This is a genomic window from Streptomyces sp. NPDC052016 (assembly GCF_044548445.1).
Lineage (GTDB): Bacteria > Actinomycetota > Actinomycetes > Streptomycetales > Streptomycetaceae > Streptomyces.
The window spans coordinates 1-109,991 of record NZ_JBIUBX010000030.1 but is presented as its reverse complement, the minus strand read 5'-3'; the positions used below and the strand labels follow the sequence as shown (position 1 = coordinate 109,991).

Here is a 109,991-nt window from a genome sequence, read left to right as displayed (position 1 = left end):
CGGCGACCTTGTCCGCCACGGCGTGGAAACGGCTCGACCCCAGAGCCTGCAGGGCGGTGGAGTGGGCGCGGGTGCGGGCGAGGGTGAGCTGGCGGTCGAGGAGGGCGCCCGCCTTCGCGGCGCCCACGGTGAGGTTGCCGCGGTCCGGGACGGCAGGGTGTGCGGGATGACCGGCAGCCGCTTTCTGCTGGACGGGACCCGGCCCGGCGGCACGGCGGCCCACGGCCACGGACGCGGCCGCGGACGCGGCGGCCGCGCCGGGGACGGCGCCCGCGGGGGGAAGCGCGCCCAGGCCGTCCGGAACCCCCGGCGCCGCGCCCGCGGACGTCATGGCGTCGGCCTCGGCCGGGGTCCCCGTCCCCGTACCGGCCCCCGCGCCCGGCTCCACGCCGGAACCGCGCGAGCGCCCCGCCACCCCCGCGGCCCCGGCCGTGGCCGTCTGCACCGGGACCGCCGTGGCCCCCGACAGCCGGTGCAGGGCCAGCAGCAGGCGTTCCAGCCGGGCCTCGCAGGCGTGTTCGAGGGCCAGGGTGCCCGACACCCAGGCCAGTTCGGGGCGGATCTCCTCGGACCAGCCGGGGTCGAGGAGTGGGCGGAAGGTGTGCAGGCTGCCGCTGATACGGCGGGCCGAGCGGCGCAGGGCGCGGGCCGCGTCGACGGATTCCCCCGTGCCCGCCGAGCCGTTCGCCGCACCGCCGGTCTCCCGGTACAGGCGCAGGGCGCGGAGGAACCCCGTGGCCTGCGCCCGCAGATAGGCCTCGAGGGCGTCCCCCGTGGTCACGGGCCCGGCCGCGGAGTCCGTCAGGTCATGGTGCTGCTGTGCCACGCCGGCGCCTCCGGGCGTCTATGAGCATCTCCTGGACGTTGCGCAGGGGCCCGCCGTCTCCGTCGTTGGCGTGCCGGGTCCACTCGCCGTCCGGGCCGAGGTGCCAGGAGGCGGTGGTGTCCGACATTCCGGTCTCCAGCAGCCGGTTCAGCGCGGCGCGGTGGGCCGGGTCGGTGACCCTGACCATGGCCTCGATACGGCGGTCGAGGTTGCGGTGCATCATGTCCGCGCTGCCGATCCACACCTCGGGCTCGCCGCCGTTGCCGAAGGCGAACACACGGGAGTGCTCGAGGAAGCGGCCGAGGATCGAGCGGACCCGGATGTTCTCCGACAGGCCGGGCACGCCCGGGCGCACCGCGCAGATGCCGCGCACCCAGACGTCGACGGGCACACCGGCCTGGGAAGCCCGGTACAGGGCGTCGATGACGGCCTCGTCCACCATCGAGTTGACCTTGACGCGGACGTAGGCGGGACGTCCGGCGCGGTGGTGCTGGATCTCCTTGTCGACCCGTGAGACCAGGCCGTCGCGCAGGGACTTGGGGGCGACGAGCAGCCTGCGGTACGTCTCGCGGCGGGAGTAGCCGGAGAGCCGGTTGAAGAGGTCGGAGAGGTCCGCGCCGACCTGCGGGTCGGCGGTGAGCAGGCCGAGGTCCTCGTAGAGCCGCGCCGTCTTCGGGTGGTAGTTGCCGGTGCCGACGTGGCTGTACCGGCGCAGGGTCTCGCCCTCCTGGCGGACCACCAGGGACAGCTTGCAGTGGGTCTTCAGGCCGACGAGGCCGTAGACCACGTGGCAGCCGGCCTCCTCCAGCTTGCGCGCCCACTTGATGTTGGCGTGCTCGTCGAAACGGGCCTTGATCTCGACCAGGACGAGCACCTGCTTGCCGGACTCGGCGGCGTCGATGAGCGCGTCGACGATCGGGGAGTCGCCGGAGGTCCGGTACAGGGTCTGCTTGATCGCGAGGACGTCCGGGTCGGCGGCCGCCTGCTCCAGGAAGGCCTGGACGGAGGTGGAGAAGCTGTCGTACGGGTGGTGCAGGAGCACGTCCCGGCTGCGCAGCGCGCCGAAGATGTCCGGCGGGGACGCGGACTCGACCTCGGCGAGGTCGCGGTGGGTGCCGGCGATGAACTTCCGGTACTTCAGCTCGGGCCGGTCGAGGCCGTGGATGCGGAAGAGGCCGGTGAGGTCCAGGGGACCCGGCAGCGGGTAGACCTCGGCCTCGCTGATCTTCAGCTCGCGTACGAGCAGGTCGAGCACCTCGCGGTCGATGGACTCCTCGACCTCCAGGCGCACCGGCGGCCCGAACCGGCGCCGCATCAGCTCCTTCTCCAGCGCCTGCAGGAGGTTCTCGGCGTCGTCCTCCTCGACCTCCAGGTCCTCGTTGCGGGTGAGCCGGAAGGCGTGGTGCTCCAGGACCTCCATGCCGGGGAACAGCTCTTCCAGGTGGGCGGCGATGACGTCCTCGAGGGGCACGTAGCGGCCCGGGGAGCTCTCCAGGAAGCGGGACAGCAGCGGCGGGACCTTGACGCGCGCGAAGTGCTTGTGGCCGCTGACGGGGTTGCGTACGACGACCGCGAGGTTGAGCGAGAGACCCGAGATGTACGGGAAGGGGTGCGCGGGGTCGACGGCCAGCGGCGTCAGGACCGGGAAGATCTGGTGCCGGAAGAGCGTGAAGAGACGGGCCTGCTCCTTCTCCGTCAGCTCGCTCCAGCGGACCAGGTGGATGCCCTCCTCCGCGAGGGCGGGCGCGACGTCCTCGTGGTAGCAGGCGGCGTGCCGGGCCATCAGCTCGCGGGAGCGGGCCCAGATCATCTCCAGGACCTCGCGGGGCTGGAGGCCGGAGGCGGAGCGGGTGGCGACGCCGGTGGCGATACGGCGTTTCAGTCCGGCCACCCGGACCATGAAGAACTCGTCGAGGTTGCTCGCGAAGATGGCGAGGAAGTTGGCCCGCTCCAGGAGGGGCGTGTTCGGGTCCTCGGCGAGCTCCAGTACGCGCTCGTTGAACGCGAGCCAGCTGCGTTCCCGGTCGAGGAAACGACCCTGCGGCAGCTGGGCCCCGTCCCGCTGCGCCTCCTCGTACGCGTCGAGGTCGGCATCGATGTCGGGTTCCAGGTCGGAGACCGCGGCGGCCACGGTGTGCGGGCGGTGCGCGGCTATGGAGCCCACGGAGGGCTGCGCGTGCTGGACCTGTGCCTGGGTGTTCGGCTGGCTCATGGACCCATTCTTCCGCGCCAGAGGCGTGACAGGCGCGTCAGAACGTGCGGGCGGGAGCACGGCGGCGCTTCCCTCGGGGCGAGGTGCCCCGGGGGGTGGCGAAGGCTCGGGCACGGCGGCGTTCATTGACCGAGCGTCGCAAGGCCGTCTGAACCGACGGTTACGGAGACATGGCGTGTGGGATATCGGGGGGCGGCCCCGCGGGGTGCGGGGGCCTCGGGGGGCGCCTGCGGTGGCCGGGGCCGAGCCCGCACGGGGCGGGGTGCGGGGCGCGGCCCCCGGCGAGGCCTGGGGCCTGCGGCGCGGTTTTCGGGCCTGAGCGCGCAACGGTGGCCCTTGGCCGGGGTGTGAGGTGCGGGGTGCGGTCCGGCGGGGTCTCGGGTCGCTGGGCGCGGTCTCGGGCCTGAGCGCGCACCGGTGGCCCTTGGCCGGGGTGCCGAGGTGCGGGGCTGGCGGGCGGCCCCGCGGGGTGCGGGTGCCTTGGGGGGCGCCTGTGGCCGGGGGCCGAGCCCGCACCGGGTGCGGGGGTGCGGGGCGCGGGCCCCGGCGGAGGGCTGGGTCTGCTGCGTGCTGGCCGTGGCCTGAGCGCGCACCTATGGCCCTTGGCCGGGGTGCGCGGTGCATGGTGCCGCCCCGGCGGGGGCCTGCTGCGCGCGGTCTGTGGCCTGAGCCCTCACCCGTGGCCCCACGCCGGGGCCCGAGGTGCGGGCGCGGACCCGGCAGGCCCGTGGCCTGCTGGGCGCGGTTCGCGGCCCGGACGCGCAGCCATGGCCCTGGGCCGGGGTCCGGGGTGGGTGGCGCAGGGCCGCCGTGGGGCGATGGTCCGCTCAGGCCGTGCGGTGGCGGAGTACCTGGTACGCGGCCGCGGTGGCGACGGTGGCGATGGCCAGGAGGACGCCGGTCTCCACGAGCTGGAGGGGCCAGAAGTGGGACTCGGGGTGGTACGTCGTGTAGAAGCCGGTGACGCCGTTGTCTTCCAGGCAGCGCCGCCAGACCTCGGCGCCCTTGCCGTCGCACCGCCAGAACTCGACGTTCGGCACGCGGCGGCCGTGGACCACGGCCCCCGTCTCCAGCCTCCACGCGCCGTCGGGCGGGTCGACCACCTGCGTCGCGGAGGTGCGGGACGCCGCCGGCCACAGGGAGGCGCGGCGGTCCGCCAGGAAGAGGGCGAGCAGCCACGTCGCGGCGAACGAGACGCCGAGCGCGGGCAGGGCACGGCGCAGCAGGAGCGCGGTGAGGACGCCGAGGGCCAGGGCGCACAGGGCGTACGCGACCGTGACCGGGCCGCGGGCCACGAACACCTCGCCCTGCATCCACCCGGTGACCCACAGGAGGTCCTGGTTGGCCGTCCACACCCAGCGGAACACCAGCACCAGGGCGGTCGCGCCGAGCGCCACGGCGAGCGCGGGCACGGCGAGCTTTGCGGTCAGCCAGCGGGCGGGCGTGACGCCCTGGGTCCAGGCGAGGTGCGCGGTGCCACTCTCCAGCTCACGGCCGATCAGCGCCCCGCCGGCGAACGCGGCGACGGCGAGGAAGACGTGGGCGGTCAGCACGGCGATCCAGCCGACGGGCTCGCTGAAGCCGAACGTGCCGAACGTCAGGTCGCACCAGTGCCGGCCGGCGCGTTCACAGGCCTCCTGGTTCGCGCGCCCCTCGTCGGCGGTGACCGAGGCGAGCCACACCAGCCAGCCGCTCAGGCCCAGCACGAGCGCGCCCCAGACGAGGAGGGCCGCCCGGTGCACCCGCAGGACGGTGCGGACGGTGCCCCAGCCGGGCCCAGGTCCCGTGTTCGTGCCGCCGCGGGTGACGGCGGGGGCGACGGCGGTCATACGGCGGCCTCCCGGGGGGCGAGGGGAGTGGCCGTCGACCGTCGCAGCAGCAGGAAGGCGGCCAGGGTGAGGGCGGCGGCGAGGGCCAGGAGCAGGGCGGTGGTGGTGAGCTGGAGGGGCCAGTAGTGGGACTCGGGGTGGTAGGTGACGTAGAAGCCGGTGACGTCGAGCTTGGCGTAGACGGCGCCGCAGCCTTCGACGAGCGACGGTCCGCAGCCGGGGTCGGCGAGGCGCGCGCCGGTGGAGGTGACGACGCCCGCGTCGACCTGGACGCCGTCGTACGCGTAACCGGTGGCGATGCTGGTGACGCGGGTGTGGGCCGGCCACAGGTGCGGCATGGCGGAGTCGGCCAGGACCCGCAGGGCGCCAGCGAGGACCAGGCCGGTCAGCAGTGCGGGCAGCGTACGGCGCAGCAGCAGGCCCGCGAGGGCGCCGGCGGCGAGGCCGGCCAGGGCGAGGGCGACCGTGGTGGGGCCGTTGGCGTGCAGCGTCAGGTTCTGGTACCAGTCCTCGGCGGTGTCGATACGGCCCTCGCCCGCCTGCCAGGCCAGGCGGTGCAGCAGCACCGTGAGGCCCGTGCCCACGGCGACCAGGGCGGCCGGAACGCTGAGCTTGACCGTCAGCCAGCGGAGCGGGGAGAGGCCCTGGGTCCAGGCGAGGTGCGCGGTGCCGCTCTCCAGCTCGCGACCGACGAGGGCGGCGCCCGACCAGGCGGCGACGAGGAAGGGGATCAGGTTCAGGGCGGCGGTCGTGTACGCGTACACGTCCTTGTAGCGGAGGATCGGCTCCTGGTAGTAGCGGCAGGGAGCGTCGAACGGGCAGGCGTTGTACTGCCGCCAGCTCTCGGCGGCCGCGTCGGTGAGCGGCCCCCACAGCCACAGCAGGGCCAGTGCGAGCAGAACGACGAGCGCGGTCCAGACGATGAGGCCGGCGCGGTGCACGCGCAGGAGCCAGCGCAGGTGGGCGCGCGTGGGGCCGGGGCCCGGCTTCCCGCTGGTCTCCGGGGCGGGAGCGGCGAGGACGGTCATGCGGCGGTCTCCTCGGCGGGTGTCGCGGGGACCAGCGGCACCGCCTGGGGGTTGCGCAGGTAGGCGAGGACGAGTTCCTCCAGGGACGGAGGCATGGGGCGCCAGGCGTCGGGGAGACGCCCGGACGGGCGCAGCAGCGCGCTGGTCTGGCGGCCGGTGACACGGGACTCGACGACCGTGTGCGGGGTCAGGTCCGCCGACTCCGAGGGCGCGCTCACGCGCGCGTGGGCGGCGAGCAGATCGTCGATCTCGCCGGCCAGCCGGATCCGGCCGCCGCCGACCAGGAGGAGGTGGTCGCAGGAGTCCTCCAGTTCGGCGACGACGTGCGAGGACATCACGATCGTGGTGCCGTGCTGCGCCGCCTGCGCCATCAGCGTGCCCATCAGCTCGTGCCGGGCGAGCGGGTCCAGGTCGGCCATCGGCTCGTCCATGAGCAGCAGTTCCGGCCGCTTGCCGAGGGCCAGGGCGAGGGCGACGCGGGTGCGCTGGCCCCCGGAGAGGGCGCGGATCCTCGCCTTGGGGTCGAGAGCGCCTGCGGAAACGATCCGCTCGGCGGTTTCGGCGTCCCAGCGGCCCGGGTTGAGATCGGCGCCCACGAGCAGCGTCTCGGCGACCGTGAGCTGCGGGTACAGCGGCTTGTCCTGGGCGACGTAGCCGACACGCGCGCGTGCCGACGCCGGGTCCGTGCCGAGGACGGTCACCGTGCCCTCGGTGGGGGCCAGCACTCCGGCGGTGAGGGCGAGGAGCGTGGACTTGCCCGCACCGTTGGGGCCGACGACGGCACAGACACGCCCGGCGGGCAACCGGAACGTGCAGTCGCGCAGCGCCCAGCCTTCCCCGGTCCCGGCTCGGCTCGCACGGGGGAAGCCCCATCGTCGGCCGAAGCGCTTGCCGAGCGCGGTTGCCGCCATGGCGGTGTCGGTCATGAGGGATCCCCCTGGGAGTGCTGGTCCTGGCCGGCGAGGTTTCCGGCGAAGTGTTCGTCGAGTACGGCGGTGAAGAGCGCGGCCACGTCGTCGCGGTCCAGGCCGGCGGCCCGGGCCCGGGCCGCCCAGGCGTCCAGCTCCGTGCGCAGGGGCGAGTCCGCCGGGGCGGTGCTCAGCCCCCGCCGTACGAACGTGCCCAGGCCGCGGCGGGCCTCGACGAGCCCGTCGCGTTCCAGCTCGCGGTAGGCCTTCAGCACGGTGTTCGGGTTGATGGCGGTCGCTTCGACGACCTCCCGGGCCGTCGGCAACTTGTCGCCGGGGCGCAACATGCCGAGGCGGAGGGCCTGTTTCGTCTGCTGGACGATCTGGACGTAGGTGGCCACGCCGCTGTGCCGGTCGATGCGGTATTCGACCACGTCGACAACCACCCTTTCACTAATTGAGTAGTGAAAGGGTGGTGCAAGGGCGGTGGATACGTCAAGCCGGTCGAGAAGAAGGCGGGCTCCGGGTCGGCGGACGGTCGGGAGTCGGGACGGGGGTGGCGGTCGGTGGACGGTCGGAAGTCGGGCCCGGGACGGTCGGGAGTCGGGTCGGGGGTGGCGGTCGGTGGACGGCCGGGAGTCGGGCCCGGGACGGTCGGGAGTCGGGTCGGGGGTGGCGGTCGGTGGACGGCCGGGAGTCGGGCCCGGGACGGTCGGAATCCCGGTCGACGACGGCCGAAATCGCAGCTGAGCAGTGGTGGACGCTCGCGCTGAGCAGGGGCGGAAAAATCGTGGGCCGGATCGTGAACCGATCGGCGGGGCTCGTCCGATGAGGGGATGTGAGCGAAACGAGAAGCGACGGGGAGCTGCTGCGGGCCATCGCGGCAGACGGGGACCGTCACGCCTTCGAGGAGCTGTACCGGCGGTACGCGCCGTGGCTGACCGCGCGCATGCGCAGCCGCTGCGCCGACGCCGGGATAGTCGACGACGTCGTGCAGGAGACCTTCCTCGCGGTGTGGCGGGGCACCGCGCGCTACCGCGAGGAGGGTCCCTCCGGCGATGCCGCCGGCTGGCTGTGGCGCATCGGCGCACGCCGGCTCGTCGACGCCATGCGGGGCGACGGCGCGCGCGGCCGTCTGCGTCAGGCCCTGGCCCGGCTGCGCCACCGCGACGAGGTCTCGGCGGAGGACCGCGTGCTCGCGGGGGTGGAGCACGGGGACCTCGCCGGGGCCCTCACCCGCCTCTCCCCGGAGCTGCGGGCGGTCCTGCAGGCCACCGTCATCGACGGGCTCACCACCCGGGAGGCGGCCGTCCTGCTCGGCATCCCCGCGGGCACGGTCAAGACGCGGGCCCAGCGGGCCCGCAAGCAACTGCGGGAGGCGCTGGCATGAGGCGGTACGTGCGCGAAGGGCGCCGGTTCCGGAGTCCCGCGGCGACCGGAAGGCACGCCGGCGTGACACGTCTCGGCGACGGACAGGGCCCGCGCGGGTGCGCGGGGGCCGAGCGGCTGAAGGAGGCGCTGGCATGACGTGGCATGTGGCAGAGGAGGACCTGCGTGCGTATGCGCGGGGCGAGCTGGCGCCGCCCCTGCTGTGGTCCGCCGACACGCACCTCACGGGGTGCGCGCGGTGCCGGGCCCGGCTCGCGGACGCCGTCGACCCGGTCGCGCTGGACGCCGGCTGGGAGCGGCTGGACGCCGAGCTGGACGCGCCCCGGCCGGGCCTGAGCGAGCGGCTGTTGATGCGGTTCGGCGTGGCCGACCACACCGCGCGGCTGCTGACGGCGACCCCGGTGCTGCGCCGCTCCTGGCTGCTGGCGGTGCTGTCCCTGCTGGTCATGACGGTCCTCGCGGTCCACTTGGCGGACCGGCCCGCCCTGTTCCTCGCCCTCGCCCCGCTGCTGCCGCTCGCCGGCGTGGCCCTCTCCTACGGTCCGTCGCTCGACCCGTCGTACGAGATGGCCGTCGTCGCCCCGATGCACGGCTTCCGGCTGCTGATGATCCGCACGGTCGCGGTGCTCACCGCCGGCCTGGCGTTCAACGGCCTGGCGACCCTCGCCCTGCCGGAGTACGGGCTGCTGGCCCTGGCCTGGCTGCTGCCCTCGCTCGCCCTCACCGCGACGGGCCTGGCGCTGACCCCCCGGCTGGGCCCGGTCCTCGCGCCCGCCCTGGTCGGCGGCGCCTGGCTGACGCTGCTGGTGATGGCCCATCTGCACACCCAGGGCACGCCCGCCCCCTTCACGGCGGCCGGACAGTCGGCGGCGGCGGCGGTCGCGGCCCTCGCCACCGTGCTGCTGCACCGCACCCGTGACCGCTTCGACGTCCGTCCCGTCGGCGGCTTCCCGGAGGGAGGCGCCCTGTGACACCGTCTCCCGCCCCCGCCTACCGACCGGACTTCAAGGAGCCCCGCATGACCACCGCGCCCACCACCGTGACGGCCACCGGCCTGTCCCTGCGCTACGGCGGCACCCACGCCCTCGACGGCGTCTCGCTGCGACTGACCCGGGGCGTCACCGGACTGCTCGGCCCCAACGGCGCCGGGAAGACGACCCTGTTGCGGGTGCTGGCCACGGCCGTTCCGCCCGACCGGGGCGAGTTCACGGTTCTGGACCACGACCCGGGCACGGCGGCCGGCCGTCTGGCCCTGCGCCGCACGCTCGGCTATCTGCCCCAGACGCCCGGCTTCCACCCCGACTTCACGGCCTTCGAGTTCGTCGACTACGTGGCGATCCTCAAGGAGCTGACCGACCGTGGGGCACGGCACCGAGAGGTGCGGCGCGTGCTGGAGGCCGTGGACCTCTCCGGGGTGCGCGGCAAGCGCCTCAAGCGGCTGTCCGGGGGCATGCGGCAGCGCGTCGCCCTGGCCGCCGCGCTCGTCGGCGACCCCGGCTTCCTCGTCCTGGACGAGCCGACCGTCGGCCTCGACCCCGAACAGCGCATGAGATTCCGTGAGCTGGTCGCCGAGGCCGGTGAGGGCCGCACCGTGCTGCTGTCCACCCACCAGACGGAGGACGTGGCGATGCTCTGCCATCGGGTGGTGGTCCTCGCCCGTGGCCGTGTCCGCTTCGAGGGCACCCCCGTCGAGCTGACCGCCCGCGCGGCCGGCCGGGTCTGGAGCAGCACGGAACGCGACCCGGACGCCCTGGCCGGCTGGCGCACCGGCGCCGGCACCTTCCGCAACATCGGCGACCCCCCGCAGGGCGCCGACATCCTCGAACCCACCCTGGAGGACGGCTACCTGCTCGCCCTCGACGGCGAGAGCAGGACGGTGACGGCATGAACACCACCATCACGCCCGTCGAGGACGCGGTCCCCGCGCTCCCCGCCCCGTCCCACCGCCCCCGCCGCACCGGCGCGGTCCTCGCCCTGGCCCGCTTCGAGACCCGCGAACTGCTGTTCCAGATCCCGGTGCTGGTCTTCCTCGCTCTCTACGTCACCCTGGTCGCCGTGCGGTTGATGCGCCAGGACGGCATGGACGACTTCCCCGTCCTCCACATGATCGACCGCGAGACCCAGACGGCACCGCTGCTGTTCGCCATCGCCCTTCTCGTCTGCACCAACGCGGCAGCCCTGCGCTCGCGCAAGCACGGCACGGTGCAGCAGTTCGACGTCCTGCCCATGGAACCCTGGCGGCGCACGCTCGCCCACCTGCTCTCCGCGGTGCCGTTCGCGGCGCTCACGGCGGTCGTCGTCACGGTCGAGTTCGCCCGGGAGGCATTGAAGCCCGGCGCGATCGGCCACGGCTCGCTCGGCGAGTTGGCCGTCGGCCCCCTGACCGTCCTGCTGGCGGGCGTCACGGGAGTCCTGCTGGCCCGGCTGCTGCCCTCCCCTTTCACGCCCATACTGTTCGTGGTCGCCGCGTATCTGCTGATTTTCACCGCCTCGGCGGCCGGAGCCGACAGCGCCTGGGTGAACCGGCTCACCCCCGTCGCCGCCCTCGACATCGCCGGCGGCGACGACCCCGTCCCCTCCGACCTGCTCGGCCGCCCGGCCGCCTGGCACGCGCTGTACGTCGCGGGCCTGTGCGTCCTGGTGGTCTGCGCGGCCCTCCTGCGCTCCGGCGGCCGCACGCGCGCCGTCAGTACGGCGACCGCCCTGGCCCTCGCGGCCACCACCGTCGGCGTGATCGGCCAGATCCCGCGCGACACGGCCGCCCTGGAGGCGGCCCGGCGGACGGCGTCCACGACTCCGCAGAAGGTCCAGTCCTGCACCACGCACGGCAGGTCTACGTACTGCTCCTTCCCCGAGTGGAACGGCGTGCGCGACGACTGGGCCCGCGTGGTCGACCGCGTCCAGTCCGCGGCCGGCGGCAACGCGGCCGGGACGCGCCTGACCGTGCGCCAGCGCATCGACACCAGCGGCGGCGTGGAGGTCGACACCTCGCTGACCCCTTCCACCCACCCCGCCGAGGTGACGGTCGGCACCCGCTGGGGCGGCAACCGCGTCCCCGAGTTCGCGGTCGGCGTCGCCTCCGTCCTGGTGGCGGGCTCCGAGGACGGGGCCCAGACCCTGTGTGACGCCAGGCCGGTGACGATCATGTGGCTGGTCCTGGGCACCGATCCCACCCCCCTGTCGACGTTCAAGGACGTGCGCCTGGACGACAGCACCACCGGGTCCGGCCTGGTCCTGGCCCCGACGAACGGTCTCTCTCTGACGAAACAGCAGACGACGGTCGTCCGTGAGCTGCTGACCCGCCCGCGGGCGGAGATCTCCGCCCGGGTAAAGGCCCACTGGACGGAACTGACGTCGTCGAAGACCTCCACCGCCGAGGCGGCGAAGCTGCTGGGCGTCCCGGTGCCGAAGGGGCAGGAATCATGCGAGGAGTAGCGAAGGGCGGGGCCCGGAAGGAAGGGCGTCGACCGGGCCGCTTCGCCGGACCTGCGCAGCGCGGCACGTCGGGGCTCCCCGGCGCCGGGCGGATGCTCGGTCCGGCCCTGCTCCGCTCCCTCGTCCCCTCGCTCTGGCGGACGCTCCCCTGGCGGGCGCTGGGCGTGGCAGGAGGTTCGGGACTGCTGCTCGCCGCGGCTCTGCGGTGGGAGGAGCGGGCACCGGGTGAGGGCTCGACCCTGGGTGTGCTGCGACTGATCGCGCTGAGCGGCGCGCTGGGCCTCGCCTTCCTGCTGGACGACCCCGCCCGCCACACGACGGCGACCACCCCGGTCGGCCGCCCGCTCCGAGCCGGCCTGCGGCTGGCGCTCGTCGCTCCGCTCCTCGCCCTGTGGTGGGCGACGACCCTGCTCCTCATACCCGGTCAGGCCCGCCCACCCCTCGGTCCGGCCACCCTCGAGGCCGCTGCCGTCGCCGCGACCGCGCTCGCCCTCGCGACCGTCGCCGTCCGCTTCACGGACGCGGCGGAAGTGGGAAGGGCGACGGTGCTCCGGCTCGGTGTCGCTGCGGCGCTGGTGCTGCTGGTGCCCGAGCGGTGGGGGCTGTCGGCCGTACCCGGGGAGCCGTGGTGGGAGGCGACACAGGCGAGATGGACGGTGGTCCTGGGCGTCACCGTGGCGGCGACGGCACTGGGCACTCCGGAGCCCTTGCGGCGCCGAGCGGGTTTCTTCAGCCCGTCCAGCGCTTGAGGACGAGGCCCCCCGGACAGGGCGTCGGCCGTAGCGGCGGTTCGGGAGCTGACGCGGGGGACCGGAGGCGGCAGCCCCCGGCAGGGCGCGGATGACGGCCGAGGACCGCCACACCTACGGCCCGGTGCGCCCTGGCCCGACCGGCGCGGGCCTCGGCCTCCGACTCGGGGGCACCGCCCCACGAGCCCCGGGCGCCGGCACCCACGGCAGCGGCCCCACGAGCCCCCGCGCCTCCGGCACCGTGCTCACGTCTCCGTGCGGTACATCAGATCCGTCTCGTGCGTGACGAACCCCAACCGCTCGTACACCGACACCGCCGCCTTGTTGTCCGCGTCGACGTACAGCATGGCCGTGGGCAGCCCCTGCGCCGCGAGATACCGCAGGCCGATCGTGGTCAGGGACTTGCCGAGGCCACCACCCTGGGCGCCGGGGGCGACGCCGAGGACGTAGACCTCGCCCAGCTGTTCCTCGGCGTGGACCTTGGTCCAGTGGAAGCCGACCAGTTCGTCGCCGCGGAAGGCGAGGAAGAAGCCGGCGGGGTCGAACCAGGGCTCGGCCTTGCGGTCGTCGAGGTCGCGCTGGGTGAGGGAGCCCTGTTCGGGGTGGTGGGCGAAGGCGGCGGCGTTGACCGCGAGCCAGGCGCTGTCGTCCTGCCCGGGAACGAAGGAGCGGACGGTCACGCCCTCCGGCAGCACCGGATCGGGCAACTGCAGGTCGGTCAAGGAGCGCCGCATCTGCCGGAGTTCGCGGAACAGCGTCAGCCCCAGGACCTGCGCCAGGTGCCGGGCGGCGGAGTGGCCGCCGTGGGCCCAGATCCGCAGCCGCTTCCCGGAGGCGGCGAGCAGCGCCGCGCCGAGCGCGCGGCCGTGCCCGTGCCCGCGGTACGGGGGGCCGACGACGAGTTCGGCGGCCGGCGCCTCGACCGGATCGGTGTCCTCCAGCTGGGCGTAGCCGACGAGTTCGTCGCCGACGGTGAGCAGCAGATGGGCGACGCCCTCCCGTGCTCCACCGCGCAACTGCAGCCGGCCCTGTTCGGACACCGCCTGCTGGCCGTCGTTCCGGGCGGCGTCCGCGAGCAGGGCGAGGACGGCCTCGGTCTGTTCGGGGGAGAGCGCGGAGTAGGTCTCGATGGATCGGGAGCCGTGGGTCCGTGCGGTGTCGTCGCTGGTCATGCGTACGAGGGTAAGGGGCGGGCGGCGCAAAGTGGCGGCAAGCGGAACGGGGAGCGAAGAGGGAGCGGAGTGCGAGCGGAGAGGCACACCGGACGGCAAGCGGAGGCAAAGGGAAACCAGGATGTAACCATGAACCCCCTGTCGCGCTACGCGCGTTGACTCTAGGCTGCCGCCCGACGGGGCCACTTGTCTCACACGCCTCCCAGAGCCGGCCCGGCCGGGGGGAAGCCGACACCATTGCCGACACCACAGGGGGGCGCATGCCAGCCACTTCCCAGTCGTTTCCGAGCCGCAGACGCCGTACGTACGGGCTGCTCGCGGCGGCCGCAGGTCTGGCCACCGCCGGCGCCCTGACCGCCGCGCTCCCGGCGGGCGCGCACGACAGCAAGCACGCCAAGCCGCTTCCCAGCCGCTACCAGGACGTGCAGTTGCTGTCCTTCAACGACCTGCACGGAAACCTGGAGCCGCCGTCCGGCTCCTCCGGCCGGGTCACCGAGATCCAGGCGGACGGCACGACGAAGACGGTCGACGCGGGTGGCGTCGAGTACCTGGCCACGCACCTGCGCCAGGCCCGCGAGGGCAACGCGTACTCCATCACCGCGGCCGGCGGCGACATGGTCGGCGCCTCCCCGCTCATCTCGGGCCTGTTCCACGACGAGCCCACCATCGAGGCGCTGAACAAGCTGGAGCTGGACGTCACGTCCGTCGGCAACCACGAGTTCGACGAGGGCGCCAAGGAACTGGCCCGCCTGCAGAACGGCGGCTGCCACCCGACGGACGGCTGCTACACCGACGAGGGCTTCGCGGGCGCCGACTTCCCGTACCTCGCGGCGAACGTGCTGAACGAGAAGACCGGCAAGCCGATCCTGAAGCCCTACTGGGTCTGGAAGAAGAAGGACGTCAAGATCGGCTTCATCGGCGTCACCCTGGAGGACACGCCGGGAGTCGTCTCCGCCGAGGGCGTCAAGGGCCTGAAGTTCAAGGACGAGGTCGAGACGATCAACAAGTACGCCAAGGTGCTGCAGCGCCAGGGCGTGAAGTCGATCGTCGCGCTGATCCACGAGGGCGGTCTGCCCGCCTCCACCTCGTACAACTACAACTGCGACGCGCCGGGCGCGGGCGACGGCATCTCCGGCCCGATCGTCGACATCGCGAAGAACATCACGCCGCAGGTCGACGCCCTGGTGACGGGCCACACCCACGCCGCGTACGCGTGCACCATCAACGACCCGTCGGGCAAGCCGCGTACGGTCACCTCGGCCGCGTCGTTCGGCCGCCTCTACACCGACACCACGCTGACGTACGACCGCTTCACCGGTGACATCGCCCGGACGGCCGTGAAGTCGGCGAACCACGTGGTCACCCGGACCGTGGCCAAGGCGCCGGACATGACCGAGCTGATCGGCAAGTGGAACGCGCTGGCCGCCCCGATCGGCAACCGCCCGATCGGCTACATCTCCGGTGACGTCCCCAACTCGGGCACCGAGTCCCCGATGGGCGACCTGATCGCGGACGCGCAGCTCTGGTACGGCAAGAAGCTCGACGCGGAGACGGACCTCGCGCTCATGAACCCGGGCGGCGTCCGGGCCGGCCTGACCTACGCGGCCAAGGGCACCGAGGGCGACGGCGTGGTGACGTACGCCGAGGGCTTCACCGTGCAGCCGTTCTCCAACACCGTGAACCTGCAGAACTTCACCGGCGCCCAGCTCATCCAGGTGCTCAAGGAGCAGGTGAGCGGCTCGAACGCGGCCGCGCCCAAGATCCTGCAGCCGTCCGCCAACCTGACGTACACGCTGGACCTGACGAAGACCGGCGCCGACCGGGTCGTCACGGACTCCATCAGGCTGAACGGCGCGGCCGTCGACCCGGCCGCCACCTACCGCGTCGCGACGAACAGCTTCCTCGCGGGCGGCGGCGACGGCTTCACCACGCTGGGCCAGGGCACGAACGACCTGGTCGGCGCCGACGACCTGGCCGCTCTGGAGCAGTACCTGACGGCCAGTTCCTCGGCCGCCTCCCCGATCGCTCCTCCGGCGGCCAACCGGATCACGATCGTGCAGTAACCGGACCTCCGGTCCCTCCGAGGGGCCCGGGAAGCGTGTCACCGCTTCCCGGGCCCCTCCCGTTTTTCCCGTCATAAATTCTGTGTGAATTCGCGTTCGGTTCCCCGGACCTCCTGAAAATCGTCTCAGGCGTATTTCATCGAGGTATCAGCGGATTCGACGTTCTCCGGGCTTTCGGTGCCGTAGTGTTTTCCATGTCGGAAAGCAAACGACGAAACAAGGAGAAGGTCATGAGCTTCCGTAAGGTCACCCCCGTGAAGAAGACCCGCAAGACCGCTGCTCCGGCACCGGCTCCCAAGAAGAAGGCCGCGAAGGAGGCCGCTCCCAAGCGCCGCCCGGTGGCGCACAGGGGCTAACAAAGCTTAACCAAAGCAAATCACAGGAAACCAGAAGAGAAAGAGGTAATTCCATGAGCTTCCACAAGGTCACCCCGGTGAAGAAGACCCGCAAGACCGCCGCCCCGGTCCCGGCGGCGAAGAAGAAGGCCGCGAAGAAGGTCACCCCCAAGCGCCGTCCGGTGGCGCACAAGGGCTGAGCACGCCGCGAGGCGGGGTCACCGGTCACACGAGCGCGCTCGTGCCGGCGGCCCCGCCTCGGCCATGTCCGGAGCACGGCCTGCGCGCCCTGCGGCCGCGCCCCGCGCAGACCACCGCCTTGGCCCGGCACGGCCATGCCCGGAGCACGGCCACGTCCCAAGGACAGAGAGGAAGTTGCTGACGATGAGGGAAGCCCGGGAGGCCTTCCGCCGGTTCTGGCCGCTGACCCGCGGCGAGCGTGCGTGGATGCTGGTGATCGTGGCGTGCGTGGTGCTGTCCGCGCTCGCCGAGACCGCCGCCATCCTGCTGTTCGCCGAACTGACCGACAGCGCCCTGAAATCCGGTTCGCTCTCCGCTTTCTGGGGGCCCGCCAGCGCCTGGCTGGCCGTCGCCGCGCTCGGCGCGCTCGTCGGCTACCTCGGCAACTCGCTCGCCACCTGGACGGCCGAGAGATTCGTCCTGCGTCTGCGGGCGCACGTCTTCGGCCACGTCCAGGACCTGCCACCGCACTTCTTCCAGCGGCACCGCCAGGGCGACCTGGTCGAACGTCTCACCGGCGACGTCGAGGCCATCGAGCAGATGGTCGTCTCGGGCGTCGTCGGCACGATCTCGGCCGCCTTCTCCGTGGTGTTCTACGCCGCGGCCGCCGTCTACCTCCGCTGGGACCTGGCCCTGGCCACCTTCGTCCTCGCCCCGTTCTTCCTGCTCGCCGCCCGCCGCTTCTCCGGCCGCATCACGCAGGCCGCGCGGGACGAGCGGGTGGCGGACGGCGCGATCACGTCGGTGGTGGAGGAGTCCCTGGGCAACGTGGTCCTCACCCAGGCGTACAACCGGCGCCGGGACGAGGAGCGGCGTCTCGACAAGGAGGCGCGCGCGTGGATGCGGGCGAGTGTGCGCGGCGCGCGGCTGAGCGAGATGTACGAGCAGTTCGTGGAGGTCGTCGAGACGCTCTGCGTGCTGGCGGTGATCGGCCTCGGCGTCTGGGAGATCTCCGCGGACCGTATGACGCTGGGCGCCCTGCTCGCCTTCGCCGCCTTCATCGGCTACCTCTACCCGCCGGTCCGCAACCTCGGCCAGCTGGGTCTGACGGTGACCGCGGCGACGGCCGGCGCGGAACGCATCGCCGAGATCCTCGACGCCGAGCCGGCCGTGCGGGACCCCGAGGCCCCGGTCGCCCCGTGGCCGGTGCGCGGCCGGGTCGGCTTCCACGGCGTCGGTTTCCGCTACCCGGGGGCGTCCAGGGACTCCGTGCACGGCCTGACCTTCGCCGCCGACCCCGGTGAGCTGGTCCTCGTCACGGGCCCGAGCGGCGCCGGCAAGTCCACCCTCGCCAAGCTCCTCACCCGCTTCTACGACCCCGACACCGGCGTCATCTCCCTGGACGGCGTCCCGCTGACGGACGTACCCCTGGAGTTCCTCCGCGAGAGCGTCACCCTGCTCCCGCAGCAGACCCTCGTCCTCAACGGCACGATCCGCGAGAACATCGCGTGCGGCCGTCCCGGGGCCTCGGACCGGGAGATCGAGCAGGCCGCGAGGTCAGCGGCGGCGCACGCGTTCGTCACCGCCCTCCCCGACGGCTACGACACCCCCATCGCCCCCGGCACCGCCGCCCTCTCCGGCGGCCAGCTTCAACGCGTCGCCATCGCCCGCGCGATGCTCCGCTCCGCCCCCGTCCTCGTCCTCGACGAACCGACCACCGGCCTCGACTCGGTCGCCGCCCGCCAGGTCGTCCAGCCGCTGCGCCGTCTGATGGCGGGCCGTACGACGATCATGATCACCCACGACCTCAGCCTCGCCCCGGACGCGGACCGCGTGCTCGTGGTCGACGACGGCCGGCTGGTGGACGCCGGGACACACGACGAACTCATGGGCCGGTGCCCGGTCTACGCGAGGCTGGCGGAACCCTGGCCGGCGGAGCCCTGGCCGGCGGAGCCCCAGCCGTCGAAACCCTGGCCGGCAGAGTTCCAGCCGGCGGAGCCCCGGCCGGCGGAGAGGGCCGCGGCGCCCGACGACACGTTCGTCCTGCGGACGGGATGACGCCCACGAAGTGCGAGCCGGGATGACGCCCGCGAAGTGCGAGCCGGGATGACACTCGTGAAGCGCGAGCCGGGATGACGCCCGTGAAGCGCGAGCCGGGAGGAAACCCGCGGCGCGAACGCCCCCCGTCACAGATCCCCCACGAGCACGAGCTTGTAAAGGTTTTGTGCGGAAAGCGCGGCTCCGACCAGCGTGACGGAAAGCGAAGGGTTCGGGTTCCCCTTTCTTCGTGTGGTGAAGCGCACGTTCCCCGCCAACTGGCCGGATTAGGCCGCGCAGTTGATCTCATGTATCAATATGAGGCGCTCACGGCGCCCGACGGGTTCGGGCGCGGCGCTTTTGGCGACGGCTCCTCGACCACGAGTCGTCGCAATTAGTTGACGGGGAGACAATCGAATGAACAACGGTATACGTATGCGCCTGGCCTCCGGTGCGGCCGCCGCTTTCGCGGCCGGGGCACTGGTCCTGGCGGCGACGCCGGCGCACGCCACCTCGGCCTCCACTTCGGTGGGCATCCCGGGCGGCAACAAGATCTCGGTCAACGCCTGGCACTGCGGTTTCTACGTGACCGCCTGTGACTGGAAGGCGTCCACGAAGATGTCCGGCATCAACCCGCGCAAGGCCAAGTGGATCCAGAACCGCGCCGAACTCGCCGCCCACGGCATCAGCGTGAGCATCACCATCTCCAAGAACCCCGAGGCCACGCTCACGATGAAGAGCAAGTCCCTGGGTGAGGTGCGCTGGAAGAACACCAACGCCAGCATCTCCGACACCTACGGCCAGATGCGCCCGGGCGGTGCCACCACCTACGTGTCGACCAAGAGCTGCGGCTCGGCGAAGGTGACCAACTCGATCAACGTCAGCGAGAAGTGCGCCTACGCGGGCGCCGCCTGACGGATTCCGCTTCGCGCCGGCCGGATCGGCGCGCCACCTCCAGTGAACAGCGGCACATGAAGTGACCACGGGTGTCACACCGTCAGGGCGCGGCGGTGTGACGCCTCTTCATGAGTGCCCATGGGTATTTCCGTGGGAATTCGTCGGTATTTTCTCGGGCTCACTCGCAGGACGACGCACGGGGGCGTTAAGTGAAATTCGGCGCGAGGACGCACGGCGGAAAGTCGGCGTCCCGGTTGGTCGGGGCGGCCGTGTGTGCCGCCCTCATGACGTCATGCATATCCACGTCCGGTGATTCCGGGCGGAAAGAGCCGGACGCGGCCCGGCAGTTCGACCTTCTGGTCAGCGAACAGAACGGCTACTACTACCACCCGTTCCTGCGCGAGGAGCCGGCCGGCCCGCAGGCCCAGTCCTTCGCGCTGCGGACCCTCGCCGAACTCGGCCACGCTCCCCGGACCAGCATGGCCGCGGCGGAGGTCGCGTCGTTCCGGCGGGGAGCGCTGGAGACGTCGTCCCTCTGGGGCCGTGACTGGCTGATCCCGCTGCGGCGGGCCGGCGCCTCCGAGGCGCTGGGCGCCGCCGACGCCACGGCCGTGCACCAAGCCCGCGCGCAAGGCGGCTGGTACGTCGACTCCGCCCTCGGCGACGACGACGACGCGGCGCGCCTCGGCGCCACCTGGGCGGCCCTCGAAGTGCTGGACGCGCTCGGGCGCCTGGGCTCCACACCGGAAACGGACCGGGCCGCCACCGTCGCCTGGCTGCGTTCGATGGCGGGGACACCGCGCCCCCTGGACCAGAGCGGTGCGCTGGCCCGCTCCCTGCGCCTGCTCGGGGAGCCCGTCCCCGCAGCGCTCACCGGCCTCCCGGCCCCGCGTACCGACGACTTCGACACCCTCACCCCCGACGCCCGGGCGACCCGCCTCGCCGACACCTACAGCTACGTCCTGATCCAGCAGGCCGCCGGGAAGCGACCCGCCGTGAGCCGCGAGGCCTGGGAACCGGTGCTGCGGGACGGCGCGGCGACCCTCCCCTACGAGCAGCTCTACGACCTGGTGCACGTGCTGAAGGCGGCCGGATCACCGGCGTCCGTGTTCACCCCCGTCCTCGAGCGGCTCGACGCGGCCCGCCTCGACGACGGGACGGTCCGCGACCCCGACGCCTATCTCGGCAACCCGGACGCCTCCCTCTTCGTGCAGCGGCTGCGGGCACTGGCCGGATGGTCCCGCGAGGACCCCGGGCTGCCGGCGGCGATCGACCGCGAGGAGAAGTCCGGCGACGCCGACGAACAACCCGCCGAGCAACTGAACCGGGCGGCCCTGCGCAAGGTCACCGCGGGCGGCCGCACCACCGAGGGGGCGCGGCGGCTGTGCGCCGACCCAAGGGTCCTGCCCACCACCGTGACCGAGCGGAACGCCACCCAGTGGCAGCGCACCACCCTCAACTGCACCGACGCCGGCATCACCCCCGGCGACCCGGTGATCGGCACCTGGAGCACGGACACCCCGGACCGGGTGGTGTCCGCGGCCACCGTCGCCGTGGGCCTCGCGGACAGCGGACGGCGCGACCGGATCCCGTCCTGGATCACCGCCGACGCCCTGCGCCCCTGGGCGCAGAACCCCGACCGGTTCACCTCCGTCTACTCCTACGCGCTGGTGGCCCGGGCCTACGTCCTGCTCGGCGGCGCCCAGGACACGGCACTGCGCGCGGCCCTCGGGCGCGGCATCACGCCCTACGGGGGCTGCCCCGGACTGCCCGGCCTGTTCCAGGTGGGCCATGGCGAGCCCGCGTGCGACCTGAAGACCACCTGGAGTGTGTGGGCGTTGGACCGACAGCTCCACCAACCGATGGGCTGGCTGCCGGCCGGCGAGCCGAGGAACGGAAAGTGAGCGAGAGTTCGGTGAACGCACTGCTGCGGGCCGAGGGTGTGGCCAAGTCCTACGCCCTCCGCGGAAGGAGGGTCGACGTGCTGGGCGGCGTCGACCTCGCCGTGAGGGGAGGCGAGGTCACCGCGCTGGTCGGCCACTCCGGCTCCGGTAAGTCCACGCTCCTGCACATCCTCGGGTTGCTGACCCCGCCGGACGGCGGCCGGGTCTTCGTCGGGGACACCGACACCTCCGGGCTCGGCGACGCCGCCCTCGCGGACCTGCGGCGCAGCCGGCTCGGCTTCGTCTTCCAGGCGTACAACCTGCTGCCGCAGCACTCGGCGCTGCGCAACGTCGTCCTGCCGTACACCGGCCGCCGCGCCGACGGTGAGACGCGCGCCCGGGCCCTTCTGGAGCGGGTCGGGCTCGCCGAGCGCGCCGACCACCTGCCGGGCGAGCTGTCGGGCGGCGAGCAGCAGCGGGTGGCGCTGGCGAGGGCGCTGGTCAACGACCCGCCCGTGGTGCTCGCCGACGAGCCGACCGGAAACCTCGACACCGACAGCGAGGACGTGCTCCTGCGGCTCTTCCGGGAGCTCGCGGACGAGGGCAGGGCCGTGCTGCTGGTGACGCACAACCCCGCGGTGTCCGACTTCGCGGACGTCGTGCACCGCCTGGACAAGGGCGTGTTCACGACCACTGGGCAGAACGCGGCGCCGCGGCAGAGCACGGGGCCGGCGCCGGCAGAGGGCGCGGAGTCCGCGTCGAGGAAGAGCACGGAGCCGGCGTCCGGGAAGAGTACGGAGCCGGCGTCGGGGAAGGGCACGGAGTGAACGTCTTCAGTCTGGCGACGGCCAACGTCCGCGCCCTGCGCCGCCGCCTGTTCGGCCTGGTCGCGCTCGTCTCCGTCGCCGCGGCCGTCTGCCTGGCCGCGCTCGGCATCGCCGACCGGGCACAGGGCGCCACCGACTCGGGTGTGAAGGAGAGCAGCGCCAACCGCAGCATCACCGTCGACCGTCCCGACGGGCGGCCGGACACCCCGCAGTTGACGGACCGTACGGTGGAGCGGCTCGCGCGGCTTCCGCACGTCGAGTCCGTCCAGCACCGGGCGCAGGCGTCGTTCGGCCTCCTCACCGAGGCGGGCGACACCGTGCTGCTGTACGCGACGACCTACCGTCCGGCGATGCCTCCGCCGGTCACCAAGTCGGTGCGCAAGGACCTCTTCCCGCTGCGTCCGGGCGAGATCGTGGCGCCGGCCAGGTCCCAGGGCGTCGATCTGAGCGCTCTGGTGGGCCGGGAGATCGAGACGGAGACGACACGCTTCGTCCGCCCGGGCGAGGGCACCGGCGTCAGCGGCCAGGTCCGGCTGGTCGGCGTCTACGACCCCACCTGGCAGCTCGACAACGTGGACGCCGCCTACGCCGCCGACTCGACCGTCATACGGTGGGCGGCCCAGCGGGCCGGCGTGCAGGAGGAGAACTACCTGCGCACCGTCGGCTACGACCAGCTCACGGTCGTGGCGAGGACGGCCGCGGACGTGCCCGGCGTGATGAGGTCGGTGCAACGGCTGGGCTATCCGGCGGTCACCCTCCAGCAGCAGCTCGACGAACTGCCCGCCGTCCTCGAACTGATCAGGATGGTCGGCCAGGTGCTGCTCGGGGTGCTCGGCGTGCTGGCGTTCGTCGGCGCGGTCACCGTGACCGGTGCGCTGTCGCGGCAGCGGGCCCAGGAGATCGGGATCCTGAAGGCGGTCGGATTCCGCACCCGTGCGGTGCTCACGATGCTCGTCACGGAGATGGCGCTGGTCGGGGCCGTGGCCGCGCTGCTCGGCACGGTGCTCGCAGCCGTGCTCGGCGGCGGTGCGGCGGCCGTCCTGCGCCGCAGCGCGGACCTCGCGCCCTACGTCGAGGGCTGGGTGCTGCTGCCGTCGGCGGGCACCCTGCTCCTTCTCCTCGTGCTGACGGTGCTGGTGGTGGCGGTCGGTTCGCTGGCCCCGGCGCGCAAGGCGGCGAGGAAACCCCCCACAGACGCGATGAAGGACTGGTGACCCCCATGCCGTACGCCCCTGAGCCGTACGTATCCGCACACGACCCCGCCGTGCCGGCCCCCACCCCCCGTGGGCGGCGCCGCATCCCCCGTCCGTTCCTCCTGCTGGCCGCCCTGGCCGCGGCGGCCGCTCTGACGACGACGGCCTGCTCGGGGCCCGGCGGAGTGGAGCTGGGCACGGACTGGGAGGGCTCCAGCACCTTCGCGCTGGCCGAGGTCGACGGACTGGTGACGGTCGTCGGGATCGACCCCGCCGAGCCCGGCGCGCAGAGCCTGGCCGTGGTGCCGCAGCAGGCGGACGACGACGACTCGGTCAGCCCGCACATCGTGCGGCTGGCCGACGGCCGCTGGATGCTGAGCGTCCCCCGCACGAACGGGAAGCCGGACCGGCGGTACCTGGTCAACCGTGAGGACCACACCCTGGACGGCATGACGGGCGACGAGCGGCTGCGCCGCACCCTGCCCGGCAGGACCCTGGTGGCCGAGGTGGCGGGACTGCCCGGCGCGGACGGGAAGTCCAGCGTGCTGGTCAAGAACCCCGCCGACTGGACCACCGAGCGTGAGCTCGAGGTCCCCGGCACCATCGGCCTCGCCGCCTCCGACCCGGCGTCGGACGTGGTCTGCGTGGCCGCCGGGAACACGGTCTCGACGGCGGACCTCACCACCGGCAAGGTCACCCCGGTGCCCGTGCCCAAGGGCCTCACCGTCGACCAGCTCGCCTGCCCGGCCGGCCACCCGGTGGTCGTCGGCGCGCCGGCATCGGCCGCCTCCGGCCGGGTCGCGGTCTCCCTCACCCGCCAGGCCGCCGTGACGACCGTCTCGGTCACCGGGGCCCGGGCCGACGCGGTCGCCGCGCGGGGCTCCTCCATCGTGGTCGCCGCCGCCAAGGGCGACGACACGGAACTGATCGAGGTCGACGCGCACAGCGGCAAGGAGCTGCGCCGCGCGACCGTGCGAGGCATGGCCGCGTCCCTGGCGCTCACCCCCACCTCGGCCGGCTGGCTGCTCTACGCCGAGGACTCGGTCACCCGCGTGGACCTCGCCACGGGGAAGACCAAGCGGTTCGACCTGCCGGGCACCCTGCTGGACTCCTGACGGACGAACGGACGAACGGGCGGGCGGCCGGGCGGACCGGGCGGGGCCGGGGTCAGCCCCGCCCCGCCCGCACCTCCCACCACCCGTGCAGCAGCGCGGCCAGCACCGCGAGGGAGGCGAGAGGCACGCACACCAGCAACAGGAACGGCTGCCCCTGCGTGCCGGTGACGAGCGCCCGTCCGGCCCAGAGCACCACCATGGCCGCCAGCACCAGCGCGGCACCGAGGTTCGCCCGCTGCCACGCCGTGCGATGCCCGGCCCGCCACCGCACCCGCGCCTCCGCCCACGGCGCCTCACCCACCCCACCGTCCCGCGGGGCGACCGCCGCACGCAGCTCCGCGACCTCTGCGTACGGGTCGTCCAGCTGCCACTCGTCGAGGCGCGGGAGGAGGATGCGACGGCCGTCGGTGGCGTAGAGGTACGCCGGCGACCGGGGTGTCAGGCCGTGGGTGTCGCGCCTGCGCGGCTCGACCCGGATGTCGTGCACGTCCGCCCAGGCCACCGACCGTGTCCGTACGGCACCGCGGACGGTGACACCGTGTGCGGTGACGACGGTCCGGCCGCGCCACTGTTCCAGCGCGAGCGCGGCCAGCGGCACCCACAGCGCCACGGCCCCGGCCGTCGACAGCCACTCGGGCGCCAGGGCACTCGACCGCGACGACGCGAACGTCCGCCACGTCTGCTGGGCGGCCGTCAGCAGACAGAACGCCATCAGCGCGAGCAGCGCTTTCGGCACGGGCCGCCGTCGGCGGTACTCCCGTGCGATCCGGTCCACGTCGTCCGCGTACTCGCCGTCCGCGTCGTCGGCCATGCGTGCCTCCCCGGCCGCACGCACGCGCATGCGGCCTGGGAGAGGGTACGGGCCGGACCGTGGTCAGGAAGCCGAGGGGGTCCAGTCGCCCAGCCAGTCCGCGACCTCCTGGTCGGCGGCCTGGGCGGCGGTGAGCAGGGGGCGGTCGGCGCTCGCGGTGCCGGCCCCGGGTCCGGTGTTCTGGTACTCGGCGAAGCGGTCGCCCTTCCAGGAGAAGCCGCTCATGTCGGTCCACGGTGTGGTCTTGATCGCGGCGCTGAGCGTGGTGTTGCGGACCGTCGTCTGCGGGTCGAGGCTCGCGTCGCCGCCCGCGTGCCAGGGGCGGCCGAGGTAGAAGCTCCGGTCGGACACGTCACCGTTGACGGTGGAGTTGGCGATGAGGATGCCCTTGCGGTTCGCTGCCGTGCTCGGGGCGGTGACATAGCCGGCCGAGGTGCCGTTCCATCGCTTCTTCAGCGTGATGACGGAGCGGTCGATCACCGCGGTGGCCCGGCCGAAGACGAAGTCGACGTTGCCGATGACGTAGGAGTTCGTCATGCAGACCCGGCCCAGCCGGTCCTTGGCCGCGGTGTCCACCAGCAGCGTGTCCTGGTCGCCGCTGACGATGACGCCGTCGAGGAACACCTTGTCGGAGGCGGTACGCAGGGCGACGGCCTGGTGGCCGGAGAGGGACTGGTTGGCGGCCTCGTCGAAGTCGTTCGAGATCGTCAGGTTGCGGGCCTGGAAGTCGTCCGCCTCTACGGCGACGGTGGCGCTGCCGCCCGTGCCGTAGGTGCCGGAGCCGTCGGGCTTGGGGGTGCCCGCCGCGTTGTTGTAGACGATCACCGTGTCCTTGCGGCTGCCGCCGGTGCCCTGGATGGTGACGTGCGGCTTGTTGGCCGGCACCTTCACGACCTCGCGGTACGTGCCCGGCTTGACGGAGATGACGACCCGCGAGGGGTTGTTCGCCGGCACGGCGTTCACGGCCGCCTGCACGGTCCGGTACTGCCCGCTTCCGTCCTGGGCGACCGTGAGGGTGGTGGCGGCCGCCTTGGTGGTCGCCGTGGCGGCCGTCGTGCCGAGGGAGCTGCGCGGCCCGGCGCCCGACTTGAGGAGGGCGGGGACGACGGCCGTCTTGTCGAGGGTGTAGCCGTAGTACGTCTTCGGGTCGAAGGCGGTCCCGCCGCTCTCGTTGCGCCCGGTCGTCCCGACGAACGTGTTGCCCTTCTGGACGATGGTCGCGGTGCTGTCCTTGATGACGGGGTTGTTGACGCCCTGGAAGTAGGAGTTCTCCAGGACCATCCTCGTCCCGCCGCGCGAGTAGTTGCCGTACGAGGACTTGATGGTGGTGCCCGCCACGTCCTCCAGGAAGTTGTTGTAGAGGTGCGCGTGGGCGGCGTTGTCCGTCGACGGGTTGCGCTGCTCGGTCTCGCGGATCCAGTTGTGGTGGATCGTGATGTCCGTGACGACGTTCTCGGTCCAGCCGATGCCGAAGGCCTTGTTGTCCTCGCTCAGTCTGTTCCAGGAGACGGTCACGTACGTGCTGTCCTTGCGGACGTCGATCAGCCCGTCGGCCATGTGCCGCAGGTCGTTGTGGTCGATCCACACGTGGTGGGCGCCGTCCATCTGGATGGCGTCGAAGTCGTGCTCCTTGTCGTTCCAGACGCCCTGGTACGCGTCCCGGATCGTCAGGTTGCGGATGATCACGTTGTGGACGCCCTGGCCGAGGAAGAAGCCGCCGCCCACGATGTGCCCGGAGGTGCCGGACCCGATGATCGTCTTGTCGGACTGGACCTTGATCTCCTTGCCGACCGGGTTCATGGTGATCGTCGCGGCGACGACGATCACGTACGGCTCGGGCGCGGTCGCGTACTTCTCGAGCTCGGCGAGCGTCCTGACGGTGACGATCTCGCCGCCCCGCCCGCCGTACGTCCCGTTCTGCCCGAGCGCGTCGACGGAGGCGAAGCCGTCGGCCGTGGCGGTGGCCCAGGCGGGGGCGGCGGAGGCGGCCGCCGACGCGTGCTCCTGGGCGCCGAGCCCGAAGACCGACCCGTAGGCCAGCGTGCCGGCCGCGGTCAGGGCCAGCGGCAGGCCGACGCCGAGAGCCCTCCCGCGCCTGCGGTGGCGGGGCCTGCCGGTATCTGTGTCGCGGTGCGCGCTCATACGACCTTCCGTTCCGTGTGGGGGGACTGGGACCGCTGGTGGGTCGCCGCACGGAACGGAAAGGTTGCCGCGGAAGGGCGGAGTCAGACGGCCGGAGTCTCCGGCGGCGGGACCGGAGCCCCCGGCAGCCGCACGGTCGCCACGGTGCCGCCGCCCTCGGCGCGGGCCAGGGCGACCTGGCCGCCGGCCTGCTCCACGGTGCGGGCGACGATCGACAGGCCGAGGCCCGAGCCGGGCAGCGACCTGGCGCTCGGGGAGCGCCAGAAGCGGTCGAAGACGTACGGGAGTTCGTCCTCGGGGATGCCGGGGCCGTGGTCGCGCACGGTCAGGACGCCGTCGGTCAGCCGTACGTCGATGGCGCCGCCCTCGGGGCTGAACTTCACCGCGTTGTCGAGGACGTTGACCACCGCGCGTTCCAGCGCGGCCGGTTCGGCCCTGGTGTACCAGGGTTCCAGGGACGAGGTGATGCTCAGCTCGGGACCGCGCAGCCGGGCCCGGCGCAGCGCCGCCTCGACCGTGTCCTCCAGCGAGACCACCTGGACGCGTTCACCGCGCTGGCCCTCCGAGCGGGACAGTTCCTGCAGGTCGCCGATGAGGGACGCCAGCTCCGTCATCTGCGCCTTCACCGAGGCGAGGAGCGCCTTGCGGTCGGCGGGGGGGAGGGGGCGGCCGGTCTCCTCGCTGCGGGTGAGCAGTTCGATGTTGGTGCGCAACGACGTGAGAGGCGTACGGAGTTCGTGGCCGGCGTCCGCGATGAGCTGCTGCTGCAGCTCGCGGGAGCTGGCCAGGGAGGCGGTCATCGAGTTGAAGGAGCGGGAGAGGCGGGCGACCTCGTCCTCGCTCTCGTCGTCGACCGGAATGCGGATGCCCAGATCCTCGGTGCGGGCCACGTGCTCGACGGCTTCCGTGAGCTTGTCGACGGGGCGCAGGCCCGCACGGGCCACGGCGAGACCGGCGGCCCCGGCGCCGATGACTCCGACGCCGGAGACGAGGAGGAGGACGAGCGCGAGGTCGTTGAGGGTGGACTCGGTGCCCTTGAGGGGGACCGCGATGAGGAGGGCGGTGTCGGGGTACAGCTGGGGAGGGCTGCCCATGCCCTGGGTGACGAGCAGGGGGGCGGTCAGCACACGGACGGAGTTGCCCTCCGAGTCGGTGCCGTTGCGGATGATTCCGTCGGTGATGATCTCGTCGCCGCTGCTCGCGTCCTTGATCACCTTCTTGTCGCTGCCGGTGACCTTGACGGTGCCCGCCGAGTTCGGGGAGACGCAGGGTGCCCCGTCCGCCTTGACCAATTGGATGTAGGCGCCCTGCGTCCGCAGGCCGCCGAAGTCGTCCTGGTCGTTCTGGGCGGCCTGGTCGGTCGGGACGGCCTCGGGGCAGGCCGCGAGCAGGCCCTCGACCATGCCGAGCCGCTGCGGTTGCGCCATCTTCTCGAGGTCCTCGTTGACCTGGTCGTACAGCTTCCCCTGCACGATGAACCAGCAGGTCACCGAAACCGCCGCCACCGCGAACGCCACAGCGGCGGCGACCAGCATCGACAGCCGGGCCCGAATGGGAAGGGTCCGGAACCGCCGTACGAGCCTGTTCACTCCGCCCCGCCCTGCCGCAAGACGTACCCCACGCCCCGCACGGTGTGCACCAGCCGCGGCTCGCCGCCCGCCTCCGTCTTGCGGCGCAGGTACATGACGTACACGTCCAGCGAGTTGGACGACGGCTCGAAGTCGAAGCCCCAGACCGCCTTCAGGATCTGCTCACGGGTGAGGACCTGGCGCGGGTGCGCCATGAACATCTCCAGGAGCGTGAACTCGGTGCGGGTCAGCTCCACCGCCCGCCCGCCCCGCGTGACCTCGCGGGTCGCGAGGTCCATGCGCAGGTCGGCGAAGGAGAGGGCCTCGTCCTCCTCCACGGCGGCGGCGCCGGCCGCCGCCGCGTAGGAGCTGCGCCGCAGCAGCGCCCGGACGCGGGCGAAGAGCTCGTCCAGCTCGAAGGGCTTGACCAGGTAGTCGTCGGCGCCCGCGTCGAGGCCGGTGACCCGGTCGCCGACCGTGTCACGGGCGGTCAGCATGAGGATCGGCGTGGTGTCCCCGGCGCCGCGGATGCGGCGGGCGGCGGTGAGGCCGTCCATGCGGGGCATCTGGATGTCGAGGACGACCAGGTCGGGGCGGTAGGCCGTCGCCTTCTCCAGGGCGTCGGCGCCGTCGACCGCGACCTCGGTGTCGTAGCCCTCGAAGGCGAGGCTGCGCTGGAGTGCTTCGCGCACCGCCGGCTCGTCGTCGACGATCAGGATGCGCTGGGGGTCACGGTCGCCTTCGGCGGGGCTCATGGCGTGGGTTCCTCGGGTGCGGTGGGACGACGGGAGGCCGGACGGGCTGAACGCTTTCAGCCTCGCATGCTTCCCGGCCGTCCCGTGAAGACAGGTGCGGGGGGAGCTCAGCCGCGCAGCGCCGTGAGCCGGTTCAGCGGGACCTTGCGGCGGTGCGGGCGGGCGGCCGTGGTGCGCAGGCCCATCATCTGCGGGGCCGTGGTCGGGGCCGCCACCTCCGGCGCCCGCACCGCCTTCCGCGTCACCGCCGCGTGCAGCTCGGACGCCACCCGGAGGGCGAGGGCCACGTCGGCCGCGCCGGCGCCGGTCACCGTGTGCGAAACCTGCTTGATCATGACGTGCTCCCTGCTGGTCGGAAGGTCGTTCAGCTGTCGGAACCGCCGGCCCGCAGCGTGGCCAGGTCGGACTTGACGGTGTTGATCGGGATGGCGAAGCCGAGGCCGACGCTGCCTGCGTCGGAGGAGGTGGCGTCCGCGGCGGAGTACATCGCGGAGTTGATGCCGATGATGTTGCCGCTCGCGTCGATCAGGGCGCCGCCGGAGTTGCCGGGGTTCAGGGAGGCGTCGGTCTGGATCGCCTTGTACGTGGTGGTCGACGAGCCGGTGTCGCCGTTGAACTGCCGGCCGCCGAACTCGAACGGCCAGCCGCCGCCCTGTTGCTGCTGTCCCTGGTTCTCGTCGGTCGAGACGGTCACGTCCCGGTGCAGGGCGGAGACGATCCCGCTGGTGACGGTGCCGGTGAGGCCCTCGGGGGAGCCGATGGCGACGACCGTGTCACCGACCTGGACGCCGTCGGAGTCGCCGAGGGTCGCCGCCTTCAGCCCGGAGGCGTTCTCCAGCTTGATCAGGGCGAGGTCCTTGCTGCTGTCGGTGCCGACGACCGTGGCGGTGTACTCCTTGCCGTCGCTGGTCGTCACCTTGATCGAGGAGGCGCCGGAGATCACGTGGTTGTTGGTGATGATCTCGCCGTCGCTGGTGATGATCACTCCGGAGCCGGTCGAGGACCCGTTGCCGAGGGTGGCGTTGATCTCGACGACGCTCGGGCTGACCGTCGCGGCGATCGCGGCGACGTCCCCCGTCTTGCTGGAGGGCACCACGCTGGTGGTCGTCGAGGAGGCGACCACCTCGTCCTTGCCGGTCAGCTCCTGGATGCCGTAGGCCGTGCCGCCGCCGATGGCCGCGGCGACGATCGCCACGGCGGCGAGCAGCGCGAGCGGGCCTCGGGCGCGCTTCTTCCCGGGAGCGGGCGCGGGCTCGGCCGCCACCGGGGTGAGGAGAGCGGTTCCGCCGCCGGCGCCGTCCCCGCCGGAGACGGCCTGGGCCGGGGCCTGCGCCGGGCCCTGCGCCGAGGCCGGGGTCTGCCACACGGCGGCCGGCTCGACGGGCTGCCCGGCGGGCTGGTACGCCGGAGGGGCCGGCCACTCCGGGTCCACGGGGGAGGAGGCGTGCCGCGGGGCGCCCTGGTACGGGTTCTCGCGGTTCTCGTACGCGTCGTACTCGCCACTGCGGCGGATGCTCTCGGTCATGACAACGAGCTTGTCGCCCGACCATGAGAGCTCCCTGAGTGCCTCCTGAGAAGCCCGGCAGAACCTCGTTCGCCCGAAATAAAGCCGGTCGCGGAAGGAGCGCCGTGCCTCTCAGAAACCCTTCATACAGGCCCGCGGCGTCCGTCGCGCGGACTCACGCGCAGCCGCAGGACCGCCGTACCACCAGCTGGGACGGGAACACCTTCAGCCGCTCGCGCCGCGACCCCGCGACCCGCAGCCCGTCGTCCAGGACCAGGTCCACCGCCGCCCGGGCCATCGCCGACCGGTCGGACGCGATCGTGGTCAGCGGGGGATCGGCGAGCGCGGCCTCCTTGATGTCATCGAAGCCGGCCACGCCCAGTTCACCGGGCACGTCGATGCGCAGCTCGCGCGCGGCCCGCAGCAGGCCGATCGCCTGGTCGTCGGTGGAGCAGAAGACGGCCGGCGGCCGGTTCGGGCCGGACAGCAGCTCCAGGGCGACCCGGTAGGCGTCGTAGCGGTTGTACGGCGCCTCGAAGAGCCGGCCGTCGGTGCTGAGCCCGGCCTCGTCCATGGCACGCCGCCAGCCCTCGACGTGGTCGGAGACGGGGTCGCCGACGGAGGGCGTCTCCGCGGTGCCGCCCACACAGGCGACGTACTCGTAGCCGTGTTCCAGCAGATGCCGTACGGCGAGCTGGGCGCCGCCCAGGTCGTCGGTGACGACGGCGACGTCGTCGATGGCCTCGGGCCGCTCGTGCAGCAGGACGACCCGGGCGTCCCAGGCGTCGATCTCGGCGGCCGCCAGGTCGTTGAGGGCGTGGCTGACGAGGATCAGCCCGGACACCCGCATCCCGAGGAAGGCGCGCAGGTAGTGGACCTCGCGCTCGCCGACGTAGTCGGTGTTGCCGACGAGCACCATCTTCCCGCGCTCGGACGCGGCCTGCTCGACCGCGTGCGCCATCTCCCCGAAGAAGGGCTGGCGGGCGTCCGGGATGATCAGGCCTATGAGGTCCGTGCGCCGGGAGGCCATCGCCTGGGCGACCCGGTCGGGCCGGTACCCCAGTTCCTTGATGGCGGCGAGGACACGCTCGCGCGTGGCCGGGGCGACCGGCCGGGGTCCGTTGTTGATGACATAGCTGACCACGGCAGTGGACGTCCCTGCCAGCCGTGCTACGTCGTCCCGAGTCACCTTGGCCACGCGCGGAGTCTACGCGGATGGATCCCCTGCGGGCAGGGCGTACGGCACCTTCCCGGTGCGCCGGCCGGGCCCTCCCCGAGCAGGTGCGGGAGGGTACCGGCGGGTACTACGCCTCCGCCGCGACCTCTTCGGCGCCCACGGGGGTCGCGTTGTCCGTGTCGTCCCCCTTTGAGCGGTCCGCCTTGCCCTTGGTCTCGTCGGCGGCACGGTCGATCTTCTCGGGGGTAACGAATCGGTAACCCACGTTCCGGACGGTTCCGATCAGCGCCTCGTGCTCGGGGCCGAGCTTGGCGCGCAGACGCCGTACGTGGACGTCGACGGTCCGGGTGCCGCCGAAGTAGTCGTAGCCCCAGACCTCCTGGAGCAGCTGTGCGCGCGTGAAGACCCGCCCCGGGTGCTGGGCCAGGTACTTCAGGAGTTCGAACTCCTTGAAGGTCAGGTCGAGGACCCGGCCCTTGAGCTTGGCGGAGTAGGTGGCCTCGTCGACGGAGAGGTCGCCGTTGCGGATCTCCATGGGGGAGTCGTCGTTGACGATCTGCTGGCGGCCCATGGCCAGCCTCAGCCGCGCCTCGACCTCCGCCGGGCCGGCGGTGTCGAGGAGGACGTCGTCGATGCCCCAGTCGGCGGTGACGGCGGCGAGGCCGCCCTCGGTGACGACCAGGACGAGCGGGCAGCCCGGCCCGGTGGAGCGCAGCAGCTGGCACAGGCTGCGCACCTGCGGCAGGTCGCGGCGCCCGTCGATCAGGATGACGTCGGCACCCGGGGTGTCGACCAGGGCCGGGCCCTCCGCCGGAGCCACCCGCACGTTGTGCAGCAGCAGGCCCAGGGCGGGGAGCACCTCCGTCGACGGCTGGAGGGCGTTGGTCAGGAGCAGCAGAGAACTCATACGTCTGGTTCCTCCTCGGTCCCTGCGAGGACGTTGTGCGGTCGGCACTGCTCTGCGATCCCGGGGCTCCGTACACCTGCGGTCACCTGGTGTTTCCCGCTTCGTATACAACGCTTCCGAAAGCACAAAAGGACCCGGGGGCTACGCTGCCCGAGTCCTCTGCCCAGCAGAATAGCCGACATGAGCAACGGCGGGGCAGGTCACAAGGTGCGTTCCGGAGATCGTCCGCACTCCGAGACGAGCAGACGCACACCTTTCCGGACGTTCCTGCACACGACCGACGGCGTTCCCATCGATTTCGTATACGACCCGGGCGCGGTCGTATACGACACCTCCGCGCCACCCTCTTGCGGCCTGGTGTTCGTCGTGGCCCACGGCTTCACGGGCGACGTGGACCGCCCGCACGTGCGCCGGGTGGCGTCCGTCCTGCGGCGGTACGGCGCGGTCGTCACCTTCTCCTTCCGGGGCCACGGCCGCTCCGGCGGGCGCTCCACGGTCGGCGACCGCGAGGTCCTCGACCTGGCGGCCGCGGTCGAGCGGGCCCGGGAACAGGGGCACGCGCGCGTGGTCACCGTCGGCTTCTCCATGGGCGGCTCGGTGGTGCTGCGGCACGCGGCCCTGCACACGGGAACGGTCGACGCCGTGGTCTCGGTCAGCGCGCCCGCCCGCTGGTACTACCGGGGCACGGCCCCCATGCGCCGTCTGCACTGGCTGGTCACCCGCCCCGAGGGCCGTCTGGTCGGCCGCTACGGCTTTCGCACCCGCATCCACCACCGGGAGTGGGACCCGGTGCCGCTGTCCCCCACGGAGGCGGTCGCGAAGACGGCCCCGACACCGCTGCTCATCGTCCACGGCGACGCGGACGGCTACTTTCCCGTCGACCACCCCCGGATGCTCGCCGAAGCCGCCGGTGAGCACGGCGAACTCTGGCTGGAGCCCGGCATGGGCCACGCCGAGCACGCCGCCGACGACGCCCTGCTCGCCCGCATCGGGGACTGGGCGGTCTCCCGGGCGGGCTAGCCTGGCCCTGTTGACCGCCGATGGACCGACCGGACTGACTGAGGAACGAGATGGCAAAGGGCACGGTGCGCTACTGGGCGGCCGCCAAGGCCGCGGCAGGCGTCGCCGAGGAGCCGTACGAGGCGGCCACGCTCGCCGAGGCGCTCGAGGCCGCGCGTGAGCGACACCCCGGTGAACTCGTGCGTGTCCTGCGGCGATGCTCGTTCCTCGTCGACGGTGACCCCGTGGGCACCCGCGCACATGAGACGGTACGGCTGGCCGACGGCGGCACGGTCGAGGTGCTCCCGCCGTTCGCAGGAGGGTGACGATGACCGACCAGCCGTATGGGCCGTATGGACCGGCACAGGGCCAGGGCCAGGGCCCGGGTGAGAACCAGGGGCAGGGGCAGGGGTACGAGGGCTACGACCCGTACGCCCAGCAGCAGCCGCACCAGCGGCACCAGCCGCAGCCGGCGTGGCCCGGGCAGCAGCAGTACGGGTACGACGAGCAGCAGGCCCACCTCCAGTACACGCAGCAGTGGCAGGGCCAGACCTGGGAGACCAGCGTGCAGCCCCCGGTCACCGCGGTGGACGCGGCGGAGACGGCGTACCTGCCGCCGCAGACGGGCGGGGCGCCGGCGTACGGCGGCACGCCGACGGGCGCCGCCCTGCCCCCGGAGGCCCAGGCCTGGCAGCAGCAGGCGTCGTACGGACACCAGCAGCCCGCCCACCCGTCCGCATCCGCCCCGGCGCCCGGCGCCGGCGACGGCGTGCCCCGGCCCGCGGGCGACGCTCCCCGGGCCGAGGGCGACGCACCCGCCTACGGCCCCGCCACCCTCTCCGGCAACGCCCGGATCACCGACGCCCAGCGGGCCCGGCTGGAGGGCCGCTCGCCGATCATCGAGCCCGGCATGCAGCCCGCCGCACTCACCGCGCTCCTGGGCCTGCTCCTGTCCGGTACGGCGGCCGTCGGCACGTACGCGCTGCTGGTCCCGCTCGTCGTCCTCCAGGCCGTCACGGCGGCGGGTTGGTTCCGGCTGAACGGCATGTGGCCGGCCCGGCAGGGCATCGCCCTGGCGTTCCTGGGCGCGCTCGTCGCCGACGTGGCGCTCCTCGCGGCCGGCCGTGCCCACGCGCCCGCCGCCATCCTCGGCACCCTCGGCGTCTGGGTCCTCCTCTGCCTCGTCCTCCAGCTCCGCTCGCACGCGGACCCGGACGAGCGGATGTACGGCCTGATGGCGATCGTCGCCTCGGCCGCCCTGGCCATCGTCGCCACCGGCCACCTCGGGGCCGAGCCGGACGCGGTGACGGTGGGCGCCGCCGCGGTCGCCGTCGCCGTCCTGGCCCGCGCGCTGCCCCTGCCGACCCCGGCGTCGGTGGTCGTCTCCGTGCTCGCCGCCGCGGGCGCCGGCATCGCGGTCGGCGGGATGACCGACCTCGGCACGCAGGGCGCGTTCCTCGGCGCGGGCGCGGCGGTCTGCGCCCTGATCGGCCACCGGGTCGCCGGCTACGACTATCCGTCGCGCTTCGTCCACTTCACGGCGGGCGTGGCCCTGCCGCTGGCGGCGGCCGCGCCCGCGGTGTACGTGCTCGGGCGGGCGTTCGGGTAGCCGTCGACTGTCACAGGTGATCGACAATCCGGCGGACCCGGTTCCGCGGCGCGTTACCTTGAGTGCTCGTCGAACGTCCGACCGTCCGGGTGGGGGAACAACCGCATGCGAGCCCTTCGAATACTGCTGATCGTCGTCGTGGTCCTGGGCGGTCTGTTCGTGCTCGCGGACCGCCTCGCCGTGAACTTCGCCGAGGACGAGGCCGCGGCCAAGCTGAAGACGACCGAGAACCTCGCCACCACCCCGGACGTGTCCATCAACGGCTTCCCCTTCCTCACCCAGGTCGTCGGCGGCGAGCTGGACGACGTGGAGGTCGGCATCGACGGTTACGAGGCCGCCGCCGGCGCCGAGGGCCAGAAGATCCGCATCGACGACCTCAAGGCGAACATGCGGGGTGTCGAGTTCTCCAGCGACTTCAGCTCCGCGACCGCGGCCACCGCCACAGGCACCGCGTCCATCACCTACGCCGAGCTGCTGAAGACCGCCAAGAACGAACCCACCGACGTCGCCCCCGGCGTCACCGCCGAGGTCGTCGGCCTCTCCGACGGCGGCAACGGCAAGATCAAGGTCTCCGTCGAGGCGACCGTCCTGGGCACCAAGCTGCCCCAGCCGCTGTCCGTGCTGAGCACGGTCAGCGTCGAGGGCGACACCGTCCGGGTGCACGCCGACTCGCTGCCCAGCTTCGGCGGGGTGCAGGCCGCGGAGGACGAGGTCCGCTCGATCACCGACTTCGAGCAGAAGATCGACGACCTGCCCGGCGGCATCGCGCTCGACAAGGTCGAGGCGGGGAAGAACGGTGTGGAGATCACGGTGAAGGGCACCAACGTCGCTCTCGTCGGCTGACACCGACCAGGCCGGCGGCCCCGCCCGGCGAGCTCCCGTCGACCCCAGGCACCCGGCCCGCGCACCCCGTCGACCACCGGGGCGCGGGCCCGCGCCCCGAGAGCCGGTGTCCGATTGGCGAGACATCGCAGTCCGTACCGCAGATGTGAGGACCGACACCCGTGCCCGGGAACCGTGCGACCACGGCCCGGGCACCTTTTCCTCTCGACATCCGGACGCTCGCGTCTCGCCATATGACACGGCGGTGACATGCCCGCCTGTCCGTCCCTACGATCGGTCACATGAAGCGACAGGCGGATCTCACGAAGCGGCGGGCAGTAGACCTGTGCCGCGTCGCCGCCATGCTCTGTCGCCCCTTCTGAGCGGAAGCTCCGACTTCCGTATCCCCATCGCCCTGCCCAGGGCCCCCGTGCGTCGTCCGCAGCGGCCACGCACGCCTTCTCACCTGCCAACCCCCGCCGCAACTGCCCCGGAGGAGAACGAGCATGAGCCGCAGCGACGTCCTGGTCGACGCCGACTGGCTGCAGGACCACCTGGACGACGAGAACATCGCCATCGTCGAGGTGGACGAGGACACGTCCGCCTACGAGAAGAACCACATCAAGAACGCGATCCGGATCGACTGGACCAAGGACCTCCAGGACCCGGTCCGCCGCGACTTCATCGACCAGGAGGGCTTCGAGAAGCTCCTGTCGTCGAAGGGCATCGCCAACGACACCCTCGTGATCCTCTACGGCGGCAACAACAACTGGTTCGCGTCCTACGCCTACTGGTACTTCAAGCTGTACGGCCACGAGAACGTCAAGCTCCTGGACGGCGGCCGCAAGAAGTGGGAGCTGGACGCCCGCGAGCTGGTCGACGGCACCGAGGTGCCCGAGCGCCCGGCGACCGAGTACAAGGCCAAGCCGCAGAACACGTCGATCCGTGCCTTCCGTGACGACGTCGTCGCCGCGATCGGCTCGCAGAACCTGGTCGACGTCCGCTCGCCCGACGAGTTCACCGGCAAGCTGCTCGCCCCGGCCCACCTGCCGCAGGAGCAGTCGCAGCGCCCGGGCCACGTCCCGACCGCGCGCAACATCCCCTGGTCGAAGAACGCCAACGACGACGGCACCTTCAAGTCGGACGACGAGCTCAAGGAGCTCTACGCCGCGGAGCAGGTCGACCTGGCCAAGGACACCATCGCCTACTGCCGCATCGGCGAGCGCTCGGCCCTGACCTGGTTCGTGCTGCACGAGCTGCTCGGTGTCGAGAACGTCAAGAACTACGACGGCTCCTGGACCGAGTACGGCTCCCTCGTCGGCGTGCCGATCGAGCTCGGCGCCGCCAAGTAACCACCCCGACCGACCTTTCATCACCCCTTCAGGAGTAAGACATGTGTGGAGCGAAGGCCGGCGGCCCCGACGCCTCGACGATCAAGCCCGGTGAGACCACCATCCAGGGTCAGGTGACCAAGGACGGCGAGCCGGTGGTCGGCTACGTCCGTCTGCTGGACTCGACCGGCGAGTTCACCGCGGAGGTCCCCACCTCCGCCACGGGCCAGTTCCGCTTCTACGCGGCCGAAGGCACCTGGACCGTCCGCGCCCTCGTCCCCGGCGCCACCGCCGACCGCACGGTCGTCGCCCAGAAGGGCGGGCTCGCCGAGGTGGCCATCGCCGTCTGAACGGACCGGTGAACGACTGAACCACCGAAGGGCCGCACCCCCCGGGTTGGACACCTGGGGTGCGGCCCTTCGGCCTGCCCGCGGCCCGGCGGCGGACCTACCCTGGAACCATGTACGCGAGGCGGCGGCACCAGTACTTCGCCATGATGGGCACCTGCGTCGCGCTGTTCGTCCTGGCCTGGGGCGTCGTACGCCTGTGGTCGGTTCCCGTGGCCGTCGGGATGTGCGTGGTCGCGATGCTCATCCCGCCGCTCGCCGCGATGGTCGCCAACCGCCGGGGCCCCGAGGACCGCTGGTGGGACGACCCCTCCGGCGACCCGAAGTCCGACGAGTGGTGGGACGAGCTGGACGGCAGGAAACGCCGTCCCTGAGCCGGACCGCCGACCGTCTCGGCAGCGGTCCCCGAGCGAGGATCCCCAGCCGTCCCAGCAGGCGTCCCTGAGCCCGCGCCGGCGGTCGTCTCAGTAGACGAGCGCCTGCGTCTCGTCCCCCAGCGCCTCCTGCACGAACACCTGCGCGCCCGCGATCCGTACGCCTTCCAGGACGTCCTTCTCCGTGATGTCCCGCCGGGCCGCGCACTGCGTGCACAGCGTGATCCGTCCGCCGGCCAGGACCGAGTCGAGCAGGTCGGGCAGCGGTGCGGCGTGCGGCAGCTCGAACTCCGCGGCCCGGCCCGGCAGCGCGAACCAGGACGACTCCCCGGTCAGCCACAGCGACACCTCGACCCCACTGGCCACGGCCACCGCCGCGACCGTGAACGCCTGAGAACACCGCTCAGGGGCATCGGCCCCCGCCGTCACCTTGATCACGAGCTTCTTCGCCATGGCCGAATCGTAATCAACTCCCTTACAACTCCTTGTGTTGACCATGGGTCTCCTGTGAAGCGCGATAGAGAAGGCGCTTTCACGTTCTGAGGGGGACGTTGTGGGAGAACGCGTGGAGGGCGCCGCAGGGCTGCCCGACGCCGCGCCTGAAAAGCCGGAAACCGCAGATGCCGCGCCTGAAAAGCCGGATACCGCAGATGCCGCGCCTGAAAAGCCGGATACCGCAGATATACCCGACACGCCTGACGGCGCCGATGCACCCGACGCGCCTGACGGCGCCGACGTGTCCGGACGACGCGGGCAGGGGCGTCGGCGAGGGCGTACCCCCCTGCTGATCGCCGGTGCCGTCGCCCTCGGCCTGGTGGCCGGCACCTGCACCGGCTATCTGATCCAGGCCGACCGGGAGCCGACGAAGCTGCCCTCGCTCTCCCAGCCGACGCTGCCGCAGGCGAAGGGCCCCGCCCCGGAGCCGCTGTCGGCGGCGCAGGACCGCCAGGTGAAGACCGGGGGCGACCTGCGCAAGCTGCTGCTGACCAAGCCCAAGGGCGCCAAGGACGCCGACTGGCTGGGCGGCGACGGCTGGATGGACCTGGCCGCCTACGCCGACTCGTACGAGAAGCCGGAGGAGGTGTTCGGCGACCTCGTCGCCGACGGGTTCCGCCGCGCCGCCGTCACCGGCTGGACGGAGGGCAGCGCGTACACCGTGGAGCTGCGGTTGGTGCAGTTCCGGCAGGTGGAGACGGTCGCGGCCGCCGACTACTGCGAGAACAACCAGTACTGGGCGGAGGACGAGGAGTCCACCGACAGCTGGCCCGTTCCGGGCACCGGCAACGGCATGGCGTACGTCCACCGCAAGGCCGACACGAAGCCCGGCTACCTCCCGCTGTACAGCGCGGAGGCACACGCCTGGCGGGGCGACGTCTCCGTGGAGATCTGGGTCTACGGGAGCAAGTCGATCCCCAAGAAGAAGATCATGGACCTGGCCGAGCGGCAGATGGAGCGGCTGTGAGCGAGACGGACAGCGAGAAGGACAGCGAGAAGGATCACGAAGCCGCCGTCGGGTCGGCCGGCTCGGTGGGACCCGTGGAACCGCTCGGCCCTCAGACGTTCCGGCCGCCCGTCGACCCCGCCGTGAGGCGAGGGCGCCGGCGACGGGCCGCCGCGGTCGCGACTTCCCTGGTACTGGCAGGGGCACTGGTCGCCGGGGTCGGTTTCACGGTCGTCACCGTGCGGGACGCCGACCGGGACGCCGGGGCGCCGGTCTGGAGGTTGCCGAAGGAGACTCCGCTCGGGGACCAGCCGGGGAAACTCGACGCGAGCCGTAGCGGACTCGCCGCGATGCTCGTCCCGTACGGGACTGAAGGCCTCAGCCAGGGGCCGGACATCGGTGAGTTCGGTGCCGATGCCCAGCTCAGCGGGGAGCGGGCGGCGGCTCTGCGCAAGGAGTCGCTGAAGGACCTGCCCCGGTCCCAGCGCAAGCGTCTGGAGAAGCAGATCGACCGGCAGCGCATCAAGGGCATGGCGATGCGCAGCTACCTCAGCGAGGAGGCCAGCGCCTTCGACGGGAACGAGGGGGTCTACGCCGTCACCGTGGTGCTGTCCCAGATGGACAACAAGGCGGCGGTGCGCGACATCGCGACCTTCCAGGGCGAGTTCCTGGCCGCCTTGGACGTCTTCCGCAAGGGACCGGCGATCGAGGGCCACAAGAACGCGAAGTGCTTCCTGCCGCCCAAGGACGACGAGTCCGACCTCGAGGGCATGTTCTGCTCCGCGTACGTCGGCGACGTCCTCGTCACCCTGACCGCCGAGGCCGTCAAGCCGCTCGACACCAAGGGAGTGGCGACGCTGCTCCGCGAACAACTCGACCGCATCAAGGAACCGGGGGAGGCGGTATGACCGAGAAGCAGGGTTCCCTGGACCTGACGAAGAGGGACGGGGAGCCGGCGGTGGACGCCGACCCGCGGTCGGCCGTGGGTGCTGTCTCAGGGCCTGAGGTGACGGAGGCCGCGGAGTCCGGCGTGTCCGAGGCGTCTGTGCCCGGGACGGATCTTGCGCCGGAGCCGGAGCCGGAGCCGGAGCCGGAGCCGGAGCCGGAGCCGGAGCCGGAGACGGAGACGGCCGGGCCCACCCGGACCACCGGGGCGGCGGCGGAGCCGGCCGTGGCTCCGGAACCGGAGCCTGCCGCGGCCGTGGAACCGGGGCCGGTCCCGGCCGTGGAGCCGGAGGGGGCCGGGGCGGCGGGGAACGGGGAGGGCGACGGGGGAGCCGAGACGGTCGGTGACCGGCCGAAGGGGCGGCGACCCGTCCTGCGGGCCGTCCTGCGCTGGACAGCCGCCGTGGTGGTGTTCGCGGCGGTCGGTGCGTCGACGGCGTACGGCATCACGCGGATGGAGCGGACGGACGTACCGGGCTTGCGGACGGAGTCGGACGGCCGGTGGGCGTATCCGACGCTCACCAAGCCGCCGTTGCCCTCCGGCAGCCCCGCACCCTTCGCCCGGGCGAACGACAGCAACGCCCACCACGCCGATCTGCGCGCCCTCCTCCTGCCCGCCCCCGAGGGCGCGACGGTGGACAAGGTGCTCAGCGGCTCCGACGGCTGGCTGGCGACGAAGGACTTCCTGAAGGAGTTCCAGGAGACGAGCCGGGAACAGATCCAGGAGAAGCTCGTCGACGCCGGCCTGCGGCACATCGCGGCCCGCGGCTGGACCACCCAGGACGGCGCGACCACCCGGATCTACCTGCTCAGGTTCGGCACGGCGGCCGTCACCGAGGGGGTGTTCTCCGAGGACTTCACCGCCTACGGAACCCCGCTGTACCCGGCGCGCGGCGGCGACGCGTACGAGCGGGACGAGGACTTCCCGGCGGTCCCGCAGTCCGACAACCTCGACCTGGCGCCGTACGTCGAGTCCAAGCCGTACGGTGGCGAGCAGGTCCGTCTGGCCTACCTGAGCGCCGGTGACGTCATGGCGGTGATCGTTCAGTCCCGGAAGGGAACCATGCCCGCGATCCCCTTCCAGCAGACGGTGGTCCTGCAGAGCCAACTGCTGGACTGACCGCTCGAGGACCTACCTCACACGGAGGGCCGGGCCCCGGCCGCGTAAGCTGGGGCCCGGCCTTGTTGTACGTACCGAACCACGCTCACCCGAGGAGCACCCCGTGGAGATCTTCTTCGAAGCCCTGCTGGTCCTGGTCTGCGTCGGCGTCCTCGCCTTCGTGGGTCTGACCGTGAAGAAGCTGTACCAGGGCCAGCGCTGACCCGTCACTAGGAACTGCCACCCATGATCGAGATCCCGTCCGACCTCCACAAGGACCTCGTCCCGCTCGCCTTCCTGCTCGGCAACTGGGCCGGCGCGGGCGTGCACGACTTCCCCGGCGCCGAGAAGTGCAACTTCGGGCAGGAGGTCACCTTCACCCACGACGGCCGGGACTTCCTGGAGTACCACTCCCACACATGGGTCCTCGACAAGGACGGCAACAAGGTCCGGCCCCTGGAGTCCGAGTCCGGCTTCTGGCGGATCGACGGCGCCCGCAAGGTCGAGGTGACGATGACCCGCGACGACGGCGTCATCGAGATCTGGTACGGCGAGCTGGCTGACAAGAAGCCGCAGATCGACCTGGTCACGGACGCGGTGGCCCGCACGGCCGTCTCCCGCCCGTACTCCGGCGGCAAGCGTCTGTACGGCTACGTCAAGAGCGACCTCATGTGGGTCGGCGAGAAGCAGACCCCCGAGGTCGAGCTGCGCCCCTACATGTCGGCCCACCTGAAGAAGGTCGTCACCCCGGAGGAGGTCGAGCGCTGGGCCAAGGCCCTGCCCGACGACATGCCGGACGACGGCATCGCCTTCTTCAAGTAGTCCTAGACTCTTTGGTGTGGTGAGCACTCAAGGCAGCACTCAAGGCACCGACTGGAAGAGTGACCTGCGGCGGCGCGGCTACCGCCTGACCCCGCAGCGGCAGCTCGTGCTCGAAGCCGTGGACACCCTGGAGCACGCGACCCCCGACGACATCCTCGTGGAAGTGAGGAAGACCGCGTCGGGGGTCAACATTTCCACCGTGTACCGGACGCTGGAGCTCCTCGAGGAACTCGGCCTGGTCAGTCACGCCCACCTCGGGCACGGCGCGCCGACCTACCACCTCGCCGACCGGCACCATCACATCCACCTCGTGTGCCGCGACTGCGGAGGCGTGATCGAGGCGGACGTCGACGTCGCGGCCGACTTCACGGCGAAGCTGCGGGAGACCTTCGGCTTCGACACCGACATGAAGCACTTCGCGATCTTCGGACGCTGCAAGAACTGCTCGCTCAAGGGTTCGGCGGCCAGGAGTTCAACTACCGAGTCGTAGGCTTGGCTTCATGAAGAGCCCCCTGCTGTCCCTGCCCGGCGCCGTCCCCGCCGAAGGCGTGGACGAAGGCGTCGCCGCCCACTACGGCGACCTGTTCCGCGAGCAGCGCGCCCTCGCCGACGGCACCGGATTCGTCGACCTCTCGCACCGAGGGGTCGTGACCGTCTCCGGTGAGGACCGGCTCAGCTGGCTGCACCTGCTGCTCACCCAGCACGTCAGCGACCTGCCCGTCGGCGAGGCCACCGAGGCGCTGATCCTCTCCGCGCACGGCCACATCGAGCACGCGCTCTACCTCGTGGACGACGGCGCGACCGTCTGGGCCCACGTCGAACCCGGCACCCAGGACGCGCTGATCGCCTACCTGGAGTCGATGAAGTTCTTCTACCGGGTCGAGGTCGCCGACCGGACGGACGAGTTCGCCGTGGTGCACCTGCCGGCCGGGTCGATCGCCGAGGTGCCCGAGGGCGTCGTCGTCCGCGAGACGGCGTACGGCCGTGACCTGTTCCTCCCGCGCGCCGACCTGGAGTCGTACGCCGGGAAGGCGGGCCCCGCGGCCGGGATCCTCGCCCACGAGGCGCTGCGCGTGGAGCGGCACCGGCCGCGCCTCGGGTTCGAGACCGACCACCGCACCATCCCGCACGAGCTGGGCTGGATCGGCACGGCGGTGCACCTGCAGAAGGGCTGTTACCGCGGACAGGAGACCGTCGCCCGCGTCCAGAACCTGGGCAAGCCCCCGCGCCGCCTGGTCTTCCTGCACCTCGACGGCAGCGAGGTCCACCTGCCGCCCTCCGGCACCGAGCTCCGCCTCGCGGACGACGGCCCCGACGGCCGCAAGATCGGCTTCATCACCACGTCCGTACGCCATCACGAGCTCGGGCCGGTCGCCCTGGCCCTCGTCAAGCGGAACGTCCCGGTGGACGCCCCGCTCGTGGCCGACACGACGGCGGCGGCCCAGGAAGTCGTCGTGGAACCCTAGAACCCGACGACAGACGACAACGCTAGATCTCGATCAGTACGGTGAACGGGCCGTCGTTCGTCAGCGAGACCCGCATCCGCGCGCCGAACCGGCCCGTCTCCACCGTCGCGCCCAGCGAGCGCAGCTGGGCCACCACCTCGTCGACCAGGGGCTCGGCCACCTCACCGGGGGCGGCCGCGTTCCAGGTGGGCCTGCGGCCCTTGCGGGCGTCGCCGTACAGCGTGAACTGGCTGATGACCAGCAGCGGCGCGTCGATGTCGCTGCACGACCTCTCGTCGGCCAGCATCCGGATCGACCACAGCTTGCGGGCGAGCTGGGCCGCCTTCTCCTTGGTGTCCTCATGGGTGACCCCGACGAGGACGCACAGCCCCTCGCCGACGATCTCGCCCACCGTCTCGCCGTCCACGACGACGCTCGCGCCGTCCACCCTCTGCACCACTGCACGCATGCCGACCATCATGCCGTGCGCCCGCGCAACCGCCGCCGAGGGGTTTCCTTTTGATCCTTTGGCCCGCATCTGGGCCGTTCGGGGGCACTCGGTCACATAGCGGCCACTTGGGGTGGCACGATGCTCCCACACGCCGGTCGAGGGGACGGTAGAGGCACATGAGCACACCGAGCACCACGAGCACCGGGCGGCTGGGCCCGACCACCCAGCGCCCGCCCGTGCAACGCACCGACAGTCCGCCCTGCGCACTGCCGGAGGAGCCACCCGAGTACGACCTGGCCCGCCTGAGCCTGCCCGAGCTGCGCACGCTGCGCCGGGACGCCCAGCGGGACGAGGCCGACCTCAGCTACGTACGACGGCTGCTTCAGGGCCGTATCGACATCCTGCGCGCCGAGCTGGCCCGCCGCGGGTCCGCGGCCGTGCCCGAGCCGGCCGAGGAGTCCGTGGTCGCCCGGCTGTCGGAGATCCTCACCGACGCCCCGGCCCGCCACCGCTCCTCCGCCCGCCACGTCACCCTGGGCACCCCGCACAACGAGGTGTACCGGCGCCTGGCCGCGGAGATGCTCGCCGAGGTCGAGCTCTCGGACCTCGCCGCCCGCACCGGCCCCGAGCTCCACGAGGCCATGGCCCGCCTCGTGGGCTACGAGCAGCAGGTCTCGCGCCGTCGCCAGCGCCTGCAGAAGACGGCGGACGACTGCGGGGCGGAGGTGACCCGGAGGTACCGGGAGGGGGAGGCACAGGTGGACGATCTGCTGCTCTAGGCGAGGGCTGCGCGGGGTGCCTCGTCGAGCAGGGCTCTGGACGGGGTGCCTCGCTTCTCGCCGGTGGGTGGGTCGGGGTCGTGGCGGTGCCGCGAGCCCGTCGCCGGTCGGGCGTACGGCTGCCTGCTGGTGACGGTTGACCTTGGCTGTGTCGACGGGCTGCGCCGCACCGCCACGACCCGCTCCCCGCTGCCGCCGGCGGCTGCGGGAGCGTCCTGGCTGCGCGCCGGCGCCACGACCCGCTCCGGTGCGTGAGCGGGTGCGGGGAAAAAGGTCGGCGGTCCGCTGCCGTGCCTTCTACGGTGACTGCATGACCCAGCGAGCCGACGCCATCGACGTACGCCCCATCACCGAAGCCGAGTTTCCCGACTGGCTGCGCGCAGTGAACACGGGTTTCCTGCGCCAGCCCGTCGCCGGCGAGTCCGAAGTGAGTCACCGTCTCACCCAGTTCGTTCCCGGCCGCTACCTGGGCGCCTTCGACGCCGGCCGCTGTGTCGCCACCTTCAAGTCCTTCGACCAGCGGGTCACGGCCGTGGGTGGAGCGTCCGTCCCCGCCAACGCCGTCACGGGCGTCACCGTCACCGCCACCCACCGCCGCCGGGGTCTCCTCAGCCGCATGATGGGTCACGACCTGGGGGCCGCGAAGGACCGTGGGGCCGTCGTGGCCACACTGATCGCCGCCGAGTACCCGATTTACGGCCGGTTCGGGTTCGGACCCGCCACCTGGGCGACCCAGTGGACGATCGACGTGCCCCGCACCGGTCTCGACCCCCGCCGCTCCGGCCAGGACGAGGCGGGCGGCCGTATCGACCTGGTCGACGGGGCGGACGTGCGCAAGCTCGGCCCGGACCTGCACGAGCGGATACGCCGTGCCCAGCCCGGCGCCGTCAGCCGCACCGAGCTGTGGTGGCAGCTCAACACCGGCACCGTGCGGTACGAGCCGACGTGGACCGAGCCCTTCTACGCCCTGTACCGCTCGCCGGACGGCGAGGTCGAGGGACTGGCCTCGTACACGGCGGACGACAACTGGCCCGACAAGCGGCCGCACGACACGGTCTCCGTGAACTGGCTGCTCGCCGCGACCCCGGCCGCCGAACGCGCCCTGTGGCGCTATCTCTGCTCGATCGACTGGGTCACGAAGGTGAAGAGCGACTGGCGCTCCCCCGACGACCTGCTCCCCTTCCTGCTGCCCGATCCGCGGTCGGCCGCGATCAGCGCGCAGGCGGACTGGATGTGGGTGCGGATCCTGGACGTCGTACGGGCCCTGGAGGCGCGGACGTACGAGGGTGAGGGATCGCTGGTGCTGGAGGTCGCCGACGCGGGCGGGCCGGCCGGGGGCAGGTACCGGCTGGAGGCGTCGCCCCAGGGCGTGTCCTGCGCGCCGACGACGCGGAGCGCCGACCTCGCGCTGGAGGCCGGCGAGCTCGCGAAGCTGTGGCTCGGCGACGAGTCCGCGGTGCGGCTCGCGGCGCTGGGCCGGGTGCGGGAAGAGCGAGCGGGCGCCGCCCGGTCGGCCGACGCCCTGCTGCGTACGTCCAGGCGCCCTTGGTGCCCGGACATGTTCTGAGTGCTCCTTCCGACGACCGCTGTTCATCCGTAGCTGTTCAGTTGTGGCTGTGCGGGTGACGGTATGAAGTTGTGGCTGTGCCCTCGATCTGCAGTTGTGGCTGTGCTCGGGTGCCGGCCGCTCGGGCTCCCGGCTCCCCTCCGGAAGGGAGCCCGATCGGCCAACCGTTTGGAAGTTTGACCATGTTGTGGAAGTTGGCTGCCAACTTCTCTGTACTTATGTCCGCTTGGAAGCGGCCTATAACCATCTCTCCTTGAACTGCCGCAAGATGGCGGGAAGTTGTAGTGTTTGGCCGTGGAGCCGGAACATGCCTCCGTCAATGGGCGGAAGAGTCCGGAGCGGCCGGCCCGGCCGCAGCGGACCCACCGCGACGTGGCCGACGAGCTGCGCACCCGGATCAGGACCGGGGTGCTGCGGCCGGGCGAGCGCATGCCCACGCAGGCGAGGCTGGCGGACGAGTTCGGCGTGGAGCGCGGCACCGTGCGTCAGGCCCTGCGCATCCTGCAGTCGGAGCACCTGCTCACCAACGTCTCCAAGGGCGCACCGGCGATGGTCGCCCCGGATCTCGGGGCGAGCGCGCTGCCGGCCGGGCCCGAAGCGGCGCCGCAGCCCACGATGGTGGCCCTGACCCCGCGCATCGCGGACGCCTTCGCCGCCCAGCACGTGGAGATCGACGCCCTGTGCCTGACGGCCGTCTCCCTGACGCTGGCGATCGGTGAGCCGCTGCGGCGGATCCACGCGGGGGAACTGAAACCGGCCAAGATCGACGTCCGGGTCCTGCTGCCGTCCCGGGACATCGACCTCGCCTTCCCGGTGCCCGTGGACGCCTCGGCGACCGAGCGGCTCCAGCGCCACTGGCTGGCCCACCGCAACGCCCAGGGTCAGGTGCTGCGGCACAACCTGCTCGCGCTGCGCGCGACGCACGGCATCGACGTCGACGTCAGCTTCCGCGCGCTGCCGTTCACCCCTCCGGTCAAGCTGTACGTGCTCAACGGGGCGGAGGCGCTGTTCGCGTACTACACGGTCAAGCGGCGCGAGCAGCAGATCGACCATGAACAGCTGGAGACGTACGACGCCGAGGGCACGCGGTCGGTGCTGTTCGCCTTCGGACAGGGCGCCGGACCGCGTGACACGACGTTCGTGGAGCAGTCGCTCCTGTGGTTCAACGCCCTGTGGGAGACGATCAGCTCGGAACTGGTGCTCACGAGCTGACCGCGGGCCCGGTGACCAGGAGGGCGAGGATCACGGCGCCGGCGGAGCTCAGGGTCGGCCTTCTGGACTTGATGCCGACGGTGAGCAGGAGCAGGCCGACGGTGCCGGCGGTGCCGTACTTCCACTGGACGGTCTGCTCGAGCACGGCGGAGAGGAGGGCGAGGGCGGGCATGGTGGTTCCTCCCTTCGGAGCCGGGGAGACGCGGGGTGGAGCGGGGAGGTGCTCGGAACCTGGAGGTACTGGAGGCGAAACTTCCGCCAACTGGACCAAGTTGGCAACCAACTCTTACTATGTTGTCCCCACTTGGCGACAACTGCTAAACAACTTCGCGGCAACTCCCCATAGATGGGGGGAAGTTGTAGCGTTTGGTCGTGACCCAGGAGAACGTGGCAGTGAACGGCAGCAGAAGGCTCTCGCCTCAGGAGATCGCCGATGTCCTGCGCGAACGCATCCGCGTCGGGGATCTCAGGGCGGGTGACCGCCTGCCCACGCAGGCCGAGCTCGCCGACGAGTTCGGTGTGGAGCGCGGTGCCGTGCGCCAGGCCCTGCGGGCACTCCAGGACGACGGCCTCCTCACCAACGTCAGCAAGGGCAGCCCGCCCCGCATCGCCGAGCCGACGCCGCCCCGGGACGAGCCCCAGCCCACCATGGTCGGCCTCGCCCCCCGCCTGACCGCGGCCTTCGCCGCCCGGCACGTACGGGTCGACGCGGCCTGCCTCACCGCCGAGAGCCTCATCCCCGCCCTGGGCGAACCGCTCCGGCTGATCCACGGCGGCGACATCCGCCCGGAGAAGATCGACGTCCGCATCCTGCTGCCGTCCCGCGACATCAACCTCGCCTTCCCGGTCCCCGTCGAGGGACGCGGCGGCGACGACCCGGTGCACCAGCGCTGGCTGGCCATGCGCAACGCCCAGGGCCACGTCCTGCGTCACAACCTGCTGACCCTGCGCACCCACGGCATCGACGTGAACGTCACCTTCCGGGCGCTGCCCTTCACCCCGCCGGTGAAGCTGTACCTCCTCAACGGGGAGGAGGCGCTGCTGGCCTACTACACGGTCACCCGCCGTGAGGAGCCCACGGACAGCGGGACCCTGGACATGTACGACGTCCTGGGCACCGAGTCCCTCCTCTTCTCCTTCGAGAAGGCGACGAGCCAGCGTGACGCCGCATTCGTCGAGCAGTCCCAGAAGTGGTTCGACGCCCTCTGGGAAACCATCACGACGGACCTGACACTCTCCTAGTGACTTCTGATACGACGCAGACCGAACAGGTGGCATCCGATACCGAGAACGAGACCGCGGTCCTCCGGGAGCTGATCACCCGTGCGCAGTTCGTGCTCTGGGACTTCGACGGCCCGATCTGCAGGCTGTTCGCCGGGCACTCGGCGGAGCGCGTGTCCGAGGGGCTGGTGGAGTGGCTCGAGGGCCGTGGCCTGCACGGCCTGCTGACCGACGCCGAGCGGGAGTCCCTGGACCCTCATGTCGTCCTGCGCGTGGTGGACCGTCGGCGGCCCGACAGCGACCTGGTGACGGAACTGGAGGAACGCCTCACCGAGGAGGAGCTGCACGCGGCCTCCTCGGCGATGCCCACCCCCTGGGCCGACCCCGTGATACGCACCTGGAGCGCGCTCGGATCCCGGCTCGCCATCACCACGAACAACTCCCCGCGCGTCGTGGGCAAGTACCTGGAGAGCCGTGGCCTGACCTCCTGCTTCGCGCCCCACGTCTACGGCCGCACCCGGGACCTCCAGCTCCTCAAACCCCACCCGCACTGTCTGAACCGGGCCCTGCGCGCCATGGGCGCGGCACCCACCGCCGCCCTGATGATCGGCGACACCCCCTCGGACTTCCTGGCCGCGCGGGAGGCCGGCGTCCCGTTTCTGGGGTACGCCCGGAACGAGCGCAAGGAGAAGCTGCTGCGGGGTGCGGGCGCCACGCACGTGGTGGGCTCACTGGAGGCGGTCCTCAGGACACTGCGGCGTCAGGCCTGAGTCATGAGCACCACCAGTACGACGGCGGCCCCCACGGCCAGGCCGTTGTGCCGTGCGCGTATGCCCACCCCGAGTCCGAACAGCAGAACCGTGCCCAGCAGGCCGAGCCTCGCCTGTGCCAGCGACGCAGCGGTGAGCTCGACCACCCCGCGCAGCGCGGACAACAGAAGCATCCCCTCCACCTCCCCACCACTCTCAGTGAACCGATCAACTCTCGGTCCAATTGGACTGGTTGTCGTGAGGTGGACTTCCCCTGGCTGACTGATCGTTAATCTGTCGGCCGAAAGCAGGCCAATCCCTGTGCACTTGACTGAAGGTGGTTTGCCACTGGCCTGTAAGCGGTACGGTCGACATGTGGACGCGCACCAGAGTCATGACGGCGGCGGCCGGGAGTTCCACCGGGTCGCGGAGGATCTGCGCTCGCGGATCGCCGACGGCACGTACCGGTTGAACTCCTTCCTGCCGTCCCAGCGGGACCTGGCCGAGGAGTTCGGGGTCTCGCGCGACACCGTCCAGCGCGCCATGCGGGAGCTGGCCAGCGAGGGATGGATCGAGTCCCGGCAGGGCAGCGGCTCCCGCGTGGTGAAGACCCAGCGCATCCAGTCCTCCACCCCCAGGGCGACCAGGATGCGCCAGGGGATGACGCTGGGGCCGCTGCTCAGCGAGGTCTTCGAGCAGCCCGAAGTGACCCTCGACGTCTACACGTTGACCTCGGAGTCGCTGGACGCCCACATCCGCCTGCAGGTGGAACGGATCCACAGCCGCTCGATCGCGCCCCAGCGCATCGCCCTGCGGATGATCCTGCCCGTCGAGACGTCCCCGCTGCCCTATCCGGCGGTCAAGGGCGGCGCCGAGGACGACACCCGTCTGTGGGACCGGATGCGCGCCATCACCCACCGGCACACGGACTCGCTGCGCGGGGTGCTGGGCGACCTGCGCAGGGAGGGGCTGGTGCCGACGGTCGACGTCCAGATCCGGCACGCCCCGCTCACGCCGACCTTCAAGCTCTACCTCCTCAACAGGACCGAGGCGCTGTTCGGCCCGTACGAGGTGATCGAGCGCCAGATCGAGCTGGACTCGGGGGAGGAGGTCACGGCCCTCGACGTGCTGGGGCTCGGGGCCACGCTCACGCACCACGTGAAGGACGACAACCCCAACTCGCCCGGCACGGTCTTCCTCGACTCCATGCAGACGTGGTTCGACTCCGTCTGGAACAACATCGCCGCGTAGCCGGTACACCGGTGCGCTAGCATGCGCCAATCGCGCGAGCAACCACACCCGCCCGTACGTGTGAGAGGGCGAACAGGCCCTGTCGAACGACTGGTGCCGATGAGTGGCGGACCACCCGTTGTGCCCACTTCACCGGCACTCCGGTCGTGCGGCGCATCACGCGGCATCTAACGTGTGCCGTATCCCTTCGTCCGAGCGTGAGTGATCCGGAGCGGCCAGTGGTCGACCCCCTTGTTCCCCATCGGCTCCGCGGGGATCGAGTCGCCGACGGCGCGTCCGCCGCCGTGTTCCGGAACTTCGCGACGTTCGCCACCGAGACGGCGCAGCCGACCAGCGGTCACCACAACCACAACTACGTGGTCCCCCTGACGGAGGACGTGGCCCGCCTGCTGGGCCGGCAACCGGGCACGAACGTGACGGTGCGGATCCCGCGCTCCGGCGCGCCGTCGGTGGTGATCAGGACGTGGCGCCGGGAAGCCGCGATCCTGGACGCCGTCCGCGGCGCCCTGCACCATGCGCCCGAGTGCCTCGTCGAGCAGCCGGGGTTCGCCATCCACAGCTATGTGGAAGGGACGCCGCTGTCCGCCGTCTGCGTCAACGGCAAGCCCGTGGACACCCTGCTGGTGGAGGCGCTGGCCGAGTTGCTGGCCCGGATGACCGAGGTGCGCGTGGGCGCGCTGCCGCCCCTGCCCGCTGCCTGGCCCGCCGGCCGTACCGACACCCAGGGCTTCCTCAGGACGCTGGCCCGGCTCGCCGACCAGCAGATCCGCAAACCCAACTGGCACGAGTTCGGCGGACTGTTCACGGCGCTCGGCATCCCCGAGGACGCCCTGCTGCGCTTCGCCGAGCAGGTGCCCGCCATGACGCGGCGGCCGTACAGCCTGCTCCACGCGGACCTGCACCGGGACAACGTCATCGTCTCGTACGACGGCGATCCGCCCCTCGTCTGCGTCGACTGGGAGCTGGCGACCTACGGCGACCCCCTGCACGACCTCGCGACGCACCTGGTGCGCATGCGGTACCCGGCCCAGCAGCGGTCCGAGGTGATCGACGCGTGGCTCGCGGCCATGCAGCGGGTACGTCCTGCCGCGGTCCACGGCCTGGGCCGGGATCTGCGCCACTACCTCGACTTCGAGTGGGCGCAGTCGGTCTATCCCGACGTCATGCGGGCGGCGCGGTCGCTGGAGGAGTCGTGCACGGGGAAGCGGCTGGACGAGGCGACGGCTGAGGTGCGCCGGGCGCTGAAGACGGCCGCGAGGCCGCTGGGGCTCAGGAACGTGCCGACGAAGGACGAGATCGAGAAGGCCCTCATCCGGTGGCTGGCCTCGCGTGGCGACGGCACGGGAAGCGCCTGGATCCGCTACGCCCTCGGCTGGCGGCCGGACCCCCGCGTGCCGGAGGACCCGGCCTTTCCGGCGCGGGCGGTGCGGCAGGCCCTGCTCGCGGAGGGAGCCGCACCGGCGGGCCGGGTGTTCAAGGGCACCGCCCACCTCAACACGGTGATCCGGATGCCGGGCGGCGACATGCCGGTGGTCGTGCGCCGCAAGCTGCCCAACGTCTCGCGCAGGGAACCCAGTTACCTGAGCGAGCACGCCGTCCTGCGGGCCATCCACGAGTCGGGCGCCGTGGTGGCGGCGCCCAGGGTCCTGGCACTCGGCGAGAGCTACACGGATGATCGTTTCGCCATCCACACCTACGTCGGCCCGCGCATCGACCAGCCGCCCCGCCACCCCGTGAACGGTCTGCGCCCGCACGAGGCCGACGGGCTGGTCGACCAGCTCTGCGCGCTGACGCACGTGGACTACAAGCTGGTCGACCCGATCGCGGGGGAGGGGGCCTTCTACCAGTGGCTCACGGAGCAGCTCGTGCATCTCGTGCGGACGTTGCCCAAGGAGTCCATGCAGCTGGCCCGCACACTCGGGCTGCCCGACGACGACCGCCTGCGGGACATCCTGTCCCGGCACCGGGTCAGCGACCGGCGGCCCACCCTGCTGCACGGCGACCTGAACCCCTGGAACCTCGTGTGCCGCGACGACCACCTGGGCGTCACCATCATCGACTGGGAGATGGCCATCGTCGGTGACCCCCTGTACGACCTGGTCCGCCACATGCACCTCACCCCCACCCGGCGGGAGATCAGGGAACGGATGTTCCGGCGCTGGGAGCGGCAGCTTCCGCACGAGTACACGAGGGACTGGCGGCAGGACTGGCACGTCTACCGCTGGCTGGAGCTCGTCCGCTCGGCCTACATCGACCTCGACCGCCTGGTGACGGGGGCCGGACTGGACGCCCCCAACGTCCGCCGCGCCGTCGACTCCTACGCGACGACCCTCGCGGCCGCCACCGCCTCCCTGGGCCTCCCCCTGCCCGCCACGGCGAACCCGTACCTCGCCCGGGCGCTGGCCTGACGTCCGCCGGGCGCCGTCCTGACCGGCGCCGGCGTCCGCCCCTCGCCACCCGGCATGCGTAGGCTCCCCCCATGAGCACCCCCGGCCTGCGTGAGCGCAAGAAGCAGCGGATGTTCCGGACCGTGTCGGACATCGCCGTCCGTCTCTTCGTGGAGCGGGGCTTCGACGCGGTGTCCGTCGCCGAGGTCGCCGCCGCGGCGGAGATCTCCAAGCCCACCCTCTTCCGGTACTTCCCGGCCAAGGAGGACCTGGTCCTGTACCGGATCGCCGACCATGAGCGGGAGGCGGCGGACGTGGTCGCGGAGGCGCGGACGGCGGGGGTTCCGCCGCTGGCCGCCCTGCGCCGGCACTTCCTCGACGGGCTGGCCGCCGCCGACCCCATCACCGGCCTCAACGACCACCCCCAGGTCCGCGCCTTCTACGCCCTCCTCTACGGCACCCCCTCGCTGGTCGCCCGCCTCCACGCCCACCTGGAGCGGTCCGAGGCCGCGCTGGCCGACGCCCTCGGCGGTGACGTCGACGCCCGGCTCGCGGCCGGCCAGATCGTCGCCGTGCGGCGGATCCTCGCCCAGGAGAACTGGCGGCGAATCACGGCGGGGGAGCGGCTGGAGGACGTACGGCCGGACGCGGTCGCGGTGGCGGAGCGGGCCTTCGGGATGCTGGAGGCGGGGCTGCCGCACCTGACGTGAGGGAAGCCCGGGGGCGTGGTGAGGCTGCGGGCGCTGAAGAGGCCACTGACGCGCGGACCTGCTCGGCGAACGAATGAGGCTCGGTAAGAAATGTAACTGAGTAACGTTATTGGGTACGCTCGTCCGCATGACGTCACCCGACCCCGTCCCCACCCGTGCCCCGAGGGACCCCGCACCGCTCCACGCCGCTCTCCTGCGCGAACGCGCCCACCACGACGCCTGCCGTGCCGCGCTCGCCGCGATGGTGGCGGGCGCCGACCTCCAGGTCGTCACCGGCGAGGACGTCTCCGCCTCCGGAGCCGACGCCGAGGTGCTCGGCCACCGGCTGCGCAGCCACGCCAAGGCCCTCCGCGAACTCCCCGAAGGCCCCCTCTTCTTCGGCCGCCTGGACTTCGCCGAGGGCGCCGGCGGCGAGCACGACGGCCTCGGGTACCACGTCGGCCGCCTCCGCATCAGCGAGCACCCGGCCGCCCCGCCCCTCGTCGTCGACTGGCGCGCCCCCGTCTCCCGCGCCTTCTACCAGGCGAGCGCCCGCGACCCGCAGGGCGTCGCCGTCCGCCGCCGTTTCGGCTGGGCGCCGGGCAGCCGGGGCGACTCCGCCGACCTGACCGGCCTGGAGGACGAACACCTGTCGGCGGGCGAGGCCGGGGAGCCGGGCGAGACCGACGGACCCGTCGTGAGCGCCCTCGTCGCCCGCGAGATCGAACGCCCCCGGGTCGGCCCCATGCGGGACATCGCGGCGACGATCCAGCCCGAGCAGGACGACCTCGTACGGGCGGACCTGGCCGAGTCGGTGTGCGTGCAGGGCGCTCCCGGCACCGGGAAGACCGCCGTCGGCCTGCACCGGGCCGCGTACCTCCTCTACACCCACCCCCAGCGCATCCGCCGCGGCGGTCTGCTGATCCTCGGCCCCAACCGCGCCTTCCTCTCCTACATCTCCGAAGTCCTGCCCTCCCTCGGTGAGACCGGCGTGCGCCAGTCCACCCTCGCCGACGAGATCGCCGGCCACCCGGTGACGGCCACGGACCCCGCACGCACCACCGCCGTCAAGCACGACCCGCGCATGGCCGAGGTGCTGCGCCGGGCCCTGTACGGCAGGGTGACCGCCGGCGGCGCGGACGACCTCACCGTGCCGGACGGTTCGTACCGGTGGCGGGTCCGGGGCGACGACCTGGCGCGGATCGTGACCGACGTCCTCGCCGAGGAGCCGCCGTACGAGGTGGGGCGGGAGCGGGTGCGGAGCCGGATCGTGCGCCGGATCCAGGAGCAGGCCGAGCGGCGGAGCGGGCCCCGCCCGGCGTCCTGGGTGCGCAGGATCGAACGGGCACGGCCGGTGAGCGCCTGCGTGGACGCGGTGTGGCCGAAGGCACGGCCGGAGGAGGTGCTGGCCGCGTTCCTCTCCGACCCGGCGGAGCTCGCGGAGGCGGCGGCCGGCCTGCTGGACCCGGAGGAGCGGCAGGCCCTCCGCCTGCCGCGCCCGCCCCGCTCCGTCCGGTCCGCCCGCTGGTCCGCCGCCGACCTCGTCCTCCTCGACGAGCTCGCCGGGCTCCTCGAACACCCGCAGGGGTACGGCCACGTCGTCGTCGACGAGGCGCAGGACCTCTCCCCGATGGAGTGCCGGGCCATCGCCCGCCGGGTGCCCTTCGGGTCGCTCACGGTCCTCGGCGACCTGGCCCAGGGCACCACCCCGTGGGCCGCGCGCTCCTGGCGCGAACTCCTGGCCCACCTGGGCCGCCCCGACACGAAGGTGGTCCCGCTGACCACCGGATTCCGTGTCCCCGGAGCGGTCCTGGACCTCGCCAACGGCCTCCTCGCCCGCCTGGGCACCGACGTACCGCCCGCCCGTTCCCTCCGGCACGACGGCGAACTCCGCATCCGGCGGGCGGACGGGGACCTCCCGGAGGCGGTACTGGCCGCCGTCCGCGACGCCCTCGCCCACGAGGGCTCGATCGGCGTCATCACCACGGCGGCGGACGCCCCGCTGGTCCGGCGGACGCTCACCGAGGCCGGGCTCGCCGTTGCGCTCGGCCCCGAGGACACGGCCACCCGGGTGACGGTGCTCCCCGCGACCGAGGTCAAGGGCCTCGAGTACGACCACGTCGTCGCCGTCGAACCGGCGGCGATCGCGGAGGCGGAGGAACGGGGGTTCAACCGGCTGTACGTGGTGCTGACCCGGGCGGTGTCGCGGCTCGAGGTCGTGCACGAGAAGGCGTTGCCCTGGTGATGAGGGTGCCCCGGTGGCGGGTGCCTTGGTGACGGGGTGCCTGGGTGGCGGGTGCCTCGCTGACGAGGGTGCTTCCCACGGCGGAGGCTCTGGCCGCCCGCGCGGGGGACGCGTGATGCTGGAGGCGATGCTGCTCTTCCTCGACGTCGACGGCCCGCTGATCCCGTTCGGCGGGCCGGGCCCGTACCCGCACCACGGCCCCCGCGCGGCGGCCGGTACGTCTCCGTCCCCGCCCGCGCATCCGCTCCTTCCCCGCCTCGACCCGGCCCTCGGACCTCGTCTGCTGTCCCTGGGGTGCGAGCCGGTGTGGGCCACCACCTGGCTGGACGACGCGAACGCCGTCGTGGCGCCGTGGCTCGGCCTGCCCCCGCTGCCCGTGGTCGACTGGCCGGACACGCCGGCGCCCCGCGGCCCGCACTGGAAGACCCAGCCCCTGGTCGCCTGGGCGGCCGGCAGCCCCTTCGTCTGGCTCGACGACGAGATCACCGCCCTCGACCAGGCCTGGGTCGCCGCCCATCACCCGGCGCCGGCCCTCCTGCACCGCGTGGACCACCGCCGGGGCCTCACGGACGCCGACTTCGCGGCGCTGGAGGACTGGCTCGCACAGCGGCGCGCGGCTACCGCACCGGCTGCTCCTTCTCGCTCCGCTCCTCCTTCCCTGCCAGTTCCTCCACCACCCGGATGAACCCGTCCGCCCCGTGCCCCCGCCCGATGACGCGACGGGCCTGCCCCTCCGCCGCGCGCATGACGGCCGCGTCGATGCCGTGCGCCTCGGAGGTGTGGACGATGTGCGTCATCGTCACCGCCGCCGAGGTGATGGGGTAGGCATCGCCGGAGAAGGTGCCGGCGTCCGCCTCGGCAGCGGTCTCCTCGAACTGGGCGGGGAGGATCGCCGCGATGCCCGCGGCGTAGGGCGCCAGTTCACGGGCGGTGATGCCCTCGGCGCGGGCCACGGCGACGGCGTGGGCCCAGCCGGCCATCGCCGTCCAGAACACGTCGAGCAGCGCCACGTCGTGGGCGGCGGCCCGGCCGATCTCCTCGCCGAGGTGGGTGTGGGTGCCGCCGAAGGTCCGCAGCACGGGCAGCTGCTCCTGGTAGAGCTCCGCGGGGCCGCTGTACAGGAACACGGCGGCGGGCGTCCCGATGGTGTCCGTCGGCGTCATGATCGCGCCGTCCAGGTACCGCACACCGTGCCCTGCCGCCCACTCGGCGGTGTCCCGCGCGCGGGCCGGGGTGTCGGCGCACAGATTCACGACGGTGCGGCCCTTCAGCGCGGTGGTGACCGGCTCCCGCCGCAGGACGGCGTCGGCGGCGTCGTAGTCCCGGACGCACACCACGGTCAGCCCGCTCGCCGCGACGGCCTCCTCCGCCGTACGCGCCCCCACGGCGCCCCGCCCGACCAGCTCCCGGTCCCGGCCCGGGGTCCGGTTCCAGACGGTGGTCCGCAGTCCCGCGTCCAGGAACGCGCCGGCGAGGGCACGCCCCATGGGACCCAGCCCGAGGACGGTGACCGAGTCGCCGATCGACGATGAGGACATGACTCAACTCCCTTAAGATGACGAATGATTGATGGCAAAGGGGGAGGAAGCGGATGACGCGCAAGCGTGCCCAGGACCTGAACGTCTGCGGAGTGACCGCCGCGATCGCCGTGATCGACGGCAAGTGGAAGACCAGCCTGCTCTGGCTGCTGGAGTCCGGCCCGCACCGCCCCGCCGCACTGCGGCGGCTCCTGCCGGGACTCAGCGAGAAGGTACTGACCCAGGCGCTACGGGAGATGGAGGCGGACGGCCTGGTGCACCGCGAGGTGCACGACGTCCTCCCCCTGAAGACCGTCTACTCCCTGACCCCCTTCGGCCGCGAACTGTCCGAGGCCCTGGCGCCCCTCTCCGACTGGGGTCACCGCCGGCTGTCCCGTCTGGCCGCCTCCTGACCACCCGCCACCAGCGTCTCCGGAGGGGAGTCCGCTGCCAAGTACCCACAAAAAAGTGGGTATCGCACGCACCCACGCCTGGGATGATCCGGGTCATGGATCGGCTCCCGTACTCGGCTGCCTGGCTGTCGCGGTGGCGCGACGACCACCGGCGCCGTGCGTGCCATGACCGCGACCTTCGAGACCACGTACGGCCACCCGCCGGGCAGGAACGACGTACGGACCGCCGACGAGGACGACCTGCGCGCCGCCCGTGACTACGGGCGGGACTTCCAGGCGTTCCCCGAGAGGGTGACCTTCTAAGAGTCGATCGGCGAGGTCGCGCCGGCGGACGTCGGCAACGGCTGCTTCATCCACCCGGCGCGTGACGTCCTGCGCCGGCTCGCGGAGGAAGGCCCGGTCGTCGTCCCGATGGCCGACGACCCCCACGGCATGGTGACCGGCTCGAACGGCGGGGGCCTCCTCTACGTCGCGGACTGGGGAGGCGCGGTCCACCGTTCCCGTGCGGCGTCGACGGACGACGGCGAGTTCGACAAGGTCGCCGACGACCTGCCGCAGTTCCTAGACCGGCTGCGGCGGTGTGTCACACGCTTCGTGACGAGGGTGAGCCGGGAGAGCTAGCCGGCGAGGGGGCCCACGGGACGGCCTGGAGCCGCGCCGGACGGCCAGGAATCCCGCCGGCCGGCCTGGGCCCCGCCGGTCGGCAGGGAGCCCCGGAGTGGCGCGCTCCCCGCGTGGCACGACACACTGTTGCAAGCGGGTGCTTGCAATAGTTAGCGAAGCTGAGGCACGCTGGAGGCATGGCATCGCTCAACGTCGGCAATCTCGGTGAGTACCTGCGCGAGCAGCGGCGGAACGCCCAGCTCTCGCTGCGGCAACTCGCCGACGCCGCCGGGGTGTCCAATCCGTATCTGAGCCAGATCGAGCGCGGGCTGCGCAAGCCGAGCGCGGAGGTGTTGCAGCAGGTCGCCAAGGCCCTGCGGATCTCCGCCGAGACGCTGTACGTGCGCGCCGGCATCCTCGACGCCGAACGGGACCGGGACGAGGTCGAGACGCGGGCCGTCATCCTCGCCGATCCCACGCTGACCGGGCAGCAGAAGCAGGCGCTGCTGCAGATCTACGAGTCCTTCCGCAAGGAGAACGGATTCACGGCCGGCGACGGCGCGGTGGACGCCCAGGGCGAGGACGCCGCCGTACGCGACACCCGCGCGGCCGGCGGCAGCGACGCCGATCCGCAGCAGACGGCCGGTTGACCGGACCAGGGGACCGGCCGCCGACTGCGGACCCGCACCACCGACATCCACGCACGCGACCAACGCGAACAACGCGAACACGGGAGGACCATCACCATGGCCATCACCGACGACCTGCGCAAGACCCTGACCGACCCGACCCCCCTCTACTTCGCCGCCGGCACCGCCGACCTGGCCCTGCAGCAGGCGAAGAAGGTGCCGGGCCTGGTCGAGCAGCTGCGCACCGAGGCCCCGGCCCGGTTCGAGGCCGTCCGCAACACCGACCCCAAGGCCGTCCAGGAGAGGGCCGCCGCCCGCGCCAAGGAGGCCGGCGCCAAGGCCAAGGAGGCCCAGGAGACGCTCCAGGCCAAGGTCACCGACTTCATCTCCACCCTCGACGGCGACATCAAAAAGCTCGGCACCACCCTCGACGCCGACCTGAAGAAGCTCGGCGAGACCGCCCAGGACCTCGCGCTGCGCGGTGTCGGCGTCGCCGCCGAGTACGCCGTGAAGGCCCGCGAGACCTACGAGAAGGTCGCCGAGCACGGCGAGCAGACCGTGCGGACCTGGCGTGGTGAGGCCGCCGAGGAGATCGAGGAACTGGCCATCGTCGTCGAGGGCAAGGACACGCCGAAGACCGAGCCGGTCACCCTCAAGGAGGAGCCGAAGCCCGCCGAGGCCAAGGCCGAGCCCGTTCCGGCGAAGAAGGCGGCCCCCGCCAAGAAGGCTCCGGCCCGCAAGGCCACCGCGAAGAAGACGATCCCGCCGGCCAGGTGAGACCGGCCGCGGGGCGGACACGCACACCGGAACGCGTCACGGACACGGCCGGACGGGCCGGCACCGGCAGCCGTACGGAGCCCGGTGGACGTACGGATGCGGACGAATGCGGACGCGTGCACGAATACGGCGACGGGCCGGGCACTCGAGCGGTGCCCGGCCCGTTGTACGGGTAGCGGGAGCGCGGTTGCGGGTACGGTGACCGCGTAAGGACGAGACGAGGCGTGCCGAGTCGGGTGGTGGACGTAGTGCTGATGGAAGGTTTCGCAGGGTTCATGTCTCTGCTGAGCCTGGCCCTGATCGTGTTCAGCGGCTTCGCTCTCTTCGACGCGGCCATCCGCCGCGAGGACGGCTACCGGGCTGCCGACAAGCAGACGAAGCCGTTCTGGATGATCATCCTCGGGATCGCCTTCGTGGTGAACCTGATCTTCCCGATCCTGTCGTTCCTGCCGATCATCGGCCTCATCGCGACCATCGTGTACATGGTCGACGTCCGTCCCGCCCTGCGCTCCCTGCCGGGCGGCGGCCGCAGCCACCGGGGCGGCTCCAGCAGCGACGGCCCGTACGGCCCGTACAACGGCGGCCGGTAAGCGGCATCCGAAGGGGGCACAGCCCCCTTCCAGGCGCGCGGGGAACCGTGCGACCAGCCCCCGCCGGCCCCCCAGCCGGCGCTCCACGCCCCCGAAACGGCGCGTCCCCCGGCGCTTCCCAGCGGAGCGCTACCGCACCCGGTCCAGCAGGACCACGGCCACGTCGTCGGTCAGCTCGCCGCCGTTCAGCTCGCGGACCTCGTTGACGGCCGCTCGCAGCAGGTCCTCGCCGCGCAGGCCCGCGGCGAGCTGGCGGCTGATCATCTCCACCATGCCGTCCTGACCCAGCCGCTCCCGGCCCTCGCCGATCCGGCCCTCGATGAGGCCGTCGGTGTAGAGCATCAGGCTCCACTCCGCGCCCAGCTCCACCTGCAACCGCGGCCAGCGGGCGCCCGGCAGCAGACCGAGGGCGGGGCCGTTGCTGTCGCACGGCAGCAGCCGGGGCGGCCGGTCCGGGCGGGCGATCAGCGGGGCCGGGTGGCCGGCCAGGCACAGTCCCGCCCGGCGGCCGTCGGGCGCGATGTCCACCGTGCACAGCGTCGCGAAGATCTCGTCGTCGTCGCGCTCGTGCTCCAGCACCTGCTGGAGGGTGTTCAGCAGCTCGTCGCCGCACAGCCCGGCCAGGGTCAGCGCCCGCCAGGCGATGCGCAGCTCCACGCCCAGGGCGGCCTCGTCCGGGCCGTGGCCGCAGACGTCGCCGATCATGGCGTGGACCGTGCCGTCCGGGGTGCGGACGGTGTCGTAGAAGTCGCCGCCGAGCAGGGCGCGCGAACGGCCGGGACGGTAGCGGGCGGCGAAGCGCAGCGGGGACCCCTCCAGGAGGGGGGTGGGCAGCAGGCCGCGCTCCAGGCGGGCGTTCTCCTGGGCGCGCAGTTTGCCCTCGGCGAGCCGCCGCTCCGCCGTGTCGGAACGCTTCCGCTCCACCGCGTACCGGATGGCGCGGCTCAGCAGCCGGCCGTCCAGTTCGTCCCGGAAGAGGTAGTCCTGGGCGCCCACGCGCACCGCTTCGGCGCCGCGCTCGGCGTCGCCGGACGCGGTCAGCGCGAGCACGGCGTGCCGGGGCGCGAGCCGGAGGACGTGCTTCAGCACGGCCAGCTCGTCGTCGTCGCCGGTCCGGCCGGGCGCGGGCAGCGCGAGGTCCAGCAGGATGCAGTGGACGTCGTCGGTGAGCAGCCGCTCGGCCTCGGTGAGGTTGCGGGCGGTGCGCACGCGGATCGGCTTGCCGGCCGCGTCGAGCAGGTCGGGGACGATCGGGGCGGCCGTGGGGTCGTCCTCGATCAGCAGCAGTGTGAGGTTGGTGTGGGTGGCGGCGCTCACGCCGTGGGGGACGCCGTCGCCGGGCGTGGCGTTGTCCCCGACCGTCGAGTTCGTCGCTTCGTCGCGATGGCCGTTCCGGTCGTCCGTGCGCGGGGCTTCTTCCTTGGAGGGGCCGCCGACTGCGGGCGCGGCCTGCGCCTGACCACACTCCACGGCCGGGATCGCTCTCTGCCGCGGTACGGGTACGGGCATGGTGTTGGGTTCCTTCCCTCCCCCCGAGGGCATGGCGGGGACGAGGGACCTCGACCCACCGACGGGGACCATAGCGGCAGAAGGCGCCGCAGCGGAATGGCATGGAGCACGCCGCTTGATCTCAGGCCACTGTCATATGCCGCGATCCCTACCGCAGTTGGGCAGGGCGGGAAGGGTGCGGGAATGACGAACGTCACGTCGGTACGGGGTTTGGCGACCGACGGGGGTGTCGTGGCTCACGTGTCCGCCGTCACGAGCAACCGCCCCCCTGTGCCCGCCCTCACACGCCGGGCCGCACCACCCCGAGGATCGGCATCGAACCGGCCCCCGCGAGGGTCACCGTCCGGCCCGGGCGCGGGGCGTGGACCATCTTGCCGTCGCCCACGTACATCGCCACGTGGCTGGCGTCGTCGAAGTAGATGATCAGGTCGCCGGGGCGCATGTCCGTCACGGCCACGCGCTTCAACTGCCGCCACTGCTCCTGTGAGGTGCGCGGGATGGCGACGCCGGCGTCCGCCCAGGCCTGGGAGGTGAGTCCGGAACAGTCGAAGGAGGCCGGGCCCTCGGCGCCCCACACGTAGGGCTTGCCGATCTGCGCGGTGGCGTACCGGACGGCCTTCTGGCCCTGCGCGGTGGCCTCGCCCTTGATGTCGTCGAGTACGCCGGTGTCCAGCCAGGCGTTCTGCGCCTGCTGCGCGGCCTGTTCCTGGAGTTGGGCGAGGCGCTCCTTCTCCTCCTTCTCGAGCTGGGACTCGAGCTTCTCGGCCGCCGCGATCTGCTTCTCGATCTTCTTCTGGGCCTCCGCCTTGGCCTTGCGGTTGACCTCCAGCTTCTGCCACTGGGCGGAGGCGTCCTTGGCGTACTGCTCCAAGTCCTGCTGGGTGCGCGTCATTTCGCCGAGCAAACCCTTGGTCGCCCGCTGCCCCTGGATCACCCGGCCCGCCCCGTCGAGGAACTCGCCCGGATCGTCGCTGAGCAGCAGCTGGGCCTCGTCCGGCAGGCCGCCGCTGCGGTACTGCGAGCGGGCCGCGGCACCCGCGCGGTCCTTCAACTCCGCCAGCTTCTCGCGGCCCTTGACGATCTTCTTCGCGAGCTCGACCAGCTCCGCGGACTGCGTCTTGGCCTGTTCCTCGGCCGCGTTGTAGGCATCGGTGGCGACCGCGGCGTCGTGATAGAGCGTGTCGAGCTTCTTGCGGACCTCCTCGAGGTCCTTGCTGTGCGAGGGCGGCAGGGTGAGGTTGGGGGCGGTCGTCGGCGCCGGGCTCGGATCCGGACTCGCGAACGCCGTACCCGGCACCGCGAGAACGGTGACCGCGCAGACCACGGTCACCGCCGCCGTGATCAGGCCCCGCTTGCCCGTACCCATAGATCCCCCAAAACCTGATTAACCGTCAGTAACTTACGGCCGCTTGAGGGATCGTGCCATGCCACGCCTGAAAACGACAGAGGCAGTCCTTCCCCCCGCTCCCACCCCGCCATGACGAAGTCCCCGCCTTTGTGACGAACACCTCAGGAAGATCGTTCCCGACACCACCCCACCCACGGCATCGCGGCCGCCTCCGCCGAAAAGACGGCCCCACCCGGCAACCCAACCGGCCGCCGTACGCGGCGCAACCAGAACGCTCCCGCGGGAGTTGATGCCGGCGCCGGCGCGCAGCCGAAACGCTCCCGCACCCGCCATCGCACCGGAGCGGATGCCGGCGCCGGCGCGCAGCCGAAACGCTCCCGCATCCGCCATCGCACCGGAGCGAATCATGGCGACGCGGCGGAGCCAGAACGCTCCCGCACCCGCCATCGCACCGGAGTGGGTCGTGGCGGTGGGGCGCAGCCAGAACGCTCCCGCATCCGCCATCGCACCGGAGTGGGTCGTGGCGACGCGGCGGAGCCAGAACGCTCCCGCATCCGCCATCGCACCGGAGCGAATCATGGCGGTGCGGCGGAGCCAGAACGCTCCCGCATCCGCCATCGCACCGGAGCGAATCATGGCGACGCGGCGGAGCCAGAACGCTCCCGCATCCGCCATCGCACCGGACCGGATGCCGGCGCCGGCGCGCAGCCGAAACGCTCCCGCACCCGCCGTCGCACCGGAGTGGGTCGTGGCGGTGCGGCGCAGCCCGTCGCGTAGCGCTGCACAGCCAAGGGCAACCGCCACCAGCAGGCAGCCGTATGCCCAACCGGCGACGGGCTCGCCGCACCGCCACGACCCCGACCCACCCACCGGCGAGAAGCGAGGCACCCCGACGGCGAGCCGATCCCCCCGCAGAGCTCACCCGCACCCCGACCAGGCCGACCCCACCACCGTCACCACGTCACCACCGTCACCCCGTCACCCCCGTCATTCCCGCGGCGCCAACGCCCCCCACCGCACCGTCACTTCCCCCTGCCGCCACCGGGCCGCCCCATCCGTCACCGGCCAGTCACCCGTCAGATCACGCACCGCCCGCATCCACCGCTGACGGGCGCCGTAAGAGGCGTACGGTGCCGCCGCGGCCCAGGCGCGGTCGAAGTCCCGGAGAAAGGCATGCACGGGCTCACCGGGCACGTTGCGGTGGATCAGCGCCTTGGGGAGCCGCTCCGCCAGATCGGAGGGCCGCTCCAGGGACCCCAGCCGCGCCGCGAAGGTGACCGTCCGCGGACCCTCCGGGCCGAGCGCGACCCACACGTGCCGCCGCCCGATCTCGTCACAGGTCCCCTCGACCAGCAGCCCCCCGCGCGACACCTCCGTAGCCGGCGCGAGCCGCGCGCACAGCCGCTCCCAGACCCCGCCCACCTCGTCCTCGTCGTACTGCCGCAGCACGTTCGCCGCCCGGATGAGGTGCGGGCGCACGGGGAGCGGTACCTCGAAGCCGCCGTGCCGGAAGACGAGACCGTCGCGTTCGTACGGCTTGGCCCCCGTGACCCGGGCCGGTTCGATCTCGACGCCCACCACGCGCGCGCGTGGCGCGACGGAGCGCAGGCGGCCGAGCAGCTCGACGGCAGTCCAGGGGGCGGCGCCGTAGCCGAGGTCGACGGCCACGGGGTCGCCGGCGCGGCGCAGCTCGGAGCCGTGCACGGCGGCGATCCAGCGGTCCATGCGGCGCAGCCGGTTGGGGTTGGTCGTCCCGCGTGTGACCGTGCCCACGGGGCGGGTCGCGCGGGATGTCATGCCTACGAGGGTATGCGGTGCCCGGTCGTCCTGGGCGTCTGGACGACCGGGCACCGGACGCACAGGCCCCCGGACGTACAGAGCCCGGGACGCACAGGCCCCCGGACGCACAGAGCCCGGGACGCACAGGCCCCCGGACGCACAGAGTCCGGGACGCACAGGCCCCCGGACGCACAGAGCCCCGGACGCACAGGCCCTAAACCCACAGGCACCCGAACGCATGCATGGACGTACGAAAGCGCGGGCACCCGGACGCCCAGCCCTGGACGCCCAGACACCGAACGCCCGGACGCACAGGCCCCGGAGCCCCGAAACCACAGGCCCGCGGAACCCCCGAACCCGCAGACCCCCGGAACCCCGAACCCCGAACCCCGCACCCCGCACCCCCAGCGGACGCGCAACCGCACGCGGACGCACCCCACCCTCGAACGGTTGAGCGAAGCCCGGTAATGCGTCGGCAAAAACGCCGCGCGCCCCGCGCCCCATCGGAATGGGAACGCGTCCCTCCGGCGTTGCACCCCTTCGGAGGGCCCGCCCCCTCCGTCCGGCATGCCCGCAGCAAGGAGGAACGCCACGTGAGCCAGTACGTCAGCAGGCTCGGGCGTCGCTCTACGGCGGCACCCCCACGCCTGCGGCTGCACCGCAGGCCCCGCCGCGTCGCGATGCTCTCCGTGCACACCTCCCCGCTCCACCAGCCCGGCACCGGCGACGCCGGCGGCATGAACGTCTACATCGTGGAACTCGCGCAGCGCCTCGCCGCGATCAACATCGAGGTCGAGATCTTCACGCGCGCGACCACGGCCGCCCTCCCGCCGACCGTCCAGATGGCCCCGGGCGTCCTCGTCCGCCATGTCGACGCCGGCCCCTACGAGGGCCTCGCCAAGGAGGACCTCCCCGCCCAGCTGTGCGCGTTCACGCACGGCGTGATGCAGGCATGGGCCGGCCACCGCCCCGGCTACTACGACCTCGTCCACTCGCACTACTGGCTCTCCGGCCACGTCGGCTGGCTCGCCGCCCAGCGCTGGGGCGCCCCGCTGGTGCACGCCATGCACACCATGGCCAAGGTCAAGAACGCCAACCTCGCCGACGGCGACACCCCCGAGCCCGCCGCCCGCGTCATCGGCGAGACCCAGATCGTCGCCGCCGCCGACCGCCTCATCGCGAACACCGCGGAGGAGGCCGACGAACTCGTCCGTCACTACTCCGCCGACCCCGGCAAGGTCGCCGTCGTCCACCCCGGCGTCAACCTGGGCCGCTTCCGCCCCGCCGACGGCCGCGCCGCCGCCCGCGCCCGCCTGGGCCTGCCCCAGGACGCCCTGATCCCCCTCTTCGCGGGCCGCATCCAGCCCCTCAAGGCTCCCGACGTCCTCCTGCGCGCCGTGGCGGTCCTCCTCGACGAACGCCCCGACCTGCGCTCCCGGCTCGTCGTCCCCGTCGTCGGCGGTCCCAGCGGCAGCGGCCTGGCCAAGCCGGAAGGGCTGCAGAAGCTGGCCGCGCGCCTCGGCATCTCCGACGTCGTGCGGTTCCGGCCGCCCGTCGGGCAGGACCAGCTCGCGGACTGGTTCCGCGCCGCCTCCGTGCTGGTCGTGCCCTCCTACAGCGAGTCCTTCGGCCTGGTCGCCATAGAGGCGCAGGCGACCGGCACCCCGGTGATCGCCGCCGCGGTCGGCGGGCTGCCGGTCGCCGTGCGCGACCGCGAGACGGGCTTCCTGGTGGACGGCCACGAACCGGCCCGCTACGCGCGCGTGCTCGCCGACTTCGCCGACATCCCCGACCTCTCCGCCCGGATGGGCGCGGCCGCCGCCCGGCACGCCCAGTCCTTCGGCTGGGACACGGCGGCCGCCGCCACCGCCGACGTCTACACGGCCGCGGCGCAGTCCCACCGCCGTCGCGTACGCTCCCAGCATGGGTGAGCGTCATGGCTGATGCAGAGAAGACGGCCGCACAGGTCATCGAGGACGTCCTGAAGGACGCCGAACTGGAGTGGGAGAGCCCGGAGTCCGGGACGTACGTCGTCCAACTCCCCGGCACCCGCAAGCTGAAGACGACCGTCTCCCTGATCGTCGGACGCCACTCCCTGTCGCTGAACGCGTTCGTCATCCGCCACCCCGACGAGAACGAGGCCGGCGTCCACCGCTGGCTCCTGGAGCGCAACCTCAAGCTGTACGGCGTGAGTTACGCCGTCGACCAGCTCGGCGACGTCTACGTCACCGCCCGCCTCCCCCTCGCCGCGGTCACCCCCGACGAGACGGACCGCCTGCTCGGCCAGGTCCTGGAGGCCGCCGACGGCGCCTTCAACACGCTCCTGGAGCTGGGTTTCGCCTCCGCGATCCGCAAGGAGTACGCCTGGCGCGTCTCCCGCGGCGAGTCCACCCGCAACCTGGACGCCTTCAGCCACCTCACGCAACGCCCCACCGACTGAGCGCCCCTGCCGCCACCGGCGCCACCGGCGCCACCGGCGCCACCGCCACGACCGGCGCCACCGCCATGACCGGCGGCGCGGCCGCGACCGGCGACCACGTCGACGTGGTCGCCGACGCCGACGCCGACGTCAAGGAGCGGACAGCCCGTACCGCCCCGGCGTCACCCCCACCAACTTCCTGAAGTGGCGGGTCAGATGGGCCTGGTCGTAGAAGCCGGCCGCCACCGCGACCTCGCCCGCCGGCCGCCCGTCGAGCAGCAGCCGACGGGCCCGGTCGACCCGGCGCGCGGTCAGGTACTGGTGCGGTGCGATGCCGTACGCCCCGCTGAACGCCCGTACCAGATGCGCGGGATGGGCCTGGAGCAGCCCGGCGGCCTCGTCGAGCGAGACCCCGTCGACGAGGCGGCCGTCGAGAAGGTCGCGCAGCCGGCGCGCGAGGACGGGGTCGCGGCGCCTCGGCCGTGCCGTGTTCCGGGGCCGCAGATGGTCCCGCAGCCGCTCGCCGAGGAGGACCAGCCGGCTGCCGGCCTCCAGCTCGTCGCCGGGCCGGGCGAGCGCCGCGTGCAACTGTCCCACCCGCTGCCGCAGCAGGGGATCACGCAGGTCGGGCCCGTCCACGGCGGGCCCGATCAGCTCCTCACCGAGCACGCTCGCGTCCAGGTACAGCACCCGCTTGCGGAAGCCGTCCGGGGTGGCGGGGGAGCCGTTGTGCGGCACGTGCGGCGGCAACAGCGACACCGTGTCGTGCGGGGTGCCGTGCTCGTGCCGGTCGAGCTCGTACCGTACGGCCCCGTCGTCGACGATGAGCAGCGTCCAGGCCTCGTGGACGTGCATGGGGTAGGCGTACTCGGTGAAGTGCGCGTGGAAGACCTCCACGACGCCCCGGACGCGGGGGCGCCAGGCGGAGACGTCGGCGGTGGGCTGTGCGGCCCGCTCCTGAGCGGCGGCCATGCAAAGAACGTACAAGACGGTGCCGTACGCCGGACGGCAGTCTCACCGCATGAGCACTGAACCCATCCGCTTCGACACGAAGATCGCCATCCTGCTGCGCGAGGACCTGGAGACCTGGCAGCGCCTGAACGTCACCGCGTTCCTGGTCAGCGGCCTGGGCACCCAGCTCCCCGAGGTGATCGGGGAGCCGTACGAGGACGCGGACGGCATCGCCTACCTGCCGATGTTCCGCCAGCCGGTGCTGGTCTTCGAGGGGACGAAGGAGACGCTGACGGCGGCCCACGCGCGCGTGCTGTCCCGCGCCCTGCCGCGCGCGGTGTTCACCGGCGACCTCTTCGCCACCGGCAACGACCGCGACAACCGGGCGGCCGTGCGAGCCGTGCGGACGGACGACCTGGACCTGGTGGGGCTGGCGGTCCACGGGCCGCGCAACGCGGTGGACAAGGTGCTGAAGGGCGCGCGCATGCACCCGTGAGGGGGGCGGCCCCCGGCGCGGGCGGCGCTGCCGGCGCTCGTGCCGAGGCTCGACTCCACGCGGCGTTCGGGACTCGCCTGGGCCCCACTACACTCCACCCGGCGCTCCGGATGGACGTCGCCTGGGCCGCGCCCCACTTCACACAGCGCTCCGGACGTCGCCTGGGTCGGGCCCACTCCACCCGGCGCCCCGGACGGCGCCTCAGGCGGTGCTCACCTCCGGCTTGGCGGAGCTCGGCCCGGTGGCCGTGGTTGCCGTGGTGGCCGCGGCACCCTCCTCTGCCTCCACGGGCAGTCGGCGCATCAGCACCGCGTAACCGGCACCCGCCACCGTCCCGACGACCGCGCACAGCGCCCACAGCCACACCGCGCCGAACCGGTCGATGACGAAGCCGGACATCAGCGGCGCGACGAGGGACGCCACGGCCCACGACATGGTGTACATGCCCTGGTAGCGCCCGCGTCCGTGCACCGGGGAGAGCCGGACGACGAGCCCGGTCTGCGTCGGCGCGTTGACGATCTCGGCGAGGGTCCACACGCAGACGGTGAGCGCGAAGACGCCGACGGACCCGGCGAAGGCGGTGAGGCCGAAGCCGTACCCGGCGAGGGCGGAGGAGATGACGAGCAGCCGCCGTGGATCGCGGTGCTCGATGAACCGGGTGACCGGGATCTGCAGGGCGACGATGAGGACGCCGTTGACGGCGATGGCCATGCCGTAGTCGGCCGGGGTGAATCCGGCGGCGCCCATGGCCACCGGCAACCCGATGGCCCCCTGCTGGAAGACGAGGGCGACGAGGAAGGACAGCCCGACGAGCCCCATGAACCGCCCGTCGCGCACCACGTTCCCCAGCCCGACCGTGTCCTCCGGCAGGCCCTTGGCCTCCCGCCCGGGCCGCGACTCCGGCACCTTGAGGAAGACGACGACGGCGCAGATCAGGGTCATCCCGGCCTCGATCAGGAAGCCGGCGAGGTAGCTGACCTCGGCGATGAACCCGGCCGCCATGGAGGAGACCGCGAAGCCGAGGTTGATGGCCCAGTAGTTCAGGGAGAACGCCCGGACCCGGTCCTCCGGCCGCACGATGTCGGCCATCATGGCCTGCACGGCGGGCCGGGAGGCGTTGGAGGCTGCGCCGACGAGGAAGGCGACGGCGGCGATGGCGGCCGGATGCTGCACGAACCCCAGGACCGCCACGGAACAGGCGGTGCCGGTCTGCGCGAAGAGCAGGGTGGGCCGCCGCCCCAGCCGGTCGGCCATGACACCCCCGGCGAGGGACGAGACGACCCCGCCGAGCCCGTGCAGCGCGACCACGAGCCCGGCGTACGTGGCGGAGTACCCGCGGTCCAGCGTCAGGTAGAGGGCCATGAAGGTGGCGACGAAGGCGCCGAGCCGGTTGACGAGGGTGCTGGTCCACAGCCACCAGAACTCGCGGGGCAATCCGGAGACGGTCTCCCGGGTGGCACGTCTCAGGGAGGCGACGGACATGGATGATCCCCCGATGTAAGCGGCGCAGGCGGTAAGGAGAAGTTACGAGGGAGAAGCCCTCGAGGGCCACTCGATTAACAGATCCGGTCAACCGTCCGCCGCTGTCCGCCCTGTGAGCGCCGGGCACCGGCCCCCAAAGCCGTGGATTACGCTCATAGCCATGGCCGACGCACCGTACAAGCTGATCCTCCTCCGCCACGGCGAGAGCGAGTGGAACGCGAAGAACCTGTTCACCGGCTGGGTGGACGTCAACCTGAACGAGAAGGGCGAGAAGGAGGCAGTCCGCGGTGGCGAACTCCTGAAGGACGCCGACCTCCTCCCCGACGTGGTCCACACGTCCCTCCAGAAGCGCGCGATCCGCACCGCGCAGCTGGCCCTCGAGGCCGCGGACCGCCACTGGATCCCGGTCCACCGCTCCTGGCGCCTGAACGAGCGCCACTACGGCGCCCTCCAGGGCAAGGACAAGGCCCAGACCCTCGCCGAGTTCGGCGAGGAGCAGTTCATGCTGTGGCGCCGCTCCTACGACACCCCGCCGCCCCCGCTCGAGGACGGCACGGAGTTCTCCCAGTCCGACGACGCGCGCTACGCCACTATCCCGCCGGAGCTCCGCCCCCGCACGGAGTGCCTCAAGGACGTCGTCATCCGCATGCTCCCGTACTGGTACGACGGCATCGTCCCCGACCTCCTGACCGGCCGCACGGTCCTGATCGCCGCCCACGGCAACAGCCTCCGCGCCCTGGTCAAGCACCTCGACGGCATCTCCGACGCCGACATCGCGGGCCTGAACATCCCCACGGGCATCCCGCTGGTCTACGAACTCGACGCCGACTTCAAGCCGCTGACCCCGGGCGGCCGCTACCTCGACCCGGAAGCAGCCGCAGCCGCCATCGAGGCGGTCAAGAACCAGGGCAAGAAGAAGTAGGGTTGGTGATCATGCCTCCCACCTGCGCATACGGCGCGGGTGGGAGGCATTTTCGTGCTCTGGAACCTCTCTGGAACCTCAGCCCTCGTGATCTTGGGGCCTGAGTGCCCTGCCGAGAGCCTTCCGGGCCCGGTCCCGGCTGCTCGGCATGAGGTGCGCGTACACCTTGAGTGTCAGCCCCGGGTCGGAGTGCCCGAGGTACTCCGCGAGTGCCTTGATGCTCTCTCCCGCATCCAGGAGCACGGACGCGTAGAAGTGCCGCAGGGCGTGCATGCCGTGCTCGCGCGCGGCGGCGTGCTCGCGGCTCTTGGCCTTGGGGATGACCCCAGCCTTGGCGAGCGCGGGCTTCCAGTGGTCTTCGTTCAGCGACGTGCGCCAGACGTGCCCGCCGTTGGGGCCCGTGAAGATGAGCCGCCGGGTCACCGGCTGGCCGTTCGCTCGCATCCACGGGAGCTTGATTTCCACGGGCGGGAACCGCTTGATGTGCTCCTGTAGTGCCTCCGCCACGGGGTCGGGCAGAGGCACGTCACGGAGCTTGCCGCCCTTCGGGGGCGCGAACACGGCCTTGCTCAGGCTCAGCTTGAGTTGCTGCACCACGTGCACGATGCCGCTGTCGAAGTCGATGTCATCGACGGACAACCCCAGGATTTCCCCTTGCCGCAGGCCGCATCCGGCGCCCACGTCGATCATGGGCCGGAAGCGCTCGACCATGGCGGCGCGCACGGCGAAGACACGCTCAGGCTCCCATGGGACGACGCGGCGCGTGCCCATGGCCGGCGGGGTCACCGTGCGCGAGTTGCAGGGGTTCCGGCGTAGGCATCCGTCCTCCACGGCGGCGGAGAGCACGGCGCGGACGTTGGAGAAGATGACGCGGGCGTACGAGCCAGACATGCCGGTCTCTTCGAGTTGTGTCACGAACTCGCGGATGTGGCTCGGCTGAAACGACCCGAGCTGACGCGACCCGATGCGGGGGAAGGCGTGCAGCTTGAGCTGAGACTCCATCGACGCACGGGTGTTGGGGTCGCCGCTCTGGCTCGCGAGCCACTTCTCCGCGAACTTCTGGAACGTCGTACGGGACGCGTTCGGGTCGATGAAGTCGCCGCGGGCCACGTCCGCTTGCATGGTGCTCAGCCACTGCTCGGCGATGCGCTTCTGTCCGTCGGGGAAGGACTTGTTCTTCCGCTTGCCGTCGGGCGTGACGTAGCGGGCTTGGTAGCGCATCCCCGTGCCGTAACGATCGGTCTTGACGCGGACGGTCTTGCCGTCGGCGTCGGTGGTGGTCTTGATCCAGCGGTCGAAGATGTGGCCAGCCATGAGGGCTGTCTCCTTCGGTTGGTAGCAGGAAGCGGGAGGGCCAAGGGGCGGCTCTCCGGCCGGTTTTGAGGTGTGGTGGGCCAGGCCCGCTACTTGCTACGGGCCTGATCACTGGGGGTTGGGGCTGCTAGCGGGGGTGCTACCGGTAGCGGGTAGGGGTGCTACGGGTAGCAGGGCTACGGCGGGGTCTCAGGGAGGCGGAGACAGGGGGTCTTGGTTGGCTTCCTGAGGGGGTTTCGGGGGTGCTGGGGGTGCGCCTCCCTGCCTCCCTGAGAGGCCATTTGCGCTGATCAGGTGGAGGGAGGCGGGCCAGGGAGGCGGTAAGGGAGTTCTCCCTGCCTCCCTGGGTCGACGGGCCGCCCCTCCCTGCCGCTCGCGGTTTGTCCGCCGGGGCCCGGCGGGGAGGCGGAGACAGGGGCCCGGAACGGCGGCCAGGGGCGGTTTTCCGGGGCGTTCCGGCGGTGCCTCCCCGCCTCCCCAAACCATCGTTTGCGCTGATCAGTGCAGGGGATGCGCGCCGGGGAGGCGGTGGGGGAGTTCTCCCCGCCTCCCCGGCCCGGCGGGTGGTGCTTCCCCGCCGGGCCGGGCGGCTCAGGCCGCGTCTTCGAGGGCGGTCTGTTCGGTCACCCATGCCCGGACAGCCGCCGGGTCGAAGCGCAGGTGCTTGCCGACGCGGAAGCCGGGTGGGCCGATGCGCTTGCGGCGCCACTGGTAGACGGTCTCGACGCTCGGGAGGCTGAACATGGTGACGAGGTCTTCGGGAGTGAGGTAGCGGTCCGGGAGGCCGCCGCGCAGGATGGCGCGCGGGTCGGTCGGCTCTTCGCTGGCCATGGCTTTGGTGACTCCTCGTGTCCGTGGTGGGGTGCGTGGGAGTGGTGCCGGTCGCCGTCCTAGAGAGTTGGTGTATCTCAGCGTCCGCAGCGCCCTAACGTCCGCACAGCCGCGTTGCCGCAGGCCAGTGGGGGTGAGGGGCGCGGACGCTAGTGCGGACGCTGTGGACGCTGGACGGCTGTAGCGTCCGCAGCTTCGACGTGTCCGGGCCGCTGGTGCGCGGCCCGGCCCGGCGGGTCTTCCGGCTACGTCAGGACTGGTCAGGCAGCGTTCTGCCCTGCCCCGTGGGGGCCACCTCCGGCCAGAGAGAGGCTTGTTCGGGTGCGGACGCTGTCTCCTCCTCGTCGGGTGCTCGGGACAGCGTGAGGAGTCGGTGTCGGTGCCGGTCGCGGCTACGCTGCGTGTCGTCCACCATGATTCCGATGGAGCGCAGCAGCGGGGCGAGCCGCTTGACGCGTCCGCTGGCGCGGGTGGCGTCCTTGGGCCAGTTCGGCGGCCGGACCAACGGGGTGGGCAGCGCTTCGAGCAGTTGCCCGGCGGTGCCCTGCCAGGTGCCTACCTGCTCCACCAGGTGGGCGATGGCCATGGCGAACGGGTCGCCCTCCATGGCGTCCGTGGCGACGTTCGCCGACGTGGCGAGGTAGTCATCCAGGGTGTTCCAGCCCTGGCTCTGGTCGACGGCCGCGAGCACGCGGGCGAAGTCGGCCATGCGCGGCATGGACTCCAGCCGCACCGACGGCAGGAACGCGAGCACGCACGCCAGCACGTCGAAGAGGGCCCCGAGCACGGCAGGCCGTACCGCCTCGAAGGTGGCGTCCAACTCCTCTTCGGAGCGGCGCCGTTCGGAGTCGATGAGCTGCAAGTCGAGCATGAGGACGCGTTCGGCCAGGTCCCCGGCGAGAGCTCCCGCGTCGATCGTGGTCATGGCCAGCACCCGCTTGAAGGTGAGGACCACGACGTCATCGTCGGTGTACAGGGCGCGGTCGACCACGCCGTCACCGGTCACGGCCTTGCACAGGGTGTCCGACAGCCATGGCGGGATGGTTGAGATGTTGTCCAGGCACAGGGCCCATGAGCTGAACGCCTGCCGTGACCACGCCTTTTCGTCGCGCGGCTGACTGCGCTTGGCGGCCGGGGACGGGTCGATGAGGTTGATGAACATCTGCGCCGCTTTGGACTTGCCCGTGCCCTGCTCGCCCTTGCAGACCAGCGCCGGGTGCGGGATGTCCGGGATCCACGCGGCAACGAGCCAGCCCACGAGCTGATGGAACGCGGCCGTGTCCATGTTCAGCAGTGCGTGCAGCTTGGCCAGCCCGTCGCCGTCCAGGACCGGTTCCGGCATCGGGGCCATGGCGCCGGAGCGGCGGAAGAGCACCGGGGCACGGTCGACGACGTTCCAGCCGGTTGGGGTGACCACGACCGCGCGGCCGTCGGCGCTGCCGAGGTCGACCACGATGGCGCCGGCGGGGTCGCGCCCCACCCGCAAGTGCACCGGTTCGGGGTCTGTGTCCTCCGCGATGCCTTCCAGCACGGTCATGGCGTCCGCGAGTGCGGACTGTGAGGCCACCTCGCCGGGGTAGGCGTCGGCGAACTGCCGGGCGAGCCGCTGGCGCAGTCCGCCCTTGTTCCGCAGCGGCAGCGCGATGTTCGGGCCGTTCAGGGCGACCGCGTACGGGCGGCCGTCGGCGGACATCACGAACCGGTACTGCTCGCGTGCCATGGTCACGATCCGGGCGGCGGCGGGAGGCTTCTTGCCGCCATCGTCGGCGTGGTCGGGTCGACGTCCGGTCGATCGGGTCGGGTCGGCCGTGGGTCGGCTCTTGCGGTGCGTGCGGGTGTTCACGGAGTCGGCCGACTCGTTCATGGTCGTGTTCACGGGTCGGGCCGATCCGTTCACGCGGCCGTTCATCGTGTTCACGCGAACACCGCCTCTCCGGTCGGTCCCGCGCACGGCCGCACCGGGCGGGGTGCGCGCAGGCAGTCGGGCCGTGCGATCGACCGCCGCACGGGGCCGTGCCGGGTCGATTTCACGAGGTCAGCCGTAGACCGTTTCATATAGGTATCCACCGATTCGTCACCGTCCGTGGGGGTGGGTCGGGGCGTGACACCGGATGTGACGCGGGTCGTCACGCTGGTCAGAGCTGTCTGGTTCGCGGCGGCGAGTCGGGCCAACAGGGGCCAGTCGACCGGGCGGACAACCGGCCGACTCGGGTCGGCCCACGCCAGCAGGACCAGGGCGAGGGAGAGCGGGAATCGGTTGGCCTTGGCGTCGTTGCAGGGTCGGCAGGCCAGCACGAGCGAGGACAGCGACCAGGAGCGCCACAGGCTCACCGGGGCGATGTGGTCGGCGGTGGCTTCCCGGAGCTCCCGGAAGGGACGGCGGCAGTAGTAGCACTGGGCGCCGTCGCGGGCGGCGAGCCGCTGTTTGCGGGCTCGCCGTCGGTGCGAGTTCAGGTGCGGGGGACGGTGGCTCACGCCGCGACCGCCAGGTCACGGGCGGCCGTAGCGCGGAACAGGCCGTACGGGCGGATCAGGGTGACCAGACCCTCAGCGCGGAGCGCGTTCATGGCCGCGCGGACGGTCTTCGCGGAGCACTGGAAGCGGACGGCAAGGTCGCGCTCCGCCGGTACCCGCTCGCCCGGCTTCAGCGCCTTCACCTCGCTGCGGAGCGTCTCGGTCAGGGCGCGGGCGGCGGCGCCCTTCTCACGGAACGTGCCGCGCATGGTGACCTGCCCGGCCACCTTGAGCGAGGTGGCGGCGGCGTAGATGCCCATGATGGCCCAGCGGTCGACCCCGAGCCGGGCCGCGATCTGCTTGCTCTCCAGCCCTTCGGCCAGGTGCATCAGCAGCACCTGACGCGGGAGGTCACCGATGCGCAGCAGCGCCTGACGCCGGGTGTCGTCCAGCGTGGCCAGCGCCTGGCGCTGCCAGGCCGGAAGGGACTCCAGTGCAACCGGCTCGCGCGCCATCTCCGGGTGGCACATCTGAATCCGCAGCAGCGCCGTTTCGACCAGCCGGTCACCGGTGTGCAGGCTGCACCCCAGACGGTCGGCCACAACCACCTTGGAGCAGTCGTCCAGCCGCATCAGCAGCGCCTCGCGCTCTCGGTCCGGCAGGTCGGCCAGCAGCCGCAACAGTTGCTCGGACGGCTCGGCAAGAGGCGTCTCCTGCTGCTCTTCCACCATCGGGGCCAGCACGTAGGCGGTGATGGGGTCGCTGAAGTCCATCGGCCGCTCGTACGACGACGACCGCTTGAAGTACTTGCCGAGCCGGTTCTGTACCCGCACGCAGAGGAAGGCTCGCGTGTCGCTCTCGCTCAGCGGCTCGGGGGCCAGCAGGTCCTTCGCACCCGTCCGGGACACCTCGATCCAGGTGTTCTGTGCGATGTCCTCCGCGAGCGTCTCGGCCGCCGACACGCTGAAGCCGTAGCCGACGAGCTTGCGCTTTGCGTAGAAGACCAGGTAGCTGCCGTACCGCTCGTAGAGCGAGCTGAGACGCTGCGACTGCTCGGCCGTCAGCGGGATGTCCTCTCCCTGACGCAGCCGCCGGCCACCGGGACCATTGCCCCGCGACGTGCCCCGCTCGGCCCTACGTTCTGCCACGGTTCCAGGCATCATGGAAGTGCCCCTTCGAGGGTCAGGGAGCGGCTGTCTGCTTGGCGGTAGGAAGCCGCTCCTTGCTGTTCCTGGCCCTGACCAGGTCTTTTTCGCGGAGACCACGCCCGGTGTCGGGCGCCCCGCTTGCTGACTAGCTTGCACTAGTCTGCTGTGGTGCACAACCCCCGTGGAGTGGTGTGCACTAGTTCGCTGTGGTGGGTAGGCTCAGGGCATGACTGTCACAGGAGGGCCCAAGCCCAAAGCCGTGCAGGTCGCGGACGCGCTCCGCGAGGACGTCAAGAGGATGAAGCCTGGTGACAAGCTCCCGTCACAGCGGGAGTTGATTGAGCGCTTCGGGTACGCGAGCCAGACGATCCAGAACGGGCTTGCCATGCTGCGATCCGAGGGGCTGATCGTTTCGGCGGGGAACCTCGGTAACTTCGTCGGTGACGGGACCGTCCCGACGAGCGACGTACGCGACGAGATCAATGAACTCCGCTCCCTGATTCAGTCGTTGGCTGAACGGGTGGAGGCACTCGAAGAGCGCGCCACCCTGGGTGGTGCTTGATCTGCAACCAGCATGCGAGGAACGGAACGTGTGGCGTAAGTGACATCGAGGGGGCAGAAACGCGAGGTGGGGACATGTCCGGTGTCACCTCGCTGTCCCCTTCCCTGTCCCCTGGGGTGAGGCGCAAGACTCGGCGGGTAAGCACTCGGAGGAGGGCGTATGAGCGACGACAGGCCCGCGTGGGCGCAGCGCATCGCGGCCGAGCGGGCGGCTCGCGACTGGTCCCAGCGAGACGCGGTGAAGGCACTTCGGGCCCACTCGAAGGAAGAGCTTCCTGCAGATGACAGCCTGATCCGACAGTGGAAGCGGTGGGAGTCCGGACAGATCCCCAACGAGTTCTACCGGCCGCTCATTGCGGCAGTCTTCGGCACCGTGACGCACGCGCTCTTCCCCGCGCCGGCGCGTCGAGACGGGGGCAAGGAGATCCTGGCCGTGAGCGGCATGGAGACGCTGGAAATCGTGAGTCGTCTCAACCGGTCCGACGTGGACGCGGCCACGCTTGACGCGCTACGGATCACCACAGATCGGCTCTGCTCGGAGTATCCGTTCATGCCGAGCGAGCAGCTCCTGATCGAGGGGCGCCAGTGGTTGCGTCGCGTCGTGGAGCTCCACTCGAAGAGCCTCACGCTCTCGCAGCACCGCGAGGTGTTGGCGCTGTCCGGTTGGCTCGCGCTCCTCGTGGGCTGCGTGGAGTACGACATGGGCGAACGGCACGCCGCCGAGTCGACGCGCCAGGCCGCTCTGTCGCTGGCGACGGAGGCGGACCACGCGGAAGTCGTCGGTTGGGCGCACGAGATGCGCGCTTGGTTCGCGCTCACCACAGGTGACTATCGCGGGGTCATCGCGGCGGCGCAGGCCGGAACCGAGGTCGCCGCACACCAGGGCGTTGCTGTGCAGCTCGCTGCGCAGGAAGCCAAGGCGTGGGCCCGGCTTGGAGACCGTAGGCGGGTTGAGGTGGCGTTGGACCGAGGGCGCAACCTGCTCGAAGGAATGCCGCACCCAGAGAACCTGGACAACCACTTTGTGGTGGACCCGGCGAAGTTCGACTTCTACGCGATGGACTGCTACCGACTCGTGGGAGAGGACAAGTTGGCGCGGACCCTCGCTGAGGAAGTCCTCAGGGCTGGAACGGACTTCGACGGCACGGAGCGAGCGCCGATGCGAAATGCGGAAGCCCGCGTAACGCTGGGCGTGACGGCCGCACGGGAAGGTGACCTGGACCAGGCCCTCATCATGGGCGAGCGTGCCCTTGAAGGCGAGCGCCAGTCGGTGCCATCGCTCATCATGACGAGTCGTGAACTGGCAGCCGAGATGAGGAAGCGGTACGCGTCTGAGCCTGCCGCTCAGGACTACCTCGCGCACCTGCGCGAGTTGGGGCAGGCCGCGCCGGGCTTCCTGCCGCAGTAGCCAAGGGATAGAAGGTGCGGCCTACGGCCGCGCGACCCTTTGGCAGCTCGCTACGCTCGCGCGCGATGGCGCCGGGGAGCTCCGACGACCGTCGCGCGCTTCCGGTGAATCATGGCCGCCGAACGAAGACACCACCCCGCCCGATGGGGTGGTGTCTTCGGCATTCCGGAGTCGTCAGCGTCCGCAGCGTCCGCAATCCGCCGACTACTAAGAGCTGCCCTGACCTGCGAAAACACGCTCTAGTAACAGAGCGTGCTCGGACGCTGCGGACGCTGACGGACGCTAAACGTTTTGTTTAGCGTCCACAGGAACAGTGCAGGTCAGAGAGGGTGAGCGATGCCCGGCGGACGCTGCGGACGCTATCTCCCCTCAACTCTCTAGTAAGAGAGTGAAGGACGGCTCTTCAGATGGGGGGATCGCGGTGCACACGGCCGCCTCCCCCCTGCTGAAGAGCCATGGTGCATCGGGTAGAGCGGAACAGGCCCGGCAACGCTCGCCCAAGCCTGCCGTCCGCCCCTTGGAAGGCCCTCAGGATGGCATTCCAGGCGGGGGGAGGTCCGGTCCGCTCCCCTGGATTGCCGTCCTCGCGCACACAAGCAAGAGGAGCACCACGGCCCCGGCGTGCTCCTCTTGCCGTTCCAGCGACGCCCGATTTGCGGCGGTTGATGTCGCCGGTTGCGCCGACAGCACCGGTTGACCCCCCGCAACCGCCTCTGACCTGCGAGTTTCCCAGTTTCCACGGTTTCCGGGGAGAGGGCCCTACGCGCACGCGCGCGTAGGGAGGCGGAAACTGCCCCCGCGCAGCGTCTCTGTGAGGTCATGGGCGGCCGTTCACGACCCCGGAAGTCTTTCGCCACGCGTAAGCAGGTCCAGGCGCCCTGAGAGGCATCCACGGCCTTCACCCCGACGGCGCTCGCCGCGTGAGCGTAGCGAGCTGCCAAGGGACGCGCGGCCGTAGGCCGTTCGTTCTTGTCCTTCCTCCGCCCGGGTGCGCCGGCACCGCCGATGCCCTTGTCGCTTGTCTTGTCGCTTGTCGTGACAAGACGGGCCGCACTCGGGGTAGCCCGATACGGGGCTCTGACCTGCGAGCCGACAAGCGACAAGACAAGCGACAAGCGGACCAGGCCCGTGGGTTAGCCCGGACACGGCGGCGGAAGGATGCTGACATGCCCAAGCCGAAGAGCTTCACCACATGGTTGAAGACCCACGCCGATCAGCGCAATGCCATTGGGGATCTCGCGCGGGACGTCTCCGCTGACCCCGACTGGCCCTCACGCAAGGGGAGGCAGGGCCAGCTTGACTACCTCGAAGAGCGCGGCGCCATCGACGCGGCTATCGAGACGCTCGAACGTGCCTGGACTCAGTACGAGGCATACCGGGCGGCCGAGAGTGATGCCTGAGCGGTGGGGAAGCCTGATAGCACCCCTGGCGGGAGCCTCGACCGACAGCAGCACGGGCCACCCTCTCGGGAGCTCGCATGGGGGTCGTCTCTGGGGTCTGCGAGGATCGGCCGCTATCCGCTAACGCCCCGGTCACCTGTGATTTTGGCTGCTAGCGGGGTCGCTAACGCTAGCAGCCCCTGCCGCTAGCGTTAGCGATGCCGTGAACCACGTTCCTGCGTAGTTCGGCCAGCGTCAGGGATTGCGTACCACAGCCCCAGAGATGAACCACTGGACCAGAGTGGCAGCAAGGTGAATACCTGCCCGAGCTGCCTCCAGAGTCTCGGGCACTGTGGCGGTTTGCTTGCCATGCCGGGAGGTTTGCCCATCCCAGAGTGCGCGCATCATCGCCTCGACTGGGGCGATCGGGTCCTTGCCGGACGGAGTGTCTAGGGCAGTGGTGAACTTCGCCCGAGCGTTGCCGATCTCGCCGAGCATCGTGCCGAGAGTGGCTTTGGCATGGTTTGGCTGGATCACTGAGTGAGCAGCGGATTCCACGGCCTTGATGGACTCGCTGTATGCGCGCACCGGGTCGGGTTGACGGCCGTATGCAGCTTTCCAAGCAGCAGCTAGGTGCTCGGATGCCGATCCGGCTGAAGACTCGGATGCCGCGTCGGCGACAGTGTGGCTGACTGCATCGCGAACGGCTGGTGCGATCCGTACCTCCAACCCGTCTTGCTCTGAGTTGATGCAGTATGCCGACCCTCCCTGGTCCAGGATGAACTCCAGGTTCAGGAGCGACTTGCGGTCTAGTCTTTGCACCTGAGTCATGATTTGCAGCACCTCATCGACGACGTCCAAGAGGTCGTCGTTGATGATCTGACCGAGGTAGGACGCAGCGCTGTAGCGAGGTGGCACCGGTATCCGAAGTCGCAGGGCTACGGCCTCCGCCACGGTTGTCTGTTCCGCGTGCGTGTTGGGCTGGAGGACAGAGTCAACCCACTCCTGGAGGGGCCTGCCAAGATGATCGGGGACACCGTCGTATGGAGCATCGTCGTCGACGGCCTCAGCAAGACCGGCGCGAACGGTGAAGCGCTGACGTGCAGTCGTGGTCATGGAGCGGGAGCCTACCGGCCACAGCATCGGTGAAAGTATCGATATAAGGGACTCGCGAGCAGCCTCAGCGGTGAGGCGAATGGAGCCTCTGGCCGGCCCAGCCCTGGGACCTCTCTGGAACCTCCGAGGAGGACCAACGACGACAGACAACGACCACCAACGACCGCCCGACCGCAGGTCAGTCACGGTGTGCACCCTCCTGACCAGGGGCCGAAAACGGGCCCGCCAGACCCAGGGCAAGAAGAAGTAAGCGCCCACCTGAAAACCCCCGGTCTGCGATTTCTTCGCAGGGCGGGGGCTTTTTTCATGGGGACTGTCCCGGAGCGTACGAGCCCTCAGTCATCGTGTCGCCTCGATCGGGCGGCCTCGAAGACAGTGGCCACCGCCCTGCGCGTGCGCTCAAGGCAGGCCGGCATGAGGGGCGCGTACACCGGAGCGTCGTCGGACCGGGGTCCGATTGGCCGCCGTGCTCTCGCAACTGCCGCACGCAGTCGTGAGTGGGGAATCACGAGTCGTGCGCGCACCCTTGAGCCCCCGCCCCGCGGTCGTTTCGCGGGGCGGGGGCTCAGGGCTGTGTTCGGGCGTCAGTCGTTCGGCCGGGTCGGTGGCCGGGTCGGCGTTCGGGTCGGCGGCCGGGCCTCGGTGGTTAGAGCGGTGCTCGCCCTGACGGAGCGCCCGGCTGCTACTGGCGGTGTCGGGGTTTGCCCTTGCGCGGGGGCAGCGTCAAGGTGATTTGTCGGACGAGTTGCTGGAGGCATGCCAGGCATGCGAGGGCGGGCAGGGCGGCTGCGGCAATGCTGGTGAAGGTCCTGTCGGCCTGAGCCACGCACAGCATCATCGCGACGGCGGAAAACAGCAGAACGATGAACCACGAATTCAGAGCCCGGCGCTGGTGCAAAGCGGCGCGCAGGATGGAGAGGGAGGCCACTATCCAGGGGCCGTACACGAGGAGGGGCCACCAGGGAATCATTCCGCTCCCCGTGCCGGAATTGATGTTCTGCAGCGGTCCGTAGGCCACCACGCCGCAGAACACGCTGACCACCGCCACGATGACGGCGACGACTGCGACGATCACGAAGCTGCCGGCCTGCATCCACTTGAGTCGAAGTTTTCGGACTCGGATTTTCCGGTGCCCGGTGGAGGAAGGCCGGATGGGCGGCAGCTGTGCGGTGATCTGTGCGAGGTTCTCCATCGGGTCGGTGAAGTCGACACCGGACGGCGCCTCGCTGCGGAGCGGCGGCACCGTGGCCGGCTGCTCCGTGGGAACGGCCTCCTGCAGGAGGTAGGCGAGTTCCTCGACCGGGTCCCAGCCCGAGTCGGGGGGTACCAAGGGGGCGTCGACGGGGCCGCCGTGCCAGCCGGTGCCCGACCCATAGGGATATGGTTCGGAATACCATTCATGCCGCGCGAAGGACGGATCCGCATAGTCGTGATTCATGAGAATCCGCCTCCGTCACGCGAGGTCCGCGTGACAGCCGGGTTTTTCCTGGCCGTTCCACCGCTGATTGAGTTCCTCTTGTGCCGCTTCCAGCAGTGCGAGGAACTCGCGGAGCAGTGACTCGGTGACCTGGGTTTCGACCCGCGCGCCGTCCTGGTGCAAGGTGCCACGCATCTCACGTGATGAGAGTGCCGCGCCGGGCGCGTAAGCATATGTACCCGCTGTCACATCGCGGGTCGCAGGCTGATTATCCTTCCTCACGCCACGGTGAGGCAAGTCGTGGAACCTTGCTTTGGTCATATCCCGCTAACGCTGCTCCCTGTCCTCCAGATGCGCGGCAAATGAGTGACCCTCGAGTGGGGGAACATTGGGGAGAGCGTTTCTTAATTAATGTAATTCGCGCCCCACTCCACACGTTATGGGTCGAGCGGTTTGTCTTCTCAGCTCTCTTGGCCGGTAAATAGGATCCACCGACGGTGACAGGAACGATAGGTGACAGGAACGACAAACGCGGGGTGGCGCCCGCGGACGCGGCCGCTTCGTCGTCTCGCTCGGCCACGGGCGGCAGCGAGCCGGCCGCACGCAGCGACGAGGCCCCCTGCCCGCGGTCTCTCCGCCGGTGGGGGCCTGATCGTCGTCCGGGACTGATGGCGCGGGGCCCGGGGGGCGATGCCGGGCGGCCCGGTGTCAGACCGACAGCGGCACCGCGTGGATCTCGTCCGGCTTGTGTCCCGTACGTTCGTGGATGCGTGCCACCGCGTCGGCGGACGGGGCCTCGGAGAGGCAGTAGACGATCCCGGCGTCCGGGTCCGCCCAGGCCCGTTCGAAGTGCACGCCCTCTTCCGCTTCTATGGCGAGGTCCGCCTGATGGGCCTGGCGGAGCTCGTCGGCCGTGATGCCCTGCATGCCGTGGTGGACGTCCATGTACATGGTCATGGTCGCCCACCCCCTTTCCTCGTCCGTTGCGTCTCTTCCTCCATGCTGCGCCCGTCCGCCCGCCGAAGCGAGCCCGGTCGGGCGCCACCGCACGGACGGCCCGGGCTCCTCCTGTCCGCCGCCGGCCCGCCCACGGGCGCGGGGTCGGCGCATCCGGGGCGGTGGCGCGCGCTCCACACATGACAGGGCCCCGGCGTCTCCGCCGGGGCCCTGTCGTCGAACCGGGTCAACCGCACTGGCAGGGACTGCCCGACTGGCACCCGCAGCCGCACCCCGAGCCGCAGCCGCACGCACTGATCAGCATGAGGTTCCTGATCTCGGTGGGCTGCTCGGTGGGGCGTTCCTGGGTGGGGTCGGGCGTGGAGGTGCTGGGGGCTTCGGCCATGGGTTCCTCCTGGAGGCTAGAGCGCCTGTGCCCATTCCATGCCCGTTCCGCCGGGCGCATCAACAGCGCACGGGGGCTTCGCCGCGCCCCCGGCGGGCGGAATCGCCCCCGCGGGATCCGCCTACGCCCCCTCCACCGGATGGATTTCCGTCGGCAGGTCCTGCTGGAGCTCGTCGGCGTGCTCACCGGTCACGAGGAACACGACCCGCTTGGCGACCGCTACCGCGTGGTCGGCGAAACGCTCGTAGTAGCGGCCGAGCAGGGTGACGTCCACCGCCGTCTCGATGCCGTGCTTCCAGCGCTCGTCGATGAGGTGCTGGAAGAGGGTGCGGTGGAGGAGGTCCATCGCGTCGTCGTCGGTCTCGAGCTGCAGCGCGAGGTCGACGTCCTTCGTGATGATCACCTCGGCCGCCTTGGCCATCAGGCGCTGCGCGAGCTGGCCCATCTCCAGGATGGTGGCGTGCAGGTCCTGCGGCACCGCCCGGTCGGGGAAGCGCAGCCGCGCCAGCTTCGCCACGTGCTGGGCGAGGTCGCCGGAACGCTCCAGGTCGGCCGACATGCGCAGCGACGTGACGACGATCCGCAGGTCCGTCGCGACCGGCTGCTGGCGTGCCAGCAGCGCTATGGCCCGGGCCTCCAGGTCGTGCTGGAGCTCGTCGACCTTCTTGTCGGCCTCGATCACGCTCTCGGCCAGCTTCAGGTCGGCATCGAGGATGGCGGTCGTGGCGCGCCCGACGGCCGACCCGACCAGCCGGGCCATCTCCACCAGACCGTCGCCGATCGAATCCAGTTCCTCGTGGTACGCGTCCCGCATCAGGGGTTCCTCTCGTACTCGTCTTCTTCGGGGCTCGGGGGCTCCGGGGGCTCCGAGGGCCGGAACCGGCCGTGGACCGCCACCGGAACCGGCCGTGGAACGGTGCCGGAACCGGCCTGCACCGGTACCCAAACCGGCGCTGCGAACCCCACCGTGCCACGGTCCGCCCCGTACGCGTCGGATTCCGTCACCCCAAATGAACCACCCCTGGCGCCAAGGTGAACTCTGGGCGACGAGTGTTCGAGGTCCCACCTCGATGGCTGTGGCCAGGCCGGATCCCGTGCCTAACCTGGTGTCATGGACGTGAACGCGGCGGTCGCCGCAGCGGCAGCGATCGCCGGGGTGCTCACCGGCGTCATCGCCATGCTGGCGTTCCGCTGGAGCGAACGCGACCAGAACCGACCCACCAGGACCTCCTTGCACACCGATCCCGTGCTGCCCCCGGGCGTGGACACCGTCCTCTCCGTCCTCCGATCCTCGGCCGTGGTCCTCGACGAGACCGACGCCGTCGTCAAGGCGAGCTCCGCCGCGTACGCCCTCGGGCTGGTCCGCGGCGGCAAGCTCGCCGTGGAGCCCATGCTCCAGATGGCGCGGGACACCCGGCGGGACGGTGAGATACGCCAGGTCGAGCTGGACCTGCCCCGGCGCGGGACCGGACGCGGCGAGGCCCTCGCCGTCTCCGCGCGGGTGGCGCCCCTCGGCTCCCGGCTGGTCCTGCTCCTCGTCGAGGACCTCACCGAGGCCCGGCGCATCGAGGCCGTTCGGCGCGACTTCGTCGCGAACGTCAGCCACGAGCTGAAGACACCGGTCGGCGCGCTCTCCCTGCTCTCCGAGGCCGTCATGGACGCCTCCGACGACCCGGAGGCGGTGCAGCGCTTCGCCGGCCGCATGCAGATCGAGGCGACCCGCCTGACCAGCCTGGTGCAGGAGCTCATCGACCTCTCCCGGGTGCAGAACGACGATCCCCTCGAGGACGCCGAGCCGGTCCGCGTGGAGGAGCTCGTCGCCGAGGCCGTCGACCGCTGCCGCCACCAGGCGGGCACCAAGCAGATCACCATGGCCGCCGGAGGCACCGCCGACCTGCACGTCTGGGGCAACCGCGGCCAGCTGGCCGCCGCCCTCGGCAACCTGGTGGAGAACGCCGTCAACTACTCACCCGCCCGCACCCGCGTCGGCATCGCCGCCCGCAGGGTGACCATGCCCGGCGGGGACCTGATCGAGATCGCCGTGACCGACCAGGGCATAGGCATCTCCGACAAGGACAAGGAGCGCATCTTCGAGCGCTTCTACCGTGTCGATCCGGCCCGCTCCCGTGCCACCGGCGGCACGGGCCTCGGGCTGGCCATCGTCAAGCACGTGGCCGCCTCGCACGGCGGGGAGGTCACGGTGTGGAGCGCCGAGGGACAGGGCTCCACCTTCACGCTCCGGCTGCCGGAGGCGGGTGTCGCCCGCGACCGCTCCCACCAGCAGCCCGGCCTCGACGCCCACGGCGACGAAGACGAGGACGGGCCGGCCGCCGGCACCCCCCACGCCGCACCCCCCGCACCCCCCGCACCCCACGACTCAACCGCGTACCAGACGCTTTCCGCCCCGGAGGTCCTTCCGTGACCCGAGTGCTCGTCGTCGAGGACGAGGAGTCCTTCTCCGACGCCCTGTCGTACATGCTCCGCAAGGAGGGCTTCGAGGTCGCCGTCGCGACCACCGGGCCCGACGGACTCGACGAGTTCGAGCGCAACGGCGCCGACCTCGTCCTCCTCGACCTGATGCTGCCGGGTCTGCCCGGTACGGAGGTGTGCCGGCAGCTGCGCGGCCGCTCCAACGTCCCCGTGATCATGGTGACCGCCAAGGACAGCGAGATCGACAAGGTCGTCGGCCTGGAGATAGGAGCCGACGACTACGTCACCAAGCCGTTCTCCTCGCGTGAGCTGGTCGCCCGTATCCGGGCCGTCCTGCGCCGCCGCGGCGAGCCGGAGGAGGTGGCTCCGGCGGCCCTGGAGGCGGGTCCGGTCCGGATGGACGTCGACCGCCACGTCGTCACCGTCTCCGGCTCGAAGGTCGACCTGCCCCTGAAGGAGTTCGACCTCCTGGAGATGCTCCTGCGCAACGCGGGCCGCGTCCTGACCCGCATGCAGCTCATCGACCGGGTCTGGGGCGCCGACTACGTCGGCGACACCAAGACCCTCGACGTCCACGTCAAGCGCCTGCGCGCCAAGATCGAGCCCGACCCGGGGGCGCCCCGATACCTGGTGACGGTCCGCGGGCTGGGCTACAAGTTCGAGCCGTAGGCCGCCGGGCGGACCGGGACCGGGCTCACGGCATCCACCTGTAAGGACGACGAAGGGCGGCACCCCCACACGGGGTGCCGCCCTTTCGTCGTACCTGAGACGTCAGACGTCAGACGCCAGAGGCCTCGAGGGCACAGGCCGGAGGTCCAGAGGCCTCCGAGGCCCGCGCGCCGTACCGGCTCAGTGGCCGGCCGCCTCGTCGGCCTCGTCCGAGGCCGTCGCGGAGGCCGTGTCGGCGGGGGACTCCGACTCCGTCGCGGCCTCGCCCTCGGCGCCCTCGTGGCCGGGCGACGGGGAGGCCGACGCGCCCGCGGTCGGCGACGCGGTGCCGGTCCCCTCCGGGGCGGTCGGGATGTCGCTCGGGCCCCACTGGGTGAAGTAGCTCTCGGCGGGGACGACGAAGGCGCGCAGGCTGACCTCGCCGGTCTCGCTGAAGGTGAAGGTGATCTTCTGGGCGTCGCCGTCCTGGACGGCCTCACGGCCGTTGGGCAGCACGGCGGAGGCGTTGTCGTCGCCGCCGATGACGACGGAGCCGCCGGCCGGAACGGTCAGCTTGCCCTTGCCCCCGGCGGGCGTGATCTTGGCGGTCTGGCCGGCGCCGTCCACGGAGATCGACTCGAGCGTCTGCGCGGTGCGGCCGCTGTTGAAGACGGTCGCGGAGACCACGGCCGGGCCGGTCGCCTCCTGGTCCGGCTGGGTGATGATCACGACGTTCTGCAGCTTGATGTCGCCGACGCTGGTGGCAGCGTTGTCCGGCTGGATCTCCAGCGTCTGCGCATCGTTGCCGGCTCCACAGGCGACGAGCGTGGCGATCGAGAACGCGAGGGCGGAGGCGGCGAGGGCGCCGCGTCGAAGGCTGCTGCTCACGGCGGCGGCAACTCCTTGGAACGCGCGGGCAGCTCTCCTCAATAAAGCCGCCCTAAGGGTCTGTCAGCGGCCCCAGGTTACCGAGCCGTTCCCGCGGCACCGCACCCGACCCGCCTCTAGCGCCCTCCGGGGCCCCGGAGGGCGCCGCACCCGCGCCCTCGCCGCTCGCGTCCGCTCGGGCTCACGCACCCACAAGTGACCCGTGAGTCACTCGGCTCCTTCTCGATCACCGGCACGACGTCCCGCATTCACATAAGCGCCGCTCGCGGGCGCGCGCGAAATTTCCGTGAAGGAATGCGGGGACGTCCCGGGAATTGATCATCAGCTGTTCGGCCGATGGTGTGATCAATTCCGGAAACGGCGCGGAACCGACTCCGGGCGCCGAACGGAGTAGCGTAAGTCGCACACCTGGAACCGGACATATGGGGATGTTCGGCCGTTCGGAGGGGGCTCCGGATGTGTGTGACGTGCGCGTTTCGCCCCCCTCGGAGAGCCGCTCCGACCTGCGAATACCTGCTTCCATCACCCGCCCGAAGCACGTTCCTGTCGCTGTTGTCAAGCCCCGAGATATGCCCTGACCTGCGAAAACGCCATTCAGAAGACGCCGTATCCGTGTTACCCTGGATAGCCACGGAAGGGGTACCTGTCACATGACGTTCAAGGTTGGCGACACCGTGGTCTATCCCCATCACGGGGCCGCGCTGATCGAGGCCATCGAAACTCGCCAGATCAAAGGCGTGGACAAGACCTACTTGGTGCTGAAGGTCGCCCAGGGTGACCTGACGGTGCGTGTGCCAGCGGACAATGCGGAGTTCGTCGGCGTGCGTGATGTGGTCGGTCAGGACGGACTGGACCGGGTCTTCGAGGTGCTGCGCGCACCATACGCCGAGGAGCCCACGAACTGGTCGCGTCGCTACAAGGCAAATCTGGAGAAGCTCGCCTCCGGCGATGTCATCAAGGTCGCGGAAGTCGTGCGTGACCTGTGGCGTCGTGAGCGCGAGCGCGGACTGTCCGCCGGTGAGAAGCGCATGCTCGCCAAGGCCCGCCAGATCCTGGTGAGCGAGCTCGCCCTCGCGGAGAACACCAACGAGGACAAGGCCGAGGCCCTCCTCGACGAGGTCCTCGCGTCCTGACGCCGACGCAGGCCGGCCTCAGCTCAGCACACTGAAATGCCGCGGTGCCCGATGACGTACCTCCAGTCGCCGGGCGCTGCGGCATGTTCGCGTTCCGACGCCGTACGTCCGATGCCTCGGGGGAAGTCCCCCCGACCCTGTGCGTGCCGGGCCCGGGCAGCTGGCTCGACCGGCGCGTCACGGAAGGGTCCGGTCAAGGCGTCGCGCCCGGCACGCTGTCTCCGTACCCACGATGGCCGCGCACACAAACCTGACAGGAACCGATGTCCGACGATTCGCTTCCCGCCCCCGTCCCCACCCGCACGGCCGCGGTGATTCCGGCCGCCGGCCGGGGCGTACGCCTCGGTCCGGGCGCCCCCAAGGCGCTCCGCACGCTGGGCGGGACCCCCATGCTGATCCACGCGGTGCGCGCCCTCGCCGCCTCCCGCGCCGTCTCCCTCGTGGTCGTCGTGGCCCCGCCGGACGGCACGGCCGAGGTCAAGTCGCTGCTCGACGCCCACGCGCTGCCCGAGCGCACCGACTTCCTCGTCGTCCCCGGCGGCGAGAGCAGGCAGGAGTCCGTCAAGCTCGGCCTGGACGCGCTGCCGCCCGGCTACGACATCGTCCTGGTGCACGACGCCGCCCGGCCGCTGGTGCCCGTCGACACCGTCGACGCCGTGATCGAGGCGGTCCGCGAGGGCGCCCGGGCCGTCGTCCCCGCGCTGCCGCTCGCCGACACCGTCAAGGAGGTCGAGCCGGCCGCGGCGGCGGGCGACCCCGAGCCGGTCGTCGCCACCCCCGAGCGCTCCCGCCTCCGCGCCGTCCAGACGCCCCAGGGCTTCGACCGGGCCACGCTGGTCCGCGCCCACGAGACGGTCACCGAAGACGTCACCGACGACGCGAGCATGGTCGAGCAGCTCGGCGCGACCGTCGTGGTCGTCCCCGGCCACGAGGAGGCCTTCAAGGTCACGCGCCCGCTCGACCTGGTCCTCGCGGAGGCGGTCCTGGCGCGCAGGAGGCTCAACGATGGCTTCTGAGGCATCCGGTTCCCCGCTGCCGCCCGGCGGCCCCTGGCTGCCCCAGGTCGGCATCGGCACCGACATCCACGCCTTCGAGGAGGGCCGCGAGCTGTGGTGCGCGGGCCTGAAGTGGGAGGGGGAGGGGCCGGGACTGGCCGGGCACTCCGACGCCGACGTCGTCGCGCACGCCGCGTGCAACGCCCTCTTCTCCGCCGCCGGACTCGGTGACCTGGGACAGCACTTCGGCACCGGCCGCCCCGAGTGGTCCGGTGCCTCCGGCGTCACCCTCCTCACCGAGGCCGCCCGGATCGTCCGCGAGGCCGGCTTCACCATCGGCAACGTCGCCGTCCAGGTCGTCGGCCCGCGCCCCAAGATCGGCAAACGGCGCGACGAGGCGCAGAAGATCCTCTCGGAGGCGGCAGGCGCCCCCGTGTCGGTCTCCGGCGCGACCACCGACGGCCTCGGATTCCCGGGCCGCGGCGAGGGGCTGATGGCGGTGGCCACGGCACTGGTGGTGCGGACGGGGGCGTGACCTCCCGGCCCGTCCGGCGAGGGGGAACGGGGCACCCGGGCCGAAGGGGGCGCGTGAACGCGGCCGCCGTAACGGCACCGCGATCCGCCGCGCGCACCCGGTTCGCGCCCCGGGCGTTCGTCACGAATGCGTGGCCCTTGGGTGGAAGGGCGCGGGGCATGGCCCCACGCCCACTACCCTGGAGTGGTGACTATTCGCCTGTACGACACCAGCGCCCGGCAGATCCGTGATTTCAGCCCGCTCCAGCCGGGTTGTGTCTCGATCTACCTGTGTGGCGCCACCGTGCAGGCCGCCCCGCACATCGGGCACATCCGCTCGGGCCTCAATTTCGACATCATGCGCCGCTGGTTCGCCCACCGCGGCTACGACGTCACGTTCGTGCGCAACGTCACCGACATCGACGACAAGATCATCACCAAGTCCCACGACCAGGGCCGCCCCTGGTGGTCCATCGGGTACGAGAACGAGCGCGCGTTCAACGACGGCTACGAAGCCCTCGGTTGCCTGCCGCCGACGTACGAGCCGCGCGCCACCGGGCACATCCCCGAGATGGTCGAGATGATGCGCGGGCTCGTCGAGCGCGGTCACGCCTACGAGGCCGACGGCAACGTCTACTTCGACGTGCGCTCCTTCCCGGGCTACCTCCAGCTGTCCAACCAGGACCTGGACAACCTGCTCCAGCCGGCGGGCGAGGGGGAGACCGGCAAGCGGGACCCCCGCGACTTCGCCATGTGGAAGGCGGCCAAGCCCGGCGAGCCGAGCTGGGAGACGCCGTGGGGGCGGGGCCGGCCCGGCTGGCACCTCGAGTGCTCGGCGATGGCCCACAAGTACCTGGGCAGCGCCTTCGACATCCACGGTGGCGGCCTCGACCTGGTCTTCCCCCACCACGAGAACGAGATCGCCCAGGCCAAGGCCTACGGCGACGAGTTCGCCCGGTACTGGGTGCACAACGCCTGGGTCACCATGAGCGGCGAGAAGATGTCGAAGTCGCTGGGCAACAGCGTCCTCGTCTCCGAGATGGTCAAGCAGTGGCGCCCGATCGTCCTGCGCTACTACCTCGGCACCCCGCACTACCGCTCGATGATCGAGTACAGCGAGGAGGCCCTGCGCGAGGCCGAGTCGGCGTTCGCGCGGATCGAGGGCTTCGTGCAGCGCGTCGTCGAGCTGGCGGGGGGCGTCGTCGAGCCCGCCGCCGACGTGCCGCCGGCCTTCGCCGAGGCGATGGACGACGACCTGGGCGTCCCGCAGGCGCTCGCCGTCGTGCACACCACCGTCCGGCAGGGCAACAGCGCGCTGGCCGCCGACGACAAGGAAGCCGCCGTGGCCCGCCTCGCCGAGGTGCGCGCCATGCTGGGCGTCCTCGGGCTCGATCCGCTCGACCCGCACTGGGCCGGCGAGACCGACCGGGGCGAGGACCTGCACGGCGTCGTCGACAGCCTCGTACGACTCGTCCTGGACCAGCGGGAGGCGGCGCGCGCCCGCAAGGACTGGGGCACCGCGGACGCCATCCGCGACCAGCTCAACCAGTCGGGGCTCGTCATCGAGGACAGCCCGCAGGGGCCGCGCTGGTCGCTCGGACCGCGCTGAGCCGAGCCCCTGAGCTGCGCGAATGTGCCGCCCGGCGCCTCGGGCGGCACACTTGCACTGACGTACGCACACCACGCATCACAGAGACGGGTAGGTCATGGCCGCTAACAACCGCCGCATGTCCGGCAAGAAGGGCGCGCAGGTCGGCAGTGGCGGCCAGCGGCGCCGGGGCCTGGAGGGCAAGGGGCCGACCCCGCCCGCCGAAATGCGCAAGGGCCACGCCAAGCAGCGGGCCGCGGCGGCGAAGGCCCGCCGTGGGCAGGGACGTCCGCCGCAGCGGCGCGGGGGCGGCCGGTCGACGTCCGAGCTGGTCGTCGGCCGCAACCCGGTGGTCGAGGCACTGCGCGAAGGCGTGCCCGCCTCCACGCTGTACGTCCAGCAGTTCATCGACAACGACGAGCGGGTGCGCGAGGCGCTGCAGCTCGCGGCCGAGCGCGGCGGCATCAACCTCATGGAGGCCCCGCGTCCCGAGCTGGACCGCATGACCAACGGCCTCAACCACCAGGGGCTCGTCCTGCAGGTCCCGCCCTACGAGTACGCCCACCCCGAGGACCTCCTCGACGCGGCCGCGGACGAGGGTGAGGACCCGCTGATCGTCGCCCTCGACGGAGTGACCGACCCGCGCAACCTCGGTGCCGTCGTGCGGTCCGTCTCCGCGTTCGGGGGGCACGGCGTCGTCGTTCCCGAGCGGCGCGCCGCCGGGATGACCGCCGGCGCCTGGAAGACGTCGGCGGGCACGGCCGCCCGTACGCCGGTCGCCCGCGCCACGAACCTCACCCGCGCCCTGGAGGCCTACAAGAAGGCCGGCGTCGTGGTCGTCGGCCTGGCCGCCGACGGCGAGTCGGAGATCGGCGAACTCGAGGCCCTGGAGGGCCCGGTCGCCATCGTCGTCGGCAGCGAGGGCAAGGGCCTGTCCCGACTGGTCGGCGAGACCTGCGACTTCCGTGTACGGATCCCGATGCCCGGTGGCGCGGAGTCGCTCAACGCCGGTGTGGCGGCCGGGATCGTGCTGTACGAGGCGGCTCGGCGGCGGGGCTGAACGCCCGTCCGTGCCCTCACCCGAACGGGCTAATTCCGGCGGGTAGGGCAACCTTGACGGGGTCCGGACAGATCCGGCGGGTCAAAGCAGTGTCCTAAACACACATCACTCGGTTAGATGAGTGTGGACACCAGAACACCCCGCACACCCACGGGGGACCGCTCGTCTGGATTCGACGACGCTCCCGCGCTGAGCATGGTGAAGGTGCCGAGCGATCCGGCGCAGATCATCGTCACGCACGCGAGCTTCCGCGTGCAGTTGGGCACGTCGGCACGGCGCAGCCAATCCCCGCGGATCGCCCGGCACCTGAGCGCCACCCAGGACACCGCGCGCATCCCCGTCGTCGCGGCGCCGGACAGAGCGGGCACGGCCGGCACGGCCGCCGGGGCCCGTCGTCGCCCCGTCGTCTGGAGCGGCAGGTCGGCCCCGGACGACACCGGCGCCCACCGCCTGCTCCAGGCCGTGCGGGCGGGCAGCGTCGGCCACGGCGACACGCCCACCGCCGACATCGGCGCCGCCACCCAGGTCATCCCCCGCGTCGGGGTCGACGACGGGTACGACGGCCACCTCACCGCGCAGACCCTCGAGACCCCCGTCGTCGGCGCCCCGCGCAGCCCCGGCGCCGGCGAACGGCGGCTCCTGCCGCACATGCGCACCGTCGGCAGCGCCTACGACGAACCCGGCTACGGCAACTCCGGTTACGACGACGGTTACGGCCGGCCCGGATACGACCAGCCCGGCTACGACGACAGCCGGTTCCAGGACTTCGGCGAAGCCGTCGCGGCCGAGACCGGCCCGCGCACCAGGCGGCACGGCGACGACCCCGCCCGGCACGCCTACTACCCCGGCCGGCGCCTGAACCTCGGCGTCGTCCTGCTCCCGCTGCGCCTCCTGCTCGGCTTCATCTCCATCTACGCCGGCATGGGCAAGCTGTGCGACCCCCTGTACTTCGACGGCGGCGAGCGCGGCTCCATGGTGAAGTGGCTCAACACCCTGCACCCCTGGGAAGTCGCCGAGCCGCTGCGGCAGTTCGCGCTGCACCACCCCGTCGGCTCCGGGCTGGTCATCGCCTTCCTCCAGGTCATCGTGGGCGTGCTCACGATCCTGGGCTGCTGGCAGCGGGTCGCCGCCGCCGGCGGTGCGATGCTCTCCGCCGCGCTCCTCGTCACCGTCAGCTGGAAGACCGTCCCGGTCTACCAGACCCCCGACATCATCTACCTCGCCGCCTGGTCGCCGCTGATCATCGCCGGCGCCCCCGTCTACTCCATCGACGGCCGTCTCGCCGCCGGTGCCTGGCGCCGGCTCGGCCCGCGCGCCGACCTGTGGGACCTGCGCCGCTACGTTCTGCGCCGCGGCGCCCTCGTCACCGCGATCGCCGTCGGAGTCACCCTGCTCGTCGGCTCCCTGCTCGGCGGTGCCGTGCGCGACGCAGACCGGGTGGTCGTGCCCGGCCCGGGCGAGGCCCCGCGCAACGAACTGCCCGGCTCCCCGCTCCCCGAGGAGTCCGGCGAGCACCGGCCGGGCGAGCAGCCGTCCACGTCGACCTCGCCCACTCAGGGCGCCACCTCGCAGGCGCCGACGGAGGAGGAGGAGAGCGCCTCGGGCGCCACCCAGGACACCGAGAGCGCCACGGCCGGCGTGCCCAGCGAGACCCAGGGCACCGGCGGGGAGGCCCCGCCGCGGCAGCCGGCCCCCGTCGAGGAGGCGCCCAGCACCAGCTCCGGCCCCACCTCCGGCGGCTCGACCGGCTCCGGTGGCACCTCCGGCGGCTCCGACGGCGGGGAGTCGTCCTCCTCCGGCCGCCCGGGCCTGGTGGGCGGGCTCCTCGGCTGACGGCCGGGGCGACCGGTCCATACGGCTACGGATGCCGTGTCGGCTCATGCGGCGACGGAGTGCCGTGCCGGCTCATAGGGCGATGGGGTGCCGTGCGCGTGACAGCGCACGGCACCCCATCGCCGTCGAAGGCGCGGGGAAACCGTGCGATCAGCCCCCACCGGCCCGCAGCCGCCGAGCAACGGCCGTACCACCCGACCGGACCTGCAGGCAGCGCCTCAGCGACCCAGCGCCGCCAGTTCCTTAGCCGCCTCCGTGAGGTCCTTCGCGGTGTCGATCGCCCGCCAGTAGGCGCCCTGCGGGATCGGGAAGCCGGCCAGGCGGCGTTCGCGGGCCAGGTGGGGGAACGTGGTGCGCTCGTGGTCGCCCCGCTCGGGGAGCAGGTCGGCGAACTCGGGGGAGAAGACGTAGACGCCCGCGTTGATCTCGTACGTCGTCGGAGGGGCCTCGATGAAGTCGGTGATGTGGCCGAAGCCGTCCGTCTGCACGGCGCCCCACGGGATGCGCGGCCGGGCCAGGGCGAGGGTGGCGACGGCGTCGCGCTCGGTGTGGAAGTCCGCCATGTCGCGGAGCGAGAAGCGGGTCCAGATGTCGCCGTTGGTGGCGTACCAGGGCCGGTCGGGGCGGGGCAGACGGGCGGCCGCGTACTTCAGGCCGCCGCCGCGGCCCAGGGGCTCGGTCTCGACGACCGTGGTGACCTTCACGGGGAGGTCGGCGGAGTCCAGCCAGGTCTGCAGAACGTCGGCGAGGTGGCCGCAGGACACGACGACGTCCGTCACGCCCTCCTCGGCGAGCCAGCCGAGCTGGTGCCCGATGATCGGGGTCCCCGTCCCGGGGATCTCGACCATCGGCTTGGGCCGGTCGTCGGTGTAGGGGCGCAGCCGGGACCCCTGGCCACCGGCCAGGATGACGGCTTGCGTGGGACGGGACGCGGCGTGCGGATGGGTCATGCCCGCACTGTACGCGGCACCCGATCAGGGGCGTGTGGCTCCCCCGCGGCAGAGCGGAAGAGGGATCGGCAGGGGCCCGGGGGCGTGCCTCGCGGCATCGCCCCGGGTCGGGCCCCTCGTCGTGTGGCACCGGCGTCGGCCGGGTGCCGGTCCGCTTCGTGGGCCGTGGGCGTAGGCCGTGGGCCGTAGGCGGGTCGGGCCGGGCCGGGCCTGCGACGGGAACCAGGGCGGTGCCAGCCCCCGCGTCTGTGGCGTGATCCGAACGACAGGCCCTAGCCGTGCGCCGTCAGGACGCCCGACGCGAAGGACGTGTCGCAGACGGGGCGGGCGTAGGACTGGGCGCGGGAGGGGCCGTACATGCGGACGGCGGCGCGGCCCAGGGCGCGGGCGATGGAGGCGCAGTGCTTCGCCAGGGACGGCTTGCCGTTCACCGCCGCCTGGAGGTGGGTCAGCGCGACGCCCGGGTCCTTCTCCTGGAGCTCGGTCAGCAGCTGGTCCCGCAGAACGTCCTGCGGGGCCTGGGCGGCGCCGTGCGAGGTGCGGTGCGCGGTGGAGACGTCGGCGGCGGTGAGCACCGAGTCGGAGGAGGGGTTCCCCGTCCAGTTGACCCGGGTGACCGCGAGGGTCCCCGAGAGCACCATGACGACGGGCAGGACGAGGGCGAGGGAACGGCCGATCCGGTGGGCGGGGCCCCGGCCGCGTCGCGTCTGTGGGGTGCTGGAGTGCTTCACGGAGTGCTTCACGCGTGTGAGGGTAGCGCGGCGTAATGGCGTGGCGACGGTTGGTCACCCGGTCGGGGGATGGATGTGCGCCTCTTTTTGGGTAGAGGTTGACGCCCGCTGCTCGAAACGCCCGCTGTTGTCGGGGTATCACCACAGCGAGAAGGGCCCCGCAGCAGTGTGCGGGGCCCTTCTCGTCAACGTGGGGAATTCACCCCTTCAGGCCCAGTCGGTCGCGCTCGGCCGGAGTCGGTGGTACTCCGCCGGAGTGAGCCGGACCCGGCCGGACTCAGCCGGACTCAGTCGGAGAGGCGCGCGCCCGTCGACGTCGAGAAGACGTGGGTCTCACCGGCGCGCGGGACGACGTGCAGCGTGCTGCCCTTCTCCGGGACGTCACGGCCGCCGACGCGGACCACGAGGTCCTTCGCCTCCCCACCGACCTGCGCGGTGCCGTAGACGAAGGCGTCGGAGCCGAGCTCCTCGACCACGTTCACGGTGACCGCGACACCCAGGTCGGAGTCCGCGCCGGCCACGTCGAAGTGCTCGGGGCGGACGCCGACGGTGACCGTCTTGTCGGTGGCGGCGGAAAGCGCGTCGCGCTGCACCGGCACCACCGAGTTGCCGAACTTCACGCCGCCGTCGGCGATCGGGACCTCGACGAGGTTCATCGCCGGGGAGCCGATGAAGCCGGCCACGAAGAGGTTCGCGGGGCGGTCGTACATGTTGCGCGGGGTGTCGACCTGCTGGAGCAGACCGTCCTTGAGGACCGCCACGCGGTCGCCCATCGTCAGGGCCTCGACCTGGTCGTGGGTGACGTAGACGGTGGTGATGCCGAGGCGGCGCTGGAGGGACGCGATCTGCGTACGCGTCGACACACGGAGCTTGGCGTCCAGGTTGGACAGCGGCTCGTCCATGAGGAAGACCTGCGGCTCACGCACGATGGCGCGACCCATCGCGACACGCTGGCGCTGACCGCCGGAGAGCGCCTTCGGCTTGCGGTCCAGGTACTCGGTGAGGTCGAGGATCTTGGCGGCCTCCTCGACCTTCTGCCGGATCTCCGCCTTGTTGACGCCGGCGATCTTGAGCGCGAAGCCCATGTTGTCGGCGACCGTCATGTGCGGGTAGAGGGCGTAGTTCTGGAACACCATGGCGATGTCCCGGTCCTTGGGCGGCAGGTGGGTGACGTCGCGGTCGCCGATGCGGATCGCGCCGCCGTTGACGTCCTCGAGACCGGCGAGCATCCGGAGCGAGGTGGACTTGCCGCAGCCGGACGGGCCGACCAGGACGAGGAACTCGCCGTCCGCGATCTCGATGTCGAGTGCGTCGACGGCGGGCTTGGTGGAACCCGGGTAGATCCGGGTCGCCTTGTCGAACGTGACAGTGGCCATGGTGAATGGGCCCCCTTCTACCGGCAGGAACGTGCCGGACGATCCGTTGTAGGAAGGTGGTTGGTGTAGTCCACACGGGTGAACTGGCTCAGGACGGTACCTGGCGTTCGCCTGATCTGTCAGTACCCGAGGCCATGTGAACTTCGCGGAAATTTTCGACGGGGCACCCCCGCGAGCTGGGTACACTGCACGGGCACCTGTGTGCAGGCCTCCTTAGCTCAGCTGGTAGAGCACCGCTCTTGTAAAGCGAAGGTCGTCGGTTCGAGTCCGACAGGGGGCTCTCTCGCTGAACAGCACAAACGCCCCGGCCGATGATCGGTCCGGGGCGTCTGACATCCACGGGTGACATCAACCGGGGCGGTCACTCACGATCGACACGACGCCTGAGCAGGCGATCCATGTGGCTGATGGCCTCCCGCTGAGTGTCCGACGTCACGTGCGTGTAGACGTCCATCGTGATGCTGATCTGGCTGTGCCCGAGGATCTCCATCACGACGCGGGGGGCGACACCGGCCGCGGTGAGGAGCGTGGCGCACCCGTGCCGGGCGTCGTGCAGACGGATGCGCCGGAGGCCGGCGGCGGCGGTGATGCGCAGGAACGACCGGTTCACGTTCTGCGGGTCGATCGGGCGGCCGTTGCGCGTGGTGAAGACGTATGCGGACGGGGACAGCTCGACCCCCTTACGCCGCGCAGCCTCGGTCTGCCGCATCCGGTGCCAGCGGAGCGCCGCCAGGCAGATCAGCGGGAGAGGCACGGGACGCGCCCGGCCGCTCTTGGTGGTGTCCTCGTAGAGCTCCCCGCCCACGCGCTGCACCTGCTTGCTGACCCGCAGCACCCGATGGTCAAGGTCCACGTCCGACCAGCGGAGCCCCAGGATCTCGCCGCGCCGCAGGCCCATGGAGACCGCCAGGACGAAGGCGGCGTACAGAGGATCGCGGCGCGCGTGCTCCAGGAACGTCAGCGTCTCATCCAGGGTCCATGGGGTCAGCTCGCGGCGGGGCACCTTGGGGGCCTCCACGAGCGAGGCGGCGTTCCGCGTCACCAGCTCCTCACGGCAGGCCGCGGTGAGGGCGGTCCGCAGCACCCGGTGAGCCTCTTTTGCCGTGGCCGGAGAGGCCCGGCGCGACACCTCGGCGACGAAGGTCCGTACATGGCGCGGCCCCAGGGCCTCCAGGCTCTTGGAGCCGAGCAGCGGCACGAGGTAGAGGCGCACGTGCATCGCGTACTTGCTGTACGTCGTCCGCTTGCGGTTGGGCTTGATGAAGTGCTCCAGCCAGTACGGCAGCCACTCGGCGAGCTTGGCCGACCGGGTGGGCACGGGCACGCCCTGTGCGACCTTGTCGAGCAGTTCCCGTCGCTTGGTGTCGCACTCGGCCCACGTCTTGCCGTAGGCGAACTTCCGGGCGGTGGTGCCGTCCGGCTGGAGGACGTAGACCGCGCACTGGTAGCGGCCGTCCTTGCGCTTGGTGATGGTGCCCGCGCCGTTCGGGTTGCGCTTGCGCTGCTGGGCCATCAGGCAGCCTCCTCGATCTGGCCGAGGATGAAGTCCTGGACGGCGTCGGCGGGGATGCGGCGAGCACCGTCGATCTTGATCGAGGTCAGGCGGCGGGAGCGGATCAGGTCGTAGACCTTGGAGCGGCCGACCTTGAGCCGGGCCATGACTTCCGGCACGGTCAGCAGCTGGGCGGTTGCGGTCGTCATGCGGCGGCTCCTTCCAGGGCCAGTTGGTCGCGTAGGGCTTCGCGGGCGGTTTCGCGGTTGAGTTGGAGGCCGCGGGCGATGGTGGCGGCCAGGACGGATTCGCCGGGGGTGTGGCCGTGGCCGGCGTACTGCCAGTCGGCCAACACCAGGACGGTGTCCGGCTCCTGGTCGTCGAGGCCGAGGGCGGCGTGTTCCTGCGCGGCCCGGTAGTCGGCGCGGGCCTGGCGGAGGGCGCCGAGGGTGGTGGAGTAGCGGCGGGACTTCGAGGAGAAGTGGCCGCGGAAGCCGAGCATGTGCGCCCAGGCCCACAGGCGCCGGTCCGGGTACAGCGGGTCGAGGAGCTTGCAGGCCTCGATGAGGCGGCGGGTGTGGTCGGGCACGCCGTGGCGGTCGAGTTCGGAGAGTTCGCCGATGCGGCGGTCGAGGGTGCCCGTGTTCTCGGCGGCCTTGGTGGCGTACTTGGCGACGTAGGAGGCGACGGCCTGTTCGGTGATGTCGGAGCCGTCCCCGAAGGCCTTGACGGGGCGGACGTCGAGCTGGGTGCCCCAGCGGAAGGTACGAGCGGGCTGGTCCCCGGCGGCCGGCACCGAGACGGACGTGTAGGAGTGCGCGGCGGCGGCCCGGATGGCGTCGGCTAGCAGGTCGACCGTCGCCCAGGCCGGGGGCGGGGAGTCCGGCCCGTCGGGGCCGTCGATGCGGATCACGGCATGGAAGTGCAGCGCGCCCCGCTTCTGGAACTCGGCGACCTTGCCGTAGGAGACGCGGGCGTGGTCGGCGAGTTCGCGGCGGGTGAGCCCGGCCCGGGCGGCGATCTCGCGGCGCAGGCGGGTGGTGAAGCGCTGCCAGAGCTGCCCGGCGTGGTTGTTGAACAGCACCGCGCCCGCGTAGTCGTACGTGTCCGGGTCGAGGGCGGTGCCGAGTGCGGGGTCGTCGGCCGGGTGACGGGTGCCGCAGCGGCAGGTGCCGTGGTCCGGGCGGTTGTGCACGCGGCCGAAGGACGGGGCGGTGAGGGTGGCGAAGACGCGGGGGTGGTCGCGGACGGTGGCGGGGATGTCGCGGCGGTCGTCCCCGGCGAGGCCGGCGCGGATGAGGTGGTAGGTGTCGCCCGCGTAGGTCCAGGCGCAGGAGGGGCAGCGGGAGGCCCGGCGGTTGCCGCAGGCGAGGCGGAGGCGTCCGCCGGGTTCGTTCTCGGTGGAGTAGTGGTGCAGGGTCTCGCCGGTCGTCTCGTCCTTGTGCAGGACCCAGCCGGTCAGGTGGATGGGGTCTGCGCAGCCGCCGGTGCGGCGGATCAGCTCGTGCCAGCGGTGGTAGTCGGAGGCCGAAGCCACCCTCAGCAGGTCGCCGAGGGTGGCACGGTCGAGCAGCTGCTCAGGCACGGGCACCCTCCCGCTTGGGGCGGGTGCGAGCGACGCCGAGGCCGTTGCAGGCCGGGCAGTGCGCGGTGATGGTGCGCAGGTGGCCGCGGTGGTCGCGGCCGCCGAGGGTAACGGCGACGGAGGCGAAGCCGTCGCAGGCCGGGCAGATCCTCGGCGGGGGCGGGGTGTGGTGGGCCATGATGGTGGTTCCTTTCGATTGCGGTTGGAAGGAACGGCCCCGGTGGCGGCGTGCTTGGCGGCTTGTGCGCCACCCGGTGGCCTTTCAGCGAGTGGTGCGGGAGCCCCGGCGGGTGCGGCCTTTGGCCGCGTACATGGCCGCGTCGGCGGCGGCGAGGGCGTCCGTCAGGAGGGGCACCGCGAGATCCGCGACGGGGCAGACGCCGACCGAGGCGGCCAGTGGCAGCGAGACGCCGTCGTAGGGCAGCGGCCGGTGCAGTGCGGCGGTGAGCGCGTCGGGGTCGGCGGCGGCCAGGTCCTGGACGACGGCGACGAATTCGTCTCCACCCAGGCGGCCCGCGGTGCCGTGGTGTCCGCACCAGGTGCGTAGCCGGTCGGCGGTGGCGACGAGGGCGGCGTCCCCGGCGGCGTGGCCGTGGGTGTCGTTCAGGTTCTTGAAGTGGTCGAGGTCGACCAGGAGCACGGCCGCGTTCGGGTGCCGGCGGATGAGGTGTTCGGCGCGGGCGGTCCATCCGGCGCGGGTGTGCAGGCCGGTGAGCGGGTCGCGGCGGGCGGAGGCGAGACGGCGGGTGAGGATGCCGCCGTGCACGGCCCAGCCGAGTAACGGCACGATGCTAGCGGCTGCGGTCAGGTCCATGACGTTCTCCTTGGCGATGGCGGTTGGCTGGTGGAGCGCGGTCCCAGAGGTGGCGGCGTGCTTGGCGGCTTGTGCATCGCCCCGGGGGGACTGGTCAGCGGCGCTTGGCGTGGGCGGTGATCAGGGAGCGGATCACCAGGGCGCAGATGGCGACGGACGCGCCGGTGATGGCGACGGCGAGGAGCATGGAGACGAGGACGGCGCCGACGACCAGGACCACGGCCGTGCCGCCGCCGACGAGGGCGAGGACGCCACCCGGCGTGAGCTGGATCGTCGGGCGGTTCGACGCGGCCGGGGCCGGGGCGGTCGCGGTCGGGGTGTGCTGGACCACGGTGGTCGGCTCGACGACGGCGGGCGGGGAGACGAGCCCGGTCGGGGAGACGAGTCCGGTCGGGGTGGGCATGGTGGGGATCTTGGGGCGGAGCATGGAGGTTCCCCCTTTGCTGGCGGTTACTTGGTGAGGGCGGTGTCGATGGCGGGGGCGAGGACGCTGTCGGCGAGGAGGTAGCCGCCCAGGAGGAGGACGGCGACGAGCCACCAGGGCGGGCGGAGGAACTTGACGCCGAGGTAGCCGACGACGGCGAGGGCGAACCAGAGCGGGACGTCCATGGCGGTGTCTCCTAGCGGACGCGGCAGCGGTGGGTGCGGGCGGCGAGCTGGGCGGCGCTCTGGCTGGAGTAGTCGGCGGACCAGCCGCAGCGGTCGGCGGTGCAGACGGCGGCGTGCTTGGTCTGGCCGTTGCGGTTGCGGTGGGTGCCGATCTGCACGGGGCCGATCCGCATCACGGAGTGGAAGTTGTCGCGGGCGGGCATGTCAGTCGCTCTCCTTCCGGGCGGTGGTGGGGTCGGGGAAGCTGGCACGGATGCCGGCGGCGGTGGCCGGGTCGGTGGTGCGACGGGCGGCTTCCTCGGCGAGCAGGTGGGCGAGGTAGGGCCGGTCGGCGGCGGTCATCTCGCGGGCGCTGTCGAGGTAGTCGGCGGCGGTCAGGTCGGCGGGGTCGGAGGCCATGGGGCGTCCTGCCTTCCGGGTCAGGCGAGCTGGGCGGCGATGGCGTCGGCGAGGTGGGGCGGGACGCCGAGGCGGGTGCGCAGGGTGTCGGTGTCGATCGGGGCGCCGGTGCGGTCGCGGTACTCGGCGGCGACCTTGCGGGCGTGGTCGACGAGGACGGCGGGAACCGCGGGCGCCGGGTCGGCGGGCGGAAGCGCCGGAACCTCTTCGGCCGGGGCGGGTGCGGGCTCCGGGTCTGGCACGGGTTCGAGGTCCGGCTCGGTGTCGGCGACGATGTCGGGTTCCGGTGCCGGGGCGGATGCCGAGGGTTCCGGATCCGGCGTCCGGTGTCCGGCGGAGTGGGCGAGGAGGGTGCCGCCCAGGAAGGCGAGAGCGGGCCATCCGGCGACGCCGAGGCGGAGCAGGGCGGGCGGGTCGGCCAGGTCGAGGAACCCGGCGGTCGCGACGTTGGCGCCAAGCGAGGCGAACAGGGCAATGAGGAACCAGCACCAGGCCAGCCGAGACGGACCCTCACTGCGCAGCCGACGCCAGGCGGCGACCAGGAGCAGGTCCACCGAGACCGGGTAGGCCCAGGCCTTCCAGCCGTCCTGTCCGGCAGCGGCGGCCAGGTCATGCAGGTGGGCGAAGGACAGGGCACCGGCGATGACGGCCTGGACCAGAACGGCGTCGACGCGCACACCGTGACGGGCGGCCATCAGGACTCCTCCCCGGCCGGCGGCTGCGGGAGCGAGGCGGCCAGGGACGGGCTGACGACGTCGACGAAGTCGAGGTCCGCGCCGGTCGTGTCGGCGTAAAGGGCGAGCTGACCCAGCAGCAGAACGGTGCGGGCGAAGTCCTCGCAGTCGGGGCACATGACGCGGGTTCTCCCTTCATCAGGCATGGCAGGGGTAGGGACCTGGCGCGAAGGCGGTCACGCCGACCGAGGAGCGGGGAAGGTCAGGCCGTGGCGGGAGCCGTCTTGGACAGCGGCACCGGGGCCTCCGACGAGCTGGTCAGCTCGGGCCGGAAGGGGGCCAGTTCGGGCAGGGCCGGGGTGCGGTCGGCGTGCCGGTTGCAGGTGTTGACGGCCTGGCGCAGGGAGGTGTGCGGGGCGCGGATGCGGTGCCAGCCGCCGGTGGAGTCCCCTGCGATGGCGAGGCCGCGCAGTTCGGCGGGGATCTGGATGGCGGCCAGGACGGCGTCCGGGGAGATGTCGCCGAAGGCCATGTTGGCGCTCGTCTCGTCGTTGACGCGGTGGGCGGTGCGGCCGGTGAGCTGGGCGCGGAGCATGGTGATGCCCTTGCCGAGTTCGGAGCCGAAGCGCTGCCCGCAGATTTCGAGGTAGATGCCGGCGGCGCGGCCGAGCTGGGCGAGGCGGACCAGGGCGGTGATGATGCGGTCGCGCCGCTTCTCCTCCTCCTTGCTGGCGAACAGGGCGAGTTCGGCGACCTCGTCGACCAGGACCACGACCGGCACCGGCCGCAGGTGTTCGGGCAGGTCCCAGATGTCGGCGGCTATCTCCGCATCCGGAACGGCGGCGGTGATGCGCTGTTCGGCACGGATGGTCTGGTAGACGCCTTCCATGCGGGACACGAGTGCATCGAGGAGGTCGGCGGCGGTGTCGGGGTTGTCGGCGAGGGCGGAGAAGCGGCGGGCGAGGGGGAACAGCTCTACCCCCTGTTTGCAGTCGATGCCGACCAGGGCGACGTCCATCGGGGCGAGCCCGGCGACGAGGTTTCGCTGGTAGACGGACTTGCCGGACTCCGTGGCGCCGAGGGTGAGGGCGTGCGGGACGGCCCGGTAGTCGCGGTAGTGCACCGAGCCGTCTTCGCGCAGGGCGACAGGCACGAGCATCGGGCGGGTGTCGACCTTGGCGGGCATCTGCACCCGCTTGAGGACGTCGTAGCCGGTCATCCGCACTTCCACGACCCCGGAGCGCACCTCACGCGAGGTGACCCCGTACATCGAGAACGAGTGGCGCAGCCGGTCCGAGGCGGCCGCGATGTCGAAGGCGTCCTGACCGGGGCGCAGTCCCAGCCGCAGGACCAGGCCGGTCCGGGTCGGGCGGAAGCGCAGGATGCGCGGCGGCCGGGACTCGGGGACCGGACGGTTGGTGACCCGGGCCAGAGCCAGACGCCAGCGGGAGGGCGGGACGGTCAGCCCGCAGGCGTCCATGACGGAGGCGTAGCGAACCAGGACCCGCAGCGCGGCGAAGGTGACGCCGAAGGTCATCCAGTACCAGGCAGGGCGCCGCCACCGCAGGAGACCCGCAGCGGCGACGACCAGCACCAGCGCGACCGTGAAGCCGGTCATTGTCAGGCCGCCTTGGAGTTCGCGGCAGCGGCGACCAGGGACGTGACCGCCACGGCGCGGAAGGCGATACCGTGCCGCTTCTGGCCGTTGAAGTCGTTCTCCCACGGCCGGGCGATCAGACCCGTGAGCGCCACCGGCGTGCCCATGGTCAGCTCACCGGAGATGCCCGGCTCCGGGACGGTGATGGACAAGATCTCCACCTCGTCGTTGGCCGCGAACATCACCTCGACGGTCATCAGCTTCGCGCCCGTCTCGACGTCGGTGGCGATCTCGCCGGTACGGCGGTCCTTGACCTTGGGCTGCGGGGTCTTGGCGACCATCACGGTCGCGGCGGAGGTGTCGACGGGGATCTGACGCATGACGCGCTCCTTGGCTCGATCACTTAACGTACTTAGTACGTCATCTCTGGGGTTGAGCATGAACCTGTACCACTTGGTGTGTCAAGTGGTTGTCCTCGACTCCTGTCACAACGATGTGCTGCACTAGGTACGACAACCACGGAGAGGGGCCATGGCCGACTTCACTGCCGGACGCGCTGCCTACTTGCAGATCGCTGACGAGTTCAAGCGCAGGATCCGGGACGGAGAGCTGGAGCCAGGCGAGAAGCTGCCCTCAGAGGCGGAGCTGATGGCTCAGCACGCGGTGTCGCGTACGGTCGCCCGGCAGGCGATCGCACGGCTCCGCGAGGACGGCTACGCGATCTCTCACCAGGGCAAGGGCAGCTTCGCCGCGATGCCGGGCGAAGGCGGTCAGAGCAAGCGCAGCCCGGAGTTCGAGCAGATCACGGAGTACCTGTCGGAGGTTCGTCGCGACGTACGTCGTCTCGCGGAGCGGATGGACCAGCTTGAGGATCTGGTTCGGCAGCAGGCGCAAGGACGTTGACCAAGGCGTCGGATCGACCCGCGAGATCTGCCAGCTCATCAACAAGCCCCCTTATCTGGTCGATCAGTTCGCGCTTCTCTGCCGGGGTCAACACGCTCACAGCCCTTTCGTCGCCCTGTTGGTCTGACAGCCCCTCGGCCTGTCAGCAACGCTAGGACCGGTCGGACTCACCACCCCGGAAAATCCTTCCGGGGCCGTAGAGAGAGACGGGTGGACGCTCTTCCCATGCGAGGAATGACGACGAACCTGACGATCGGTGAGCGAGTCGCTTGGTACCGCCGCAGGCGCGGCATGTCCCAGGAGGTCCTGGCCGGACTTGTCGGCCGCACGGTCGATTGGCTGAGCAAGGCCGAGAACAACCGGCTGGAGCTGGACCGGCTTTCGGTCATCAAGTCACTGGCGGATGCCCTCGACGTCTCGCTTGGGGACCTGCTCGCCGAGCCGACCCTCATGGACTGGACCCCGGAGAGCGGCAACCGCACGGTGCCGGCGCTTCGGTCGGCGCTGATGAACTACCGCCAGCTCACACCGCTGTTGGGCGTGCCCACAGAGGGCGAGCCAACGCCGCTGGACGAACTCCAGACCAACGTGACGGACGTACTGGACGCCTACCAGGCATCGCGTTACGGCTTCGCCACCCGGCGCCTGCCCCTGGTACTGGCCGATGCATTGATCGCGGCCCAGTCGTACGAGGGCACCGACCGCGAGCGCGCCAACGCGCTGTTGGCGATGACGTACCAGAGCGCGGCGATGGTGCTCGGCAAGGTGGGCGAGGTCGATCTCGCATGGATCGCGGCGGACCGCGGACTGGGCGCGGCGCAGCAAAGCGGAAACGTGGCGGTGACCGGGTCCCTCTTTCGATCCGTGGCCTTCTGCCTCCTGTCGACCGGCCGCTTCGATGCCGCTGTGCAGCTGGTCGGCGACGCGGCCGACTACCTCCGCCCAGGGCTCACGGACGCCAGCCCAGAGTTCCTGTCGATCTACGGCACGCTCTTCCTCTCCGGTTCCATGGCCGCCGCCCGCTCAGATGACCGCTCGACCGTGCGTGACTTCCTTGCCGAGGCCGACCAGGCAGCCCGCCAGCTCGGAGAGGACGCGAACCACATGTGGACCGCGTTCGGCCCGACCAACGTCGCCATCCACCGAGTGGCCACCGCCGCCGAGCTGGGCGACATGCAGATCGCCGTAGACCTGGGCCCGCAGATCGACACCAGCAACCTTCCGACGGAGCGACGGACCCGACACAACATCGAGGTAGCCCGCGCGCTCAGCGCTCACAACCGCGTCGAGGACGCACTGGCGATGATCCTTGAGGCCGAGTCCTGGGCCCCTGAACAGGTACGGAACCACTACCTTGCTCGCGAACTCGTGCTCTCGTGGGTACGGAATCACCGAGGCCGGCCGAGCCAGGCCATGGCAGGACTCGCCGACCGGCTGCACGTGGTCTAGGTGGGTACGCTCGTCTCCATGGCAGCGAGCGAGCACGAAGCGAAGATGGCGCATCCGCGTATGGCCGCGGGTGCGCTTTTCTTTGATGCCGGCGGACGCGTCCTCATGGTGGAGCCCACGTACAAGGACTACTGGGACATCCCCGGGGGCTACGTCGAGACTGGCGAATCGCCGCTGCAGGCTGCGAGCCGCGAGGTGCAGGAGGAACTCGGGATCACGCCGAAGCTCGGCCGCCTCCTGGCCGTCGACTGGGCACCCAATGCCACCGAGGGCGACAAGGTGCTGTACCTGTTCGACGGCGGCCAGCTCGACCCGGAGACGGTGGCCGGCATCCACCCCCAGGTTGAGGAGCTAAAGGGCGTCAGGTTCGTAGCACGGAGCGAGATCGCGGATCGCACGATCCCCCGACTGGCCCGCCGCATCCTTGCGGCCATCGAGGCCCGAGCGGAGAGCGCCCCGGTGTATCTCGAGCACGGCCAGGCGCCGAGCCACGCAGCGGCGTAGCGCAGCCAAGACGACGAGCCCCGCGAGCCGAGTCAGCGGCAGAGCTCCATGATGGTGTCATCGAAGTCTGGGAACTCCCGGGTCGCCTGCTCTATGACGGCAGTTGCCGACTGCTGCCGGTCGGCTGCGAATCGTTGCGCGACAGCCACCAGTTGGCGGTTGGGGGACGGGGTCCAGTCTGGTTCGTCCGAGGTGGCTGCTTCCCAAGGGCCGAAGCCGCCAGCCAGCAGCCACAAGAAGGCACCCAGATCACGCGCAACGACACCGGTCTCGCCCTCGGAACCGAGGAAGACCACAGGCTGGTCAACGAGTGGGCAGCTCGGGCGGACCAACCAGAACGCCGCGTATCCGCCCGAGCCGTCCTGGCCGAACACACGGAAGGCGTCGCCACTGATCTCCGCGTTGCCCGTCCAGGCCCGGAACCAGTCGGTGGTCTCCTCCGTAGACAGGAAGGCCGGGAAGGGCTCGAAGTCGACCCCCTCGCCGTCGTTGTAGTTGAACGGAATCGCCAGCGCGGCGGCGAGGGCAGCAGGGAACTGTCGATCATCGGTATGAATCACTCGGACAGGCTAGCGACCGTCAAGCCCCATCCCTGTCGGATCCCAGCTGATGCCTGACGTTCTGGTCCCAGGTGATGCTTGACGGTGGGCCTAGAGAACATGGGAAGCCCCGTGGGGCTTGTTCGCTT

General features: G+C 71.6%; 117 protein-coding genes and 1 tRNA gene (1 of these 118 running past the window's edge). 64 read left to right on the top strand and 54 right to left on the bottom strand.

Annotation, left to right across the window (positions count from 1 at the left end; translation table 11 throughout):
• From ACIHAR_RS32350 to ACIHAR_RS32325, 6 genes are all read right to left on the bottom strand, one after another.
• Positions 1–826 carry the 5' portion of a CHAD domain-containing protein gene (locus ACIHAR_RS32350; RefSeq protein WP_400022905.1) on the bottom strand. Its footprint begins 497 nt before the window's first position, so only the first 826 of its 1,323 coding nucleotides appear in the window; the start codon lies at positions 824–826; its stop codon lies off the left edge, out of view.
• Positions 807–3,038, bottom strand: a complete 2,232-nt coding sequence (locus ACIHAR_RS32345; protein WP_365466482.1) for an RNA degradosome polyphosphate kinase — start codon at positions 3,036–3,038, stop codon at positions 807–809. Before ACIHAR_RS32345 ends, ACIHAR_RS32350 begins: the two co-directional genes overlap by 20 nt.
• Before the next feature lie 827 nt (positions 3,039–3,865).
• Positions 3,866–4,867: a hypothetical protein gene (locus ACIHAR_RS32340; protein WP_400022904.1), complete on the bottom strand. Its 1,002-nt coding sequence runs from the start codon at positions 4,865–4,867 to the stop codon at positions 3,866–3,868.
• Positions 4,864–5,895: an ABC transporter permease gene (locus ACIHAR_RS32335; RefSeq protein WP_400022903.1), complete on the bottom strand. Its 1,032-nt coding sequence runs from the start codon at positions 5,893–5,895 to the stop codon at positions 4,864–4,866. Before ACIHAR_RS32335 ends, ACIHAR_RS32340 begins: the two co-directional genes overlap by 4 nt.
• The gene (locus tag ACIHAR_RS32330) at positions 5,892–6,821 is read right to left on the bottom strand and encodes an ABC transporter ATP-binding protein (protein ID WP_365466477.1); all 930 of its coding nucleotides are present in this window, start codon (positions 6,819–6,821) and stop codon (positions 5,892–5,894) included. The genes ACIHAR_RS32335 and ACIHAR_RS32330 overlap by 4 nt, the downstream gene beginning before the upstream one ends.
• Positions 6,818–7,237, bottom strand: a complete 420-nt coding sequence (locus ACIHAR_RS32325) for a GntR family transcriptional regulator (RefSeq protein WP_365466537.1) — start codon at positions 7,235–7,237, stop codon at positions 6,818–6,820. Before ACIHAR_RS32325 ends, ACIHAR_RS32330 begins: the two co-directional genes overlap by 4 nt.
• A gap of 404 nt (positions 7,238–7,641) precedes the next feature.
• Here ACIHAR_RS32325 and ACIHAR_RS32320 point away from each other — a divergent pair, with 404 nt between their 5' ends.
• The 5 genes from ACIHAR_RS32320 to ACIHAR_RS32300 all read left to right on the top strand — a co-directional run bounded on the left by ACIHAR_RS32320 (position 7,642) and on the right by ACIHAR_RS32300 (position 12,376).
• A complete protein-coding gene (locus ACIHAR_RS32320) occupies positions 7,642–8,193 on the top strand; it encodes an RNA polymerase sigma factor (protein WP_365466475.1) in 552 nt (183 codons plus the stop codon).
• A 133-nt stretch (positions 8,194–8,326) separates the two neighbouring features.
• Entirely contained in the window at positions 8,327–9,163 is an 837-nt protein-coding gene (locus ACIHAR_RS32315) for a zf-HC2 domain-containing protein (RefSeq protein WP_400022902.1), read from the top strand.
• Positions 9,164–9,210: 47 nt separating this feature from the next.
• Entirely contained in the window at positions 9,211–10,080 is an 870-nt protein-coding gene (locus tag ACIHAR_RS32310) for an ABC transporter ATP-binding protein (protein ID WP_400022901.1), read from the top strand.
• Positions 10,077–11,627 (top strand): ABC transporter permease, encoded by a 1,551-nt coding sequence (locus ACIHAR_RS32305; protein WP_400022900.1) that lies wholly within the window; start codon positions 10,077–10,079, stop codon positions 11,625–11,627. The genes ACIHAR_RS32310 and ACIHAR_RS32305 overlap by 4 nt, the downstream gene beginning before the upstream one ends.
• The gene (locus tag ACIHAR_RS32300) at positions 11,615–12,376 is read left to right on the top strand and encodes an ABC transporter (RefSeq protein WP_400022899.1); all 762 of its coding nucleotides are present in this window, start codon (positions 11,615–11,617) and stop codon (positions 12,374–12,376) included. The genes ACIHAR_RS32305 and ACIHAR_RS32300 overlap by 13 nt, the downstream gene beginning before the upstream one ends.
• A 245-nt stretch (positions 12,377–12,621) precedes the next feature.
• Here ACIHAR_RS32300 and mshD read toward each other — a convergent pair whose 3' ends face one another.
• Entirely contained in the window at positions 12,622–13,548 is a 927-nt protein-coding gene (gene mshD, locus ACIHAR_RS32295; protein WP_365466466.1) for a mycothiol synthase, read from the bottom strand.
• A gap of 260 nt (positions 13,549–13,808) precedes the next feature.
• On the opposite strand from mshD, the gene ACIHAR_RS32290 reads away from it, so the two are divergent.
• From ACIHAR_RS32290 to ACIHAR_RS32250, 9 genes are all read left to right on the top strand, one after another.
• On the top strand, positions 13,809–15,611 hold the full coding sequence (locus ACIHAR_RS32290) for a bifunctional metallophosphatase/5'-nucleotidase (protein WP_400022898.1): 1,803 nt from the start codon (positions 13,809–13,811) through the stop codon (positions 15,609–15,611).
• 230 nt (positions 15,612–15,841) lie between these two features.
• Entirely contained in the window at positions 15,842–15,967 is a 126-nt protein-coding gene (locus tag ACIHAR_RS32285; RefSeq protein WP_400022897.1) for a hypothetical protein, read from the top strand.
• A 53-nt stretch (positions 15,968–16,020) separates the two neighbouring features.
• On the top strand, positions 16,021–16,146 hold the full coding sequence (locus ACIHAR_RS32280; RefSeq protein ID WP_400022896.1) for a hypothetical protein: 126 nt from the start codon (positions 16,021–16,023) through the stop codon (positions 16,144–16,146).
• 184 nt (positions 16,147–16,330) lie between these two features.
• Positions 16,331–18,184: an ABC transporter ATP-binding protein gene (locus tag ACIHAR_RS32275; RefSeq protein WP_400022895.1), complete on the top strand. Its 1,854-nt coding sequence runs from the start codon at positions 16,331–16,333 to the stop codon at positions 18,182–18,184.
• 396 nt (positions 18,185–18,580) lie between these two features.
• Positions 18,581–19,078 carry a hypothetical protein gene (locus ACIHAR_RS32270; RefSeq protein ID WP_400022894.1) on the top strand — a complete coding sequence of 166 codons (498 nt, stop codon included), beginning with the start codon at positions 18,581–18,583 and terminating at the stop codon, positions 19,076–19,078.
• A 266-nt stretch (positions 19,079–19,344) separates the two neighbouring features.
• Positions 19,345–20,964: a hypothetical protein gene (locus ACIHAR_RS32265; protein WP_400022893.1), complete on the top strand. Its 1,620-nt coding sequence runs from the start codon at positions 19,345–19,347 to the stop codon at positions 20,962–20,964.
• Entirely contained in the window at positions 20,961–21,770 is an 810-nt protein-coding gene (locus tag ACIHAR_RS32260; RefSeq protein ID WP_400022892.1) for an ABC transporter ATP-binding protein, read from the top strand. The genes ACIHAR_RS32265 and ACIHAR_RS32260 overlap by 4 nt, the downstream gene beginning before the upstream one ends.
• Complete coding sequence (locus ACIHAR_RS32255; RefSeq protein WP_365466454.1) at positions 21,767–22,984, top strand: ABC transporter permease; 1,218 nt, start codon at positions 21,767–21,769, stop codon at positions 22,982–22,984. Before ACIHAR_RS32260 ends, ACIHAR_RS32255 begins: the two co-directional genes overlap by 4 nt.
• Positions 22,985–22,989: 5 nt before the next feature.
• On the top strand, positions 22,990–24,078 hold the full coding sequence (locus tag ACIHAR_RS32250; protein WP_400022891.1) for a hypothetical protein: 1,089 nt from the start codon (positions 22,990–22,992) through the stop codon (positions 24,076–24,078).
• A gap of 52 nt (positions 24,079–24,130) precedes the next feature.
• Here ACIHAR_RS32250 and ACIHAR_RS32245 read toward each other — a convergent pair whose 3' ends face one another.
• The 8 genes from ACIHAR_RS32245 to ACIHAR_RS32210 form a co-directional block, all read right to left on the bottom strand.
• Positions 24,131–24,889 (bottom strand): PH domain-containing protein, encoded by a 759-nt coding sequence (locus ACIHAR_RS32245; RefSeq protein ID WP_400022890.1) that lies wholly within the window; start codon positions 24,887–24,889, stop codon positions 24,131–24,133.
• Positions 24,890–24,952: 63 nt separating this feature from the next.
• Positions 24,953–27,031, bottom strand: a complete 2,079-nt coding sequence (locus ACIHAR_RS32240) for a pectinesterase family protein (RefSeq protein WP_400022889.1) — start codon at positions 27,029–27,031, stop codon at positions 24,953–24,955.
• Between the two features lie 83 nt (positions 27,032–27,114).
• Positions 27,115–28,620: an ATP-binding protein gene (locus ACIHAR_RS32235; RefSeq protein ID WP_400022888.1), complete on the bottom strand. Its 1,506-nt coding sequence runs from the start codon at positions 28,618–28,620 to the stop codon at positions 27,115–27,117.
• Complete coding sequence (locus tag ACIHAR_RS32230) at positions 28,617–29,354, bottom strand: response regulator transcription factor (RefSeq protein WP_365466444.1); 738 nt, start codon at positions 29,352–29,354, stop codon at positions 28,617–28,619. Before ACIHAR_RS32230 ends, ACIHAR_RS32235 begins: the two co-directional genes overlap by 4 nt.
• A gap of 107 nt (positions 29,355–29,461) precedes the next feature.
• On the bottom strand, positions 29,462–29,689 hold the full coding sequence (locus ACIHAR_RS32225; RefSeq protein ID WP_400022887.1) for a hypothetical protein: 228 nt from the start codon (positions 29,687–29,689) through the stop codon (positions 29,462–29,464).
• A 29-nt stretch (positions 29,690–29,718) separates the two neighbouring features.
• The gene (locus ACIHAR_RS32220) at positions 29,719–30,879 is read right to left on the bottom strand and encodes a trypsin-like peptidase domain-containing protein (RefSeq protein ID WP_365466440.1); all 1,161 of its coding nucleotides are present in this window, start codon (positions 30,877–30,879) and stop codon (positions 29,719–29,721) included.
• A gap of 154 nt (positions 30,880–31,033) precedes the next feature.
• Positions 31,034–32,056 carry a LacI family DNA-binding transcriptional regulator gene (locus ACIHAR_RS32215; RefSeq protein ID WP_400022886.1) on the bottom strand — a complete coding sequence of 341 codons (1,023 nt, stop codon included), beginning with the start codon at positions 32,054–32,056 and terminating at the stop codon, positions 31,034–31,036.
• A gap of 106 nt (positions 32,057–32,162) precedes the next feature.
• Entirely contained in the window at positions 32,163–32,942 is a 780-nt protein-coding gene (locus ACIHAR_RS32210; RefSeq protein ID WP_365466437.1) for a response regulator transcription factor, read from the bottom strand.
• A gap of 180 nt (positions 32,943–33,122) precedes the next feature.
• Here ACIHAR_RS32210 and ACIHAR_RS32205 point away from each other — a divergent pair, with 180 nt between their 5' ends.
• The 8 genes from ACIHAR_RS32205 (at position 33,123) to ACIHAR_RS32170 (ending at position 38,424) form a co-directional block, all read left to right on the top strand.
• Positions 33,123–33,962 carry an alpha/beta hydrolase family protein gene (locus ACIHAR_RS32205; RefSeq protein ID WP_400022885.1) on the top strand — a complete coding sequence of 280 codons (840 nt, stop codon included), beginning with the start codon at positions 33,123–33,125 and terminating at the stop codon, positions 33,960–33,962.
• A 50-nt stretch (positions 33,963–34,012) separates the two neighbouring features.
• A complete protein-coding gene (locus tag ACIHAR_RS32200) occupies positions 34,013–34,267 on the top strand; it encodes a MoaD/ThiS family protein (RefSeq protein WP_365466433.1) in 255 nt (84 codons plus the stop codon).
• Positions 34,268–34,269: 2 nt separating this feature from the next.
• Entirely contained in the window at positions 34,270–35,550 is a 1,281-nt protein-coding gene (locus tag ACIHAR_RS32195; RefSeq protein WP_400022884.1) for a hypothetical protein, read from the top strand.
• 105 nt (positions 35,551–35,655) lie between these two features.
• A complete protein-coding gene (locus tag ACIHAR_RS32190; protein ID WP_365466429.1) occupies positions 35,656–36,393 on the top strand; it encodes a DUF2993 domain-containing protein in 738 nt (245 codons plus the stop codon).
• A gap of 281 nt (positions 36,394–36,674) precedes the next feature.
• On the top strand, positions 36,675–36,755 hold the full coding sequence (locus tag ACIHAR_RS32185; protein ID WP_350751515.1) for an Ms5788A family Cys-rich leader peptide: 81 nt from the start codon (positions 36,675–36,677) through the stop codon (positions 36,753–36,755).
• 123 nt (positions 36,756–36,878) lie between these two features.
• Complete coding sequence (locus tag ACIHAR_RS32180) at positions 36,879–37,724, top strand: sulfurtransferase (protein WP_365466427.1); 846 nt, start codon at positions 36,879–36,881, stop codon at positions 37,722–37,724.
• Positions 37,725–37,765: 41 nt separating this feature from the next.
• Positions 37,766–38,053 (top strand): DUF1416 domain-containing protein, encoded by a 288-nt coding sequence (locus ACIHAR_RS32175; protein ID WP_031121416.1) that lies wholly within the window; start codon positions 37,766–37,768, stop codon positions 38,051–38,053.
• A gap of 110 nt (positions 38,054–38,163) precedes the next feature.
• On the top strand, positions 38,164–38,424 hold the full coding sequence (locus tag ACIHAR_RS32170; RefSeq protein ID WP_365466425.1) for a DUF3099 domain-containing protein: 261 nt from the start codon (positions 38,164–38,166) through the stop codon (positions 38,422–38,424).
• 90 nt (positions 38,425–38,514) lie between these two features.
• Here the strand turns inward: ACIHAR_RS32170 and ACIHAR_RS32165 are convergent, their stop codons facing one another.
• On the bottom strand, positions 38,515–38,877 hold the full coding sequence (locus ACIHAR_RS32165) for a DsrE family protein (RefSeq protein ID WP_384657441.1): 363 nt from the start codon (positions 38,875–38,877) through the stop codon (positions 38,515–38,517).
• Positions 38,878–39,160: 283 nt separating this feature from the next.
• On the opposite strand from ACIHAR_RS32165, the gene ACIHAR_RS32160 reads away from it, so the two are divergent.
• The 6 genes from ACIHAR_RS32160 to ACIHAR_RS32135 all read left to right on the top strand — a co-directional run bounded on the left by ACIHAR_RS32160 (position 39,161) and on the right by ACIHAR_RS32135 (position 44,197).
• The gene (locus ACIHAR_RS32160) at positions 39,161–39,886 is read left to right on the top strand and encodes a hypothetical protein (RefSeq protein ID WP_400022883.1); all 726 of its coding nucleotides are present in this window, start codon (positions 39,161–39,163) and stop codon (positions 39,884–39,886) included.
• Between the two features lie 74 nt (positions 39,887–39,960).
• Positions 39,961–40,773 carry a hypothetical protein gene (locus ACIHAR_RS32155; protein ID WP_400022917.1) on the top strand — a complete coding sequence of 271 codons (813 nt, stop codon included), beginning with the start codon at positions 39,961–39,963 and terminating at the stop codon, positions 40,771–40,773.
• 410 nt (positions 40,774–41,183) lie between these two features.
• On the top strand, positions 41,184–41,930 hold the full coding sequence (locus ACIHAR_RS32150) for a hypothetical protein (protein WP_400022916.1): 747 nt from the start codon (positions 41,184–41,186) through the stop codon (positions 41,928–41,930).
• A 225-nt stretch (positions 41,931–42,155) separates the two neighbouring features.
• On the top strand, positions 42,156–42,731 hold the full coding sequence (locus ACIHAR_RS32145) for an FABP family protein (protein WP_365466415.1): 576 nt from the start codon (positions 42,156–42,158) through the stop codon (positions 42,729–42,731).
• Positions 42,732–42,747: 16 nt separating this feature from the next.
• Entirely contained in the window at positions 42,748–43,221 is a 474-nt protein-coding gene (locus ACIHAR_RS32140) for a Fur family transcriptional regulator (protein WP_400022882.1), read from the top strand.
• 10 nt (positions 43,222–43,231) lie between these two features.
• The gene (locus ACIHAR_RS32135; protein ID WP_365466411.1) at positions 43,232–44,197 is read left to right on the top strand and encodes a folate-binding protein; all 966 of its coding nucleotides are present in this window, start codon (positions 43,232–43,234) and stop codon (positions 44,195–44,197) included.
• A 22-nt stretch (positions 44,198–44,219) separates the two neighbouring features.
• Here ACIHAR_RS32135 and dtd read toward each other — a convergent pair whose 3' ends face one another.
• Positions 44,220–44,645: a D-aminoacyl-tRNA deacylase gene (gene dtd, locus ACIHAR_RS32130; RefSeq protein ID WP_365466409.1), complete on the bottom strand. Its 426-nt coding sequence runs from the start codon at positions 44,643–44,645 to the stop codon at positions 44,220–44,222.
• A 158-nt stretch (positions 44,646–44,803) separates the two neighbouring features.
• Between dtd and ACIHAR_RS32125 the strand changes: the two genes are divergently transcribed.
• The 4 genes from ACIHAR_RS32125 to ACIHAR_RS32110 all read left to right on the top strand — a co-directional run bounded on the left by ACIHAR_RS32125 (position 44,804) and on the right by ACIHAR_RS32110 (position 48,185).
• On the top strand, positions 44,804–45,406 hold the full coding sequence (locus ACIHAR_RS32125; RefSeq protein WP_365466407.1) for an aerial mycelium formation protein: 603 nt from the start codon (positions 44,804–44,806) through the stop codon (positions 45,404–45,406).
• Positions 45,407–45,535: 129 nt separating this feature from the next.
• Positions 45,536–45,661 carry a hypothetical protein gene (locus ACIHAR_RS32120; RefSeq protein ID WP_400022881.1) on the top strand — a complete coding sequence of 42 codons (126 nt, stop codon included), beginning with the start codon at positions 45,536–45,538 and terminating at the stop codon, positions 45,659–45,661.
• A gap of 55 nt (positions 45,662–45,716) precedes the next feature.
• A complete protein-coding gene (locus ACIHAR_RS32115; protein ID WP_400022880.1) occupies positions 45,717–46,973 on the top strand; it encodes a GNAT family N-acetyltransferase in 1,257 nt (418 codons plus the stop codon).
• A gap of 288 nt (positions 46,974–47,261) precedes the next feature.
• Positions 47,262–48,185 carry a GntR family transcriptional regulator gene (locus ACIHAR_RS32110; protein WP_400022879.1) on the top strand — a complete coding sequence of 308 codons (924 nt, stop codon included), beginning with the start codon at positions 47,262–47,264 and terminating at the stop codon, positions 48,183–48,185.
• Here ACIHAR_RS32110 and ACIHAR_RS32105 read toward each other — a convergent pair.
• Complete coding sequence (locus ACIHAR_RS32105; RefSeq protein ID WP_365470209.1) at positions 48,175–48,357, bottom strand: hypothetical protein; 183 nt, start codon at positions 48,355–48,357, stop codon at positions 48,175–48,177. The two genes, ACIHAR_RS32110 and ACIHAR_RS32105, sit on opposite strands and share 11 nt — an antisense overlap.
• A gap of 194 nt (positions 48,358–48,551) precedes the next feature.
• Here ACIHAR_RS32105 and ACIHAR_RS32100 point away from each other — a divergent pair, with 194 nt between their 5' ends.
• The gene (locus ACIHAR_RS32100; RefSeq protein ID WP_365470206.1) at positions 48,552–49,427 is read left to right on the top strand and encodes a GntR family transcriptional regulator; all 876 of its coding nucleotides are present in this window, start codon (positions 48,552–48,554) and stop codon (positions 49,425–49,427) included.
• Between the two features lie 29 nt (positions 49,428–49,456).
• On the top strand, positions 49,457–50,176 hold the full coding sequence (locus ACIHAR_RS32095) for an HAD family hydrolase (protein ID WP_365470203.1): 720 nt from the start codon (positions 49,457–49,459) through the stop codon (positions 50,174–50,176).
• Here ACIHAR_RS32095 and ACIHAR_RS32090 read toward each other — a convergent pair.
• The gene (locus tag ACIHAR_RS32090) at positions 50,167–50,349 is read right to left on the bottom strand and encodes a hypothetical protein (protein ID WP_365470200.1); all 183 of its coding nucleotides are present in this window, start codon (positions 50,347–50,349) and stop codon (positions 50,167–50,169) included. The genes ACIHAR_RS32095 and ACIHAR_RS32090 overlap by 10 nt on opposite strands.
• A 181-nt stretch (positions 50,350–50,530) precedes the next feature.
• On the opposite strand from ACIHAR_RS32090, the gene ACIHAR_RS32085 reads away from it, so the two are divergent.
• From ACIHAR_RS32085 to ACIHAR_RS32065, 5 genes are all read left to right on the top strand, one after another.
• Entirely contained in the window at positions 50,531–51,406 is an 876-nt protein-coding gene (locus tag ACIHAR_RS32085) for a winged helix-turn-helix domain-containing protein (protein WP_400022878.1), read from the top strand.
• Positions 51,407–51,690: 284 nt separating this feature from the next.
• Positions 51,691–53,814, top strand: a complete 2,124-nt coding sequence (locus ACIHAR_RS32080; RefSeq protein WP_400022877.1) for a phosphotransferase family protein — start codon at positions 51,691–51,693, stop codon at positions 53,812–53,814.
• 71 nt (positions 53,815–53,885) lie between these two features.
• Entirely contained in the window at positions 53,886–54,503 is a 618-nt protein-coding gene (locus ACIHAR_RS32075) for a TetR family transcriptional regulator (RefSeq protein WP_365470192.1), read from the top strand.
• Positions 54,504–54,630: 127 nt separating this feature from the next.
• The gene (locus tag ACIHAR_RS32070) at positions 54,631–56,727 is read left to right on the top strand and encodes a HelD family protein (protein ID WP_400022876.1); all 2,097 of its coding nucleotides are present in this window, start codon (positions 54,631–54,633) and stop codon (positions 56,725–56,727) included.
• Positions 56,728–56,854: 127 nt separating this feature from the next.
• A complete protein-coding gene (locus ACIHAR_RS32065; protein ID WP_400022915.1) occupies positions 56,855–57,412 on the top strand; it encodes an HAD domain-containing protein in 558 nt (185 codons plus the stop codon).
• Here ACIHAR_RS32065 and ACIHAR_RS32060 read toward each other — a convergent pair.
• A complete protein-coding gene (locus tag ACIHAR_RS32060) occupies positions 57,345–58,265 on the bottom strand; it encodes an NAD(P)-dependent oxidoreductase (RefSeq protein ID WP_400022875.1) in 921 nt (306 codons plus the stop codon). The two genes, ACIHAR_RS32065 and ACIHAR_RS32060, sit on opposite strands and share 68 nt — an antisense overlap.
• Positions 58,266–58,318: 53 nt before the next feature.
• On the opposite strand from ACIHAR_RS32060, the gene ACIHAR_RS32055 reads away from it, so the two are divergent.
• The 6 genes from ACIHAR_RS32055 (at position 58,319) to ACIHAR_RS32030 (ending at position 61,256) form a co-directional block, all read left to right on the top strand.
• Positions 58,319–58,657 carry a winged helix-turn-helix transcriptional regulator gene (locus ACIHAR_RS32055; RefSeq protein WP_400022874.1) on the top strand — a complete coding sequence of 113 codons (339 nt, stop codon included), beginning with the start codon at positions 58,319–58,321 and terminating at the stop codon, positions 58,655–58,657.
• Between the two features lie 165 nt (positions 58,658–58,822).
• Positions 58,823–58,960, top strand: a complete 138-nt coding sequence (locus tag ACIHAR_RS32050) for a hypothetical protein (RefSeq protein ID WP_400022873.1) — start codon at positions 58,823–58,825, stop codon at positions 58,958–58,960.
• 108 nt (positions 58,961–59,068) lie between these two features.
• Positions 59,069–59,278 carry a hypothetical protein gene (locus ACIHAR_RS32045; RefSeq protein ID WP_400022872.1) on the top strand — a complete coding sequence of 70 codons (210 nt, stop codon included), beginning with the start codon at positions 59,069–59,071 and terminating at the stop codon, positions 59,276–59,278.
• Positions 59,279–59,457: 179 nt separating this feature from the next.
• Entirely contained in the window at positions 59,458–59,910 is a 453-nt protein-coding gene (locus tag ACIHAR_RS32040; RefSeq protein ID WP_365470177.1) for a helix-turn-helix transcriptional regulator, read from the top strand.
• Positions 59,911–60,006: 96 nt separating this feature from the next.
• A complete protein-coding gene (locus tag ACIHAR_RS32035) occupies positions 60,007–60,666 on the top strand; it encodes a hypothetical protein (protein WP_365470174.1) in 660 nt (219 codons plus the stop codon).
• 254 nt (positions 60,667–60,920) lie between these two features.
• Positions 60,921–61,256 (top strand): DUF2516 family protein, encoded by a 336-nt coding sequence (locus tag ACIHAR_RS32030; protein WP_365470171.1) that lies wholly within the window; start codon positions 60,921–60,923, stop codon positions 61,254–61,256.
• A gap of 129 nt (positions 61,257–61,385) precedes the next feature.
• On the opposite strand, the gene ACIHAR_RS32025 is transcribed toward ACIHAR_RS32030, so the two are convergent.
• From ACIHAR_RS32025 to ACIHAR_RS32015, 3 genes are all read right to left on the bottom strand, one after another.
• On the bottom strand, positions 61,386–62,765 hold the full coding sequence (locus tag ACIHAR_RS32025) for a PP2C family protein-serine/threonine phosphatase (protein ID WP_400022871.1): 1,380 nt from the start codon (positions 62,763–62,765) through the stop codon (positions 61,386–61,388).
• A 280-nt stretch (positions 62,766–63,045) separates the two neighbouring features.
• Complete coding sequence (locus tag ACIHAR_RS32020) at positions 63,046–64,131, bottom strand: NlpC/P60 family protein (RefSeq protein ID WP_400022870.1); 1,086 nt, start codon at positions 64,129–64,131, stop codon at positions 63,046–63,048.
• 969 nt (positions 64,132–65,100) lie between these two features.
• On the bottom strand, positions 65,101–65,910 hold the full coding sequence (locus ACIHAR_RS32015; protein WP_400022869.1) for a class I SAM-dependent methyltransferase: 810 nt from the start codon (positions 65,908–65,910) through the stop codon (positions 65,101–65,103).
• Positions 65,911–66,485: 575 nt separating this feature from the next.
• Here ACIHAR_RS32015 and mshA point away from each other — a divergent pair.
• Both mshA and ACIHAR_RS32005 read left to right on the top strand, forming a co-directional pair.
• Positions 66,486–67,823: a D-inositol-3-phosphate glycosyltransferase gene (gene mshA / locus ACIHAR_RS32010; RefSeq protein WP_365470160.1), complete on the top strand. Its 1,338-nt coding sequence runs from the start codon at positions 66,486–66,488 to the stop codon at positions 67,821–67,823.
• 5 nt (positions 67,824–67,828) lie between these two features.
• Positions 67,829–68,332, top strand: a complete 504-nt coding sequence (locus ACIHAR_RS32005) for a YbjN domain-containing protein (RefSeq protein WP_365470157.1) — start codon at positions 67,829–67,831, stop codon at positions 68,330–68,332.
• 129 nt (positions 68,333–68,461) lie between these two features.
• On the opposite strand, the gene ACIHAR_RS32000 is transcribed toward ACIHAR_RS32005, so the two are convergent.
• Positions 68,462–69,283 carry an AraC family transcriptional regulator gene (locus tag ACIHAR_RS32000; RefSeq protein WP_400022868.1) on the bottom strand — a complete coding sequence of 274 codons (822 nt, stop codon included), beginning with the start codon at positions 69,281–69,283 and terminating at the stop codon, positions 68,462–68,464.
• A gap of 49 nt (positions 69,284–69,332) precedes the next feature.
• Here ACIHAR_RS32000 and ACIHAR_RS31995 point away from each other — a divergent pair, with 49 nt between their 5' ends.
• Positions 69,333–69,758 (top strand): DUF2000 family protein, encoded by a 426-nt coding sequence (locus tag ACIHAR_RS31995; RefSeq protein WP_400022867.1) that lies wholly within the window; start codon positions 69,333–69,335, stop codon positions 69,756–69,758.
• Positions 69,759–69,959: 201 nt separating this feature from the next.
• On the opposite strand, the gene ACIHAR_RS31990 is transcribed toward ACIHAR_RS31995, so the two are convergent.
• Positions 69,960–71,240, bottom strand: coding sequence for an MDR family MFS transporter (locus ACIHAR_RS31990; RefSeq protein WP_400022866.1), 1,281 nt, complete (start codon positions 71,238–71,240; stop codon positions 69,960–69,962).
• A 160-nt stretch (positions 71,241–71,400) separates the two neighbouring features.
• Here ACIHAR_RS31990 and ACIHAR_RS31985 point away from each other — a divergent pair, with 160 nt between their 5' ends.
• The gene (locus tag ACIHAR_RS31985) at positions 71,401–72,162 is read left to right on the top strand and encodes a phosphoglyceromutase (protein WP_365470146.1); all 762 of its coding nucleotides are present in this window, start codon (positions 71,401–71,403) and stop codon (positions 72,160–72,162) included.
• Between the two features lie 78 nt (positions 72,163–72,240).
• Here ACIHAR_RS31985 and ACIHAR_RS31980 read toward each other — a convergent pair whose 3' ends face one another.
• From ACIHAR_RS31980 to ACIHAR_RS31960, 5 genes are all read right to left on the bottom strand, one after another.
• Positions 72,241–73,476: a tyrosine-type recombinase/integrase gene (locus tag ACIHAR_RS31980; RefSeq protein ID WP_400022865.1), complete on the bottom strand. Its 1,236-nt coding sequence runs from the start codon at positions 73,474–73,476 to the stop codon at positions 72,241–72,243.
• 591 nt (positions 73,477–74,067) lie between these two features.
• Positions 74,068–74,307 carry a helix-turn-helix domain-containing protein gene (locus ACIHAR_RS31975; protein ID WP_400022864.1) on the bottom strand — a complete coding sequence of 80 codons (240 nt, stop codon included), beginning with the start codon at positions 74,305–74,307 and terminating at the stop codon, positions 74,068–74,070.
• 250 nt (positions 74,308–74,557) lie between these two features.
• Positions 74,558–76,183 carry an ATP-binding protein gene (locus ACIHAR_RS31970; RefSeq protein ID WP_400022863.1) on the bottom strand — a complete coding sequence of 542 codons (1,626 nt, stop codon included), beginning with the start codon at positions 76,181–76,183 and terminating at the stop codon, positions 74,558–74,560.
• Between the two features lie 38 nt (positions 76,184–76,221).
• Positions 76,222–76,782 (bottom strand): HNH endonuclease, encoded by a 561-nt coding sequence (locus ACIHAR_RS31965; protein WP_400022862.1) that lies wholly within the window; start codon positions 76,780–76,782, stop codon positions 76,222–76,224.
• Positions 76,779–77,909, bottom strand: coding sequence for a GntR family transcriptional regulator (locus ACIHAR_RS31960; protein ID WP_400022861.1), 1,131 nt, complete (start codon positions 77,907–77,909; stop codon positions 76,779–76,781). Before ACIHAR_RS31960 ends, ACIHAR_RS31965 begins: the two co-directional genes overlap by 4 nt.
• A gap of 226 nt (positions 77,910–78,135) precedes the next feature.
• Here ACIHAR_RS31960 and ACIHAR_RS31955 point away from each other — a divergent pair, with 226 nt between their 5' ends.
• From ACIHAR_RS31955 to ACIHAR_RS31945, 3 genes are all read left to right on the top strand, one after another.
• Positions 78,136–78,471, top strand: coding sequence for a GntR family transcriptional regulator (locus ACIHAR_RS31955; RefSeq protein WP_400022860.1), 336 nt, complete (start codon positions 78,136–78,138; stop codon positions 78,469–78,471).
• Positions 78,472–78,630: 159 nt separating this feature from the next.
• Positions 78,631–79,878 carry an XRE family transcriptional regulator gene (locus ACIHAR_RS31950; protein WP_400022859.1) on the top strand — a complete coding sequence of 416 codons (1,248 nt, stop codon included), beginning with the start codon at positions 78,631–78,633 and terminating at the stop codon, positions 79,876–79,878.
• A gap of 1,166 nt (positions 79,879–81,044) precedes the next feature.
• Complete coding sequence (locus ACIHAR_RS31945; RefSeq protein ID WP_400022858.1) at positions 81,045–81,278, top strand: YozE family protein; 234 nt, start codon at positions 81,045–81,047, stop codon at positions 81,276–81,278.
• Positions 81,279–81,512: 234 nt separating this feature from the next.
• Here the strand turns inward: ACIHAR_RS31945 and ACIHAR_RS31940 are convergent, their stop codons facing one another.
• From ACIHAR_RS31940 to phoU, 6 genes are all read right to left on the bottom strand, one after another.
• Positions 81,513–82,373 carry a hypothetical protein gene (locus tag ACIHAR_RS31940; protein ID WP_400022857.1) on the bottom strand — a complete coding sequence of 287 codons (861 nt, stop codon included), beginning with the start codon at positions 82,371–82,373 and terminating at the stop codon, positions 81,513–81,515.
• 682 nt (positions 82,374–83,055) lie between these two features.
• Positions 83,056–83,811, bottom strand: a complete 756-nt coding sequence (locus ACIHAR_RS31935) for a DUF2637 domain-containing protein (RefSeq protein WP_400022856.1) — start codon at positions 83,809–83,811, stop codon at positions 83,056–83,058.
• Positions 83,812–83,826: 15 nt separating this feature from the next.
• Entirely contained in the window at positions 83,827–83,985 is a 159-nt protein-coding gene (locus ACIHAR_RS31930) for a hypothetical protein (RefSeq protein WP_365470140.1), read from the bottom strand.
• 513 nt (positions 83,986–84,498) lie between these two features.
• Entirely contained in the window at positions 84,499–84,747 is a 249-nt protein-coding gene (locus ACIHAR_RS31925) for an SCO4226 family nickel-binding protein (RefSeq protein WP_365470138.1), read from the bottom strand.
• Positions 84,748–84,973: 226 nt separating this feature from the next.
• Positions 84,974–85,132, bottom strand: a complete 159-nt coding sequence (locus ACIHAR_RS31920; RefSeq protein WP_400022855.1) for a hypothetical protein — start codon at positions 85,130–85,132, stop codon at positions 84,974–84,976.
• Between the two features lie 121 nt (positions 85,133–85,253).
• Positions 85,254–85,946, bottom strand: coding sequence for a phosphate signaling complex protein PhoU (phoU, locus tag ACIHAR_RS31915; RefSeq protein ID WP_365470132.1), 693 nt, complete (start codon positions 85,944–85,946; stop codon positions 85,254–85,256).
• Positions 85,947–86,243: 297 nt separating this feature from the next.
• Here phoU and ACIHAR_RS31910 point away from each other — a divergent pair, with 297 nt between their 5' ends.
• A complete protein-coding gene (locus tag ACIHAR_RS31910; RefSeq protein ID WP_365470129.1) occupies positions 86,244–87,554 on the top strand; it encodes an ATP-binding protein in 1,311 nt (436 codons plus the stop codon).
• Entirely contained in the window at positions 87,551–88,231 is a 681-nt protein-coding gene (locus ACIHAR_RS31905) for a response regulator transcription factor (RefSeq protein WP_073941673.1), read from the top strand. Before ACIHAR_RS31910 ends, ACIHAR_RS31905 begins: the two co-directional genes overlap by 4 nt.
• A gap of 180 nt (positions 88,232–88,411) precedes the next feature.
• Here ACIHAR_RS31905 and ACIHAR_RS31900 read toward each other — a convergent pair whose 3' ends face one another.
• Complete coding sequence (locus ACIHAR_RS31900) at positions 88,412–89,098, bottom strand: DUF461 domain-containing protein (protein ID WP_400022854.1); 687 nt, start codon at positions 89,096–89,098, stop codon at positions 88,412–88,414.
• Positions 89,099–89,748: 650 nt separating this feature from the next.
• On the opposite strand from ACIHAR_RS31900, the gene ACIHAR_RS31895 reads away from it, so the two are divergent.
• The 6 genes from ACIHAR_RS31895 to ACIHAR_RS31870 all read left to right on the top strand — a co-directional run bounded on the left by ACIHAR_RS31895 (position 89,749) and on the right by ACIHAR_RS31870 (position 96,220).
• Entirely contained in the window at positions 89,749–90,231 is a 483-nt protein-coding gene (locus ACIHAR_RS31895; protein WP_003953493.1) for a CarD family transcriptional regulator, read from the top strand.
• A gap of 263 nt (positions 90,232–90,494) precedes the next feature.
• Complete coding sequence (gene ispD / locus ACIHAR_RS31890) at positions 90,495–91,247, top strand: 2-C-methyl-D-erythritol 4-phosphate cytidylyltransferase (protein WP_365470123.1); 753 nt, start codon at positions 90,495–90,497, stop codon at positions 91,245–91,247.
• A complete protein-coding gene (gene ispF, locus ACIHAR_RS31885; RefSeq protein WP_400022853.1) occupies positions 91,237–91,761 on the top strand; it encodes a 2-C-methyl-D-erythritol 2,4-cyclodiphosphate synthase in 525 nt (174 codons plus the stop codon). Before ispD ends, ispF begins: the two co-directional genes overlap by 11 nt.
• A 186-nt stretch (positions 91,762–91,947) precedes the next feature.
• Positions 91,948–93,348: a cysteine--tRNA ligase gene (gene cysS, locus ACIHAR_RS31880; RefSeq protein WP_400022852.1), complete on the top strand. Its 1,401-nt coding sequence runs from the start codon at positions 91,948–91,950 to the stop codon at positions 93,346–93,348.
• Positions 93,349–93,445: 97 nt separating this feature from the next.
• The gene (rlmB, locus tag ACIHAR_RS31875) at positions 93,446–94,387 is read left to right on the top strand and encodes a 23S rRNA (guanosine(2251)-2'-O)-methyltransferase RlmB (RefSeq protein ID WP_365470114.1); all 942 of its coding nucleotides are present in this window, start codon (positions 93,446–93,448) and stop codon (positions 94,385–94,387) included.
• Between the two features lie 117 nt (positions 94,388–94,504).
• The gene (locus tag ACIHAR_RS31870) at positions 94,505–96,220 is read left to right on the top strand and encodes a DoxX family membrane protein (RefSeq protein WP_400022851.1); all 1,716 of its coding nucleotides are present in this window, start codon (positions 94,505–94,507) and stop codon (positions 96,218–96,220) included.
• A 218-nt stretch (positions 96,221–96,438) separates the two neighbouring features.
• On the opposite strand, the gene ACIHAR_RS31865 is transcribed toward ACIHAR_RS31870, so the two are convergent.
• From ACIHAR_RS31865 to ACIHAR_RS31855, 3 genes are all read right to left on the bottom strand, one after another.
• A complete protein-coding gene (locus ACIHAR_RS31865; protein WP_365470108.1) occupies positions 96,439–97,170 on the bottom strand; it encodes a nucleotidyltransferase family protein in 732 nt (243 codons plus the stop codon).
• Between the two features lie 272 nt (positions 97,171–97,442).
• Positions 97,443–97,901, bottom strand: coding sequence for a hypothetical protein (locus ACIHAR_RS31860; protein ID WP_365473011.1), 459 nt, complete (start codon positions 97,899–97,901; stop codon positions 97,443–97,445).
• 287 nt (positions 97,902–98,188) lie between these two features.
• On the bottom strand, positions 98,189–99,277 hold the full coding sequence (locus ACIHAR_RS31855) for a sn-glycerol-3-phosphate ABC transporter ATP-binding protein UgpC (RefSeq protein ID WP_365473008.1): 1,089 nt from the start codon (positions 99,275–99,277) through the stop codon (positions 98,189–98,191).
• Between the two features lie 207 nt (positions 99,278–99,484).
• On the opposite strand from ACIHAR_RS31855, the gene ACIHAR_RS31850 reads away from it, so the two are divergent.
• A tRNA-Thr gene (locus tag ACIHAR_RS31850) sits at positions 99,485–99,557 on the top strand.
• Between the two features lie 81 nt (positions 99,558–99,638).
• On the opposite strand, the gene xerC is transcribed toward ACIHAR_RS31850, so the two are convergent.
• From xerC to ACIHAR_RS31785, 13 genes are all read right to left on the bottom strand, one after another.
• Positions 99,639–100,790, bottom strand: a complete 1,152-nt coding sequence (xerC, locus tag ACIHAR_RS31845; protein ID WP_400022850.1) for a tyrosine recombinase XerC — start codon at positions 100,788–100,790, stop codon at positions 99,639–99,641.
• Complete coding sequence (locus ACIHAR_RS31840) at positions 100,790–100,978, bottom strand: helix-turn-helix domain-containing protein (protein ID WP_053708342.1); 189 nt, start codon at positions 100,976–100,978, stop codon at positions 100,790–100,792. The genes xerC and ACIHAR_RS31840 overlap by 1 nt, the downstream gene beginning before the upstream one ends.
• Positions 100,975–102,354, bottom strand: a complete 1,380-nt coding sequence (repSA, locus tag ACIHAR_RS31835; RefSeq protein ID WP_400022849.1) for a replication initiator protein RepSA — start codon at positions 102,352–102,354, stop codon at positions 100,975–100,977. Before repSA ends, ACIHAR_RS31840 begins: the two co-directional genes overlap by 4 nt.
• On the bottom strand, positions 102,347–102,532 hold the full coding sequence (locus ACIHAR_RS31830; protein WP_400022848.1) for a hypothetical protein: 186 nt from the start codon (positions 102,530–102,532) through the stop codon (positions 102,347–102,349). The genes repSA and ACIHAR_RS31830 overlap by 8 nt, the downstream gene beginning before the upstream one ends.
• 84 nt (positions 102,533–102,616) lie before the next feature.
• Positions 102,617–103,168 carry a GGDEF domain-containing protein gene (locus ACIHAR_RS31825; protein ID WP_400022847.1) on the bottom strand — a complete coding sequence of 184 codons (552 nt, stop codon included), beginning with the start codon at positions 103,166–103,168 and terminating at the stop codon, positions 102,617–102,619.
• Positions 103,169–103,262: 94 nt separating this feature from the next.
• Positions 103,263–103,595, bottom strand: coding sequence for a SpdD-like protein (locus ACIHAR_RS31820; RefSeq protein ID WP_400022846.1), 333 nt, complete (start codon positions 103,593–103,595; stop codon positions 103,263–103,265).
• Between the two features lie 23 nt (positions 103,596–103,618).
• Entirely contained in the window at positions 103,619–103,777 is a 159-nt protein-coding gene (locus ACIHAR_RS31815) for a hypothetical protein (RefSeq protein WP_189943245.1), read from the bottom strand.
• 11 nt (positions 103,778–103,788) lie between these two features.
• Positions 103,789–103,980 carry a mobile element transfer protein gene (locus tag ACIHAR_RS31810; protein ID WP_393902729.1) on the bottom strand — a complete coding sequence of 64 codons (192 nt, stop codon included), beginning with the start codon at positions 103,978–103,980 and terminating at the stop codon, positions 103,789–103,791.
• A 1-nt stretch (position 103,981) separates the two neighbouring features.
• On the bottom strand, positions 103,982–104,176 hold the full coding sequence (locus ACIHAR_RS31805) for a hypothetical protein (protein WP_400022845.1): 195 nt from the start codon (positions 104,174–104,176) through the stop codon (positions 103,982–103,984).
• A gap of 20 nt (positions 104,177–104,196) precedes the next feature.
• Positions 104,197–104,871, bottom strand: a complete 675-nt coding sequence (locus ACIHAR_RS31800) for a DUF2637 domain-containing protein (protein ID WP_400022844.1) — start codon at positions 104,869–104,871, stop codon at positions 104,197–104,199.
• Positions 104,871–105,029: a hypothetical protein gene (locus ACIHAR_RS31795; protein WP_400022843.1), complete on the bottom strand. Its 159-nt coding sequence runs from the start codon at positions 105,027–105,029 to the stop codon at positions 104,871–104,873. Before ACIHAR_RS31795 ends, ACIHAR_RS31800 begins: the two co-directional genes overlap by 1 nt.
• 83 nt (positions 105,030–105,112) lie before the next feature.
• Positions 105,113–106,468: an FtsK/SpoIIIE domain-containing protein gene (locus ACIHAR_RS31790; RefSeq protein ID WP_400022842.1), complete on the bottom strand. Its 1,356-nt coding sequence runs from the start codon at positions 106,466–106,468 to the stop codon at positions 105,113–105,115.
• Between the two features lie 2 nt (positions 106,469–106,470).
• The gene (locus ACIHAR_RS31785; RefSeq protein WP_400022841.1) at positions 106,471–106,827 is read right to left on the bottom strand and encodes a hypothetical protein; all 357 of its coding nucleotides are present in this window, start codon (positions 106,825–106,827) and stop codon (positions 106,471–106,473) included.
• A 151-nt stretch (positions 106,828–106,978) separates the two neighbouring features.
• On the opposite strand from ACIHAR_RS31785, the gene ACIHAR_RS31780 reads away from it, so the two are divergent.
• The 3 genes from ACIHAR_RS31780 (at position 106,979) to ACIHAR_RS31770 (ending at position 109,303) form a co-directional block, all read left to right on the top strand.
• The gene (locus ACIHAR_RS31780; RefSeq protein WP_400022840.1) at positions 106,979–107,350 is read left to right on the top strand and encodes a GntR family transcriptional regulator; all 372 of its coding nucleotides are present in this window, start codon (positions 106,979–106,981) and stop codon (positions 107,348–107,350) included.
• Positions 107,351–107,584: 234 nt separating this feature from the next.
• Positions 107,585–108,799, top strand: a complete 1,215-nt coding sequence (locus ACIHAR_RS31775) for a helix-turn-helix domain-containing protein (RefSeq protein WP_400022839.1) — start codon at positions 107,585–107,587, stop codon at positions 108,797–108,799.
• Between the two features lie 18 nt (positions 108,800–108,817).
• Positions 108,818–109,303: an NUDIX domain-containing protein gene (locus tag ACIHAR_RS31770; RefSeq protein ID WP_400022838.1), complete on the top strand. Its 486-nt coding sequence runs from the start codon at positions 108,818–108,820 to the stop codon at positions 109,301–109,303.
• 32 nt (positions 109,304–109,335) lie between these two features.
• On the opposite strand, the gene ACIHAR_RS31765 is transcribed toward ACIHAR_RS31770, so the two are convergent.
• Positions 109,336–109,863 carry an SMI1/KNR4 family protein gene (locus ACIHAR_RS31765; RefSeq protein WP_400022837.1) on the bottom strand — a complete coding sequence of 176 codons (528 nt, stop codon included), beginning with the start codon at positions 109,861–109,863 and terminating at the stop codon, positions 109,336–109,338.
• Between the last annotated feature and the right edge of the window lie 128 nt (positions 109,864–109,991).

Bases quoted from the DNA above. Each gene is read 5' to 3' on its own strand.
- ACIHAR_RS32195 (WP_400022884.1), top strand. From the start codon at position 34,270: ATGACCGACCAGCCGTATGGGCCGTATGGACCGGCACAGGGCCAGGGC.
- ACIHAR_RS32210 (WP_365466437.1), bottom strand. From the start codon at position 32,942: ATGAGTTCTCTGCTGCTCCTGACCAACGCCCTCCAGCCGTCGACGGAG.
- ACIHAR_RS31820 (WP_400022846.1), bottom strand. From the start codon at position 103,595: ATGCTCCGCCCCAAGATCCCCACCATGCCCACCCCGACCGGACTCGTC.
- ACIHAR_RS32330 (WP_365466477.1), bottom strand. From the start codon at position 6,821: ATGACCGACACCGCCATGGCGGCAACCGCGCTCGGCAAGCGCTTCGGC.
- ACIHAR_RS32305 (WP_400022900.1), top strand. From the start codon at position 10,077: ATGAACACCACCATCACGCCCGTCGAGGACGCGGTCCCCGCGCTCCCC.
- ACIHAR_RS32265 (WP_400022893.1), top strand. From the start codon at position 19,345: ATGACGTCATGCATATCCACGTCCGGTGATTCCGGGCGGAAAGAGCCG.
- ACIHAR_RS32275 (WP_400022895.1), top strand. From the start codon at position 16,331: ATGAGGGAAGCCCGGGAGGCCTTCCGCCGGTTCTGGCCGCTGACCCGC.
- ACIHAR_RS31800 (WP_400022844.1), bottom strand. From the start codon at position 104,871: ATGGCCGCCCGTCACGGTGTGCGCGTCGACGCCGTTCTGGTCCAGGCC.
- ACIHAR_RS32075 (WP_365470192.1), top strand. From the start codon at position 53,886: ATGAGCACCCCCGGCCTGCGTGAGCGCAAGAAGCAGCGGATGTTCCGG.
- xerC (WP_400022850.1), bottom strand. From the start codon at position 100,790: ATGGCCCAGCAGCGCAAGCGCAACCCGAACGGCGCGGGCACCATCACC.
- ACIHAR_RS32220 (WP_365466440.1), bottom strand. From the start codon at position 30,879: ATGACCGAGAGCATCCGCCGCAGTGGCGAGTACGACGCGTACGAGAAC.
- ACIHAR_RS31870 (WP_400022851.1), top strand. From the start codon at position 94,505: ATGAGTGTGGACACCAGAACACCCCGCACACCCACGGGGGACCGCTCG.
- ACIHAR_RS31945 (WP_400022858.1), top strand. From the start codon at position 81,045: ATGCCCAAGCCGAAGAGCTTCACCACATGGTTGAAGACCCACGCCGAT.
- ACIHAR_RS32245 (WP_400022890.1), bottom strand. From the start codon at position 24,889: ATGGCCGACGACGCGGACGGCGAGTACGCGGACGACGTGGACCGGATC.
- ACIHAR_RS32005 (WP_365470157.1), top strand. From the start codon at position 67,829: ATGGCTGATGCAGAGAAGACGGCCGCACAGGTCATCGAGGACGTCCTG.
- ACIHAR_RS32015 (WP_400022869.1), bottom strand. From the start codon at position 65,910: ATGACATCCCGCGCGACCCGCCCCGTGGGCACGGTCACACGCGGGACG.
- ACIHAR_RS32000 (WP_400022868.1), bottom strand. From the start codon at position 69,283: ATGGCCGCCGCTCAGGAGCGGGCCGCACAGCCCACCGCCGACGTCTCC.
- ACIHAR_RS32185 (WP_350751515.1), top strand. From the start codon at position 36,675: ATGAAGCGACAGGCGGATCTCACGAAGCGGCGGGCAGTAGACCTGTGC.
- ACIHAR_RS31950 (WP_400022859.1), top strand. From the start codon at position 78,631: ATGAGCGACGACAGGCCCGCGTGGGCGCAGCGCATCGCGGCCGAGCGG.
- ACIHAR_RS31910 (WP_365470129.1), top strand. From the start codon at position 86,244: ATGGACGTGAACGCGGCGGTCGCCGCAGCGGCAGCGATCGCCGGGGTG.
- ACIHAR_RS31995 (WP_400022867.1), top strand. From the start codon at position 69,333: ATGAGCACTGAACCCATCCGCTTCGACACGAAGATCGCCATCCTGCTG.
- ACIHAR_RS31955 (WP_400022860.1), top strand. From the start codon at position 78,136: ATGACTGTCACAGGAGGGCCCAAGCCCAAAGCCGTGCAGGTCGCGGAC.
- ACIHAR_RS31925 (WP_365470138.1), bottom strand. From the start codon at position 84,747: ATGACCATGTACATGGACGTCCACCACGGCATGCAGGGCATCACGGCC.
- ACIHAR_RS31895 (WP_003953493.1), top strand. From the start codon at position 89,749: ATGACGTTCAAGGTTGGCGACACCGTGGTCTATCCCCATCACGGGGCC.
- ACIHAR_RS31980 (WP_400022865.1), bottom strand. From the start codon at position 73,476: ATGGCTGGCCACATCTTCGACCGCTGGATCAAGACCACCACCGACGCC.
- ACIHAR_RS31785 (WP_400022841.1), bottom strand. From the start codon at position 106,827: ATGCGTCAGATCCCCGTCGACACCTCCGCCGCGACCGTGATGGTCGCC.
- ACIHAR_RS32020 (WP_400022870.1), bottom strand. From the start codon at position 64,131: ATGGGTACGGGCAAGCGGGGCCTGATCACGGCGGCGGTGACCGTGGTC.
- mshD (WP_365466466.1), bottom strand. From the start codon at position 13,548: ATGACCAGCGACGACACCGCACGGACCCACGGCTCCCGATCCATCGAG.
- ispF (WP_400022853.1), top strand. From the start codon at position 91,237: ATGGCTTCTGAGGCATCCGGTTCCCCGCTGCCGCCCGGCGGCCCCTGG.
- ACIHAR_RS32225 (WP_400022887.1), bottom strand. From the start codon at position 29,689: ATGATCAAGCAGGTTTCGCACACGGTGACCGGCGCCGGCGCGGCCGAC.
- ACIHAR_RS31810 (WP_393902729.1), bottom strand. From the start codon at position 103,980: ATGCCCGCCCGCGACAACTTCCACTCCGTGATGCGGATCGGCCCCGTG.
- ACIHAR_RS32340 (WP_400022904.1), bottom strand. From the start codon at position 4,867: ATGACCGCCGTCGCCCCCGCCGTCACCCGCGGCGGCACGAACACGGGA.
- ACIHAR_RS31990 (WP_400022866.1), bottom strand. From the start codon at position 71,240: ATGTCCGTCGCCTCCCTGAGACGTGCCACCCGGGAGACCGTCTCCGGA.
- ACIHAR_RS32230 (WP_365466444.1), bottom strand. From the start codon at position 29,354: ATGAGCCCCGCCGAAGGCGACCGTGACCCCCAGCGCATCCTGATCGTC.
- ACIHAR_RS31855 (WP_365473008.1), bottom strand. From the start codon at position 99,277: ATGGCCACTGTCACGTTCGACAAGGCGACCCGGATCTACCCGGGTTCC.
- ACIHAR_RS32345 (WP_365466482.1), bottom strand. From the start codon at position 3,038: ATGAGCCAGCCGAACACCCAGGCACAGGTCCAGCACGCGCAGCCCTCC.
- ACIHAR_RS31825 (WP_400022847.1), bottom strand. From the start codon at position 103,168: ATGGACCTGACCGCAGCCGCTAGCATCGTGCCGTTACTCGGCTGGGCC.
- ACIHAR_RS32115 (WP_400022880.1), top strand. From the start codon at position 45,717: ATGACCCAGCGAGCCGACGCCATCGACGTACGCCCCATCACCGAAGCC.
- ACIHAR_RS31920 (WP_400022855.1), bottom strand. From the start codon at position 85,132: ATGGCCGAAGCCCCCAGCACCTCCACGCCCGACCCCACCCAGGAACGC.
- ACIHAR_RS32135 (WP_365466411.1), top strand. From the start codon at position 43,232: ATGAAGAGCCCCCTGCTGTCCCTGCCCGGCGCCGTCCCCGCCGAAGGC.
- ACIHAR_RS32180 (WP_365466427.1), top strand. From the start codon at position 36,879: ATGAGCCGCAGCGACGTCCTGGTCGACGCCGACTGGCTGCAGGACCAC.
- ACIHAR_RS31770 (WP_400022838.1), top strand. From the start codon at position 108,818: ATGGCAGCGAGCGAGCACGAAGCGAAGATGGCGCATCCGCGTATGGCC.
- ispD (WP_365470123.1), top strand. From the start codon at position 90,495: ATGTCCGACGATTCGCTTCCCGCCCCCGTCCCCACCCGCACGGCCGCG.
- ACIHAR_RS32285 (WP_400022897.1), top strand. From the start codon at position 15,842: ATGAGCTTCCGTAAGGTCACCCCCGTGAAGAAGACCCGCAAGACCGCT.
- ACIHAR_RS31830 (WP_400022848.1), bottom strand. From the start codon at position 102,532: ATGGCCCACCACACCCCGCCCCCGCCGAGGATCTGCCCGGCCTGCGAC.
- ACIHAR_RS32170 (WP_365466425.1), top strand. From the start codon at position 38,164: ATGTACGCGAGGCGGCGGCACCAGTACTTCGCCATGATGGGCACCTGC.
- ACIHAR_RS31985 (WP_365470146.1), top strand. From the start codon at position 71,401: ATGGCCGACGCACCGTACAAGCTGATCCTCCTCCGCCACGGCGAGAGC.
- ACIHAR_RS31840 (WP_053708342.1), bottom strand. From the start codon at position 100,978: ATGACGACCGCAACCGCCCAGCTGCTGACCGTGCCGGAAGTCATGGCC.
- ACIHAR_RS32035 (WP_365470174.1), top strand. From the start codon at position 60,007: ATGGCCATCACCGACGACCTGCGCAAGACCCTGACCGACCCGACCCCC.
- ACIHAR_RS31775 (WP_400022839.1), top strand. From the start codon at position 107,585: ATGACGACGAACCTGACGATCGGTGAGCGAGTCGCTTGGTACCGCCGC.
- ACIHAR_RS32070 (WP_400022876.1), top strand. From the start codon at position 54,631: ATGACGTCACCCGACCCCGTCCCCACCCGTGCCCCGAGGGACCCCGCA.
- ACIHAR_RS32250 (WP_400022891.1), top strand. From the start codon at position 22,990: ATGCCGTACGCCCCTGAGCCGTACGTATCCGCACACGACCCCGCCGTG.
- ACIHAR_RS32040 (WP_365470177.1), top strand. From the start codon at position 59,458: ATGGCATCGCTCAACGTCGGCAATCTCGGTGAGTACCTGCGCGAGCAG.
- ACIHAR_RS31935 (WP_400022856.1), bottom strand. From the start codon at position 83,811: ATGAATCACGACTATGCGGATCCGTCCTTCGCGCGGCATGAATGGTAT.
- ACIHAR_RS32290 (WP_400022898.1), top strand. From the start codon at position 13,809: ATGCCAGCCACTTCCCAGTCGTTTCCGAGCCGCAGACGCCGTACGTAC.
- ACIHAR_RS32090 (WP_365470200.1), bottom strand. From the start codon at position 50,349: ATGCTTCTGTTGTCCGCGCTGCGCGGGGTGGTCGAGCTCACCGCTGCG.
- ACIHAR_RS32315 (WP_400022902.1), top strand. From the start codon at position 8,327: ATGACGTGGCATGTGGCAGAGGAGGACCTGCGTGCGTATGCGCGGGGC.
- ACIHAR_RS31975 (WP_400022864.1), bottom strand. From the start codon at position 74,307: ATGGCCAGCGAAGAGCCGACCGACCCGCGCGCCATCCTGCGCGGCGGC.
- ACIHAR_RS32125 (WP_365466407.1), top strand. From the start codon at position 44,804: ATGAGCACACCGAGCACCACGAGCACCGGGCGGCTGGGCCCGACCACC.
- ACIHAR_RS31940 (WP_400022857.1), bottom strand. From the start codon at position 82,373: ATGACCACGACTGCACGTCAGCGCTTCACCGTTCGCGCCGGTCTTGCT.
- ACIHAR_RS32065 (WP_400022915.1), top strand. From the start codon at position 56,855: ATGCTGCTCTTCCTCGACGTCGACGGCCCGCTGATCCCGTTCGGCGGG.
- ACIHAR_RS32300 (WP_400022899.1), top strand. From the start codon at position 11,615: ATGCGAGGAGTAGCGAAGGGCGGGGCCCGGAAGGAAGGGCGTCGACCG.
- ACIHAR_RS32025 (WP_400022871.1), bottom strand. From the start codon at position 62,765: ATGCCCGTACCCGTACCGCGGCAGAGAGCGATCCCGGCCGTGGAGTGT.
- ACIHAR_RS32105 (WP_365470209.1), bottom strand. From the start codon at position 48,357: ATGCCCGCCCTCGCCCTCCTCTCCGCCGTGCTCGAGCAGACCGTCCAG.
- ACIHAR_RS32145 (WP_365466415.1), top strand. From the start codon at position 42,156: ATGATCGAGATCCCGTCCGACCTCCACAAGGACCTCGTCCCGCTCGCC.
- ACIHAR_RS32200 (WP_365466433.1), top strand. From the start codon at position 34,013: ATGGCAAAGGGCACGGTGCGCTACTGGGCGGCCGCCAAGGCCGCGGCA.
- ACIHAR_RS31790 (WP_400022842.1), bottom strand. From the start codon at position 106,468: ATGACCGGCTTCACGGTCGCGCTGGTGCTGGTCGTCGCCGCTGCGGGT.
- ACIHAR_RS31930 (WP_365470140.1), bottom strand. From the start codon at position 83,985: ATGCGTGGCACCTTGCACCAGGACGGCGCGCGGGTCGAAACCCAGGTC.
- rlmB (WP_365470114.1), top strand. From the start codon at position 93,446: ATGGCCGCTAACAACCGCCGCATGTCCGGCAAGAAGGGCGCGCAGGTC.
- ACIHAR_RS31780 (WP_400022840.1), top strand. From the start codon at position 106,979: ATGGCCGACTTCACTGCCGGACGCGCTGCCTACTTGCAGATCGCTGAC.
- phoU (WP_365470132.1), bottom strand. From the start codon at position 85,946: ATGCGGGACGCGTACCACGAGGAACTGGATTCGATCGGCGACGGTCTG.
- ACIHAR_RS31795 (WP_400022843.1), bottom strand. From the start codon at position 105,029: ATGTGCCCCGACTGCGAGGACTTCGCCCGCACCGTTCTGCTGCTGGGT.
- ACIHAR_RS32190 (WP_365466429.1), top strand. From the start codon at position 35,656: ATGCGAGCCCTTCGAATACTGCTGATCGTCGTCGTGGTCCTGGGCGGT.
- ACIHAR_RS32270 (WP_400022894.1), top strand. From the start codon at position 18,581: ATGAACAACGGTATACGTATGCGCCTGGCCTCCGGTGCGGCCGCCGCT.
- ACIHAR_RS32310 (WP_400022901.1), top strand. From the start codon at position 9,211: ATGACCACCGCGCCCACCACCGTGACGGCCACCGGCCTGTCCCTGCGC.
- ACIHAR_RS31865 (WP_365470108.1), bottom strand. From the start codon at position 97,170: ATGACCCATCCGCACGCCGCGTCCCGTCCCACGCAAGCCGTCATCCTG.
- ACIHAR_RS31815 (WP_189943245.1), bottom strand. From the start codon at position 103,777: ATGGACGTCCCGCTCTGGTTCGCCCTCGCCGTCGTCGGCTACCTCGGC.
- ACIHAR_RS32030 (WP_365470171.1), top strand. From the start codon at position 60,921: ATGGAAGGTTTCGCAGGGTTCATGTCTCTGCTGAGCCTGGCCCTGATC.
- ACIHAR_RS32205 (WP_400022885.1), top strand. From the start codon at position 33,123: ATGAGCAACGGCGGGGCAGGTCACAAGGTGCGTTCCGGAGATCGTCCG.
- ACIHAR_RS32060 (WP_400022875.1), bottom strand. From the start codon at position 58,265: ATGTCCTCATCGTCGATCGGCGACTCGGTCACCGTCCTCGGGCTGGGT.
- ACIHAR_RS31805 (WP_400022845.1), bottom strand. From the start codon at position 104,176: ATGGCCTCCGACCCCGCCGACCTGACCGCCGCCGACTACCTCGACAGC.
- ACIHAR_RS32175 (WP_031121416.1), top strand. From the start codon at position 37,766: ATGTGTGGAGCGAAGGCCGGCGGCCCCGACGCCTCGACGATCAAGCCC.
- ACIHAR_RS32280 (WP_400022896.1), top strand. From the start codon at position 16,021: ATGAGCTTCCACAAGGTCACCCCGGTGAAGAAGACCCGCAAGACCGCC.
- ACIHAR_RS32165 (WP_384657441.1), bottom strand. From the start codon at position 38,877: ATGGCGAAGAAGCTCGTGATCAAGGTGACGGCGGGGGCCGATGCCCCT.
- ACIHAR_RS32045 (WP_400022872.1), top strand. From the start codon at position 59,069: ATGGCCGACGACCCCCACGGCATGGTGACCGGCTCGAACGGCGGGGGC.
- ACIHAR_RS32055 (WP_400022874.1), top strand. From the start codon at position 58,319: ATGACGCGCAAGCGTGCCCAGGACCTGAACGTCTGCGGAGTGACCGCC.
- ACIHAR_RS32240 (WP_400022889.1), bottom strand. From the start codon at position 27,031: ATGAGCGCGCACCGCGACACAGATACCGGCAGGCCCCGCCACCGCAGG.
- ACIHAR_RS32335 (WP_400022903.1), bottom strand. From the start codon at position 5,895: ATGACCGTCCTCGCCGCTCCCGCCCCGGAGACCAGCGGGAAGCCGGGC.
- dtd (WP_365466409.1), bottom strand. From the start codon at position 44,645: ATGCGTGCAGTGGTGCAGAGGGTGGACGGCGCGAGCGTCGTCGTGGAC.
- ACIHAR_RS32050 (WP_400022873.1), top strand. From the start codon at position 58,823: ATGACCGCGACCTTCGAGACCACGTACGGCCACCCGCCGGGCAGGAAC.